Source organism: Luteimonas sp. YGD11-2, from assembly GCF_004118975.1.
Classification (GTDB): Bacteria; Pseudomonadota; Gammaproteobacteria; order Xanthomonadales; family Xanthomonadaceae; genus Luteimonas; species Luteimonas muca.
The window spans coordinates 2,321,919-2,435,117 of sequence record NZ_CP035376.1; the positions used below are offsets into that span (position 1 = coordinate 2,321,919).

The 113,199-nt window shown below is 69.1% G+C and carries 104 protein-coding genes, 3 tRNA genes and 1 pseudogene (1 of these 108 cut by a window edge); 41 read left to right on the forward strand and 67 right to left on the reverse strand.

All coding sequences use genetic code 11. The features are described from left to right. The 8 genes from phoR to dxs all read left to right on the forward strand — a co-directional run. On the forward strand, window positions 1-204 hold the final stretch of the coding sequence (phoR, locus tag ERL55_RS10665) for a phosphate regulon sensor histidine kinase PhoR (RefSeq protein ID WP_129136405.1). 1,161 nt of this gene lie to the left of the window's left edge; 204 of the gene's 1,365 nt are visible here — the last part of the coding sequence; the start codon falls outside the window, past its left edge; the stop codon is at window positions 202-204. Between the two features lie 34 nt (window positions 205-238). Beyond that, on the forward strand, window positions 239-2,314 hold the full coding sequence (gene ppk1, locus ERL55_RS10670) for a polyphosphate kinase 1 (RefSeq protein WP_129136406.1): 2,076 nt from the start codon (window positions 239-241) through the stop codon (window positions 2,312-2,314). Window positions 2,315-2,459: 145 nt separating this feature from the next. Continuing rightward, window positions 2,460-3,971, forward strand: a complete 1,512-nt coding sequence (gene ppx / locus ERL55_RS10675; protein WP_129137316.1) for an exopolyphosphatase — start codon at window positions 2,460-2,462, stop codon at window positions 3,969-3,971. 55 nt (window positions 3,972-4,026) lie between these two features. Beyond that, window positions 4,027-4,497, forward strand: a complete 471-nt coding sequence (locus ERL55_RS10680) for an LEA type 2 family protein (protein ID WP_129136407.1) — start codon at window positions 4,027-4,029, stop codon at window positions 4,495-4,497. Window positions 4,498-4,528: 31 nt separating this feature from the next. Next, window positions 4,529-6,313, forward strand: a complete 1,785-nt coding sequence (locus ERL55_RS10685) for an acyl-CoA dehydrogenase C-terminal domain-containing protein (RefSeq protein WP_129136408.1) — start codon at window positions 4,529-4,531, stop codon at window positions 6,311-6,313. A 187-nt stretch (window positions 6,314-6,500) separates the two neighbouring features. Then, the gene (locus ERL55_RS10690; RefSeq protein ID WP_129136409.1) at window positions 6,501-7,085 is read left to right on the forward strand and encodes an HNH endonuclease; all 585 of its coding nucleotides are present in this window, start codon (window positions 6,501-6,503) and stop codon (window positions 7,083-7,085) included. Window positions 7,086-7,463: 378 nt separating this feature from the next. Continuing rightward, window positions 7,464-8,639 (forward strand): hypothetical protein, encoded by a 1,176-nt coding sequence (locus ERL55_RS10695; protein WP_129136410.1) that lies wholly within the window; start codon window positions 7,464-7,466, stop codon window positions 8,637-8,639. Between the two features lie 64 nt (window positions 8,640-8,703). Next, on the forward strand, window positions 8,704-10,617 hold the full coding sequence (gene dxs, locus ERL55_RS10700; protein ID WP_129136411.1) for a 1-deoxy-D-xylulose-5-phosphate synthase: 1,914 nt from the start codon (window positions 8,704-8,706) through the stop codon (window positions 10,615-10,617). A 107-nt stretch (window positions 10,618-10,724) separates the two neighbouring features. Here the strand turns inward: dxs and ERL55_RS10705 are convergent, their stop codons facing one another. From ERL55_RS10705 to ERL55_RS10760, 12 genes are all read right to left on the reverse strand, one after another. Further along, complete coding sequence (locus ERL55_RS10705; protein WP_129136412.1) at window positions 10,725-11,069, reverse strand: hypothetical protein; 345 nt, start codon at window positions 11,067-11,069, stop codon at window positions 10,725-10,727. 98 nt (window positions 11,070-11,167) lie between these two features. Beyond that, complete coding sequence (locus ERL55_RS10710) at window positions 11,168-12,199, reverse strand: TraB/GumN family protein (protein ID WP_164972181.1); 1,032 nt, start codon at window positions 12,197-12,199, stop codon at window positions 11,168-11,170. Window positions 12,200-12,428: 229 nt separating this feature from the next. Beyond that, a tRNA-Pro gene (locus ERL55_RS10715) sits at window positions 12,429-12,505 on the reverse strand. A gap of 87 nt (window positions 12,506-12,592) precedes the next feature. Further along, the gene (locus ERL55_RS10720; RefSeq protein ID WP_129136414.1) at window positions 12,593-12,949 is read right to left on the reverse strand and encodes a MerR family transcriptional regulator; all 357 of its coding nucleotides are present in this window, start codon (window positions 12,947-12,949) and stop codon (window positions 12,593-12,595) included. Beyond that, window positions 12,942-13,241 (reverse strand): integration host factor subunit alpha, encoded by a 300-nt coding sequence (locus tag ERL55_RS10725; RefSeq protein WP_058835239.1) that lies wholly within the window; start codon window positions 13,239-13,241, stop codon window positions 12,942-12,944. The genes ERL55_RS10720 and ERL55_RS10725 overlap by 8 nt, the downstream gene beginning before the upstream one ends. Before the next feature lie 12 nt (window positions 13,242-13,253). Beyond that, window positions 13,254-15,626, reverse strand: coding sequence for a phenylalanine--tRNA ligase subunit beta (gene pheT / locus ERL55_RS10730; RefSeq protein ID WP_129136415.1), 2,373 nt, complete (start codon window positions 15,624-15,626; stop codon window positions 13,254-13,256). 22 nt (window positions 15,627-15,648) lie between these two features. Then, entirely contained in the window at window positions 15,649-16,659 is a 1,011-nt protein-coding gene (gene pheS, locus ERL55_RS10735; RefSeq protein ID WP_129136416.1) for a phenylalanine--tRNA ligase subunit alpha, read from the reverse strand. A 126-nt stretch (window positions 16,660-16,785) separates the two neighbouring features. After that, on the reverse strand, window positions 16,786-17,145 hold the full coding sequence (gene rplT, locus ERL55_RS10740; protein ID WP_129136417.1) for a 50S ribosomal protein L20: 360 nt from the start codon (window positions 17,143-17,145) through the stop codon (window positions 16,786-16,788). Window positions 17,146-17,158: 13 nt separating this feature from the next. Further along, entirely contained in the window at window positions 17,159-17,362 is a 204-nt protein-coding gene (gene rpmI, locus ERL55_RS10745; RefSeq protein WP_100322122.1) for a 50S ribosomal protein L35, read from the reverse strand. A 604-nt stretch (window positions 17,363-17,966) separates the two neighbouring features. Beyond that, entirely contained in the window at window positions 17,967-18,488 is a 522-nt protein-coding gene (gene infC / locus ERL55_RS10750; RefSeq protein WP_129136418.1) for a translation initiation factor IF-3, read from the reverse strand. 142 nt (window positions 18,489-18,630) lie between these two features. After that, window positions 18,631-20,535, reverse strand: a complete 1,905-nt coding sequence (gene thrS, locus ERL55_RS10755) for a threonine--tRNA ligase (protein ID WP_129136419.1) — start codon at window positions 20,533-20,535, stop codon at window positions 18,631-18,633. A gap of 274 nt (window positions 20,536-20,809) precedes the next feature. Beyond that, window positions 20,810-22,123 (reverse strand): MFS transporter, encoded by a 1,314-nt coding sequence (locus tag ERL55_RS10760; RefSeq protein WP_129136420.1) that lies wholly within the window; start codon window positions 22,121-22,123, stop codon window positions 20,810-20,812. A gap of 177 nt (window positions 22,124-22,300) precedes the next feature. Here ERL55_RS10760 and cyoA point away from each other — a divergent pair, with 177 nt between their 5' ends. The 7 genes from cyoA to ERL55_RS10795 are packed head-to-tail and all read left to right on the forward strand — an operon-like array spanning window position 22,301 to window position 29,099. Then, entirely contained in the window at window positions 22,301-23,362 is a 1,062-nt protein-coding gene (gene cyoA / locus ERL55_RS10765) for a ubiquinol oxidase subunit II (RefSeq protein ID WP_129136421.1), read from the forward strand. Between the two features lie 39 nt (window positions 23,363-23,401). Continuing rightward, the gene (cyoB, locus tag ERL55_RS10770) at window positions 23,402-25,414 is read left to right on the forward strand and encodes a cytochrome o ubiquinol oxidase subunit I (protein ID WP_129136422.1); all 2,013 of its coding nucleotides are present in this window, start codon (window positions 23,402-23,404) and stop codon (window positions 25,412-25,414) included. Next, entirely contained in the window at window positions 25,407-26,036 is a 630-nt protein-coding gene (cyoC, locus tag ERL55_RS10775) for a cytochrome o ubiquinol oxidase subunit III (protein ID WP_129136423.1), read from the forward strand. Before cyoB ends, cyoC begins: the two co-directional genes overlap by 8 nt. Beyond that, window positions 26,033-26,449 carry a cytochrome o ubiquinol oxidase subunit IV gene (gene cyoD / locus ERL55_RS10780; protein WP_129136424.1) on the forward strand — a complete coding sequence of 139 codons (417 nt, stop codon included), beginning with the start codon at window positions 26,033-26,035 and terminating at the stop codon, window positions 26,447-26,449. Before cyoC ends, cyoD begins: the two co-directional genes overlap by 4 nt. Then, window positions 26,446-27,249, forward strand: coding sequence for an SURF1 family protein (locus ERL55_RS10785; RefSeq protein WP_129136425.1), 804 nt, complete (start codon window positions 26,446-26,448; stop codon window positions 27,247-27,249). The genes cyoD and ERL55_RS10785 overlap by 4 nt, the downstream gene beginning before the upstream one ends. After that, window positions 27,224-28,567: an ATP-binding protein gene (locus tag ERL55_RS10790; RefSeq protein ID WP_129136426.1), complete on the forward strand. Its 1,344-nt coding sequence runs from the start codon at window positions 27,224-27,226 to the stop codon at window positions 28,565-28,567. Before ERL55_RS10785 ends, ERL55_RS10790 begins: the two co-directional genes overlap by 26 nt. Continuing rightward, window positions 28,557-29,099 carry a response regulator transcription factor gene (locus tag ERL55_RS10795; RefSeq protein ID WP_129136427.1) on the forward strand — a complete coding sequence of 181 codons (543 nt, stop codon included), beginning with the start codon at window positions 28,557-28,559 and terminating at the stop codon, window positions 29,097-29,099. Before ERL55_RS10790 ends, ERL55_RS10795 begins: the two co-directional genes overlap by 11 nt. A gap of 196 nt (window positions 29,100-29,295) precedes the next feature. On the opposite strand, the gene ERL55_RS10800 is transcribed toward ERL55_RS10795, so the two are convergent. From ERL55_RS10800 to uvrB, 3 genes are all read right to left on the reverse strand, one after another. After that, entirely contained in the window at window positions 29,296-30,225 is a 930-nt protein-coding gene (locus ERL55_RS10800; protein ID WP_129136428.1) for an oxygenase MpaB family protein, read from the reverse strand. A 139-nt stretch (window positions 30,226-30,364) separates the two neighbouring features. Further along, window positions 30,365-30,439 (reverse strand) — tRNA-Val (locus ERL55_RS10805). A 66-nt stretch (window positions 30,440-30,505) separates the two neighbouring features. Beyond that, the gene (uvrB, locus tag ERL55_RS10810) at window positions 30,506-32,548 is read right to left on the reverse strand and encodes an excinuclease ABC subunit UvrB (RefSeq protein WP_129136429.1); all 2,043 of its coding nucleotides are present in this window, start codon (window positions 32,546-32,548) and stop codon (window positions 30,506-30,508) included. A 288-nt stretch (window positions 32,549-32,836) separates the two neighbouring features. Here uvrB and ERL55_RS10815 point away from each other — a divergent pair, with 288 nt between their 5' ends. Continuing rightward, entirely contained in the window at window positions 32,837-33,355 is a 519-nt protein-coding gene (locus tag ERL55_RS10815; RefSeq protein WP_129136430.1) for a GspH/FimT family pseudopilin, read from the forward strand. A gap of 109 nt (window positions 33,356-33,464) precedes the next feature. Here the strand turns inward: ERL55_RS10815 and ERL55_RS10820 are convergent. The 12 genes from ERL55_RS10820 to grxD all read right to left on the reverse strand — a co-directional run bounded on the left by ERL55_RS10820 (window position 33,465) and on the right by grxD (window position 47,462). Next, a tRNA-Asn gene (locus tag ERL55_RS10820) sits at window positions 33,465-33,541 on the reverse strand. Between the two features lie 67 nt (window positions 33,542-33,608). Further along, entirely contained in the window at window positions 33,609-34,061 is a 453-nt protein-coding gene (locus ERL55_RS10825) for a type IV pilin protein (RefSeq protein WP_129136431.1), read from the reverse strand. Continuing rightward, on the reverse strand, window positions 34,058-37,840 hold the full coding sequence (locus tag ERL55_RS10830) for a PilC/PilY family type IV pilus protein (RefSeq protein ID WP_129136432.1): 3,783 nt from the start codon (window positions 37,838-37,840) through the stop codon (window positions 34,058-34,060). The genes ERL55_RS10825 and ERL55_RS10830 overlap by 4 nt, the downstream gene beginning before the upstream one ends. A gap of 7 nt (window positions 37,841-37,847) precedes the next feature. After that, window positions 37,848-38,387, reverse strand: coding sequence for a PilX N-terminal domain-containing pilus assembly protein (locus ERL55_RS10835; RefSeq protein ID WP_129136433.1), 540 nt, complete (start codon window positions 38,385-38,387; stop codon window positions 37,848-37,850). A 2-nt stretch (window positions 38,388-38,389) separates the two neighbouring features. Then, window positions 38,390-39,577: a PilW family protein gene (locus ERL55_RS10840; protein WP_206733424.1), complete on the reverse strand. Its 1,188-nt coding sequence runs from the start codon at window positions 39,575-39,577 to the stop codon at window positions 38,390-38,392. Further along, the gene (pilV, locus tag ERL55_RS10845; protein WP_129136435.1) at window positions 39,574-40,056 is read right to left on the reverse strand and encodes a type IV pilus modification protein PilV; all 483 of its coding nucleotides are present in this window, start codon (window positions 40,054-40,056) and stop codon (window positions 39,574-39,576) included. Before pilV ends, ERL55_RS10840 begins: the two co-directional genes overlap by 4 nt. After that, on the reverse strand, window positions 40,053-40,586 hold the full coding sequence (locus tag ERL55_RS10850) for a GspH/FimT family pseudopilin (RefSeq protein WP_129136436.1): 534 nt from the start codon (window positions 40,584-40,586) through the stop codon (window positions 40,053-40,055). Before ERL55_RS10850 ends, pilV begins: the two co-directional genes overlap by 4 nt. 231 nt (window positions 40,587-40,817) lie before the next feature. Next, a complete protein-coding gene (gene ppnN / locus ERL55_RS10855) occupies window positions 40,818-42,200 on the reverse strand; it encodes a nucleotide 5'-monophosphate nucleosidase PpnN (RefSeq protein WP_129136437.1) in 1,383 nt (460 codons plus the stop codon). 111 nt (window positions 42,201-42,311) lie between these two features. Then, on the reverse strand, window positions 42,312-45,524 hold the full coding sequence (locus tag ERL55_RS10860) for a TonB-dependent receptor (RefSeq protein ID WP_129136438.1): 3,213 nt from the start codon (window positions 45,522-45,524) through the stop codon (window positions 42,312-42,314). A 266-nt stretch (window positions 45,525-45,790) separates the two neighbouring features. Beyond that, the gene (locus ERL55_RS10865) at window positions 45,791-46,396 is read right to left on the reverse strand and encodes a YhgN family NAAT transporter (protein ID WP_129136439.1); all 606 of its coding nucleotides are present in this window, start codon (window positions 46,394-46,396) and stop codon (window positions 45,791-45,793) included. Beyond that, on the reverse strand, window positions 46,393-47,127 hold the full coding sequence (locus ERL55_RS10870; protein ID WP_241685890.1) for an SDR family NAD(P)-dependent oxidoreductase: 735 nt from the start codon (window positions 47,125-47,127) through the stop codon (window positions 46,393-46,395). Before ERL55_RS10870 ends, ERL55_RS10865 begins: the two co-directional genes overlap by 4 nt. An 8-nt stretch (window positions 47,128-47,135) precedes the next feature. Further along, window positions 47,136-47,462: a Grx4 family monothiol glutaredoxin gene (grxD, locus tag ERL55_RS10875; RefSeq protein ID WP_129136440.1), complete on the reverse strand. Its 327-nt coding sequence runs from the start codon at window positions 47,460-47,462 to the stop codon at window positions 47,136-47,138. 131 nt (window positions 47,463-47,593) lie between these two features. Here grxD and ERL55_RS10880 point away from each other — a divergent pair, with 131 nt between their 5' ends. Further along, a complete protein-coding gene (locus ERL55_RS10880) occupies window positions 47,594-48,181 on the forward strand; it encodes a Fe-Mn family superoxide dismutase (protein ID WP_129136441.1) in 588 nt (195 codons plus the stop codon). Window positions 48,182-48,234: 53 nt separating this feature from the next. Here the strand turns inward: ERL55_RS10880 and ERL55_RS10885 are convergent, their stop codons facing one another. After that, complete coding sequence (locus ERL55_RS10885) at window positions 48,235-49,380, reverse strand: 5-(carboxyamino)imidazole ribonucleotide synthase (RefSeq protein ID WP_129136442.1); 1,146 nt, start codon at window positions 49,378-49,380, stop codon at window positions 48,235-48,237. Next, complete coding sequence (gene purE / locus ERL55_RS10890; protein ID WP_129136443.1) at window positions 49,377-49,901, reverse strand: 5-(carboxyamino)imidazole ribonucleotide mutase; 525 nt, start codon at window positions 49,899-49,901, stop codon at window positions 49,377-49,379. Before purE ends, ERL55_RS10885 begins: the two co-directional genes overlap by 4 nt. A gap of 205 nt (window positions 49,902-50,106) precedes the next feature. Between purE and ERL55_RS10895 the strand changes: the two genes are divergently transcribed. Beyond that, window positions 50,107-50,385, forward strand: a complete 279-nt coding sequence (locus ERL55_RS10895) for a Trm112 family protein (RefSeq protein WP_129136444.1) — start codon at window positions 50,107-50,109, stop codon at window positions 50,383-50,385. Then, window positions 50,382-51,251, forward strand: coding sequence for a carboxylating nicotinate-nucleotide diphosphorylase (nadC, locus tag ERL55_RS10900; RefSeq protein WP_129136445.1), 870 nt, complete (start codon window positions 50,382-50,384; stop codon window positions 51,249-51,251). Before ERL55_RS10895 ends, nadC begins: the two co-directional genes overlap by 4 nt. A gap of 31 nt (window positions 51,252-51,282) precedes the next feature. Here nadC and ERL55_RS10905 read toward each other — a convergent pair whose 3' ends face one another. Further along, a complete protein-coding gene (locus ERL55_RS10905; RefSeq protein ID WP_129136446.1) occupies window positions 51,283-52,068 on the reverse strand; it encodes an FHA domain-containing protein in 786 nt (261 codons plus the stop codon). 51 nt (window positions 52,069-52,119) lie between these two features. Here ERL55_RS10905 and ERL55_RS10910 point away from each other — a divergent pair, with 51 nt between their 5' ends. Beyond that, window positions 52,120-52,449 carry a DUF3301 domain-containing protein gene (locus ERL55_RS10910; protein WP_129136447.1) on the forward strand — a complete coding sequence of 110 codons (330 nt, stop codon included), beginning with the start codon at window positions 52,120-52,122 and terminating at the stop codon, window positions 52,447-52,449. Window positions 52,450-52,491: 42 nt separating this feature from the next. Here the strand turns inward: ERL55_RS10910 and ERL55_RS10915 are convergent, their stop codons facing one another. From ERL55_RS10915 to ERL55_RS10940, 6 genes are all read right to left on the reverse strand, one after another. After that, a complete protein-coding gene (locus ERL55_RS10915) occupies window positions 52,492-52,956 on the reverse strand; it encodes a ClpXP protease specificity-enhancing factor (protein ID WP_129136448.1) in 465 nt (154 codons plus the stop codon). A gap of 94 nt (window positions 52,957-53,050) precedes the next feature. Further along, window positions 53,051-53,686, reverse strand: a complete 636-nt coding sequence (locus ERL55_RS10920; protein ID WP_129136449.1) for a glutathione S-transferase N-terminal domain-containing protein — start codon at window positions 53,684-53,686, stop codon at window positions 53,051-53,053. A 145-nt stretch (window positions 53,687-53,831) separates the two neighbouring features. Next, window positions 53,832-54,593: a cytochrome c1 gene (locus ERL55_RS10925; protein ID WP_129136450.1), complete on the reverse strand. Its 762-nt coding sequence runs from the start codon at window positions 54,591-54,593 to the stop codon at window positions 53,832-53,834. Further along, window positions 54,586-55,815: a cytochrome bc complex cytochrome b subunit gene (locus ERL55_RS10930; RefSeq protein WP_129137318.1), complete on the reverse strand. Its 1,230-nt coding sequence runs from the start codon at window positions 55,813-55,815 to the stop codon at window positions 54,586-54,588. The genes ERL55_RS10925 and ERL55_RS10930 overlap by 8 nt, the downstream gene beginning before the upstream one ends. Window positions 55,816-55,875: 60 nt before the next feature. Next, the gene (gene petA / locus ERL55_RS10935; protein ID WP_129136451.1) at window positions 55,876-56,514 is read right to left on the reverse strand and encodes a ubiquinol-cytochrome c reductase iron-sulfur subunit; all 639 of its coding nucleotides are present in this window, start codon (window positions 56,512-56,514) and stop codon (window positions 55,876-55,878) included. Between the two features lie 146 nt (window positions 56,515-56,660). Then, a complete protein-coding gene (locus ERL55_RS10940; protein ID WP_129136452.1) occupies window positions 56,661-57,560 on the reverse strand; it encodes a lytic transglycosylase domain-containing protein in 900 nt (299 codons plus the stop codon). A gap of 152 nt (window positions 57,561-57,712) precedes the next feature. On the opposite strand from ERL55_RS10940, the gene miaB reads away from it, so the two are divergent. From miaB to ybeY, 3 genes are all read left to right on the forward strand, one after another. Then, complete coding sequence (miaB, locus tag ERL55_RS10945) at window positions 57,713-59,155, forward strand: tRNA (N6-isopentenyl adenosine(37)-C2)-methylthiotransferase MiaB (protein ID WP_129136453.1); 1,443 nt, start codon at window positions 57,713-57,715, stop codon at window positions 59,153-59,155. Window positions 59,156-59,234: 79 nt separating this feature from the next. Beyond that, window positions 59,235-60,218: a PhoH family protein gene (locus ERL55_RS10950; RefSeq protein ID WP_129136454.1), complete on the forward strand. Its 984-nt coding sequence runs from the start codon at window positions 59,235-59,237 to the stop codon at window positions 60,216-60,218. A gap of 47 nt (window positions 60,219-60,265) precedes the next feature. Beyond that, window positions 60,266-60,751: an rRNA maturation RNase YbeY gene (gene ybeY / locus ERL55_RS10955; protein WP_129136455.1), complete on the forward strand. Its 486-nt coding sequence runs from the start codon at window positions 60,266-60,268 to the stop codon at window positions 60,749-60,751. A 9-nt stretch (window positions 60,752-60,760) separates the two neighbouring features. On the opposite strand, the gene ERL55_RS15070 is transcribed toward ybeY, so the two are convergent. Then, a complete protein-coding gene (locus ERL55_RS15070; RefSeq protein ID WP_206733309.1) occupies window positions 60,761-61,000 on the reverse strand; it encodes a hypothetical protein in 240 nt (79 codons plus the stop codon). Window positions 61,001-61,087: 87 nt separating this feature from the next. Then, window positions 61,088-61,267: a hypothetical protein gene (locus ERL55_RS15075; RefSeq protein ID WP_206733310.1), complete on the reverse strand. Its 180-nt coding sequence runs from the start codon at window positions 61,265-61,267 to the stop codon at window positions 61,088-61,090. 257 nt (window positions 61,268-61,524) lie between these two features. Here ERL55_RS15075 and ERL55_RS10965 point away from each other — a divergent pair, with 257 nt between their 5' ends. Both ERL55_RS10965 and ERL55_RS10970 read left to right on the forward strand, forming a co-directional pair. Then, window positions 61,525-62,403 carry a transporter associated domain-containing protein gene (locus tag ERL55_RS10965; RefSeq protein ID WP_129136456.1) on the forward strand — a complete coding sequence of 293 codons (879 nt, stop codon included), beginning with the start codon at window positions 61,525-61,527 and terminating at the stop codon, window positions 62,401-62,403. A 70-nt stretch (window positions 62,404-62,473) separates the two neighbouring features. Continuing rightward, a complete protein-coding gene (locus ERL55_RS10970; RefSeq protein WP_129137319.1) occupies window positions 62,474-63,655 on the forward strand; it encodes a DUF4105 domain-containing protein in 1,182 nt (393 codons plus the stop codon). Here the strand turns inward: ERL55_RS10970 and ERL55_RS10975 are convergent, their stop codons facing one another. The 6 genes from ERL55_RS10975 to ERL55_RS11000 form a co-directional block, all read right to left on the reverse strand. Continuing rightward, entirely contained in the window at window positions 63,656-64,657 is a 1,002-nt protein-coding gene (locus ERL55_RS10975; RefSeq protein WP_129136457.1) for an ArsA family ATPase, read from the reverse strand. Then, window positions 64,648-64,959 (reverse strand): cory-CC-star protein, encoded by a 312-nt coding sequence (locus ERL55_RS10980; RefSeq protein WP_206733311.1) that lies wholly within the window; start codon window positions 64,957-64,959, stop codon window positions 64,648-64,650. The genes ERL55_RS10975 and ERL55_RS10980 overlap by 10 nt, the downstream gene beginning before the upstream one ends. After that, complete coding sequence (locus ERL55_RS10985; RefSeq protein WP_129136458.1) at window positions 64,922-66,610, reverse strand: carbon starvation protein A; 1,689 nt, start codon at window positions 66,608-66,610, stop codon at window positions 64,922-64,924. Before ERL55_RS10985 ends, ERL55_RS10980 begins: the two co-directional genes overlap by 38 nt. 206 nt (window positions 66,611-66,816) lie before the next feature. Continuing rightward, entirely contained in the window at window positions 66,817-68,067 is a 1,251-nt protein-coding gene (locus ERL55_RS10990; RefSeq protein ID WP_129136459.1) for a DUF819 family protein, read from the reverse strand. A 112-nt stretch (window positions 68,068-68,179) separates the two neighbouring features. Next, window positions 68,180-70,267 carry a S9 family peptidase gene (locus tag ERL55_RS10995; RefSeq protein WP_129136460.1) on the reverse strand — a complete coding sequence of 696 codons (2,088 nt, stop codon included), beginning with the start codon at window positions 70,265-70,267 and terminating at the stop codon, window positions 68,180-68,182. Window positions 70,268-70,391: 124 nt separating this feature from the next. Then, window positions 70,392-72,353, reverse strand: coding sequence for a S9 family peptidase (locus ERL55_RS11000; RefSeq protein ID WP_129137321.1), 1,962 nt, complete (start codon window positions 72,351-72,353; stop codon window positions 70,392-70,394). A 140-nt stretch (window positions 72,354-72,493) separates the two neighbouring features. Here ERL55_RS11000 and ERL55_RS11005 point away from each other — a divergent pair, with 140 nt between their 5' ends. Continuing rightward, entirely contained in the window at window positions 72,494-73,042 is a 549-nt protein-coding gene (locus ERL55_RS11005) for an isochorismatase family cysteine hydrolase (RefSeq protein ID WP_129136461.1), read from the forward strand. Window positions 73,043-73,203: 161 nt separating this feature from the next. Further along, on the forward strand, window positions 73,204-75,036 hold the full coding sequence (locus tag ERL55_RS11010; RefSeq protein WP_129136462.1) for an ABC transporter ATP-binding protein: 1,833 nt from the start codon (window positions 73,204-73,206) through the stop codon (window positions 75,034-75,036). A 40-nt stretch (window positions 75,037-75,076) separates the two neighbouring features. Here the strand turns inward: ERL55_RS11010 and ERL55_RS11015 are convergent, their stop codons facing one another. The 8 genes and pseudogenes from ERL55_RS11015 to ERL55_RS11050 form a co-directional block, all read right to left on the reverse strand. Further along, a complete protein-coding gene (locus tag ERL55_RS11015; protein ID WP_129136463.1) occupies window positions 75,077-76,210 on the reverse strand; it encodes a hypothetical protein in 1,134 nt (377 codons plus the stop codon). A gap of 173 nt (window positions 76,211-76,383) precedes the next feature. After that, complete coding sequence (locus ERL55_RS11020; protein WP_129136464.1) at window positions 76,384-76,788, reverse strand: MAPEG family protein; 405 nt, start codon at window positions 76,786-76,788, stop codon at window positions 76,384-76,386. A 24-nt stretch (window positions 76,789-76,812) separates the two neighbouring features. Then, on the reverse strand, window positions 76,813-77,052 hold the full coding sequence (locus ERL55_RS11025; RefSeq protein WP_129136465.1) for a hypothetical protein: 240 nt from the start codon (window positions 77,050-77,052) through the stop codon (window positions 76,813-76,815). Window positions 77,053-77,131: 79 nt separating this feature from the next. Next, window positions 77,132-77,641, reverse strand: coding sequence for an MgtC/SapB family protein (locus tag ERL55_RS11030; protein ID WP_129136466.1), 510 nt, complete (start codon window positions 77,639-77,641; stop codon window positions 77,132-77,134). A 341-nt stretch (window positions 77,642-77,982) separates the two neighbouring features. Continuing rightward, window positions 77,983-78,738 (reverse strand): annotated as a pseudogene (locus tag ERL55_RS11035) (hypothetical protein); the annotation flags it as partial. Between the two features lie 118 nt (window positions 78,739-78,856). Beyond that, entirely contained in the window at window positions 78,857-79,312 is a 456-nt protein-coding gene (gene msrB, locus ERL55_RS11040; RefSeq protein ID WP_129136467.1) for a peptide-methionine (R)-S-oxide reductase MsrB, read from the reverse strand. A 124-nt stretch (window positions 79,313-79,436) separates the two neighbouring features. Beyond that, window positions 79,437-81,116, reverse strand: coding sequence for a urocanate hydratase (gene hutU, locus ERL55_RS11045; RefSeq protein ID WP_129136468.1), 1,680 nt, complete (start codon window positions 81,114-81,116; stop codon window positions 79,437-79,439). A gap of 109 nt (window positions 81,117-81,225) precedes the next feature. Next, on the reverse strand, window positions 81,226-81,525 hold the full coding sequence (locus ERL55_RS11050) for a hypothetical protein (RefSeq protein ID WP_129136469.1): 300 nt from the start codon (window positions 81,523-81,525) through the stop codon (window positions 81,226-81,228). 94 nt (window positions 81,526-81,619) lie between these two features. Here ERL55_RS11050 and ERL55_RS11055 point away from each other — a divergent pair, with 94 nt between their 5' ends. The 4 genes from ERL55_RS11055 (at window position 81,620) to ERL55_RS11070 (ending at window position 85,905) form a co-directional block, all read left to right on the forward strand. After that, on the forward strand, window positions 81,620-82,450 hold the full coding sequence (locus tag ERL55_RS11055; RefSeq protein WP_241685753.1) for a ThuA domain-containing protein: 831 nt from the start codon (window positions 81,620-81,622) through the stop codon (window positions 82,448-82,450). Then, window positions 82,447-83,688, forward strand: a complete 1,242-nt coding sequence (locus ERL55_RS11060; RefSeq protein ID WP_129136470.1) for an ectonucleotide pyrophosphatase/phosphodiesterase — start codon at window positions 82,447-82,449, stop codon at window positions 83,686-83,688. The genes ERL55_RS11055 and ERL55_RS11060 overlap by 4 nt, the downstream gene beginning before the upstream one ends. Before the next feature lie 169 nt (window positions 83,689-83,857). After that, a complete protein-coding gene (locus tag ERL55_RS11065) occupies window positions 83,858-85,414 on the forward strand; it encodes an AlkA N-terminal domain-containing protein (RefSeq protein ID WP_129136471.1) in 1,557 nt (518 codons plus the stop codon). After that, complete coding sequence (locus ERL55_RS11070) at window positions 85,411-85,905, forward strand: methylated-DNA--[protein]-cysteine S-methyltransferase (RefSeq protein WP_129136472.1); 495 nt, start codon at window positions 85,411-85,413, stop codon at window positions 85,903-85,905. The genes ERL55_RS11065 and ERL55_RS11070 overlap by 4 nt, the downstream gene beginning before the upstream one ends. A 20-nt stretch (window positions 85,906-85,925) precedes the next feature. On the opposite strand, the gene ERL55_RS11075 is transcribed toward ERL55_RS11070, so the two are convergent. Genes ERL55_RS11075 through ERL55_RS11085 form a run of 3 tightly spaced genes read right to left on the reverse strand, consistent with a single transcriptional unit; the run spans window position 85,926 to window position 88,678 of the window. Beyond that, window positions 85,926-87,563, reverse strand: a complete 1,638-nt coding sequence (locus tag ERL55_RS11075) for a serine hydrolase (protein WP_164972182.1) — start codon at window positions 87,561-87,563, stop codon at window positions 85,926-85,928. 22 nt (window positions 87,564-87,585) lie between these two features. Further along, complete coding sequence (locus tag ERL55_RS11080; protein ID WP_129136474.1) at window positions 87,586-88,200, reverse strand: hypothetical protein; 615 nt, start codon at window positions 88,198-88,200, stop codon at window positions 87,586-87,588. A 1-nt stretch (window position 88,201) separates the two neighbouring features. Beyond that, window positions 88,202-88,678 (reverse strand): sigma-70 family RNA polymerase sigma factor, encoded by a 477-nt coding sequence (locus tag ERL55_RS11085; protein ID WP_129136475.1) that lies wholly within the window; start codon window positions 88,676-88,678, stop codon window positions 88,202-88,204. Between the two features lie 209 nt (window positions 88,679-88,887). Here ERL55_RS11085 and ERL55_RS14950 point away from each other — a divergent pair, with 209 nt between their 5' ends. Together ERL55_RS14950 and ERL55_RS11090 are read left to right on the forward strand one after the other, a co-directional pair. Then, window positions 88,888-89,181, forward strand: coding sequence for a transposase (locus tag ERL55_RS14950; RefSeq protein WP_164972183.1), 294 nt, complete (start codon window positions 88,888-88,890; stop codon window positions 89,179-89,181). Further along, window positions 89,178-90,038: an IS3 family transposase gene (locus tag ERL55_RS11090; protein ID WP_164972184.1), complete on the forward strand. Its 861-nt coding sequence runs from the start codon at window positions 89,178-89,180 to the stop codon at window positions 90,036-90,038. The genes ERL55_RS14950 and ERL55_RS11090 overlap by 4 nt, the downstream gene beginning before the upstream one ends. 572 nt (window positions 90,039-90,610) lie before the next feature. Here the strand turns inward: ERL55_RS11090 and ERL55_RS11095 are convergent. Further along, entirely contained in the window at window positions 90,611-91,858 is a 1,248-nt protein-coding gene (locus ERL55_RS11095; protein WP_129136477.1) for a formimidoylglutamate deiminase, read from the reverse strand. Window positions 91,859-91,909: 51 nt separating this feature from the next. Between ERL55_RS11095 and ERL55_RS14955 the strand changes: the two genes are divergently transcribed. From ERL55_RS14955 to ERL55_RS11105, 3 genes are read left to right on the forward strand one after another with little or no spacing between them, the layout of a single operon-like run. After that, window positions 91,910-92,083, forward strand: a complete 174-nt coding sequence (locus ERL55_RS14955; protein WP_206733312.1) for a hypothetical protein — start codon at window positions 91,910-91,912, stop codon at window positions 92,081-92,083. After that, window positions 92,073-93,305: an imidazolonepropionase gene (gene hutI, locus ERL55_RS11100; RefSeq protein WP_129136478.1), complete on the forward strand. Its 1,233-nt coding sequence runs from the start codon at window positions 92,073-92,075 to the stop codon at window positions 93,303-93,305. Before ERL55_RS14955 ends, hutI begins: the two co-directional genes overlap by 11 nt. A 24-nt stretch (window positions 93,306-93,329) precedes the next feature. Further along, window positions 93,330-94,538 (forward strand): dipeptidase, encoded by a 1,209-nt coding sequence (locus ERL55_RS11105; RefSeq protein ID WP_129136479.1) that lies wholly within the window; start codon window positions 93,330-93,332, stop codon window positions 94,536-94,538. A gap of 861 nt (window positions 94,539-95,399) precedes the next feature. On the opposite strand, the gene ERL55_RS11110 is transcribed toward ERL55_RS11105, so the two are convergent. Both ERL55_RS11110 and ERL55_RS11115 read right to left on the reverse strand, forming a co-directional pair. Beyond that, the gene (locus tag ERL55_RS11110; protein ID WP_100322062.1) at window positions 95,400-95,573 is read right to left on the reverse strand and encodes a 30S ribosomal protein THX; all 174 of its coding nucleotides are present in this window, start codon (window positions 95,571-95,573) and stop codon (window positions 95,400-95,402) included. 67 nt (window positions 95,574-95,640) lie between these two features. Beyond that, on the reverse strand, window positions 95,641-96,045 hold the full coding sequence (locus tag ERL55_RS11115) for a MerC domain-containing protein (protein ID WP_129136480.1): 405 nt from the start codon (window positions 96,043-96,045) through the stop codon (window positions 95,641-95,643). A gap of 74 nt (window positions 96,046-96,119) precedes the next feature. Between ERL55_RS11115 and ERL55_RS11120 the strand changes: the two genes are divergently transcribed. Further along, entirely contained in the window at window positions 96,120-98,360 is a 2,241-nt protein-coding gene (locus tag ERL55_RS11120) for a TonB-dependent receptor (protein ID WP_129136481.1), read from the forward strand. A gap of 27 nt (window positions 98,361-98,387) precedes the next feature. Here ERL55_RS11120 and ERL55_RS11125 read toward each other — a convergent pair whose 3' ends face one another. Then, complete coding sequence (locus ERL55_RS11125; protein ID WP_129136482.1) at window positions 98,388-98,885, reverse strand: transcriptional repressor; 498 nt, start codon at window positions 98,883-98,885, stop codon at window positions 98,388-98,390. A gap of 50 nt (window positions 98,886-98,935) precedes the next feature. Then, entirely contained in the window at window positions 98,936-100,342 is a 1,407-nt protein-coding gene (gene gltX, locus ERL55_RS11130) for a glutamate--tRNA ligase (RefSeq protein ID WP_129136483.1), read from the reverse strand. A gap of 134 nt (window positions 100,343-100,476) precedes the next feature. Here gltX and lpxH point away from each other — a divergent pair, with 134 nt between their 5' ends. Continuing rightward, on the forward strand, window positions 100,477-101,205 hold the full coding sequence (gene lpxH / locus ERL55_RS11135; RefSeq protein ID WP_129136484.1) for a UDP-2,3-diacylglucosamine diphosphatase: 729 nt from the start codon (window positions 100,477-100,479) through the stop codon (window positions 101,203-101,205). Between the two features lie 9 nt (window positions 101,206-101,214). Here the strand turns inward: lpxH and ERL55_RS11140 are convergent, their stop codons facing one another. The 6 genes from ERL55_RS11140 to ERL55_RS11165 all read right to left on the reverse strand — a co-directional run bounded on the left by ERL55_RS11140 (window position 101,215) and on the right by ERL55_RS11165 (window position 108,939). After that, window positions 101,215-102,039 carry a ferritin-like domain-containing protein gene (locus ERL55_RS11140; protein WP_129136485.1) on the reverse strand — a complete coding sequence of 275 codons (825 nt, stop codon included), beginning with the start codon at window positions 102,037-102,039 and terminating at the stop codon, window positions 101,215-101,217. A 2-nt stretch (window positions 102,040-102,041) separates the two neighbouring features. Next, on the reverse strand, window positions 102,042-103,514 hold the full coding sequence (gene purF, locus ERL55_RS11145) for an amidophosphoribosyltransferase (RefSeq protein WP_129136486.1): 1,473 nt from the start codon (window positions 103,512-103,514) through the stop codon (window positions 102,042-102,044). A gap of 159 nt (window positions 103,515-103,673) precedes the next feature. Beyond that, window positions 103,674-104,645 carry an SPOR domain-containing protein gene (locus ERL55_RS11150; protein ID WP_129136487.1) on the reverse strand — a complete coding sequence of 324 codons (972 nt, stop codon included), beginning with the start codon at window positions 104,643-104,645 and terminating at the stop codon, window positions 103,674-103,676. 66 nt (window positions 104,646-104,711) lie between these two features. After that, window positions 104,712-105,974 carry a bifunctional tetrahydrofolate synthase/dihydrofolate synthase gene (gene folC, locus ERL55_RS11155; RefSeq protein WP_129136488.1) on the reverse strand — a complete coding sequence of 421 codons (1,263 nt, stop codon included), beginning with the start codon at window positions 105,972-105,974 and terminating at the stop codon, window positions 104,712-104,714. A gap of 189 nt (window positions 105,975-106,163) precedes the next feature. After that, window positions 106,164-106,811: a histidine phosphatase family protein gene (locus ERL55_RS11160; RefSeq protein ID WP_129136489.1), complete on the reverse strand. Its 648-nt coding sequence runs from the start codon at window positions 106,809-106,811 to the stop codon at window positions 106,164-106,166. Between the two features lie 49 nt (window positions 106,812-106,860). Continuing rightward, complete coding sequence (locus ERL55_RS11165; RefSeq protein ID WP_206733412.1) at window positions 106,861-108,939, reverse strand: S46 family peptidase; 2,079 nt, start codon at window positions 108,937-108,939, stop codon at window positions 106,861-106,863. A gap of 249 nt (window positions 108,940-109,188) precedes the next feature. On the opposite strand from ERL55_RS11165, the gene tdh reads away from it, so the two are divergent. From tdh to kbl, 3 genes are read left to right on the forward strand one after another with little or no spacing between them, the layout of a single operon-like run. Further along, complete coding sequence (tdh, locus tag ERL55_RS11170; RefSeq protein WP_129137323.1) at window positions 109,189-110,211, forward strand: L-threonine 3-dehydrogenase; 1,023 nt, start codon at window positions 109,189-109,191, stop codon at window positions 110,209-110,211. Window positions 110,212-110,270: 59 nt separating this feature from the next. Further along, window positions 110,271-111,278 carry a hypothetical protein gene (locus tag ERL55_RS11175; RefSeq protein WP_129136491.1) on the forward strand — a complete coding sequence of 336 codons (1,008 nt, stop codon included), beginning with the start codon at window positions 110,271-110,273 and terminating at the stop codon, window positions 111,276-111,278. Between the two features lie 33 nt (window positions 111,279-111,311). Further along, on the forward strand, window positions 111,312-112,505 hold the full coding sequence (gene kbl, locus ERL55_RS11180) for a glycine C-acetyltransferase (protein ID WP_129136492.1): 1,194 nt from the start codon (window positions 111,312-111,314) through the stop codon (window positions 112,503-112,505). 69 nt (window positions 112,506-112,574) lie between these two features. On the opposite strand, the gene ERL55_RS11185 is transcribed toward kbl, so the two are convergent. Continuing rightward, window positions 112,575-113,075: a hypothetical protein gene (locus ERL55_RS11185; protein WP_129136493.1), complete on the reverse strand. Its 501-nt coding sequence runs from the start codon at window positions 113,073-113,075 to the stop codon at window positions 112,575-112,577. Window positions 113,076-113,199 lie beyond the last annotated feature (124 nt).

A 113,199-nucleotide genomic window follows, 5' to 3' on the forward strand; every position in this document is an offset into this window, starting at 1 on the left:
CTCGGCGGCACCGGCCTCGGGCTTGCCATCGTCAAGCACGTGCTGCAGCTGCACCAGGCACGTCTCGAGGTCCAGAGCGAGGTCGGGCGCGGCAGCGTCTTCGCCTGCCATTTCCCCCCTGACCGCGTACATTCGTCGCGAGATCCCTTCAACGATGGAGCCCCGCGTGAACAAGCGCGCATCCCGGCCGACCGCGCACGCTGAGCGCCGGAGCATCGTGCGCGGACAGCCACTGGCGATGTCCGAAGGTGCGAGTGCCGACGACCCGCTGGCTGACCCGGCGCTGTACTTCAACCGCGAACTCTCGCAGCTGGACTTCAACTTCCGGGTGCTGGCACAGGCGCAGGACGAGTCGATCCCGCTGCTGGAGCGGCTGCGCTTCCTGTGCATCTCCTGCACCAACCTCGACGAGTTCTTCGAGATCCGCGCCGCCACCGTGCGCCATGCGCAGGACTACTCGCTGCAGACGCCGCCCGACGGCCTGGCGCCGGCGACCGTGCTCAAGCGCATCCACGAGCGCGCCGCGGAGCTCGTCGCCGCGCAGTACGCATGCTGGAACGACGTGCTGCGCCCGGCGCTGGGCGAGGCCGGGGTGCGGATCTTCGGTCGTGACAGGTGGAACGCGCGGCAGAAGCGCTGGCTGCGGGCGTATTTCCGCAACGAGATCATGCCGGTGCTGTCGCCGTTGGGGCTGGACCCGGCACATCCGTTCCCGAAGATCCTCAACAAGTCGCTCAACGTCGTTGTCGTGCTCAAGGGCAAGGACGCGTTCGGGCGCAGCGGCCATCTCGCCATCGTGCGAGCGCCGCGTTCGCTGCCGCGCATCATCCAGTTGCCTGAGCGGGTCTCGGGTGGCGAGTCCGACTTCGTGTTCCTGTCGGCGGTGCTGTCGGAATTCGTCGACGAACTGTTCCCGGGCATGGAGGTCAAGGGCGCCTACCAGTTCCGTGTCACCCGCAACTCCGAACTGCTGGTCGACGAGCAGGAGGTCGAGAACCTGGCGCTGGCGTTGCGCGACGAGCTCGCCGGGCGCGGTTACCTGCGCGCGATGCGGCTGGAGATCGCCGGCAACTGCCCCAAGCCCATCGTCGCCACCCTGCTGAAGAACTTCGACCTGCCCGACAACGCGGTGTACCGCATCGACGGGCCGGTCAACCTCAACCGCGTCATCCAGATCTACGACCTGGTGCAGCGCCCCGACCTCAAGTTCCCGCCGTTCCAGCCGCGCCAGCTGCGCGGGATCGACGAGATCTTCGAGCGCGTCGACGACGGCGACATTCTGCTGCACCACCCGTTCGATGCATTCACGCCGGTGCTGGAGCTGATCAAGCAGGCCGCCGAAGACCCCAACGTGCTGGCGATCAAGCAGACGCTCTACCGCACCGGCAAGGACTCGGCGATCGTCGAACACCTGGTGCAGGCCGCGCGCAACGGCAAGGACGTCACCGTGGTGGTGGAATTGCGCGCGCGCTTCGACGAGGACGCCAACCTCGGCGTGGCCGACCGCCTGCAGGAGGCCGGCGTGCAGGTGGTGTACGGCGTTGTCGGCTACAAGACCCACGCCAAGATGCTGCTGATCGTGCGCCGCGAGGGCCGCAAGCTGCGCCGCTACGTGCACCTGGGCACCGGCAACTACCACTCGGGCACCGCGCGCGGCTATACCGACCTCGGCCTGATCACCGCCGACCCGGCGATCGGCTCGGATGTCCACCAGATCTTCCAGCAGCTGTCCGGGCTGGCGCCGGCGATCCAGCTCCAGCATCTGTTGCAATCGCCTTTCACCCTGCACCGCGGCGTCATCGAGCGCATCGACCGCGAGGCCGACAACGCGCGTGCCGGCCGGCCGGCGCGCATCGTGGCCAAGATGAACGCCATCAACGAGCCCGGCGTGATCCGCGCGCTCTACCGCGCCTCGCAGGCCGGCGTGCGCATCGACCTGTTCGTGCGTGGCGCCTGCACCCTGCGACCGGGTGTCGAAGGCGTATCCGACAATATCCGCGTGCTGTCGGTGGTCGGGCGATTCCTCGAACACCACCGCGTGTACTGGTTCGCCAACGACGGCAGGCCGGAACTGTTCGGCGCCAGCGCCGACTGGCTGGAGCGCAACCTGCTGCACCGCGTCGAGACCTGTTTCCCGTTCCTGGATCCGGCGATCGCCGCGCGGGTGCGCGAAGAGGTCATCGACAACTATCTCGCCGACAACACCCATGCCTGGGAGCTGCAGGCCGACGGCAGCTACCGCCGGCTGGAGCCCGAGGGCGACGAGATGCCGCATTCGGCGCAGGCATGGCTGCTGGCACGTATCAACGGCTGATCCAACGCATGCAGCGCGCGCTGCATGCGACGCCGGTCATGGCCGCCTGGCGTGCGCGGCGTGCGGGTTACACTGCGCGCCCCGCGGCATCGCACCTGCGCACAGCACGATGAGCCCAGCACAGACGCTCGCCCTGGCCGAAACGATGACCCCGCCGCTGGCCGACGGCGACATGCTGGCCGCGATCGACCTCGGGTCCAATAGCTACCACATGGTGGTGGCGCGCTACACGATGGGCCAGCTGCGCATCGTCGACCGCCTGCGCGAAACCGTGCGCATGGGCGAGGGCCTCGACGGCAAGGGCGGCCTGCGTGCGGAAGTCCGCCAGCGTGCGCTGGACTGCCTGTCGCGCTTCGGCGAGCGCATCCGTGACATCCCGCCGACCCGGGTGCGTGCGCTCGCCACCAACGCGGTGCGCAGGCTGGCCGCGCCGCACGCGTTCCTTGCTCCGGCGGAAGCCGCGCTCGGCCATGCGATCGAAGTGGTCTCCGGCCGCGAGGAAGCGCGCCTGATCTATCTGGGCGTGGCCCATGCACAACCGCCGAAGCCGGGTCACCGGCGGCTGGTGATCGACATCGGCGGCGGCTCGACGGAATTCATCATCGGCGAAGGCTTCGAGACCATCGAGCGCGAGAGCCTGCAGGTGGGCTGCATCTCCAGCACCCAGCGCTTCTTTCCGAACGGGCGGCTGTCGCGGCGCCGCTGGCGCGACGCGCTGACCGAGATCGAGGCGGAATTCCAGCAGTTCGCCAACGCCTACCGCGCACTGGGGTGGCACGAGGCGCTCGGCGCCTCCGGCACCAACAAGGCGATCGGTGAACTCTGCGCCGCCATGAAGCTGACCAAGGGCGCGGTGCTGGCCGAGGCGTTGCCGCCACTGCGCGACCGCCTGCTGCAGGCCACGCACATCGACCAGATCGACCTGCCCGGGCTGTCCGACGACCGCAGGCCGATCATCGCCGGCGGCCTGCTGGTGCTGGAGGCGGCGTTCAACAGCCTCGGGCTCACGCGCATGGCGGTGAGCAAGGCGGCGATGCGCGAGGGCGTGCTGTTCGACATGCTCGGTCGCGGTGGCGACGACGATCCGCGCGAGTTCTCGATCCGCAACATCATGCAGCGCTACGGCATCGACACCGCGCAGGCCACCCGCGTGGAACAGACCGCCGTGCGCCTGTTCGACCAAGTGGCGCGCGACTGGTCGCTGTCGGGCGACGACCTGCTGATGCTGGCCTGGGCCGCGCGCCTGCACGAACTCGGGCTCACCATCGCCCACAGCGGCTACCACGTGCACGGTGCGTACGTCATCGAGCACTCCGACATCGCCGGCTTCTCGCGCCAGGAGCAGCAGTTCCTCGCGGCGATGGTGCGCAGCCATCGGCGGAAGATCCCGCGCTCGGCATTCGACGCCCTGCCCGACCGCCTGCTGGGGTCGGCGCGCAGGCTGAGCCTGCTGCTGCGGGTGTCGGTGCTGCTGCACCGCGGCCACGAGAAGCACACGATCCCACGCCTGGACGCGCTCGTGTCCGGCGAGACGCTCACCCTCGTCCTCGACCGCGAATGGCTGGAGGCACGGCCGCTGCTGCGTGCCGATCTCGATGGCGAGGAAGGCGAGCTGCACGCGCTGGGACTGCGGTTGCGGGTGTCGACCGCCGGCTGACCAGCCGCGTCGCGGTGCTTGCTACCATCCGGGACGGTATCTCCTGGAGTCCGGCATGAAGCGTCTGTTCGTCCTGTCCGCCTGCCTGCTGTTGCTTGCCGCCTGCGGTGGCGGCCAGGTGCGTCGCATCTCCGAACCCACCGCCAGCATCCAGCAGCTCACCGTGGGCGAGGACGGCAACTGGTCGATCGAGCTGCGCCTGCAGAACTACAGCAGCATTCCCATGCGCTTCGAAGGGCTGAGGCTCGACCTCGCCATTGCCGGGACCGCCGCCGGCACGCTGGACGCCACCCCGGCGCTGCAGATCGGCGGCGAAAGTGTCGACATCAAGACGCTCGAGCTGGTGCCATCCGCGCAGGCGCGGCTGGCGATCGCCGATGCGCTGGCTGCCGGCCGCGGCGTGCCCTACGTGCTGGAAGGCACCATCACCGCCGCCCCGACCGACCGTGGCAGTGCCCGCGAGTACCGCGTGCGCCGTCCGGGGTCGCTGACCCCGGCACCCGGCCTTCCCGGCGTGCTGCGCTGACACCTGCCCCCTCTTTCCTGACGAGTCCTCCATGAGCCAGTACCAGCCGCCGCTGACCGACATCCGCTTCGCCCTCCACGACGTGCTCGGTGCCGAGCCATTGCTGGCGAGGCTGGGCTTCACCGACGCCACCCGCGACATCATCGATGCGGTGCTGGAGGAAGGCGCGCGCTTCACCGCCACGGTGCTGGCACCACTCAACCGCGTCGGCGACGAGATCGGCTGCAGCTACGACAAGGCCACCGGCGAGGTCGCCACCCCGCCGGGCTTCCGCGAGGCCTACGAGCAGTACGTCGAGGGCGGCTGGCCGGCGCTGACCGCGGATCCGGCCTACGGCGGCCAGGGCCTGCCGCAGCTGCTCGGCGTGCCGGTCAAGGAGATGATCGACGCCGCCAACCTCGCCTGGGGCAATTTCCCGCTGCTCTCGCACGGGGCCACCGAGGCGCTGCTGCACCACGGCGAGGACTGGCAGCGCGAGGTCTTCCTGAAGCCGCTGGTGGAAGGCCGCTGGACCGGCACGATGTGCCTGACCGAGGCCCATTGCGGCACCGATCTCGGGCTCATCCGCACCCGCGCGGTCCCGCGCGCGGACGGCAGCTACGGCATCAGCGGCACCAAGATCTTCATCACCGCCGGCGAGCACGACATGACCGGGAACATCGTGCATCTCGTGCTGGCCAAACTGCCGGACGCGCCGGCCGGAAGCCGGGGGATTTCGCTGTTCGTGGTGCCGAAGGTACGCGTGGCGCGCGACGGCACCCTGGGCGCACGCAACGCGGTGCGCTGCGGTGCCATCGAGCACAAGATGGGCATCCACGGCTCGGCCACCTGCGTGATCAACTTCGACGACGCCGAGGGCTATCTCGTTGGCGAACCGAACCGCGGGCTGATGGCAATGTTCACCATGATGAACACCGCGCGCCTCGCGGTTGGCCTGCAGGGCCTGGGGCTTTCCGACCGCGCCCTGCAGAACGCCAACCGCTACGCGCGCGAGCGCCTGCAGTCACGCGCGCCGGGCGGCGCACGCTACCCGGACAAGGCTGCCGACCCCATCGTGGTGCAGCCGGACGTGCGGCGCATGCTGCTGACCTGTCGCGCCCTGGTCGAAGGCGGCCGCCTGCTCGGCTACCACGCGGTCTCGCTGGTCGACGTCATGACCGGCGCGCAGGACGAGGCCGAGCGCAAGGAGGCCGCTGCACTGGTCGACTTCCTCACGCCCATCGTCAAGGGCTGCCTGACCGAGTGGGGCGTGGAGTGCACCTACCAGGCGCTGCAGTGCTTCGGCGGCCACGGCTATATCCGCGAGCACGGCATGGAGCAGCTGGCGCGCGATGCGCGCATCACCACCCTCTACGAGGGCACCACCGGCATCCAGGCGCTGGACCTGGCCGGCCGCAAGCTGCTGCAGCTCAAGGGCGAGGGGTTGCGCGCGTTTCTGGGCATGATCGAATCGTTCTGCCGCACGCATGGCGATGACCCGGCGCTGCAGGAATTCATCGCACCGCTGCGCCAGCACGCACGGGACTGGGCCGCGCTCAGCCAGGACATCGCCGCGCGCGCGCAGGCCAGTCCCGACGAGATCGGCGCTGCCAGCGTCGACTACCTGTTCTATTCGGGCTATGTCGCCCTGGCCTACTGGTGGGCACGCAGCGTCGCCGCGGCGGACGCCTCCACGCAGTCCCTGGACTTCAAGGCCGCCAAGCGGGAAACCGCGCGGTTCTACTTCGCGCGGATCCTGCCGCGCACGCTGGCCCACCGCGCCGCGATCGACGCCGGCGCCGCCACCCTGATGGCGCTGCCCGACGAGGCGTTCTGACCGGTCGCCGCCCGCACCCTGCATGCAGCGGGCGTGCGGGCGCGGCGGGAGCCAGCGCGGGCGTATCCAATCCGTCACCCATCGGGTATAAGCTGTTTTCCCGATGAGGGACGACAGAGCACCGCTCCGTTTGATCCACCCCGGCCAGCGGCCGGAGTCGTCCGCGTCACCTTCCGGGCTGCGCACCATGCCGTCCATCGCGCGACTGGACCGGGTCCGCCTGCTCTCGCTCGACGCCCACGGGCGCGTGCTCGACTGGATGAGCTGGCAGGACGCCGCCTGCCTGTATGCGCGCGACGCGGTGGCCTGGACCCTCGGCGACCCCTGCCTGCAGGTGCATGGCGGCATCAACCGCCGCAGCGGCGAACGCAGCGTGCTGGACCTGCATCCGATCATCGCCGCGCGCGGGCATGCGCGTACCAAGGCGCTCGATCCCACGCCCACCCTCACCAATACCGCGCTGTTCGCGCGCGACCAGCACCTGTGCCTGTACTGCGGCCAGGGCTTCACCCGTCCCGTGCTCACCCGCGACCACGTCAAGCCGCTGTCGCAGGGCGGACGCGATGTCTGGGAGAACGTGGTCAGCGCCTGCTTTCCCTGCAATTCCCGCAAGGGCGGCCGCACCCCCGCGCAGGCCGGCATGCCGCTGATCGCGGTGCCCTACCGGCCGAGCTGGATCGAGCACCTGATCCTGTCGAACCGCAACATCCTCGCCGACCAGATGGCGTTCCTGCGCAACCACCTACCGCGCAAGCACGCCCGCGACAGCTGACACCGCGCACGGCGCGGATGCCCGGCCCGCCGATGGCGGGCGTTCGTCCGGCCGCGAGCGTCCCCCGGACGCTCGCAAGCGGCCCGACTCACCCTCGCCGACCAGATGGCGTTCCTGCGCAACCACCTCCCACGCAAGCACGCCCGCGACAGCTGACACCGCGCACGGCGCGGATGCCCGGCCCGCCGATGGCGGGCGTCGTCCGGCCGCGAGCGTCCCCCGGACGCTCGCAAGCGGCCCGACTCACCCTCGCCGACCAGATGGCGTTCCTGCGCAACCACCTGCCGCGCAAGCACGCCCGCGACAGCTGACACCGCGTCCGGCCCGCCAATGGCGGCACGCGTTACACTCGCCGCCATTCGACAGGGGCGGACTTCCATGGCACTGACTGTTGGCCTCACCAGCATGGACAAGGCGACCGAAACCGCGTTGCGCGCGGCCTTCGACGCCGCCAACAGCGAGTTGCAGGGGCACTTCCGGCTGGTCGACGAGACCGCGGCCCACTACGTCGTCATCGACATGGACAGCATGTACGGCCCGATGGGCTGGCTGCGCCTGCACGCCGCCGGCAAGCAGGTCATCGGACTGACGTCGGCGCCACGCACGCAGGCGGATTTCCGCCTCGGCCGTCCATTCGACACGGTGGCGATGATCGGCATGCTGCGCGACGTCGCCGCGCACGCCGGCGTGGACCTGGCAGCGCTGGCCGAAACCGTGCCGACCGCGCCTGCGGCTGGCGATGCAGCGCCTGTCGCGCAGGCGCCGGGCGCGGCAGCGGCACCCGCGCCGCCGCTTGCCGGGACCGCCCCACCCGCACCCGCGCCCTCACCGGCGCCGACTCCCCCGCCGTCGCAGCCCGCCAATGATGCGGCGGATGCCGAGGGTCAGGGGCCTGCGTCCGCCCCCGTCGAAACCGCGACACCGGGCGTGCCCGCGCCCGAAGCCGCGGCAGCAACGGTGGTCGCCCGGCTGGAGCCCGCGGCGGAAACGCCGCGCGAGCGTGGCCTGTTCGACTGGCTGCTGGCCAACGAGCTGCGCGGGCGTCTGCGCCTGCAACGCGCCGGCAGCCCGGCGCTGTGGATCGATGCCGATGCGCAGACCTATATCGGCCCGGCCCAGCTCAAGCCGCTGGATGCCTGCTTTGCGGGGCCGCTCGAGCGCGACGACTTCGAAGCCGTCGATGAGGCCGCCTGGAACGCGGGCACCGCCGGCAGCGAGGCCCGCCCGCTGTCGCGGCTGACCTGGTATGGCGGCCTGCTGGCCGGACACGGCAGCCTGCTTCCGGGGTCGGAGCCCGACGCGCGCTACCAGTTGCTGAAGTGGCCGCAGACCGAACGCGAGTTCCCGCGGCATTTCCGCATCGCCACCGCGATGATGAAGGGCCCGGCGACGATCGCCGAGATCGCGGAGGCCAGCGGTACGCCGCTGTCGGAAGTGGCCGACTTCGTGAATGCCAACCTCGCCACCGGCTTCGCCGAGCCTTGGGTCGAACCGCAGCCCGAAGTGGCGCCCCCGCCGCGCCAGGGCCTGTTCAGCCGTTTCATCCGCAAGTAGCGCAGCGCGCGTCACCGGGTGCGGCTTCCTTGCCCCTCACTGCGGGGGGGAGGACAATGTCGCGATGACTGATCCAACGCGCTATCCGCGCCTGTCGCGCATCGATTCTCCCGCCGACCTGCGTCGTTTCGACGAGGCCGAGCTGCCCGCCATCGCCGACGAACTGCGCGCCTACCTGATCGAATCGGTGGGCCGCAGCGGCGGCCATTTCGGCGCCGGCCTGGGCGTGATCGAGCTGACCACCGCGCTGCATTATCTCTACGACACCCCCGACGACCGCATCGTCTGGGACGTCGGCCACCAGTGCTATCCGCACAAGATCCTGACCGGCCGCCGCGACAACATCCACACCGTCAAGCAGAAGGACGGCGTGGCGCCGTTCCCCAAGCGCGACGAGAGCGAGTACGACACTTTCGGCGTCGGCCATTCCAGCACCTCGATCTCCGCGGCACTGGGCATGGCGATCGCCAACGCGCGCGCCGGCAACGACCGCCGCGTGGTGGCCGTGATCGGCGACGGCGCGATGACCGCCGGCATGGCCTACGAGGCGCTCAACCACGCCGGCGGCATGGAGCCGGAGCCCGACCTGCTGGTGATCCTCAACGACAACCGGATGTCGATCTCCGAGAACGTCGGCGGGCTTACCCGCATGCTCGGCCGGCTGACCAGCAACAAGGCGCTCAACACGCTGCGCGAGGGCGGCAAGAAGCTGCTCGGCGACAAGAACAGCCCGCCGGCGAAGTTCGTACGCCGCTGGGAAGAGCACTGGAAGGGCATGTTCGTGCCGTCCACGCTGTTCGAGGAGATGGGTTTCCACTACACCGGGCCGATCGACGGCAACGATGTCGAGGAAGTCGTGGCCGCGCTGAAGACGCTCAAGGGCCTCAAGGGGCCGCAGCTGCTGCATGTCATCACCACCAAGGGCAAGGGTTACGAACTCGCGGAAGGCGACCAGATCGGTTACCACGCGGTGTCGCCGTTCGACCCCACCAAGGGCCTGGTGGCCAAGGGCGGCGCATCGAAGCCGACGTATACCGAGGTGTTCTCCGACTGGCTGTGCGATGCCGCGGCGGCGGAACCGAAGCTCATGGGCATCACCCCGGCAATGCGCGAAGGCTCCGGCCTGGTGCGTTTCAGCCGCGAGTACCCGGAGCGCTATTTCGACGTCGCCATCGCCGAGCAGCACGCGGTGACGCTGGCCGCGGGCATGGCGGTGGAAGGCGCGAAGCCGGTGGTGGCGATCTATTCCACCTTCCTGCAGCGCGGCTACGACCAGCTGGTGCACGACGTCGCCCTGCAGGAGCTCGACGTGCTGTTCGCGATCGACCGCGGCGGCGTGGTGGGCCCGGACGGCGCCACCCATGCCGGCAACCTCGACCTCAGCTTCCTGCGCTGCGTGCCGCACATGGTGGTGATGGCGCCGGCGGACGAACGCGAGTGCCGGCAGATGCTGACCACCGGGCTGCGCCACGAAGGGCCGGCCGCGGTGCGTTATCCGCGTGGCAGCGGCACCGGTGTTGCCGCAGGCAACGACCTCGACACCCTGCCGATCGGCAAGGCAGAACTGCGCCAGCGTGGCGCACGCATCGCCCTGCTCGCATTCGGCGCGCTGGTGCCGGCCGCCGAAGCGGTGGGCCGCGAACTCGGGCTCACCGTGGTCAACATGCGCTTCGTCAAACCGCTCGACCGCGAACTGCTGCTGTCACTCGCGCGCGACCACGAAGGCTTCGTGACCCTCGAGGACAACGTGGTCATGGGCGGCGCCGGTTCCGGCGTGGCGGAACGGTTCAATGCGGAAGGCATCGTCGTGCCCGTGCTGCATCTCGGCCTGCCGGATGCCTTCCAGCATCACGCCAGCCGCGAGCAGCTGCTTGCCGAGGCGGGCCTGGACGTGAGCGGTATCCGGGCCGCGGTGCTGCGCCGCTGGCCCGACCTCAGCGCCGAGCGCGCCGCTCCCGTGGCTGCCGTCGGCGGCTGACCGCTACCCGCCTGCGCATCGACGCGCAGGCGGGCCACGGATCTTCATTTTCGGGCGACGCCTGCGACCGTGACGATCGCGGCGCGGGAATATCCCAACCCGCGGGCTCAGATCTTGCGTTCGCGGGTCGGCCCGCTGGTGAGGCTGGGATCGTTGCCCTCCGCGCTGGGGTTGTTCTCGCGGCCGAAGTCGTCACCCTTCGACGCCTTGCGGTCATGGACGCCCTGCGCACAGTCGTGATTGAGGCTGGCGTCGGCTTCCGGGCGGGGGTCCGCGCGCTCGGGCGGAGCGTGCTTGTAGGGCGGGTTCCTGCCGACCCTGACGTCCGCGTCCTGTCCCGGCTCGCGGACGGCGCCCTCGCTTTCGCCGGACGGTGCCTGCAGCGGCGGGCTGCCGTCATCCGGGTCCTCCTGCGGCGGCGGCGGCACTTCTCGACCTGTTGGCATCACCATGACGGACTCCTGTAAGGACACCCGGCCATCCTCCCAGTCGCGCCGTGAAGCAGGCGCAAGCTGCAGGACCGGCGCGCAGGCCCCGCGCCGGGCTGCAGTCAGGGCGATTCGACGGTGTAGCCCTTCGCGGCCAGGCGCTCCAGCATTCCGCCTTCGCCCAGCAACTGGTGCATCGACAGCATGGTGAAGCTCACCTGGTGCTGTTCGATCGCCTGTTCGACGTTCTCCAGCCACGCCTGCTGCGCGCGTTCGGGAAGGTCGTCGAGCCCGAGCCGTTGCGCCAGCACGCTGCCGGTCAGGGCCTGCTGGCAGGCGCTGTAGTGATTCTCGTGCGGTAGCGCGGCCAGGCCCTCGATATCACCGACCGCCCACGCATTCGCACGTGCGCGCATGTTGTCGAGATCGGTCTCGATCCGCGCCATAGTGCCCTCGAAGCACTCGCGGTCGGCCAGGTCGCTGGTGTTGAGTTCCTGCAGGATGCCCTTCGGGTCCTCGACCGGCACGCGCACGACACTGTCGATCACCGGTACGTCCGCGGACTTGGCGGCGGCGGTCACCACCGGCCAGATCACTCCTGTCGTGCGCAGGCCCGAGCGGCGCAGCGCCGCCTCGTAGAGTTCCTGCGCGGCCAGCAACGGGCGCCGGCGCTCGACACCGCGGTCGCGGCCGATGTAGCGCGCCTTGAGCACCTCCCAGCGTGCGTAGAGGTCGGGCGACACGACCTCGCGCAACGGGCGCTTGCCGGGGTTGTTGCGGGCACGCAGCAGCGCGGGCACCAGCGTGATGCCGCGGAAGAAGCCCACGTCGGCGGTGCCCACTGACACCGTCGGCGGCCCGATCACCGCCTGCGAGCGTGCGATCACCGATTCGACCTCGGCCGATTCCCACTCCATCCGCCGCGGCAGCGGCGACACGGTGCCGAGAACGTAGAGGGTGTGGTCGCCACGCGAGACCTTCCACATGCCCGGACCAGGCTGCACGCCCGACACCACCAGCGTCTCCAGGTCGACGACCCGCTCCTCCCGCGCCTGCACGGATGCGGGTGCGACCTCGTCAGCCGCCGCGGCGGATCCCGCTGCCGGCGCCAGCATCAGCAATGCAGCGAGCGTCCCTGCGTGTGCAACGGCCATGCGTGCTCCATTCATGTGGGAATCGGAGAGCGTTCGAACGCGGGGCGGCCGGCAAGTTCCCGCGCCGCGGCAGGAATTGGCCGGACTTCGGCAATAGCGTGAGGTCGCGACAATGATCGACCGGAGCAGTCACGGCGGGGGCATGAAAAGATCACACGCCCGGAAACAGAAAAACCCCGGAATCCCGGGGTTTCTCTTGGGCCTGCCGCGCTGCCGCGGTGGCCGGATCTGGTCGGGGTAGCCGGATTCGAACCGACGACCACTTGTCCCCCAGACAAGTGCGCTACCAGGCTGCGCTATACCCCGATGGGTTCCGCCAGTGGCGGCCCGGCATTATAGCCACTTCGCCCGCGGCCGTCGCGCATCCGGTCACTGGATCGGCGATCCGGCTGCTCAGCGCTTGAGGACCTGCAGGATGTCCTCGAGCTCGGTGCGGACCTGGCGCACCACCTGGGTGGTCAGCGACGAGTCCTGCCGCGCGCCATCGCCTTCCAGGCGCAGGCGTGCGCCGCCGATCGTGTAGCCCTGCTCGTAGAGCAGCCCACGGATCTGGCGGACCATCAGCACGTCGTGGCGCTGGTAGTAGCGGCGGTTGCCGCGGCGCTTGACCGGGCTCAGGCCGGGGAATTCGGTCTCCCAGTAACGCAGCACATGCGGCTTGACGTCGCACAGCTCGCTGACCTCGCCGATCGTGAAGTAGCGCTTGGCGGGGATCGGCGGGAGTTCGCGGTTGCTGCCGGGATCAAGCATGGCGACCACCGTAGGCTTCCACGCGTTCCTTGAGCTTCTGGCCCGGGCGGAACGTGACCACCGTACGCGCGGAGATCGGGATCTCCTCGCCGGTCTTGGGATTGCGGCCGGGGCGCTCGTTCTTGCGACGCAGGTCGAAGTTGCCGAAACCGGACAGCTTCACCTGGCGCCCGCCCTGCAGGGCCTCGCGCAGGGCGTCGAAAAACGCGTCGACGAATTCCTTCGCCTCGCGCTTGTTCAGGCCGACTTCCTCGTAGAGGCGTTCGGCCATTTCTGCCTTGGTCAGTGCCATGCCGTGCCCCGGTCAACTGCGGATGCGTGCGCCGTGCGATGCAAGTGCGGCGGTCACGCGGGCCACCACGTCGTCGACGTCGCGGTCCGTCAGGGTGCGCGAGTTGTCCTGCAGAATCAAGCCGGTAGCCAGGCTCTTGAATCCGGTTTCGACGCCCTTGCCCTGGTAACGGTCGAACAGCCGCAGGTCGGCCAGCAACGGCCCGGCGGCCTCGCGGATCGCGGCCTCCAGCGTGCCCCAGGGCATGTCCTCCGCCACCAGCAACGCCAGGTCGCGGCGTACGGACGGAAAGCGCGTCAGCGTCGCCGCACGCGGCAGCGCACGCATGCGCAGGGGCTCGAGCTCGACTTCGAACGCCACCGCGCGGTGGTCCAGACCGAGTTCGCGCAACAGTGCAGGATGCAGTTCGCCGATCCAGCCGATGCGTTCGCCGTCGCGGTAGACGTCGGCCGAGCGCCCGGGGTGGCCGAAGGGCGCCTGCGACGGGCGGAATTCCAGTTCCGCGCGCGCGAGCAGCGCCAGGCTCTCGAGATCGCCCTTGAGGTCGTGGAAGTCGACGTCGCGCGCCGGCGCGCCCCACTGCTCGACGCCCGCCGGGCCGATGGCGACCGCCGCCACACGCGGGGTTTCCCGCGGCGCATCGCCGGTGGCCGCGGCGTGGTAGCTGCGCCCGAGTTCGAACAGGCGCACGCGCGGCTGCTGGCGCGCGGCATTGCGCGCAAGTGCGTCGACCAGCCCGGGCAGCAGCGAGGTGCGCATCACGCCCAGTTCGGCGCTGAGGGGATTGGCCAGCGGCACCGCACCGGCATCGAGCTGCCAGGCCTGCAGCAGGGCGGCATCCACGAACGCGTAGTTGATGGCTTCCAGCCAGTCACGCGCGACCAGCTGGCGGCGCACCCCGGCATCGTCCAGCCGGCCCTCGCCCGGCGCGCACAGGCGGGTCGCGCCACCGGGAAGCGTGGTCGGCACGCGGTCATAGCCGTGGATGCGCGCGACTTCCTCGATGAGGTCTTCCTCGATGGCGAGGTCGAAGCGCCGCGGCGGCGGCGTCACCTGCCAGCCGTCCACGGTGTCGACCACCGCCAGGCCCAGCGCACCGAGGATGCGCACCACGTCGGCATCGTCGATCGAGAGGCCCAGCACGCGTTCAAGGCGCTGGCGGCGCAGGTGGATCGGCCGTGGCTGTGCCAGGTGCTCGGGCAGCTCCGCGGCAACCACCGGCCCCGGCGTGCCGCCGGCGTGGTCGAGGATCAGCCGGGTGGCGAGCTCGATCGCCTGCGCCGGCAGCTGCGGATCGACCCCGCGCTCGAAGCGGTGCGAGGCATCGGTATGCAGGCCCAGCCTGCGCGCGCGCCCGATGATCGCGGCCGGGGCGAAATGTGCCGACTCCAGGAACACGTTGCGGGTCGCATCGGTCACGCGAGTGTCGTGGCCGCCCATCACCCCGGCCAGCGCCACCGGGCGCCCGGCATCGGTGATCACCAGGAAGTGCGCATCCAGCGCCACGTCGCGCCCGTCGAGAAGGGCCAGCGTCTCGCCACCGCGGGCATGCCGCACGCCTACCGGGCCCTGCAGCAGGTCGCGGTCGAACGCGTGCATCGGCTGCCCCAGTTCGAGCATCACGTACTGGGTGACGTCGACCAGGAAGCTCAGCGGGCGGATCCCGCTGCGACGCAGCCGTTCAGCCATCCACACCGGCGTAGCCACGCCGGCTTCGACGCCCTCGATCACCCGGCCGAGATAGCGCGGTGCGTCGGCACCGGCGTCGAGCGCGACATCGAGCCGCGCATCGCCCGCCGCGGGCACCGGCGCGATCGTGTACGGGGTGACGCTGCTGCCGAACGCGGCGGCGACATCGAACGCGATGCCGCGCACGCTGAAGCAGTCGGCGCGGTTGGGGGTGAGCTTGAGCTCGAACGTCGCATCCGGCAGGCCAAGGTAGTCCGCAAGCGGCGTGCCGACCGGCGCATCGCCGGGCAGTTCCAGCAGGCCCGAGGCATCGCTGTCGAGCCCGAGTTCCTTTGCCGAGCACAGCATGCCGTTGGACTCGACGCCGCGCAGCGTCGCCGCCCTGATGGTGAGTTCGCCCACGCGGGCACCGACCATCGCCAGCGGTGCAACCAGTCCGGCACGCGCGTTGGGCGCGCCACAGACGATCTGCAACGGCGCACCGGTGCCGGCATCGACGCTGCACACCTGCAGGCGGTCGGCCTCGGGGTGTTTTTCGCAGGCGATGATGCGTGCGACGACGATGCCGTCGAGGCCTTCGCCCAGCACCGCGGTGTCCTCGACCTCGAGCCCGATGGCAGTCAGGGTGGCAGCGAGTTCCTCGCGGCTGGCGTCGGTGTGCACATGCTGGCGGAGCCAGTTCTCGGAAAATTTCATGCTGAAATTCCGTGGATCGTCATCAGGCGAACTGCCTGAGGAACCGGATGTCGTTGTCGAAGAACGCGCGCAGGTCGTCGACGCCGTAGCGCAGCATCGCGAAGCGCTCCACGCCCATGCCGAAGGCGAAGCCGGTGTAGCGCTCCGGGTCGATGCCGACGTTGCGCAGCACGCTCGGATGCACCATGCCGCAGCCCAGCACTTCCAGCCAGCGGGTCGAGCCGTCGGCCTGCTGCCAGGCGATGTCGACCTCCGCGGACGGCTCGGTGAACGGGAAATAGCTGGGACGGAAACGCATCTCGAAGTCGCGCTCGAAGAACGCACGCACGAACTCGGCCAGCGTGCCCTTGAGGTCGGCAAAGCTCGCGTGCTCGTCCACCAGCAGGCCCTCGCACTGGTGGAACATCGGCGTGTGGGTCTGGTCGGAATCGGAGCGGTACACCTTGCCGAGCGCGATCATCCGCAGCGGCGGCGCGTGGCCGGTCATGTAACGCACCTGCACGCCCGAGGTATGCGTGCGCAGCAGGCGCGGGATGCCGCCGCCGTCGGGAGACATGTAGAACGTGTCGTGCATGGCCCGCGCCGGATGGTGCGGCGGGAAGTTCAGTGCCTCGAAGTTGTGCCAGTCGTCCTCGATTTCCGGGCCGTCGGCGAGCTCGTAGCCGAGGCGGCCGAAGATGTCGGCGATGCGTTCCATCGTGCGGCTGACCGGATGCACCCCACCGAGCCCGGCATCGCGCCCGGGCAGGGTGATGTCGATGGTCTCGGTTGCCAGCCGCGCGTCCAGCACGGCGGCGTCCAACGCGGCCTTGCGCGCGGACAGCGCGGCGGTGATGGCATCGCGCGCGCGGTTGATGCCTGCGCCGGCGGCCTTGCGTTCCTCGGCGGGCAGCGCGCCCAGCGATTTCAGCTGCGCGGTCAGGCGCCCGCTCTTGCCGAGCAGCGCCACGCGCAGGGCTTCCAGCGCGTCGGGGGTCGTCGCCGACTCGATGTCGGCCAGCGCCTGCGCGGACAGGGTGTCGATGTCACTCATCGCGATGCCTCAAGGATATTCCGGGACCGCAAAAAGACATGGGGAAGGACTTGCGCCCTTCCCCATGCGTGAACCGCCGGTACCCGGCCGGCACCGCGCACTGCGCGGGCCGGTGGGACGGTTGTGTTACGCCGCCAGAGCGCCCTTCGCCTTCTCGGCCAGGGCCGCGAAGCCCGCCGCGTCGTGCACGGCGATATCCGCCAGCACCTTGCGGTCGAGGGTGATGCCGGCCTTCATCAGGCCGTTCATGAAGCGGCTGTAGCTCATGCCGTTGATGCGGGCCGCCGCGTTGATGCGGGTGATCCACAGCGAACGGAAATTACGCTTCTTCTGCTTGCGGTGGATGTAGGCGTACTGCTGCGCCTTGATGACCGCCTGCTTGGCAACGCGGAACACCTTGTGGCGTGCGTTGTAGTAGCCCTTGGCGAGCTTGAGAACCTTCTTGTGACGGCGGCGCGCCTGCACGCCACGTTTGACTCGTGCCATTGTTCAGCCCTCCTCAGAGATACGGCAGCATGCGGTCCAGACGGCCTGCATCCTCGGCGCGGACGTGATTCGTCTGCCGCAGGTTGCGCTTCCGCTTGGTCGCTTTCTTGGTGAGGATGTGGCTGCGGTTGGCATGACCCGCCTTGTACTTGCCGGAAGCGGTCTTCCGGAAGCGCTTGGCCGCCCCCCGATGGGTCTTGATCTTGATCTTGGACATTGCGAAGTCCCTTGTAGGATCTGTTTGCGACTGACACGGGCGGCGGCCGTCGAGGCCCGCGCTTTCCTTCCTGCCGATGCCGGTGGTTGAGCCATTGTCCCCTGGGGATCGTGGCCGGTCCTGAAAAACGGTAAAGCACCCGGGCGAGCCGGCCGGCCATTATGCAGGGCGCAGGGTGGCCGTGCAAACCCGGGCACTCCAACCCGGCACTGGCTGTTCTTCCGACCGGACCGCCACAGGAGCCTGAGACCAGCGCCGACCGCCCGTGCCCCTCGTTCCGCACCCCGGGGACTCTCCGGGGTCGGCGTGGCGTCCGTCAGCGGGACTGTCGGCGCCATGGATGGCGCCGACAAGCTTCCAGGGACGGATTCACGGCGTGTCCCGCTGACGGATGCCGCGCCGGACCACCCGGGTCGCCCACCCGCCTACCTTCCTCACGTATGCCCCCACGCCCCGAGGACTCCCGCCCGCTCCGCTGCAACCCCCATGGCGTTTGCCTGGGCCGCGGACTCCGCCCCAAGGATCGAACGACAAACGAAAAAGGCGCCTCGCGGCGCCTTTTCGACCACCACATCCGGGACGGCAACACCCGTCCCGAGCGCGGTTACTTCTTCTTCGGAGCAATCATCATCACCATCTGCCGCCCTTCCAGGCGGGGGCGCGACTCGATGACGATGTCCTCGCCGAGATCGGCCTCGATGCGGGCGGCCATCTGCCGGCCCAGCTCCTGGTGACTCATCTCGCGACCACGGAAGCGGATGTTGACCTTGATCTTGTCGCCTTCCTCGATGAAGCCGCGCATCTTCCGCAGCTTGATCTGGTAGTCGCCCTCGTCCGTGACCGGACGGAACTTCACTTCCTTGATCTCGACCTGCTTCGACTTCTTCTTGGCTTCGTTCGCGCGCTTCTGGAGGTCGAACTTGAACTTGCCGAAATCCATGATCTTGCAGACCGGCGGGTCGGCATTCGGCTGGATCTCGACGAGATCGAGACCTTCTTCTTCGGCCATCTGCAGGGCTTCGTCCCGCGAGAGGACGCCGATCATCTCGCCGTCGGAGCCGATCACGCGCACGCGCGGGACACGGATCTCCTGGTTCCTGCGATTCTGCTTTTCCGGGGTGCTGATATTGCAATCTCCAAAGGATTTGAAAGTCCGGCCCTCGACGGCGGGGCGCTGCGGGAAGGATCCGCACGCCCCGGCGGCTCGTCAGCCACCGGGCCCGCGGGCATGCCGGACCGTCCGGCGCACCCTGCGTTCAGCCATCATGCTACTGCGCGTTGCCCGCAGCCAGACGTGAAGCGAAGTCGGCGACCGGCATGCTGCCCAGGTCCTCCCCCGCGAGCGTCCGGACCGCGACCGCTCCGTTCTCCTTCTCGCGGTCCCCCACTACGAGCAGGTACGGCACGCGCTGCAGCGTGTGCTCGCGAATCTTACGGCCGATTTTCTCGTTCCGCAAATCCGCCTCGACCCGGAAGCCTTGATTGGCAAGGGTTTTCCGCACCTCGGCCACATAGTCCGCCTGGGCATCGGTGATGTTCATTACCACCGCCTGCACCGGCGCCAGCCAGGCCGGGAACTGGCCGGCGTGGTGCTCGATCAGGATGCCGATGAAACGCTCCATCGAGCCGACGATCGCGCGGTGCAGCATGACCGGATGGCGGCGCTGGCTGTTCTCGTCGACGTACTCGGCATCGAGCCGCTGCGGCATCATGAAATCCACCTGCATCGTCCCGAGCTGCCAGGTGCGGCCGATGGCGTCGCGCAGGTGGTATTCGATCTTCGGGCCGTAGAACGCGCCCTCGCCCGGCAGCTCCTGCCATTCCACCCCGGACGCGCGCAGTGCCGAGCGCAGCGCCTCTTCGGCCTTGTCCCAGGTGACGTCATCGCCCAGGCGCGATTCCGGGCGCAGGGCGATCTTGATCTGGATGTCCTCGAAGCCGAAATCCGCGTAGACCTTGAGCGCCTGGGCGTGGAAGTCCCGCACCTCGCCTTCCACCTGCGCCTCGGTGCAGAACACGTGGCCGTCGTCCTGGGTGAAGCCGCGCACGCGCAGTATCCCGTGCAGGGCGCCCGAGGGCTCATTGCGGTGGCAGCTGCCGAACTCGCCGTAGCGGATCGGCAGGTCGCGATAGCTGTGCAGGCCCTGGTTGAAGACCTGCACGTGGCCCGGGCAGTTCATGGGCTTCAGCGCGTAGGTCCGCTTCTCGGACTCGGTGAAGAACATGTTCTCCTTGTAGTTGTCCCAGTGGCCGGACTTCTGCCACAGGCTGACGTCGAGGATCTGCGGGCAGCGCACTTCGCCATAGCCGCTGTCGCGGTAGACGCGACGCATGTACTGCTCGACCACCTGCCACAGCGCCCAGCCCTTCGGATGCCAGAACACCAGGCCCGGGGCTTCTTCCTGCAGGTGGAACAGCTGCTGCGCCTTGCCGATGCGGCGGTGGTCGCGCTTCTCGGCTTCCTCGATCCGCTGGATGTACGCCTTGAGCTGCTTCTCGTCGGCCCAGGCGGTGCCGTAGATGCGCTGCAACTGCTCGTTGGCGGCGTCGCCGCGCCAGTACGCGCCGGAGATGCGCAGCAGCTTGAACGCCTTCAGGAAACGCGTGTTCGGCACGTGCGGGCCGCGGCACATGTCGACGTATTCCTGGTGGTGGTACAGCCCCATCGCGGTGATGTCGGCGGGCATGTCGTCGATCAGCCGCAGCTTGTAGTCCTCGCCGCGCGCGCGGAACTCCTCGACTACCTCGTCGCGCGGGGTCATCTTCTTGACCACGTCGTAGTCGAGCGCGATGAGCTCGCGCATGCGCTGCTCGATCGCCTCCATGTCTTCGGGCGTGAACGGGCGCTCGCGCCAGATGTCGTAATAGAAGCCGTCGTCGATGACCGGGCCGATCACCATCTTGGCGTCGGGATACAGCTGCTTGACGGCGTGCCCGACCAGGTGTGCGCAGGAGTGGCGGATGATCTCGACGCCTTCCGGATCCTTAGGCGTCAGGATCTGCAGGGTGGCATCGTGCTCGATGAGGTCGCACGCATCCACCTGGCGGCCATCGACCTTGCCGGCCACGGTGGCCTTGGCCAGGCCCGGGCCGATCGACTGCGCGACCTGCATGACGGTGACGGGGGCATCGAACTCGCGGCGGCTGCCGTCGGGAAGGGTGATGGTGATCATGGGAAGCCGGGATTCGTCTGGGGGATCGGAGTGGAACTGCGGTGCCTGCACGTCGAGCCAGGGCCTGGGCATAAAAAAAGCGCCACGAGGGCGCCGACGGACGGAACCCCGGGTGCTCTAGCGTCGGCAGCGGGTAGTGCCCATGTCGCACGCTCGGCCGGCGTTTCCGCGGGCCACCCTGGTCGGTGAGGTGACTGGAGCGCGATTCTAGCAGCGTTGCACGGCCCCGACAGCACGACGCCCGCGCGGGGCGGGCGTCGGCAGTGGCACATGGTCAGCTCTTGTAGCTGAGCTTGCGATTGATCGCCAATGCCGCGGCGGTGGCCACCGCGCCCGACAGCAGGTAGGCGCCCAGCCACGCCAGCCCGAAGTTCGCGCACAGCCACAACGCCACCAGCGGAGCAAAGGCCGCGCCGATCAGCCAGGCGACGTCCGAGGTCAGCGCCGCGCCGGTGTAGCGGTAGCGGCGGCCGAAGTTCGCGGTCACCGCACCTGCGGCCTGGCCGTAGGACAGGCCCAGCAGCACGAAGCCGATCAGCACGAACGCGGCCTGGCCGACTTCACCACTGGCGAGGATGGTCGGTGCGAAACCGCTGAACATCGCGATCGCAAGCGCCAGGCCGCCGAGCGTGCGTGCGCGGCCGACGCGGTCGGCGATGAAACCGGAAGCGACGATGGCACCCGCGCACAGGAAGGCCCCGACGATCTGGATCACCAGGAACGCCGGAATCGACTGGTCGGAGTACAGCAGGATCCACGACAGCGGGAAGATGGTGACGATGTGGAACAGCGCGTAGCTGCACAGCGCGGCGAACGCGCCGATGAACACGTGCCGGCCCTTGGCCTGGAACAGCTCACGCACAGGGGTCGGCTCGAGTTCAAGCTCGTCCATCTTGTTGCGGTACTCGTCGGCCACCGCCAGCCGCAGGCGCGCGAACAGCGCGACCACGTTGATCGCGAAGGCGACGAAGAACGGATAGCGCCAGCCCCAGGCCAGCAGATCGTCCATGCTCAGACTAGCATAGAGGAACGCGAACACACCCGCGGCGACGATGAAGCCCAGGGGGGCGCCGAGCTGGCCGAGCATCGCGTACCAGCCGCGGCGCTCCTTCGGCGCGTTGAGGGCCAGCAGCGACGGCAGGCCGTCCCAGGAACCACCCAGCGCCACGCCCTGCAGGCTGCGGAAAAGCGCCAGCAACGCGATCGACACCACCCCGAGGCTGCCGTACGTGGGCAGGAACGCGATGCCCGCCGTGGCGGTGCCGAGCAGGAACAGCGAGCTGGTGAGCTTGATGCCCAGGCCCCAGCGCGTCTGCACCTTCATGAACAGTATCGTGCCGAACGGACGCGCGACGAACGCCAACGCGAACACCGCGAACGCCGCGAGCGTGCCCTCCAGGCGATCGAGGAACGGAAAGAAGATCGCCGGGAAGATCAGCGCGGAGGCGATGCCGTAGACGAAGAAGTCGAAGTACTCCGACGCGCGCCCGATCACCACGCCGACGGCGATCTCGCCGGGCGCGATATCGTGGCTGGCCTTGGTGCCATGGTCGTGATCGGACAGGGTGGCATCGGGATGCATGGACATCGACGTTCGACTCGCGGATACGGAACGGAAGGCGCGGGGAGCGTGGCGATGCGGTCCCGCCAGCATCGGCAAGTTTCGCAGCCTTGCCGGCGCGACGCGATGGGACAAAACGTCCAATCGCCGCCGCACGTCGGCGGCACTAGAGTTGCCGGCTCGTGTCACCCGGCCGCAGAACCCATGACCCGTTCCCGATCCATCCTGCGCATTGCAGCCGCCCTCGGGCTCGCCGCACTGCTCTCAGGCTGCAATTCCCTCCTGTTGCTCTCGCCGCCCGGCGACATCGCTGCCCAGCAGGGCAACCTGATCGTCGTGGCCACGGTGCTGATGCTCATCGTCATCGTGCCGGTGATCGTCCTGACCCTGCTGTTCGCGTGGAAGTACCGCGCATCCAACCGCAAGGCCAAGTACACCCCGGACTGGGACCACTCCACCCAGCTGGAGCTGGTGATCTGGGGCGTGCCGCTGCTGATCATCATCGCGCTCGGTGCGATCACCTGGATCAGCACCCACCTGCTGGACCCGTACCGTCCGCTCGAACGCCTGGATGCCAACCGTGCGGTGCCGGAGGACGTCGAGCCGCTCGAGGTGCAGGTGGTGGCGATGGACTGGAAGTGGTTGTTCATCTACCCCGAGTACGGCGTGGCCGTGGTCAACGAGGCCGCGGCGCCGGTGGACCGCCCGATCCGCTTCAGCATCACCTCGTCGTCGGTCATGAACGCGTTCTACGTCCCTGCGCTGGCCGGAATGATCTACGGCATGCCGGGCATGCAGAGCACCCTGCATGCGGTGATGAACGAGCCGGGCGACTACGCCGGCTTCTCGTCCAATTACAGCGGCGCCGGTTTCTCGCACATGCGCTTCCGCTTCCACGGCATGTCCGACGCGGACTTCGACGGCTGGATCGCCGGTGCACGCGAAAGCGGCAAGGCGCTTACGCGCGCCGAATACCTCGCGCTTGAGGAACCCAGCCAGCGGGAGCCGGTGCGCTACTACGCCAACGTCGACGACGGCATGTTCGACATGATCGTCAACCGCTGCGTCGACATCGACCGCCTGTGCATGGACCAGATGATGGCGCTTGATTCCGCCGGCGGAATGGGCCTGCGCGGCCTCGACGCGCTGGCCATCCCGCGCCAGGGCGATGTAAGGAACGGCCCCTACATCTCGGCCGGCGTATGCACCGTCGAGACCGTCGCCCCGCTGCTGTCGTCCGTCGTCGGTGGCCTGCAGGCGCCCTGACGCCTGCCCGTCGCCCGATCGCTACTCCGGAAACTCCAGATGTCCCCTGAACACGGCTTGCCCTATTCCCCCCTTTTCGGTCGCCTGTCGTGGGATTCGGTTCCCATGCTGCACGACCCCATCGTCATGGCGGCGTTCGTCGGCACCGCCGTCGCCGGCATCGCGCTGTTCGCGGTGATCACCAAGTACCGCCTGTGGGGTACGTTGTGGAAGGACTGGTTCACCAGCATCGACCACAAGAAGATCGGCATCATGTACATGGTGCTGGGCCTGGTGATGCTGCTGCGCGGTTTCGCCGACGCGCTGATGATGCGCCTGCAGCAGGCCATGGCCTTCGGTGACAACCTCGGCTATCTGCCACCGCACCACTACGACCAGATCTTTACCGCCCACGGCGTGATCATGATCTTCTTCGTGGCGATGCCGCTGGTGACCGGGTTGATGAACTACCTGGTGCCGCTGCAGATCGGCGCGCGCGACGTGGCCTTCCCGTTCCTCAACAACTTCTCGTTCTGGATGACCACCGCCGGCGCGATGCTGGTGATGCTGTCGCTGTTCCTGGGCGAGTTCGCGGCGACCGGCTGGCTGGCCTACCCGCCGCTGTCGGGCATCGGCTTCAGCCCCGGCGTAGGCGTGGATTACTACCTGTGGGCATTGCAGATCGCAGGCGTCGGCACATTGCTGTCCGGCGTGAACCTGCTGGTGACCATCATCAAGATGCGTGCGCCGGGCATGGACATGATGAAGATGCCGGTGTTCACCTGGACCTCGCTGTGCACCAACGTGCTGATCGTGGTGTCGTTCCCGGTGCTGACCGCCGTACTCGGCCTGCTGACGCTCGACCGCTACCTGGGCACCAACTTCTTTACGTCCGACCTTGGCGGCAACGCCATGATGTACGTGAACCTGATCTGGATCTGGGGCCACCCGGAGGTCTACATCCTGATCCTGCCGTTGTTCGGCGTGTTCTCCGAGATCGTGTCGACCTATTCGGGCAAGCGCCTGTTCGGTTACTCGTCGATGGTCTACGCCACGGTCTGCATCACGGTGCTGTCGTACCTGGTGTGGCTGCACCACTTCTTCACCATGGGCTCGGGTGCCAGCGTCAACTCGTTCTTCGGCATCACCACGATGATCATCTCGATCCCGACGGGCGCGAAGATCTTCAACTGGCTGTTCACCATGTACCGCGGCCGCATCCGTTTCGAGGTGCCGATGCTGTGGACGATCGGCTTCATGGTGACCTTCGTGGTGGGCGGCATGACCGGCGTGCTGCTGGCGGTGCCGCCGGCCGACTTCGTGCTGCACAACTCGCTGTTCCTGGTCGCGCACTTCCACAACGTGATCATCGGTGGCGTGGTGTTCGGACTGTTCGCGGCGATGACCCACTGGTTCCCGAAGGCGTTCGGCTTCAAGCTCGACGACTTCTGGGGGAAGATGTCGTTCTGGTTCTGGCTGTCGGGTTACTGGGTCGCGTTCACCCCGATCTACATCCTCGGCCTGATGGGCGTGACCCGTCGCCTGAGCCATTTCGAGGATCCGTCCTACCAGATCTGGTTCCAGATCGCGCTGGTCGGTGCGGTGCTCATCGCGATCGGCATCGCCTGCTTCCTGATCTGCATCTACGTCAGCTTCCGCAAGCGCGAACAGCTGCGCGACGTCACCGGCGATCCGTGGGATGGACGTACGCTGGAATGGTCGACCTCGTCGCCGCCGCCGGACTACAACTTCGCGTTCACCCCGGTGGTGCACGACAACGACGCCTGGACCGACATGAAGGCGCGCGGCTTCAAGCGCCCGACCACCGGTTTCACCGCGATCCACATGCCGAAGAACACCCCGGCAGGCGTGGTGCTGTCGCTGCTGGCCACGATCTGCGGGTTCGGGCTCATCTGGCACGTGTGGTGGCTGGTGGGGGTGAGCTTCCTGGCCGTGGTCGCCTACGCGATCTGGCACAGCTTCAACTACGACCGTGATTTCCATATCCCCGCCGACGAGGTCGCGGCGACCGAGCTTGCCCGCACCGAACAACTGAAGAACGTCCATGTCTGAAACGATCGCCATGACCCGTGAGGACGGCTCGCCCGTGTTCCTCGATACCGGTGCCAGGCACCACCCCGAGAACGGGACGCTGCTGGGCTTCTGGATCTACCTTCTCAGCGACCTGATGATCTTCGGCGCCCTGTTCGCCACCTACGGCGTGCTCGGCCGCTCGTACGCGGCGGGCCCGTCGGGTGCGGACCTGTTCGACCTGAGACTGATCGCGGCCAATACGGCGATCCTGCTGGTGTCGTCGATCACCTACGGCTTCGCGATGATCGCGATGCAGCGCCGGCAGTCGAAGACGGTGATCGGCTGGCTGGCCGCCACGGGCGTCCTCGGCCTCGCGTTCCTGGCCATCGAGATCTACGAGTTCTGGCACCTGATCTCGCTTGGCGCCGGCCCGCAGCGCAGCGCGTTCCTGTCCGCGTTCTTCGCCCTCGTCGGCACCCACGGCATCCACGTGCTGTTCGGCGTGATCTGGCTGGTGGTGCTGTGCGTGCAGGTGCGCAAGCACGGGCTGACCCGCGCCAACACCCGCCGCATCGCCTGCCTGTCGCTGTTCTGGCATTTCCTCGACGTCGTGTGGATCGGCGTCTTCACCTTCGTCTACCTGATGGGAGTCCTGCCATGAGTGGCAAGAGCGGACACGCCGGAAGCGACCACGGCACCCTGGACCCGCCCGAGAACCACCTCGAGGACGGCATTCCCCACGTCACCGCCAGGGAGTACCTCACCGGCTTCGTGCTGGCGGTCATCCTCACCGCGATTCCATTCTGGCTGGTGATGGGCGACGTTCTGCAGAACACCACCATCACCACGCTGGTGCTGCTCGGCTTCGCCGCGGTGCAGGTGGTCGTGCACATGATCTACTTCCTGCACATGAATCCGAAGTCCGAAGGCGGCTGGAACCTGCTGGCGCTGATCTTCACGCTGGTGCTGCTGGTGATCGTGCTCGCCGGCTCGCTGTGGGTCATGCACCACCTCAACACCAACATGATGCCGGGCCCGCACGACATGGAAGAGATGCTGCGGAACCTGCAATGAGCCCGGCCCCGGCCGCCAATGCCGCACCCGCGCGGCCGCGGCGGCCGGTGCTTCGCTTCGTCTTCGCCGCCGCGCTTGCGGCGGCTTTCGTCTGCTTCGTCGCGCTGGGCACCTGGCAGCTGCAGCGCATGGCCTGGAAGGACGCGCTGATCGCCCGCGTCGAGGCCCGGGTGCACGCCGAACCGGTCGACCCGCCCACGCGAGCGCGCTGGGATGCGATCACGGCAGAGAACGACGAGTACCGCCGCGTGCGCGTGCGTGGCGAGTGGCTGGACGTCGCGCCGGCACGCACGCAGGCGGTGACCGGGATCGGTGCCGGCTGGTGGCTGCTGTCGCCACTGCAGACAGCATCCGGCGACGTCGTGCTGGTCAACCGCGGCTTCGTGCCGGCGGGCACGGATGTGGCCGCGCCGGCGCCAGGGCCTGCGGAGGTTGTGGGACTGCTCCGCCTGCCCGAGGTGGGCGGGGGTTTCCTCCGCGACAACGACCCCGCCGCGGATCGCTGGCATTCGCGCGACGTCGCCGCCATCGCCGCCACACGGGGATTGCCGGCGGACCGGGTCGCGCCCTACTTCATCGATGCCGATCACGATCCGGCCCGCGCCGGCTGGCCGCGCGGCGGCCTCACCGTGGTGAAGTTCCGCGACCACCACCTGCAGTACGCGCTCACCTGGTTCGCGATGGCGCTGCTGACGCTGGTGGCCGGCGCCTGCCTGTTCGTGCTGGAACGCCGTTTCCGGCACCATCGCGGACAGTCTTCCGAGGAGCCTTCCGATGTCCGACCGCGCACGGGCCGGTGACGCGGTCGCGGACCTTCTGCCCACCGGCCTGACCGGCACCCCCGACCACGCCGGGCTGCGCAGCATGCAGCAGCTGATCCAGCTGCGATGGATCGCCACCGTCGGCCAGGTGGCGGCGATCCTCGTCGTGCATTTCGGATACGGCATCCGGCTGCCGCTGCAGGCGATGTTCGCCGTGCTCGGCGTGCTGGTGGTATTCAACCTGTTGAGTCTTGCGTGGTGGCATGGCCGCAGCCGGATCACCGGCCTCGCGCTGCTGGTGGCGCTGCTGGTGGACGTGGCCTCGCTGACCGCGCAGCTGCATCTCAGCGGCGGCCTCAGCAATCCGTTCCTGTTCCTGTACCTGCTTCAGGTGGCGCTGGGCGCGGTGCTGCTGCGCTCGCCCTATACCTGGCTGGTGGCCGCGGCGACCGCGCTCGGCGTGGTGCTGCTGGTCATGTTCCCCGGGCCCACCCAGGTGCCGGTCGATCCCGCCGACGGCCTCGCCGATCCCTATGTACAGGGCCTGCTGGTGTGCTTCGGGCTGATGGCGGCGCTGCTGGTGGTGTTCGTCGCGCGTATCGAGCGCATCCTGCGCGAGCGCGCGGCACGCCTGGCCGCCCTGCGCCAGCGCGCGGCGGAAGAAGAGCACATCGTGCGCATGGGGCTGCTGGCAAGCGGTGCCGCGCACGAGCTCGGCACGCCGCTGTCGACCCTTGCGGTGATCCTGCGTGACTGGCAGCACCTGCCGCTGTTCGCCTCGGAGCCGGAACTGCGCGAGGACGTCGCGGAGATGGAAGCGCAGGTACTGCGCTGCAAGGCGATCGTCACCAATATCCTGCTGGCGGCCGGAGAGATGCGCGGCGAGGCGCCACGCGAGACCACCCTGCACGCGTTCCTCGACGGCATGGCCGGGGAATGGCAGCGCTCGCGGCCGGTGCGCAGCTTCGAATACCACAACCGCTGCGAGCAGGATCCGCCGCTGGTCTCCGAGCCCGGCCTGCGGCAGATGGTCTTCAACGTGCTCGACAACGCGCTGGAAGCGTCGCCGGACCACGTCGCGCTCGACGTGGCCTGCGTCGGCAACGAACTGGTGATCGAAGTGGCCGATTCCGGCAGCGGATTCGACCCCGCGATCCTCGAGCGCCTGGGCACGCCCTACAACTCCAGCAAGGGTGAACCGGGCCGCGGGCTGGGTCTGTTCCTGTCGGTCAACGTGGCCCGTACACTCGGTGGGCGGCTGTCCGCCCGCAATCGCCCGATGGGCGGCGCCGTGGTGACGATGGTGCTGCCGCTGTCGGCGCTGGCCCTCGAGGAGCAGGACACCGATGACGAATGAATCCACCCGCAGGCTGCTGATCGTCGAGGACGACGCCGCCTTCGCGCGCACGCTTGCGCGGTCCTTCCAGCGCCGCGGCTATACGGTGCGTTCCGCCGCCAGCCTGGACGACGTGCCCGCGGCGCTGCATGAGTTCGCGCCCACCCATGCGGTGGTCGACCTCAAGCTTGCCAACGGCAGTTCCGGGCTCGCCTGCGTGCAGGCATTGCACGCGCACGATGCGGACATGCTGATCGTGGTGCTGACCGGTTATGCCAGCATCGCCACTGCGGTGGAGGCGATCAAGCTCGGCGCCTGCCACTACCTGGCCAAGCCGTCGAACACCGACGACATCGAAGCGGCCTTCGATCGGGCGCAGGGCACCGTGGACGTGGAACTGACCGCGCGCACGTCGTCGATCAAGACGCTGGAGTGGGAACACATCCACCAGACCCTGGCCGAAACCAACTTCAACATCTCCGAGGCCGCGCGCCGATTGGGGCTGCACCGCCGCACGCTGGCGCGCAAGCTGGAGAAGCAGCGGGTGAAGTGAGAGTGGTGGCAGGTCGGGACGCTGACCCTCTCCCGCGTGCGGGGCGCAGCTTCGCAGGATTGCCGGTCTGGCGGGCCAGGCCGCCGATGGGTGACAGCCAGGGGTGGGCGCGCATCCAGGATGCTTCGACATCTGGGCCCTTCTCCCGCGTGCGGGTGAAGGTGGCCCGAAGGGCCGGATGAGGGCATCCGTCGCGTCAGGTTACACCGCTGAAATCACGCAGAACCTCCACCGGCACACCCACCCGCCTGCACGCGCGTGGTGCCACGCCATCGGGCAACGCCATGCGGAACAGCGGTGCCGCGGCCCGCAGTGCACTGGCGCACGCGCGGTGGCGCGCCCGCTGGAGCGGCCCGATCTCCAGCAGCGCCTCCGCCCACGGCGGCAGCAACGCGGCACCCGCACCGAGGAACAGTTCGCGCGAGAGCGTCGCCCCCGGCACCGGCAGGCGCACGTCGCGCAGCACCGCCAGCACTTCGCGCGAGCGTGCGTCGTAGCGCAACTCCGGCCGCACGCGCGCGAAATAGGCGGCGACGCGGGCAGCATCGGCCGGCACATCGCACGCACCCAGCGCCTCCGCCACGCGGCGCGTCTCATCGTAGTACCGATCCCCGAAGCCGGCAGGACCCGGCAGGCCGGCGTACGCATTGAAGCCCTGCAGGAAGGCGTACGCCTCGGTCACATGCACCCAGGTCAGCAGTTCCGGATCGTCGGCCGCGTACGCCACGCCATCGGCGGTCTCGCCTCGCACGCGGGTGTGGATGGCGGTGACGCGGCGGATCAGGCGTTGCGCCTGCTCCGTGCCGGCGAAGGTGGTGCCGGCGACGAACGCGGTCGTGCGCCGCAGCCGCCCGACCAGGTCACCGCGGAAATCCGAATGGTCCCAGACGCCTGCCAACGCCCGCGGGTGCAGGGCCTGCAGCATCAGCGCGCACAGGCCACCGGCCAGCATGCCCGGGAAGTCCGCATGCACGCGCCACGTCACCGATTGCGGGCCGAACAGCCCGGGATCGCCCGGTGGATGGTCGTAATCGATGCCGCTTTCCCCGCGCGGGAACACGCCCAGCACCCAGCGGCGGATGGCGGCGGCTGCCGGTGTGGCGAACGGGAGTGCGGGACGCTGCATGGCTGCATCGTATCGGCAGCGCTCGACCGTCGGCGGACTGGCGCCTGACCGGCTGCGCGCTGGAGTCCGGCCCCGGACGCGAAAAACCCCGGCTTTCGCCAGGGTTCCGTTCCAAAAACACCACTCAAGCTGTTGTTTTTGGTGGGCGGTACAGGGTTCGAACCTGTGACCCCTACCATGTCAAGGTAGTGCTCTACCGCTGAGCTAACCGCCCGATGCCTCGCCATCCGGCAAGGCCGCGAATTCTAGCCCGCGCCAGCGCAGCCGGCAAGCGGAATCGTCATCGCGCGGCGGCGGCTCCTCCCAGCGTGGCTTCCTTCAGTCGCCTGATCTGGTCGCGCACCTGCGCCGCGTCCTCGAACTCCAGGTCACGCGCATGCTGGTACATCTTCTGCTCGAGCTCGCGCAGCTTTGCCGCCGCCTGCGAGGCATCCAGGCGCGCGTAATCCTCGCCCTGCTCGGCCACCTTGCGACCTCGGCCCCGCCCCTTTTTCTCCAGCGCGGAATCGGCGCGCGCGCCCTCCATGACGTCCATGATCGCGCGCTGCACCGACTTCGGGGTAATGCCATGCGCCTCGTTGTACTCGACCTGCTTCTGGCGACGGCGGTCGGTTTCGTCCAGCGCCGCCTGCATCGAGCGGGTCACCGAATCGGCATACAGGATCGCTTTGCCGCGCAGGTTGCGCGCGGCACGGCCGATGGTCTGGATCAGCGAGCCGGCCGAACGCAGGAAGCCTTCCTTGTCGGCATCGAGGATCGCCACCAGCGACACCTCGGGCATGTCCAGGCCCTCGCGCAGCAGGTTGATGCCCACCAGCACGTCGAACTGGCCCAGCCGCAGGTCACGGATGATCTCCACGCGCTCGACGGTGTCGATGTCGGAGTGCAGGTAGCGCACGCGCACGCCGTGCTCGGCGAGGTACTCGGTGAGGTTCTCGGCCATCCGCTTGGTGAGCGTGGTGATCAGCACGCGGTCACCCATCGCCACGCGCAGGTGGATCTCGCCGAGCACGTCGTCGACCTGGGTCGCGACCGGGCGGATCTCCACCTCCGGATCGATCAGCCCGGTCGGGCGCACCACCAGTTCGACCACCTCGCCTTCGGACTTCTCCAGTTCGTACTTGCCGGGCGTGGCGGACACGAAGATCATCCGCGGCGCGCGCTCCTCCCATTCCTCGAAGCGCAAAGGCCGGTTGTCGAGTGCCGACGGCAGGCGGAAACCGAAGTCGACCAGCGTCTCCTTGCGCGCGCGGTCGCCGCGGTACATGCCACCGATCTGCGGCACGGTGACGTGCGATTCGTCGAGTACCAGCAGCGCATCGGGCGGCAGGTAGTCGAACAGCGTCGGCGGCGGCTCGCCCGGGCCACGGCGGGTCATGTGTCGCGAGTAGTTCTCGATGCCGTTGCAGTAGCCGACCTCGGCCATCATCTCGAGGTCGAACTGGGTGCGCTGCGCCAGCCGTTGCGCCTCCACCAGCTTGTTCTGCGCGTACAGCTCTTCCAAGCGCTCCTTGAGTTCGACCTTGATCGACTCGACCGCGGTCAGCACGCTCTCGCGCGTGCTGGCGTAGTGGGTCTTCGGGTACACGGTGAAGCGCGGGATCTTCCGCTGCACCTCGCCGGTCAGCGGATCGAACAGGCTGAGGTTCTCGATCTCGCCGTCGAACAGCTCGATGCGCAGCGCCTCCATCTCCGATTCCGCCGGATGCACATCGATCACCTCGCCGCGCACGCGGTAACTGCCGCGACGCAGCTCGGTGTCGTTGCGGGTGTACTGCAGCTCGGTGAGATGGCGGATCAACGCGCGCTGCTCAATGCGCTCGCCGCGCGCCAGGATCAGCCGCAGCTTGAGGTAGTCCTCCGGGTCGCCGAGGCCGTAGATCGCCGACACCGTGGCCACGATCAACGCGTCCGGGCGCGAGAGCAGCGCCTTGGTCGCCGAGAGCCGCATCTGCTCGATGTGCTCGTTGATCGAACTGTCCTTCTCGATGAAGGTGTCCGACGACGGCACATAGGCCTCGGGCTGGTAGTAATCGTAATAGCTGACGAAGTACTCGACCGCGTTGTGCGGGAAAAACGACTTGAATTCGCCGTAGAGCTGCGCGGCCAAGGTCTTGTTCGGCGCCATCACCAGCGTCGGCTTCTGCACCGCCTGGATCACGTTGGCGATCGTGTAGGTCTTGCCGGAGCCGGTCACGCCCAGCAGCGTCTGCCGCGCCAGCCCCGACTGGAAGCCATCGATCAGGCGCGCAATCGCCTGCGGCTGATCGCCGGCCGGCGAGTACGGGGACACCAGCTTGAAGGGTTCGCGACTCTGGCTCATCGGGGGGACCGGCGGAAAGCACCCAGTTTAGACCCGCGCCCCGCGAGGGTGCATGACCGGCCACGGAACGCGATGGGAGGCGCAGGCCATGCTGACCGGATAAGGACCACTCTTTACGTTCGAGCCCGAGGCGCAATGCCTCGACCCTTCTCCCGCAAGCGGGAGAAGGTGGCCCGAAGGGCCGGATGAGGGCATTTCCTACAGCCCGTCCTTCCCACTGCCGATAGCCCGGCCCTGCCGCCTCGCCCCATCCTTCCGCCCTCGACATGCGGCACGGAGGCCGGTGCGATGAAGCGCAGCAATGCGGGCGCCACCCTGATCGAAATAATGACCGTGCTGACGGTCCTCGCCGTCTTCCTGAGCGTCGGTCTGCCGGCCTTCAGCGACACCCTGACCCAGCTGCGCGTGCAGACCGCCATGCACCGTATCAGCGCCGATCTGGCGGCGGCCCGCAGCATCGCCATCGCGCGCCGCAGCCAGTTGGTGGTCTGCCCACGCAGCGCCGACCATCGTTGCCGTGACGACTCCGACTGGACCCTGGGCTGGATGTTCTTCCTCGACCCCGACGGCAACCGGCAACCGGATGCCATGGCGGACATCCTCGGCAGCCGCGAGGCCATGCCGCGCGGCGTGACCGTCACCGCCACCCGCCTTTACCTGCGCTACCAGCACGACGGCCGCAGCGCGCACAGCAACCAGACCGTGCGGCTCTGCGCAGGCGAGCAACTGGCGGGCACCGTCGTCGTCAACAACCTCGGTCGCGTGCGCAGTGCGCGGCCGCAACAGCCGACCGACTGCCCACGCTGAGAACGCGAACGAGGAACACCCCGGCCCCATCTTCGGATGGGCGCACAGCCCGGCTACCTGGACCCGAAAAAGCAGAAGGCCACGGAGATCCGCGGCCTTCTGCATCATCTGGCGCCCGAAGTTGGACTCGAACCAACGACCCCCTGATTAACAGTCAAGTGCTCTAACCGGCTGAGCTATTCGGGCGGGGACGCGTATTGTAGTGGCTCCATCATCCCGGTCAAGCGAGCCGGGCGGCCCATGAGGGGATGCGCTAGGGCACCAGCGTCCCGAACTGGCATTCGTCCACCGTACCTGCCGAATGTGATTTCACTCCGGCCTGGTTGATGCGGAGGATGCCGCAACGATCGGATGCCTGCGGCCCACCGGGAACCGGCGTGGCGACCAGCCGGAAGGCGTTCTGGCTCTGGTCGGACAGCGCGATTCCGTAGAACGCCGTTCCCTGGCGCGGCGACTGCGTCGGCGCGGTGAACCCGACGTAGGTGTTGTTGACCGTGTGGAAGCGTTCAGCCAGCTGCGCGTACTCGACCAGATCCGCCTTGGCCTGGCCACGACGCGATTTGCGCACCTGCTCCTGGTAGGACGGATACGCGATGGCGGCGAGGATGGCGATGACTGCGACCACCACCATCAGCTCGATCAGCGTGAAGCCCCGTTGCGGTCGGCGCGGATGTCCAAGGCGTCGACCTGTGATCGAACGGATCATTGGATCTGCCTCCAGGACTGCCGACCGCACGGATAGGGAAGGTAAAGAGGGTCCACCAGCCCTGCGACCGTTACCGTCATCCAGCAGCCCGCTGCCGGCGGATTCGGTGGGAGGCCAGGCGCTGTTGGATCGGGAACCGGAGGCGACAGCCGCGGGAGCACGTTGACGCCCACGTCCTTGACCGGCGCGGTGCCCCGGGTGTTGAGTGAAACGGACGCCGTGCCCTCGGGCGGCGACGCTCCGTCCGGTGCGCCCCAACGGGCTGCCGACAGACCTGCGGCACCGCTCCGTGCGTTCAGGCCGAACAGCCAGTTCAGACCCGCGGTCGCACAACCGGTCCCACCCGCGTTCGGCACGTAGGTCGGCATGAACACCACACCCGACGCGATTCGCGGATTACCCACGAAACGCTCTCCCGTGGGGAGATCGACGTACCAGCCCCTCGACGCTAATGGCGTGGCCACCACGTCCAAGGAGCGATCGCTGGCAACCGTTTGCCCGACGAGATGGCTACGGGTCAGCGTGGAGGTGGCTGGACCGTTGACGGGATCGTTGACGGCGTAGAGCGACTGCATGGACGTGTCGGTTGGGTCGCCATTGAAGGAGAAGCTCCCCGTGCCGAAATACAGCATCACGCCGCCGCCCGGGCCGGTGGCCGCCGTCATTCCACCGGTGATTGGTTGTCTGTACACCACTCCCCCCTCGGTGTGCTCGCGCGTGGTAAAGACGGGGGTTGTCAGGGTGCTGTTGGTCGTATCCAGCAGGTCGAACTTCCAGATGGCTCCCTTCTGGTCAGCGGCGTAGACCGTGTCGGCAAAGCCATCACGCACCCAGTCGCCGGGGGAGGCGCCCTTGCGATCCAGGACGACGATGTTGCCCAGCCCGTTGACCCCGGGGGGCGCGCCGGACTCCACTGCCTCGATCATCCGGACCGGCGAGGTACCGCTCAGATCCGCAATGAAGAGTACGGCCCGCCCATTCTTGCTGTTGTAGCCATTTCCGAAGATGGCGTACCACCTCACGTTGGTCCCGATCTTGACCGGAACCACGACCGGGCGACCGAGCACGAAGCCGATGTTGTCCCGCACCGTTTGCGGCAGCGAGGTGTTGAGATCGCTGATCTCCCACAGCCGGCTGGATGCGCCGAAACTACCGGGGCTGGAAACGTCGAGCGCGAATACGCTGCGGCCGCCCGCGCCCGAGGTGGCAACCAATGCAGTCCTCCAGTCCGAACTGGCGTTGCAGGAGGTGCCGCAGATGTCCGATACCGTGACCGGGCCATCCACGTAGTAGCGGTGGTCGAACTTCTGGTCGGCGCCGTTGGCCGGGTTGTAGGGGAAAAGCAGGTTCCCCATGTGTCCGAGCGCGGTCGTCGGTATATAGGCGAACTCCTGCCGCCCGCCATTCGAAGTCACGGTGCCGTCCGCACTCATCCCGCCGTTGAACGCATGCAGCATCCCGTCGTTGGCGCCCACGTACACCATGTAGCCGCGCGAGGACTTGTTCTGGAGATAGCTGGCGTAACTGGTGCCGATGGCACCGCCCAGGGACCGATAGCCGTAATCGTCCCTCGGCGAGCTCACCACGGGGTTTGAATTGACGATGTCACCCAGCAAAGTGGTGCGATCACGAAGGAATCCGCCATTCTGTTCTTCGAGGGTGACGTCGCCCATGAGGTACCTGACGGCGCTGCCCGCGTCCGCACCCAGCGCCGTCAGTTCCGTGTCGCTGCAGCGCGACATGCCCGGATAGAGCTCGTTCGACTTGGTGCACAGGTCGGAAAGATTCAGATTCCCGGCGTTGAACTGGTGAACCGTTGCACCACGGCCGAAGTAGGTCTGGCTGGAACGGATGGCATGGCCGGGGAAGCGCGTGCTTGCCTCCCACGCGAACTGCTGGACGATGGCATTCGATCCGGTGCTCATCGACAGGCGCGTGGCGCTCAGCTTGCCGGACCAGTCGGTTCCTTCGTTGAGTGCTTCGTACTCGGGAGTCACGGACAGCGAGCCAGTGCCGACCCGGGCCCCGGTCAACGCCAAGGTGCCCGACGGCGAGGAACCCGCGGCCACCGTCAGCAGGATCCGCCGCATGGCCGCGGTGATTGCTGCCGGCGTGGTCGCATTGATCATTTCGCCACGGCTGTTGAGGGTCGCATGCCACATCTCATCCACAGCGTTGGGATGCATGTCCTGAGGCGCCACCCAGCCGGGGTGGACGGTGAACGGATCCGGCGAGACCACCCACGGCATCTCCGGATCGGGAAGGTACGTCACCCCGTACATCCGCCCCAATGTCCCCAGGGTAATGCCATAGAAATTCATGTGGAGATTGCGCTGGCAATCCAGGCGGGGATCCGGCGAGGGGCCGGCACAGGCAGCTGGAACCGGCACGGCGTTCGCCTCGATATCCGGTCGCAGGCTCTGCGAGTAGTACGGCACCACGATATCGGCCATCGTGTTCGAAAAATTGTCGGCGAACGGCGGGCCCATGCCCCCGTCCGCGTTGTCATAATCGGTGGGGCTGTTACCTTCCTCGTTGATGTAGCCGTCGGTGAAGAGCATGCCCGCATTCCGCTGGCACGACAGCTGCACGGGCGCGTTCGAACCCGTCCGCTTGAACTGTTCGCCGAGGTGACGCACCGCACGTCGATTGGGCGTGGAACCACTGGCCCGCAACGCGTAGATGTCGTTGAACAGAGCCTGCCTCTGGGTCAGGTTGCTCATGTCACGCATCGTGACATTGCTGCGATCATTGATGCGGAACCAGCCAACGCTCATGTTGTTGACCGCGACGAGGGAATTCGTCAAACCCGAGATCAATGCTTCCCGACGCGTACGGTAGAAGGTGAACCAGTTCGCGAAGTTCTGTATCGCAGCATCGTATTGAGCCGGGGAGGCATAGTTCTCCGGCCTGATCTCGTAGCGGTACAGGGTGGTGTTCGGCGGACCTCCGACCGGATTCACGATCTGCAGAGGGGTCGCGGTGTAGCCGGGCGAAGTCGAACTCGTCAGGTAGTAAGTGGCGGGGAAATAGCTGAACCCAACCAGGCAGTTCTGCGAAGCGGTGATGTCTTGAGTATGCGTGTTCCAACCTCCGCCCCTATGCAGATTGCCACAGTCATTCCCACCCGAAAACCGCGTCCCTGCGGGAATGAGCATGTCCTGGCGTACAGTGAAGCGCCAGTCACCGTCGTCTCTCTCCAGGTCCTGTGTGAGGTCGATCGTATGGTTCAGCTTGTTATTGCTACCGGCGGGGCGAGGATCCACCGGCGCATTGGTGGGATCGACTACCAAGTAGTCGCTGCCGTCGGCCCGCTTCCAAGGTACGTAATTGACTGCTGGATTGAAGTACGCCGGATTGAATTCGTGCGAACGGGCAAACCCGAAGTTGGGGACGGGAGGGATGCGATTCTGCTGGTTGTTCCTGCCGGGGTAGGCAAACACCATCAGGAAGTTTGTGGTGTTATTGAGGCCTTCCCCATAACCGAAGGCCGTCCCGTTCGCACGATAGAAGCGGCGCTGACCGCCACTGGTTTCCCGTGCCCACGTAAACGTTCCGTCCCGCGTGTTGTTGAGCGTCTCCCAATTCATCGAACCCGAATCGTCGAGCGCCATGATGAAGGACGGCGGGATCTGCACCTGGGTGTTCATCGGCGCCTGCGCCAGGGCCGCACCAGGGCGTGCCTGCGCGCCGAACACCGAATGCATCAGCCAGCCACCTCCGCCGAGCGCGGCCATCAATCCCGCGACTGCCAAGGTCTTTGCCGGAAGCCTCATCATCCTATCCTCAGAGCTTGAACACGGTGTCGAGCGCAGCAGCGGTCGTTGGCGCGGGCGCGCCGGTCTGGTTCGGCAGGTCGGTTTCGTACCCGCTGATCTGGTACATCATGATTGGACTGCTTTCGCCGAGTGGACCCACGCCCATGGCGATGGTGCTTTCGCCGACCACACACTCGTCGATCTTGCGTACGTTGACGACCGGCGCCTCCGCGAGGGTTCTGGCGCCCACCCACACACCGGAGTCGTGGCCGTCATCGCAGCGATATGAAATCGTCACGGCGGAAAGTCTGTCGGTGCAGCTGTGCGGCCTGCGGTTCTCGAGATCCTCGATGTTGCATTCCACGTTCCGTACAAGACCTTCCACGCGCTGGAAGGCCTGGTTCACGGCGTTGTAGTTCGCGGCCATCCGCTCCTGCATGCCCGCAACCTGCATCGCCACCAGGCCGATCAGCGCCAGCAGGATGAGCATGATCAGTGCGATGTAGAGCACCGCGCCCCGCTGTTGCCGGAGGGAGGGTGGACGGCGCGACAGAGTCGATCTGGACATGGTCAGTTACCGAAAAGTCGGTTGCGTAGCGCGATGGTGGTTTCGTAGCTCGCGCGGAAGCGGCCGTCGCTGGTGGCCGGCGGCGCGAAAATGGTTCCCAGCACCCGCGGGTGACTGGAGGCGTCGGCGATCTCCGGCGCGGCGGCGCGCTGTGGGCTCCGCATCAGCAGGCCGACCTGGACGAGGCCGACGCGACGCCATTCGTTGGCGCGCGCCGCATCGTTGCCGGCACTGGCAAGCAGCGTGGTGGCCGTGTTCTGGGTGGTGATGTTGCCGACCGGCGGGGTCGTCGCACCGAGCTGGGGGGTGGCGTCCTGCCCGAATAGGAGCTGCAGGCTTTCCACTCCTTCGACGAGTTCCTCGGGCGTTCCATACCCGCCCGTCGAGTTCGCACGTGCACGATGGAGCGCCGGTTCCCCGACGGCGTTGAGCCCGACGTAATAGACGATCGAGTTGGCGCGGTACAGCAGCGTCTGCCCGGACGGATGGGCGGTATAGCGCCCGACGAGAGCCGTCGTCGGCGAAACGAGCGCGCTGCTTACGCTGACCTGGCCACTGCTGCCGGTGCCGGGAAAGACGGACGCATGCGAGCAGTCGGCTACGCCGTACAGGGTCGGCGCGGTCACCCCCTCCTCGGTCAGCCCCAGCCAACCGGCGGCGGGGAAGTTCAGTACCTCCGCACCCGCGCTGCCGGTGATCCCGGTGACAGGGGTGCCACGGCCACCGAAGTAGCGCAGGACCAGCACGTCGCTGCCGGCAACCGGCGCCAGATCCGAAATCGCTGTCGGAAGGGCGGGATTCCACCCACTGCTGGCACCCCCTATCGTGACCGTCTGTCCCGGCGCCGTGCCCGTGGCCTCGTAGCCCTGCACCGAGACCGAGAAGTTCAGAGGGTGGGTCAGGGCAAGGCCGGTGCCCAGGTGGACCTGCAATCCCTCCGTCGGGTCCTTCACCCAGTGCGCCTGGTCGTTGACGCAACCGAAATGCCCGCCGAGGCGGATGTCGCGTTGCAGGAAATCGAGCGCGAAGCGACCGTTTTCCTGCACGCGCGACATGCCCTCGGAAAGCTGGTAGGCGGTGCGCGACGCACTGAAGACCTGCACGAGCCCGAGCACGAGCAGGCTGCCGATCAGCAGCGCGATCAGCAACTCGATCAGCGATACACCCTTGGCTGCATAGGTTCGCGTCACAGTACGGTCCCCACCTGGAAGGTCGTGGTGGACGGGCCCAGCTCGAGCCGCTCGCCCCAGCTCAACGTCACCACCACGTCCCGGTTGTTGTAGGTCACGGTTGCCCGTGCCTGGTCCCCCAGCGCCGCGAACACCTGGCATTGCCAGCGCGCGACGTTCTGTTCGATGGTCACCGTGCCCACGGCACGGCCGCAGGTCCTCGAGGTCACCTCTCCCGGCTCGAAACTGGCCCCTGCCGGGCCTGCGTACCACGCCGCGGCGTAGTGGTTGGAACGCATCTGGTCGAGCAGGTCGTAAGCCAGGTTGGTGGCCTGCGTCCGGTAGTTCGCACTCTGGGTGTAGCGCAGGTTCAAGGTCTGCAGCAGCGCGAACCCGAGCAGCCCCAGGGCCAGGATCACCAAGGCGATGAGGACCTCGAGGAGGCTGAAACCACCGGCATGGCGATGGTTCGCGCGGCGGACGATGCCGTACCGGTTCATGCGCAGTTCTCCTTGGTCACGCGCGGCGTCCCCGATGGGCCCAGTACGAGCTTGCGCACCAGCAACTGCCCTGTGCTGCAGGACGTCGGCTTGAACTCGATGGTCCGTTCGCTGGCATCGTCGTTGCGCAGGCGACCGCGCTGGTCGAAGCGGATGGTTTTCGCCTGCGGGTTGCCCGCGGGGGAGGTGCCGGTGAATGACAGCTTCGAATTGGCCTGGGAGAAACGGACCACGCGCTCGCCGGAGTCCAGTTGCCCGTCGCCATCGGTGTCGATCCAGACCAGCCAGCCGTCCGACCATTCACCATCACAAGCTGTCCCGGCGCGGCTTGTGCAGATCGCCGCGCCGTTCGGGTTGCGCATGGCCTCGGAGCGCGCGAGGGAGATGCTCGCCTGCAGCTCGTTGGTGGCGGTGGCCACGCGGTTCGAGCGCATGGTCGACTCGAAGCTCGGAAACGCGATGGCGGCGAGGATCGCCACGATGGCCACGGTGACCATCAGCTCCACCAGCGTGAAACCCCTGTTGCGCATTGCGCGCTCCCCTTGCCCGCATGGGGCCCCGGGGTAGCCTAGCCGTCCGACTGGCCGCCGCAAGTCGGGTGGGGACGAGCGGTCGGAATGGGGGGATGGGCGTCCGGGAGCAGCTGTCCGAGGCAGCCTGTTGGCTCACGCACGCATCGGCCCGTCACTGCCTCCCGATGCCTGCCCTCACCCGCCCCTTCGGGGCACCCTCTCCCGCGCGCGGGAGAGGAGTTCAAGGCGTCAGACCACCACCTCGTAACACGGCCGGTACTGCCCGGAGATCTTCATCCGGCGCTGCGCGACGAAGGCCTGCAGAAGCGCGTCGAGTGCCTGCATGAAGTCCGGGTCGCCGTGGATCTGGAACGGACCGAACTCCTCCACCCGGCGCATGCCGTCTTCCTTGACGTTGCCGGCCACGATGCCCGAGAACGCGCGACGCAGGTCGGCGGCGAGTTCGTGCGGCTTGCGGCCGCGGTGCAGGTTCAAGGACGCCATCGCCTCGTGCGTGGGCACGAACGGCTGCTGGAATTCCAGCGGAATCGTCATCGACCAGTTGAAGTAGAACGAGTCCTTCTGCTCGATGCGGTGTGAGCGCACGCGCTTGATGCCTGCGGCCATGCGGCGCGCAACGCGCGCGGGATCGGCCACGATGATCTCGTAGCGCGAGGTGGCCGCTTCGCCGAGCGTGAGGCGCAGGAACTGGTCGATCTGCTCGAAGTACGGCGCCGACGCCGTGGGCCCGGTGAGGATCAGCGGGAACGGCACTTCGGCGTTCTCCTCGCGCATCAGCAGCCCGAGGAGATAGAGGATCTCCTCGGCGGTGCCCACGCCACCGGGGAACACGATGATGCCGTGGCCAAGCCGGACGAACGACTCGAGGCGCTTCTCGATGTCCGGCATGATCACCAGGTGGTTCACGATCGGGTTGGGCGACTCCGCGGCGATGATGCCCGGCTCGGTGATGCCGATATAGCGTGACTCGGTGCGGCGCTGCTTGGCATGCGCCACGTTGGCGCCCTTCATCGGCGCCTTCATCGCGCCGGGGCCGCAGCCGGTGCAGATGTCCATGCCGCGCAGGCCCAGCTCGTAGCCGACCAGCTTGGCGTACTCGTATTCGTCGCGGTTGATCGAGTGGCCGCCCCAGCACACCACCAGGTTGGGGTCTGCCGGTTGCAGCAGGCGTGCGTTGCGCAGCAAGCCGAAGATCTCGTTGGTGATGCCTTCCGAATCCTGCTGCTCCACGGCGCAGTCATCGAACTCGATGGCGCGGTAGGCCAGGTCGCGCACCACCGCGAACAGCAGCTCGGCCACGCCGCGGATGACCTCGCCATCGACGAACGCCATCGCGGGTGCGTCGATGAGCTCGATGCGTACCCCGCGATCCTGCTGCAGGACCTGGATGTCGAAGCCCGGGTACAGCTCCTGCGCGGCGCGCGGATCGTCGCTTGCGCTGCCGCTGGTCAGCACCGCCAGCGCGCAGCGGCGCAACAGGTCATGCAGGCCGCCGCTGGAGGCGTCCTTCAACCGCGCGACCTCCTCGCGCGACAGCACGTCCAGGCTGCCGCTGGGGTAGATCCGCGCACTCACCACCGGCATCGTCGATGCCTCGATCCGCTGTTCCATCTGTCTCTTCTTCTATCTGTCGTCCGAGCCGGCGAACTGTAGCGCAGCCGTCCGGCCAAAAGGAAACGGCCGGGCAAGCCCGGCCGTTCCGTGGTGCGGTCCAGCAGTGGATCAGAAGCGGTAACGGTAGCTCAGCATCGCCGACCAGCGGCTGACGCCGGTGTTGCCCTTGTCGTTGTTGTTTTCCTGGATCGACGTGGTATCGCCGCCGGTGAAGTCATAGACGTACTTGCCGGTGGCCGGATCGATACCGGCGTAGTTCGCCACGCGCTGCGTCGAGAAGAACCCGTAGTCGTCGATCAGGCCCCAGTCGCTGTTGATCAGGTTGCCGATGTTGAAGATGTCCAGCGAGATCTCCGAGCTGTGGCCTTCCATGAAGCCCGGCAGTTCCTGGGCTACACGGAGGTCGAAGCTGTTGACCCAGCCCGAACGGAACGCATTCGCCGGGGCGGTACCGCCCTGGTAGCTCTTGACCTGCGGGTTCTGGTCGAGCCACTCGAAGAACGCCTGCTCCATCGCGGCACCACCGGTGAACAGCACGTCGCCAGGACCGTTGGGCACGTAGAACAGATCGTTGGTGCCCGCACCGTCGCCATTCACGTCGTTGTAGTACACCAGGCTGTACGGACGGCCCGAGCGGCCCTCGTAGAACATCGAGGCCTTGGTCTTGTAGTCACCGAAGAACGCGTGCTGCCACGACACGATCGCACTGAAGCGGTCCTTGATCGCGTAGCGCGAGTTGTAGCTCGTCGGATCGTTGGCCTGGAAGCTCAGCGTGTTGTTCCAGTTCGAGGTGTTCTGCGAGCTGGTCAGCGGGCTGACTTCGCGCGCATTGGTGTAGGTGTAGGCAAGCGACCAGTTCCAGTCGCTGTCGTTGAACGGCTTCTGCAGCGCGAAGGTGGCCTGCGAGCTGTAACCGCTGCTGGTATTGCGGCCGAGCAGCACGTCGCCGATGTCACCGGGGCGGTCTGCGCGGTTGCCCACGCCGTTGGAGCCGTTCTGGATGCTGCGGATGCCGGTGCGCGAGTCGACGTTGGCACGGGCCGGGTCGTAGCCCGCCGCGTTCCAGAACATCCGACGGCCGTCCGGACCAACGCGCGTCGGCGCGCCGATGTCGAGGCGCTCGAAATACACCGCGTCGTTGACCTTGGTGTAGAGGTACTCGGCCGAAGCGACGATGCCGTACCACGGCAGCTCGTGGTCGAACGCGAGGTTGGCCTTCCACGAAGACGGCTGGCGGAAGCCCGGCTCGAGGATGTCGACGTTGAGGCGGCCAGCCGCCGGGCCGGTCGTCGGCACGTACGGGTTATAGGCATCGATGCCCGGTGCAAGGATCGCACCCGGGTTGCGCAGGTCGTACTCGAGGTAGTTCGCACCGTTGTTCGAGTACACGCCCGACAGCCACACGTTGGGCGCCGCACCCTGGAACAGGCCGACGCCGCCACGCAGCTGGGTCGGACGATCGGTGTCGAAGGTGTAGTTGAAGCCGAACCGCGGCTGCAACAAGCTCTTGCCGGCGGTGACGGTGTTGTCATACCCGTACAGCTGGCTGATGCGCGGCTGGAACACCTGCTGCGCGCTCCAGCTCGGGCGGTCCCAGCGCAGGCCGTAGGTCAGCGTCAGGTTGTAGGTGGCCGCCCAGGTGTCCTGCACGAAGAAGCCGAGGTTCTGCGTCTTGTACTCGGCCGGGATGCTGCCCGGTGCGCTCGGCACGCGCAGCTGGTAGCTCGACGGGGTGCCGGCATTGAATGCTTCGATGCTCGGGAAGTCGTACACGCCGAACAGGTTGCGGCCGTAGAAGTTGAAGATGTCGTTGTATTCGTAGTCGGCACCGAACTTCAGGGTGTGGTCACCGGCATAGAAATAGCCCGCCAGCGACGCGCTCCACTGGCTGGTCTCGAGCACGTTGGTGTGCGAGTTCTGCTCGGTACCGAGATAGATCGAGTCATTGCCCTTGCGCACGCGGATCTGCGGCGCTTCGGCATACGGCGCGCGAACCGAGGTGTAGTCACGGTTGGACACACGGAACTCGGTGCTGAAGACGTCGGACCAGTCGCTGAAGAGCTCACCGGCCCAGCTGTCGAAGGTCTTGACCTGGTCGTACCAGAAGCTGTTGAGCGAGACCGACGAGTTGGTGATCTGCGGGAAGCGCGGCTGGGTCTGGTCGAAGTTGGAGTAGCGCAGCATCGCGCGGTGGTCTTCGTTGATGTTCCAGTCGAGCTTGAGCGCGTACTCCTCCATCTCGGTCCGGCTGGCGACCTCGTCGAACGAGCCGGCCGGCAGGCCGTAGCGGTTGGCGATCTGCTGCACCTGGGCGATGTCGGCCTCGGTGATGCGACCGGTCGCCAGCGGGGTGCCACCGGCGCTCACGCCAGGCGAGCTGCGGGTGTTCTTCTCGTAGTTGGCGAAGAAGAACAGACGATCGCGGATCAGGGGGCCACCGAAGGCAGCGCCGTAGGTCTTCTCGTCCTCGAAACCTTTGAACTCGACGTTGCGCAGGTTGCTGCGCACCCAGTCGCCGTCACGGTAGCTGCCGTAGACCTCACCCGAGAACTCGTTGGTACCCGACTTGGTCACCACGTTCACGATCGCGCCGGTACCGCCGGTGATGGTGGTGTCGTAGTTGGCCAGGTCGATGTTGATTTCCTGGATCGCCGCCATCGAGACCGGCTGGCGCTCGGTCGGCAGGTTGTTGGCCTCCAGGCCGAACGGGTCGCTCACCGACAGGCCGTCGATGCGGATCACGTTGTAGCGGGTGTTCTGGCCGCCGGCCGAGATCGCGCCATCGGCCTTGGAGACCTGCGAGATGCGCGGGTCGAGGCGGATGTAGTCCTGGATGTTGTGGGTGGCCGACGGCAGCGCCTCGATCACTTCGCGCGTCACGTTGGAGCCGGTGCCCATCTTGGTCGCGCTGAACACGTCGACGCCCGCACCGGCGGTGCCATAGGCGACCACGGTGCCCAGGGTCGCCACGTCACCGCTGAGCTGCGCGTTGACCTGGTTGACCTGGTTGAGGTTGAGGTAGACGTTGTCTTCGGTCTTGGTGCCCTCGCCCGCCTTGTTGATGGTGATCGTGTACGGACCACCCACGCGCAGGCCGCGTGCGTTGTAACGACCGCTGGCGTCGGTCGTGGCACGGCTGACGGTGCCCGACTCGGTGTGGACGATGGTCACTTCCGCGCCGATGACCGGCTGCCCGTTCGGGCCGAGCACCTGACCGCCGACACCGGCGGACGTGCTCTGTGCAAAAGCGGGCGCTGCGGCGAGCGCAACGATCAGACCGAGCGACAACCGGGACAGGCGGACGCGGTGCTTGGAACTCATGGTGTGGGCCTCGAGGGTGCGTTGGGAACGGAGCGGAGGTGTGGCTGCGTGCAGCCGACAGGGGCGGATCGGCAGGACCGGTACAGCTGGCGGGATGTCCCCTGCAGTGCCGCGGGCCGACAGGCCGTAGGCGGTTAACAACAGATTAACATGCTAGTTGCGGCGTATGACAGTGCCGTTACCGGCGCCGCCGGAGCAAGTCGTTGAGCGCGCACGCTTTTGTTTCTGCGCAGCTGTCGAGGCAGGCTGGGGCCGTCATTCTTCGTTCACCCGGCAGGGCCGGCCACGCTGGTGAAGTAGCCGGCAATGCCGTCCAGCAACATCTGCACGGAGATCGCCACCAGCAGCATGCCCATCAGCCGCTCCAGCGCGGTCAGCGCGCGGATACCGAGCAGCTTGTACAGCCAGGTCGACGAAAACAGGATGGCCGCGGTCGCGCCCCAGGCGATCAGCAGCGCCAGGCTCCATTCGCCGAGGCGGTCGGGCTCGGTGCTGCCCATCAGCATCACCGCGGCCATGCCCGAGGGCCCGGCCACCAGCGGGATCGCCATCGGCACGATGAAGGGTTCGCCATCCGGGATCTCGCCCATCAGCCCCTGCGGGCTGGGGAAGATCATGCGGATGCCGATCAGGAACAGGATGATGCCGCCGGCAATCGAGACGGATTCCTGCCGCAGGCGCATCAGTTCCAGCGCGTACTTGCCGCCCCACAGAAACAGCATCAGTACCGCCAGGGCGATGAGCATCTCGCGGGCCAGCACGATCCGCTGCCGATGCGGCGGCAGGCGCCGCAGCATGCTGAGAAACACCGGGATATTGCCCAGTGGATCGAGGATCAGGAACAGCAGCAGCGCCGCCGACGCCACCGTCATCGCGGCGGGCTCCACACGCTGCCGCGATGTGATGCGCCCGCGGCCGACAGCAGCTCGACGCAGTACGGCGCGCAGTCGGCCGGATCACGGGCGAGGTGCTCTCCGTCGACATAGGCGCGTGCGCGCAGCGGCGTGCGCATCGGGCCGGGGCGCAGGCCGCTGACGCGCACGGGCCCGTTGGCGAGCTCGCGGTGGAGCATCTCCACCATCGCCTCCTGGCCACGCTGGGCGATGCCGTAGCCGCCCCAGAACGCCTGGCTGCTGCTCTCGACGTCGTCCATCACGAACACCACCGCGCTGTCTTCCGCCTGCCGCAGCAGTGGCACGCAGGCCTGGGTGAGCCACCAGCGCGCAGTGAGGTTGACGTGCACCGCGCGCGCGAACGCCGCCGGGTCGGCATGGTCGAGCGGGGTCAGGCCGCGGAACTCGGCGGCGCAGTGCAGTACGCCATCCAGGCGCCCCCAGGCGTCGGCGACACGCGAGGCGAGCTCGGCATAGTCATCGGGGCCGGCGCCCTCCATGTCCAACGGATACAGCGCAGCGTCGCCGCCAGCGGCGGCAATCGCATCGTGGACGCGGTTGAGCCGCGGCACCTTGCGGCCCAGCAGCACGACGCGGGCGCCGGCGTCAGCACACGCGCGCGCCGCCGCGGCACCGAGCCCGCCGGACGCGCCGGTCACCAGGATCACGCGATCGCGCAGCGGCAACGCCTGCGGCAGGGGCAACGCAATGGGGCCGCTCACGCGTTGCGTACCTCGGCCACCATGCGCGCCAGCTCGCCCGACTCGTGCAGCTCGACGGTGATGTCGCAGCCGCCGATCAGCTCGCCGTGGATGAAGAGCTGCGGAAAGGTCGGCCAGTTGGAGTAGCGCGGCAGGTTGGCGCGCACTTCCGGATCCTCGAGCACATTGACCACATGCAGTTGCCCGTCCTCCAGGCCGGCGGCGCGCAGGCTGTCGATGGCCTGGCTGGAGAAACCGCACATCGGGTATTCCGGGGTGCCCTTCATGAAGAGCACGATGGGATGCGCCTCGATTGCGGACTGGATGCGCTGCATCACCGACATGGACAGGCTCCTGCGTCGCCTGCGCCGCGCGCGATCGCGGCGGCCGGTGGCGGGGCGTGGATTAGAGAGCGTGGATTAGAATCCGCCCATTGTAAGCGCTCACGCCCACCGAGCAGCCACGGCCACCCCGGATGCCCATCGAACTCCCCGCCCTGCCCTACGCCCACAACGCGCTCGAGCCGCACCTGTCCGGGGAGACCGTCGACCAGCACCATGGCCATCAACGCGCCGACATCGAACGCGTCAACGCACTGGTCCTCGGCACCGCGCTGGAGGACGCCACGCTCGAGGACATCGTGCGGCGCGCGCAGGGGCGGCTGTTCGAACATGCGGCGCAGGCCTGGAATACCGACTTCTACTGGCGCGGCATGGCGCCTGCGGCTGCGGGTGCCAGCCAGCCGCGCGGGCCGCTGGCCGCCGCGATCGATGCGTCCTTCGGCAGCGTCGATGCATTGCGGCAGCAGTTCGACGCTGCTGCCCTGCGTGGCTTCGGTGCCGGCTGGGCGTGGCTGGTGCAGCGGCGCGACGGGCGCCTCGGGATCGCCGCCACGCCCAACGCGGCGACGCCCCTCACCGGCCCGGACCGCCCGCTGCTGGCCTGCTGCCTGTGGCAGCACGCCTATTACCTCGACTACCGCGACCAGCGCGAACGCTACCTCGCCGCGTGGTGGCAGCTGGTCAACTGGAGTGCGGTGGGATCACGGCTGACGGGAAGCTAGAGACCCGGCTCCCGGCCGGCGGCACGCAGATCGGGCCCGAGGACGGGGGCACTTCAGATCGCGCGCAGCGCCCCTATCACCGGTTCCACCTGCGCGCTCCGCCCGAGTGCCGCGCCCACACGCGCCAGCGCCACGGCCAATGCCCCGGCATCATCGGCACGCAGCGTGGCGTGGCCCACCTTGCGGCCATCGCGCGCCTGCTTGCCGTAGTCGTGCCAGTGGCCGCCCGCCTCGGCCAGCACCGGCCCGGCATCCGGCATCGCGCCGATCCAGTTCAGCATGCAGGCGTGGCCGCGCGCGGCCGTGGACCCCAGCGGCAGGCCGAGCACGGCGCGCAGGTGGTTCTCGAACTGAGAAGTCTCCGCGCCCTCGATCGTCCAGTGTCCGGAGTTGTGCACGCGCGGCGCCATCTCGTTGGCCAGCAGCTGGCCATCACGGCAGAACAGCTCGAGCGCGAACACGCCGACATAGTCGAGCCGCTCCGCCAGCGCCCGTGCATGCGCCTGGGCCTCCGCCGTCAGCGCTTCCGGCACCTGCGCCGGCGCCAGGCTGGCCGACAGCACGCCATCGACATGCCAGTTGGCGGTCAGCGGCCACGCGCGGAATTCGCCGTCGCGACCCCGCACGGCGATCACCGAGTACTCCTGGTCGAACGGGACGAATGCTTCGGCGATCAGCCCGACCCGCTGCGCCTGGTCACCCAGCGCTTCCCAGGCGCGGTCGAGGTCGGCGGCATCGCGGATGCGGAACTGGCCCTTGCCGTCATAGCCCAGCCGGCGGGTCTTGAGGATGCACGGCAGGCCGACTTCGGCGACCGCCGCTTCCAGCCCTTCGCGCGAGTCGACGTCGGCGAACGCCGGCACCGGGATACCGAGCTCGCGGAACAGCGACTTCTCGACCAGCCGGTCCTGGGCCATGGCCAGCGCGTCCGGCGCGGGATACACCGGCACCTGCGCGGCCAGGTGGCGCGCACTGTCTGCGGGAACGTTCTCGAAATCGAAGGTCGCCGAATCGATGCGGCTGGCGAACTCGGCCAGCGCGGCCTGGTCGTCGTAGCCACCCACCAGCAGCGGTGCGCACTGGCCCGCGCAGGCATCGGCGGCGGGGTCGAGCACCACGAAGCGCAGGCCGAGCGGTACGCCGGCCAGGACGAGCATGCGCGCGAGCTGGCCGCCGCCAAGAATGCCGGCGGTGGTCATGCGAACCCGGTGGAGGGCATGTCGATTCGGGGGTCGTCGTTGCGCGCGACCTCCTCGGTCTGGCGCGCGCGGAACTCCGCCAGCGCCCGGGCGACGGCCGGCTGGTCGGCCAGCATCGCCGCGGCGAACAGCGCGGCATTGGCGGCGCCGGCACGGCCGATGGCGAACGTCGCCACCGGCACGCCCGCCGGCATCTGCACGATCGACAGCAGCGAGTCGAGGCCGCTCAGCGCCTTCGACTGCACCGGCACACCCAGCACCGGCACGGCGGTCTTGGCAGCCAGCATGCCTGGCAGGTGCGCCGCGCCACCGGCGCCGGCGATGATCGCGCGCAGCCCGCGCGCCTGCGCCTCTTCGGCGTAGGCGAACATCGCATCGGGCGTGCGGTGCGCGGACACCACGCGCACTTCATGGGGCACGCCGAGTGCGGCAAGGCGCTCGGCAGCGGGCTGCATGGTGTCCCAGTCGGACCTCGAGCCCATCACGATGCCCACGAGCGGGCCGGGAGAATTGGCGGACATGGTGGATTCCGGACCGAAACGTGCATTCTAGGCGGTTCGCGCCGCGAAGGAGACCCGCCGTGGTGTACGACCGGGTATCGCGCAGCCGATCGATGTGCTCCCGGGCTCGCGCCCCTGCTGCCCACGAGCCGCGCCGCACGCCGGCCGCAGGATGGCGAGGTGGTACGCTTTTCCGCCTTCGATCACGTACCGGAATCGCCACCCCATGGACCGCAAGCTGCTCGACATCCTCGTCTGCCCCGCGACCCGCCAGCCGCTGTCGCTGCTCGACAGTGCCGGCCTGGAGGCGGTCAACCGCGCGATCGGTGCAGGCACGGTGCAGCGCGACGACGGTGCCACCCAGACCACGCCCCTGCGCGCGGCCCTGGTGACCCGCGACCACAAGCGCGTGTACCGGGTCGACGATGGCATCCCGGTGCTGCTGGTCGACGAGGCGATCGCCACCGGCCAGATCGAGGGCTTCCCCGGCGCGCCGGCGCGATGAACCCGACGCTGCAGGCGCCGGCAGCGCAGGACGTCGAGGCCGACGTCGCGCGTGCGCTGGCGGAGGACATCGGCAGCGGGGATGTCACCGCGGCGCTGCTGCCCGATGTCGCCGAGATCGCCTACGTGCTGTGCAAGGAGGACGCGGTGGTCTGCGGTCGTCCGTGGTTCGACGCCTGCCACCGCGCGCTCGACCCGGAGGTGCGCATCGACTGGCATGTCGCCGAAGGCGACCACGTCCGCGCCGGCACCGTGGTGGCCACGCTGGCCGGCCGCAGCCGCGCACTGGTGACCGGCGAGCGCACCGGGCTCAATTTCCTGCAGACCCTCAGCGGCACCGCCACCACCACCGCGGCCTACGTGCGTGCGGTGGCCGGCACCGGTACGCGCATCCTCGATACCCGCAAGACCCTGCCGGGGCTACGCCAGGCGCAGAAGTACGCGGTGCGTGCCGGCGGTGGCGACAACCATCGCCATGGCCTGTACGACACGGTGATGCTGAAGGAAAACCACGTCCGCGTTGCCGGTTCGGTCGGTGCCGCCATTGCCGCGGCGCGCGCGCAGTGGCCGGAGCTGCCGCTGGTGGTGGAGGTGGAGACCCTCGGGCAACTCTGCGAGGCGCTCGACGCCGGCTGCGAACGCGTGCTGATCGATGACTTCAGTGCCGACCTTCGCCGCGAGGCGGTGCGGATCGCACGCGGAAGTCCGTACCACGGCCGGATTCCGCTGGAAGTTTCCGGCGGCGTCGACCTCGCCAGCCTGCGCGCCATCGCCGAGGACGGCGTGGACGTCATCTCGATCGGCGCGCTGACCAAGCACGTGCGTGCGATCGACCTGTCGATGAAGCTGGGTCCGCCGCCGGGCTGACGCGCATAGCGCGGCCGCCGGCGGGCGCCGCTCAGGCGACCGCCACCACCGCCACGGCGGTCGCCGCCACCAGCGCCGCTGCCGCGAGCATCCAGCGCACGCGCCCACCGCGGGCCGCCATGGGCGCCTCTTCGGCAGCCTCGCTGCGGCCCGGCGCCAGCACGCGGAAACGCAGGCGGTCGAAGCCGATCTCGTCGCCGTGCCGGGCAAGTGCCATCCGCACCCGGCGTCCGTTGATGAAGGTGCCGTTGGTCGAGCCGAGGTCCTGCACACGGATGCCGTCGAGCAGCGGTTCCAGGCGCACATGCAGCCGCGACACACCGTCCTCGTCGAAACGCAGGGTGCATTCCGGGGCGCGGCCGACCACGGTGTCGCCCACGAGCGGGAAACTGCGACCGAAGTTGCGGCCGGAGACGCCACGCAGGACGTAGCGCGGCACCGCGGGGCGGATTGCCGTGGCCGCGGGGCCATCGTCGTTTGCCGGCACCGCACCGGTGACCGCCGGCGCCGCGCTGCCCGCGACTTCCAGCGACACCAGTCGCGCCTGCACCTCGTCGAAGCCGACCACGTCGCCGGGGCGCAGCGCGATCAGCCCCTCGACGGGCCGCCCGTTGACCTCCACCACCACGCCGTCCGGCACCCGCAGCATCACCCCGTGCAGGTTGACCTGCAGCTCGCAATACTCGGGGCGTATCCCGGGGCGATCGATGACGATGCTGTTGCCGGCGCCGGAGCCGATGCCGTTGCGGCCCGGCGACAGCAACACCTGCGGGTGTTCGCCACCGGGAAAGACGAGTTTCAGGGCCTGGCTGCTCATGCGATGCGTGGGTCTCTTGCCGGCGTGCGCGGCGGTCGCCACATTAGCGGCATGTCCGATGCAATCTTCGTGATGATTCTGGGTGCCGCCGCGTTCGCGTGGTGGAGTGCCGCGCGTGCGGCGGCCGAACGTGCGGAGAGCATCGGGCGCGAGGCCTGCCGGTTGGCCGGGGTGCAGTGGCTCGACCAGACCGTGCATGCCAGCGGGCTGCGGCTGCGCCGTCGCGACGACGGCCGCCTGGGCTTCGAACGCAGTTTCCGCTTCGAGTATTCGGATGACGGCGTCGAGCGCTCGGTGGGCCGCCTGGTATTGCGCGGCGATGAACTGGTCGCCTTCGTCGGGCCGGTCGGCGGCGAGCAGGTGGTGCAGGCATTGCGCTGAGCGCGACCGCACGCGTCGCCGGCTTTGCCCGGCGGGCGTCCCTTACTTGACGACGCGCAGGTGCGCACCGCGCCGCGGCGGACCGTCGTCGCCCGGAGGCGGGGTGTCATCGTCGTCCGGGCCGTCCTGCTGATCGCCGGACGCGTCGTCCCCGGCTGTCGGCCCGTGGCCGGGGATGTCGTCGGGCAGCACCATGCCCTGCCCGGTCTCGCGCGCATATACCGCCAGCACCGCCGACACCGGCACCGACACCGACTGGCTGACGCCACCGAAACGCGCCGTGAAACGCACGCCGTCGTTGTCCATCTCAAGCCGCGCCACCGCGCGCTCGGCGATATTGAGCACCACGCGGCCTTCGTTGACGGTATGCGACGGCACGCGCACGCCCGGACGCGTGGCGTCGACGAGAATGTGCGGGGTCATGCCGTTGTCGACGATCCACTCGTACAGCGCCCGCAGCAGATACGGGCGGTGGCTGGTCATGACAGGCAATTGCGGTTCGCTCATGGCGCAAGTGTAGCGGCGCGACGATCCGGATGTGGGCGCAGCCGCCGCCGCGGCGGCGGTAACGAGCGCGCGCGGATGCCCTCGTGCGACGCGGCTACGCCGGCAGTTCGCGCAGGTTGCGCTCCTGGGGCGTCAGGCTGCGCACGAAACCCGGGTTGCGGAAAATCCGGTTGCCGTAGTCCTCGATCACCTTGCCGTCCTTGGGCAGCGGCACGTCGAGCGCCTGCAGGCGCCAGATGATCGGCGCGATCGCACAGTCGGCCAGGCTCATTTCCGCGCTGAGGAAGAACTTGCTGGCCTTGAACAACGGCACCGATGCCGTCAGCAGTTCGCGCAGGCGCTTGCGACCCGCTTCGGCCTGCTGCCTGTTGCCGAACTGGATGGCCTGGATCTGCGGCACCCAGTCGTGCTCGAGGCGCAGCATCGCCAGGCGCAGGCGTGCGCGCGACAGCGGGTCGATCGGCATCAGCGGCGGATGCGGGTAGCGCTCGTCGATGTACTCACTGACCACCGAGGCGGCGTAGAGCACCAGGTCGCGCTCGACCAGGGTCGGCACCGAGTGGTACGGGTTGAGGTCGATCAGGTCTTCCGGCGGATCCTGCGGATCCACCGCGATCAGGTCGTAGGTGACGCCCTTGGCCGCGAGGACCAGGCGGACCCGGTGGCACAGCACATCGTCGACGGCGGAAAACAGGGTCAGTGCATGACGCATACGCAGGCTCGACGCCATCATCGTGTCTCCCCGCGACCGGTATCCGCCGATCGCATCGACGCCATCCGCCCCGTGCGGAGGGTCGTCCCGGTTCCCGCGCCGGCCGCTTCCCCTTGCGGCCCGACCGCGACCGCCCGCGGTAGCGGGCGCTCGCCACCGCGCGTCAGTGGACGTCGCGCCAGTATTCCTTCTTCAGCAGCCAGGTGAGGAAGGTGAAGAACGCCAGGAAGAAGATCACCCAGACGCCGATGCCCTGGCGCTTGAGCGCGGCGGGTTCGGCGGCGTACTCCAGGAACGCGGTGATGTCGCGCACCGCGCGGTCGAACTCGGCTTCCGAGAGCCGGCCCGGCTGCGCCTGCTGCAGCGACTCCACCACCGGCTGGCCGATCTCGTCGGGGGCACCGTAGACCGGGCGCTGCAGGCCCTGCAGCTCCCACAGTGCGTTGGGCATGGCGGTGTTCGGGAACAGGGTGTTGTTCCAGCCCACGACCGCTTCCTCGTCCTGGTAGAAGCTCTTGAGGAAGGTATAGACCCAGTCCGGTCCGCCGATCTTGGTGCGCACCACCAGCGACAGGTCGGGCGGCGCCGTGCCGAACCAGCCGTCGGCGTGGCTGGCCGGCATTGACGAGACGATGTGTTCGCCGAAGGCCGCGCCGGTGAAGTTGAGGTTCTCCATCACCTCTTCCTCGCTCAGGCCGAGGTCATCGGCCATGCGCGAGTAGCGCAGGTACTTCAGCGAGTGGCAGCCGGAGCAGTAGTTCATGAACAACTGCGCGCCGCGTTGCAGCGAGGCCCGGTCGGCGATGTCGGTGCCCGAGTGCTGCAGCGCCGTGCCGGGGTCGGCGGCGAGCGCACCGAACGACAGCAGCAGGCCGCCTGCAACGAGTGCGGCGCGACGGAGGATGGCGAGAGGCTGCTTAGTCATGCGTCGTCACCCGCTCCGGAACAGGCTTGGTCTTGTCCCACCTGGTCCACAGCGGCATGGTGAGGAAGAAGGCGAAGTAATAGAAGGTCAGGAAGCGGCCGACGATGGTCTCGACCGGGTCGGTACCCGGGCCGGCGCCGATCTTGCCCAGCCACACGAAGCTGATCGCGAACAGGCCGAGCAGCACCTTCGACATCAGGCCGCGGTAGCGGTACGACTTCACCCGCGCGCGGTCGAGCCAGGGCACGAAGAACAGGATCGCGATCGCGCCGAACATCACCAGCACGCCGGCGAGCTTGTCCGGCACGACGCGCAACATCGCGTAGTACGGGGTGTAGTACCAGACCGGCTTGATGTGCTCCGGCGTCACCAGCGGGTTGGCCTCGACGAAGTTGTCGTGCTCGAGGAACCAGCCGCCGAATTCCGGCGCGAAGAAGATGATGAAGGCGGCGATCAGCAGCAGGAACCCGACACCGACCAGGTCCTTGACCGTGTAGTACGGGTGGAACGGGATGCCGTCGGTGGGCGCGGTCTTCGACCAGCGATTGCCCTTGGGGCCGTACTTGATGTCGACGCCGTCAGGGTTGTTCGAACCGACCTCGTGCAGCGCCCCCAGGTGCAGTACCACCAGCAGCAACAGCACCAGCGGCAGCGCGATCACGTGCAGCGCGAAGAAACGGTTGAGGGTGGCATCCGAGGGCAGGTAGTCGCCCATGATCCACTCGGTCAGGCCGTTGCCGATCACCGGGAACGCGCCGAACAGCGAGATGATCACCTTCGCGCCCCAGAACGACATCTGGCCCCACGGCAGCACGTAGCCCAGAAAGGCCTCGGCCATCAGCACCAGGTAGATCAGCATGCCGAGGATCCACACCAGCTCGCGCGGGCGCTGGTAGCTGCCGTACATCAGCCCGCGGAACATGTGCAGGTAGACGACGATGAAGAACAGCGATGCACCGGTGGAGTGCATGTAGCGGATCAGCCAGCCCCACTCCACGTCGCGCATGATGTACTCGACCGAGGAGAACGCCTCGGCCGCGGACGGCTTGTAGTGCATCGTCAGGAAGATGCCGGTCACGATCTGGTTGACCAGCACCAGCATCGCCAGCGAACCGAAGTAGTACATGACGTTGAAGTTCTTCGGTGCGAAGTACTCCGTCATGTGCTTGCGGTAGGCCGGCATCAGGCCCGGGGTGCGGTCGTCGAACCACGCCCGGAACATCGCGATGATCCCGGTGGCGGGATCGTTCGGCGCGGAGACCTTGTCGTCGACGTTGGCCATTTATGCGGCTCCCTGCGGATCGACGCCAACGACGATGGTGTTCTCGTCGGCGTAGTAGTGGGGCGGCACGACCAGGTTGGTCGGCGCCGGCACGCCCTGGTAGACGCGGCCGGCCATGTCGAACTTCGACTTGTGGCAGGGGCAGAAGTAGCCGCCCTTCCAGTTGGCGTCGAACGGTTCGGGGCGGATCTCGGCGGCCATTTCCGGCGAGCAGCCCAGATGCGTGCACAGCCCGACCAGCACCGAGATCTCCGGGCGGATCGAGCGCAGCGCCGGGTTGGCCTCGCGCACGTACTCGGGCTGCTGGTCGGCGTTCTCGGAGTTCGGATCGCGCAGTTCGTCCTCCAGCGTCGGCAGCGCTTCGAGGATCGCCTGCGAGCGCCTCACGATCCAGATCGGCTGGCCGCGCCACTCGGCGATCAGCCGCTGGCCTTCCTGCAGCGCGCTGATGTCCACCGTGACCGGGGCACCGGCAAGCAGCGCGCGCGCGCTCGGGTTCCACGACTTGATGAAGGGCACCGCGAGGCCCGCCACGCCGACCGCGCCAACCACCGCGGTGGTCGCGGTGAGGAACCGGCGTCGGCCCGTATTGACTGAATCCTCGCCCGGGAGGGGCTGGATCACCGTTTCATTCGCCATCCGGTACTCCGCAAACCTGGATCGGTAGCTGTTGGGTCATTGGCTGCCGCGCGCGTGTGCCGCAACGGAACCGGTTGCATAAAGCCGCTGGAGTGTAACGGAACGCTGAATCCGCCCACAACGGCTCCGGCCGCATTCGCACCTCTTCAAGGCGCAGCCGCGGTGGCGAGATGGCCGCGATAGCGGTCCGAAAGCACCGCCACGCGCTGCACATAGCGCTGGGTTTCGCTGTAGGGCGGTACGCCACCGTGGCGATCCACCGCGCCCTCGCCGGCGTTGTAGCCCGCCGCCGCCAGGGTCAGGTCGCCATTGAAGCGCTTCAGCAGCCACGCCAGGTACTTCACCCCGCCTCGGATGTTCTGCGCCGGATCGAAGGCGTTCGACACGCCGAACCGCTGCGCGGTGGCGGGCATCAGCTGCATCAGCCCCTGCGCCCCCGCGCGCGACAGCGCGTTCGGGTTGAAGGCGGATTCGGCGTGCATGACCGCGCGCACGATGGCCTCCTCCACCCCGAATTCCTGCGCGGCGGCGCGGACTTCGCTGGCATAGGCGTCGGTATTGAGGCGCACGGTGCCGAAGTTCACGCCCGGCCGCGCGGCGCAGGCGTGGCAGGTTTCCATGAAGCTGTACTGGATGGTGCGCATCGCCGTGGCGCCCGAGCCACGGCCCGGCGGGCGGCTGGTGTAGTGGCGAACGCCGTCCTTGATGTAGGAATACACCTGCCCCTGCACGAGGCGCGGCGTGCCACGCGGGGTGGCCGCGGCGGCCGGCCGGGCCATGAACGTCGAGGGCGCGCCGGCATTGACCGTTGCGGGTGAACCCTCCACCCGTCCTGCCTCGATCACCTTGCCGGCCGCGGCCGGAGCCGGTGCCGGACGGCTGCGCTCGGGGGAATAGCGGGTCACCACGCTGCAGCGCGCGCCGGAGACGCGCTTGCTCACGTACTGCGGCACGCCGTCGCCCGCATCACAACGGTACAGCGTGCCCGCAGCAGCGGGAGCCGTTGCCAGCAGGCAGATGAACGCGATGAACCCCTTGATCCCCATCGCGCGAAGTCTCGCCGCAAACACCTGGCTTGCCAAGACCCCGTGAAAGGCGGCGCCCCCCGGATGTTGCCGGGTACACTGCGCGCCCGGCGACCGCCGGCCCGTTACCCGCCACTCCGGCCCGGACTCATCGCCGCGCCCCCGGAACCGCCATGACCACGATCGAAGCCCGTCCCCAGGCCGCCATCGGCGATGTCCTGCCGCTCGCCACCCCGCGTCGCCCGGCCCCGTCCGGGGCCAGGCCCGCCGGCAAGCTCTACATCCAGACCCACGGTTGCCAGATGAACGTGTACGACTCGGACCGCATGGCCGACGTGCTGGCCGCCGCCGACGGCATGGAACTGACCGACCGTGCCGAGGACGCCGACGTCATCCTGGTCAACACCTGCTCGATCCGCGAGAAGGCGCAGGAGAAGGTGTTCAGCCAGCTCGGCCGCTGGAAGGCGCTGAAGGCCAATGGCCGCGACGTCATCATCGGCGTCGGCGGTTGCGTGGCCTCGCAGGAAGGCGAGGCGATCATCAGGCGCGCGCCGTTCGTGGACCTGGTGTTCGGCCCGCAGACGCTGCATCGCCTGCCGGAACTCATCCGTGCCCGCCGCGAACAGGACCGCCCGCAGGTCGACATCAGCTTCCCGGAGATCGAGAAGTTCGACGCGATGCCGGAGCCGCGCGCGGAAGGCCCGACCGCGTTCGTGTCGATCATGGAAGGCTGCTCGAAGTACTGCTCGTTCTGCGTGGTGCCCTACACCCGCGGCGAGGAGGTCAGCCGGCCGTTCGAGGACGTGCTGGTGGAGGTCGTGCAGCTGGCCGCCCAGGGCGTGCGCGAGGTCACCCTGCTCGGCCAGAACGTCAATGCCTACCGCGGGCCGATGGGCGCCGACACCGACGAAGTGGCCGACCTCGGCCTGCTGATCCGCACCATCGCCGAGATCGACGGCATCGAGCGGATCCGTTTCACCACCTCGCACCCGCTGGAGTTCTCCGATTCGCTGATCGAGGCCTACCGCGACGTGCCGCAGCTGGCCAATTTCCTGCACCTGCCGGTGCAGTCGGGCAGCGACCGCATCCTCGCCGCGATGAAGCGCGGCTATACCGCGCTGGAGTTCAAGCAGAAGGTACGCAGGCTGCGCGCGGTGCGCCCGGACATCTGCCTGTCGTCGGACTTCATCGTCGGTTTCCCCGGCGAGACCGATGCCGATTTCGAGAAGACCATGAAGCTGATCGAGGAGGTCGGCTTCGACCAGAGCTTCTCCTTCATCTACTCGCGCCGCCCCGGCACGCCGGCCGCGGACCTCGACGACGACACTCCCGACGCGGTCAAGCACGCGCGCCTGGAACGCCTGCAGACGGCGATCAACGCGAACGCGCGACGCATCAACGAGGCGATGGTGGGTAGCGTGCAGCGGGTGCTGGTGGAGGGCGTGTCGCGCAGGAGCGACAGCGAGCTGACCGGCCGCACGGAGAACATGCGCTTCGTGAATTTCCCGGCGCCGAAGCGGCTGATCGGGCAGTTCGTGGATGTGGTGGTCACCGAGGCGATGAGCAACTCGTTGCGCGGCCGGGTGGCGATGCCGGTGGACGCGGCGACCCCCTGACCACGGTCGCCGGACGACCATCGACCGGGCCCGCCGACCATTGCACGGCGACGACATCGCCGGCTGCTATCTTCCCGCCATGCCCAGTCCAGCCCATACCGATTTCGTCCTCGAACCCGACGACAGCGAGCGCCTCGCCAACCTCGCCGGCCCGTTCGATGCCCATCTGCGCCTGATCGAACTGCGCCTTGGCGTGGAGATCGCCAACCGCGGCAACATCTTCCGGGTGACTGGCCGCGACAAGCGGACCGTCGAACAGGTACAGCGCCTGCTGCATGCGCTGTATGCGGAAACCGAAACCGAGACGCTCGACAACCAGGCGATCAACCTGCGGCTGTCGGAGGCCAACGTCACCCGCGCGGCCGAGGACTACTCACCGCAGGAGGTCGCCGTGCGGGTCAAGCGCGGCACCATCCGCGGGCGCGGCGCCAACCAGGCGAAGTACCTGCACGCCATCACCACCCACGACATCAACTTCGGCGTCGGCCCGGCCGGCACCGGCAAGACCTTCCTGGCCGTGGCCATGGCGGTCGAGGCGCTCAACGAAGCGCGCGTGCAGCGGCTGGTGCTGGTGCGGCCCGCGGTCGAGGCCGGCGAGAAGCTGGGTTTCCTCCCCGGCGACCTCAGCCAGAAGGTCGACCCCTACCTGCGCCCGCTGTACGACGCGCTGTACGAAATGCTGGGCGTGGAGAAGGTGTTGAAGCTGCTGGAGAAGAACGTCATCGAGATCGCCCCGCTGGCCTATATGCGCGGACGCACCCTCAACGATGCGTTCGTGATCCTCGACGAGGCGCAGAACACCACCATCGAACAGATGAAGATGTTCCTGACCCGGCTGGGCTTCGGCTCCACCGCGGTGGTCACCGGCGACCTCACCCAGATCGACCTGCCCAAGCACGTGAAGTCGGGCCTGCGCGATGCCATCGACGTGCTGCATGAGGTGGAGGGCGTCAGCTTCACCTTCTTCGAGTCGCGCGACGTGGTCCGCCATCCGCTGGTGGCACGTATCGTGACCGCGTACGACCGCCGCGATGCGCGCGATACGGAGACGGGGCCGGGCTGAGGCAGGCACGCCACGCCGGCGGGCGCTTGCGCCTACAATTGCCGGCGATGACAAAAGGTCCTGTCCGCCTCGATATCGCCGTCGGCTACGCGGTGCCGCGCAAGGGCGTGCCGGCCGCGGCGAGCTTCCGCCGCTGGGCGCAGGCTGCTCTGGACGGCCGCATCCGCCAGGCGGATCTCGCCATCCGTGTGGTCGACACGGCCGAAGGGCAGGCGCTGAACCGCCATTACCGCGGCAAGGACTACGCCACCAACGTGTTGAGCTTCCCTGCCGACCTGCCCGAGGGACTGCCTCCCGGCGTGCGCCTGCCACTGCTGGGCGACCTGGTCATCTGCGCGCCCGTGGTCGAGCATGAAGCCCGCCAACAGGGCAAGCCGCTCAACGCCCACTACGCGCACCTGACCGTGCATGGCGTCCTGCACCTGCTGGGCTGGGACCACGACAACGATGTCGAGGCCGAGGCGATGGAGCAGCTCGAACGCGAGATCCTCGCCGGGCTCGGCGTCGACGACCCGTACCGCATGGAGTCCTGAGCGGGCGCCTCAGAGGCAGTCCACCAGGCCATCGAACACCGAGGCGCCGCCAGGCAGCGGCGCATACAGCGGCGACTGCCCCTGGACCGATGCCAGCAGGCCGTCCAGCGTCGTCCCCGCCTCGATCGGCGTCCTGCACTGCCAGGTTCGCGGCAGCACCGCGACTTTCCCCGACGCCGGGTCCACGATCTCCTCGCTGGCGGCAAAGCTCCACACGCACATGCCGAGGCGGCCGCTGACCCGGTGCACCGAGCACTGGAAGCGCAGCGCTTGGATATTCGTGTATTCGCCCTCGCAGAAGGTATCGCCGCAGATATCGTCGAAGTCCCGGCGCAGCTACCGGGTCATCGCATACCAGGCGTTGATCTGCTCGTCGCTGCGGATGTAGGCGGAGGCGTCGACATACGGGCCGTCGCTGCGGGCCTGGGCGCCGCCCGCGCAGGCCAGCAGCGCGGACACCAGAAGGGCGGCCGCGGCTGCGGCGTGACGGAAGGATGCGGATGTGGGATGCGGCATGGCTTTGCTCGTCCTTGAGCCGGGGTGGAGTGCCAGTGTCCCGGGCCCGCCGGGGGCGGCCCATCGGAAAAAGCCGCGATGACGCGTCGGGACTCGCCGCCGGAAGAGGCCGGCGGCCCAGCGGTCCGGTTCGGCTTCCGGGCAGCCCGCTGGAGAGCGCCTGGGCCGGCCGTCCGGCACCGCTGGACACCGCGCCGGACGGACGCGCTAGACTTCGCTTCGACGCCCTCCCCCCGGGCGCCCATGTCACCCACGAGATGTCCGAAGACGACAGTAGCAACTCCGCCGGCGAGCTCCACGAGAAACGCCGCAGCTGGCTCGACCGCATCAGTTCCGCGATCTCCGGCGAGCCGACCACCCGCGAGGACCTGGTCGAGATCCTGCGCGACGCCCAGGCCGACGGCCTGATCGAATCCGACACGCTGCGCATGATGGAAGGCGCGATCAACGTCTCCGGCATGAGCGTGGCCGACGTGATGGTGCCGCGCTCGCAGATGGTGGCGCTGGCGCTGGATACCGACTTCACCGACATCATGCGCGAGGTCGTGGACTCCGGGCATTCGCGTTTCCCGGTGCACGGCGAGGACCGCGACGAGATCCTCGGCATCCTGCTGGCCAAGGACCTGCTGCGCGGCGTGGTCCCGAGCAGCCCTGAAGTCAATATCCGCGAGCTGCTGCGCCCGGCGGTGCTGATCCCCGAGTCCAAGCGCCTGGACGTGCTGCTGCGCGAGTTCCGGCAGTCGCGCAACCACATGGCGATCGTCATCGACGAGTACGGCGGCGTGGCCGGCCTGATCACCATCGAGGACGTGCTCGAGGAGATCGTCGGCGAGATCGACGACGAGTACGACGAAGCCGAGGATGCCAGCGCGCTGATCGCAGCCCAGGCCGACGGCCAGTACCTGGTCAATGCGCTGACCCCGATCGACGACTTCAACGAACGCTTCGGCGCCGATTTCGACGACGACGAGTACGACACCATCGGCGGCCTGGTCACCGCCGCGATCGGCCACCTGCCCGAGGCCGGCGAGGAACTCACCCTCGGCCGCTTCGGCTTCCGCGTGGCGCGCGCAGACTCGCGCCGCCTGCATGCGCTGCACGTGAGCGTGCACGCCGATCCGCTGCAGGACGCCTGAGCCGGTGTACGTCGCACCGGGTCCGGCATCGCCGCGACGCCTGCTGTCACTGCTGCGACTGGGCGTGCTGATGCTGCTTGCCGCATGCGCGTGCACCGTGCATGCGGCGCCGCGCATCGGCGTGGTGACGATGCAGCCCGGCGAGATCTTCTTCGAGCGCTTCGGCCACAACGCGATCGTCGTCGACGACCCCGCGCAGCCGGCGCCGGTGTCGTACAACTTCGGCTACTTCGACCTCACCGAACCCGGCTTCGTCGGCAATTTCGTACGCGGCGACATGCAGTACATGCTGGTCGCGCTGCCGCTGGCGGAGGACCTCGCCTATTACCGCGAGGTCGGCCGCGGGGTGTCGGTCCAGTGGCTGGATCTCGACCCGACGGAAGCGGCGACGCTTGCCAGGCGGCTTGCCGGTAACGCGTTGCCGGAGAACGCGCGCTACCGCTACGACTACTTCACCGACAACTGTTCGACGCGCGTGCGTGATGCACTCGATGGCGCGCTCGAGGGCCTGCTGCAGCGTCAGCTGCAGGGGCGCTCGCGCGGCAACACCTACCGCGACGACGCGGTGCGGCTGGCGTCCCCGGCGACGTGGATGTGGCTGGGCTTCGATATCGGCCTGGGCCCGCTGGCCGACCGCCCGAACGCGCTGTGGGAGGACGCGTTCGTGCCGATGCGCCTGGCCGACGCGCTGCGCGGCCTGCGCCGCGACGACGGCCGCCCGCTGGTGGCGCAGGAGACCGAACTGCTGCCGCACCGCCTCGCCCCCGAGCCGCTGGAAGCGCGGCGCGAGTGGTGGCCATGGGCGCTGGCCGGCCTCGCCGGCGCGATCGCGATCGCCGCGCTTGCACGCCGGCGCCCGCGCACGACCGCAGCGGTCGGGCTGGGGTTCTGGGGCGTGTGCGCCGTACTCGGGCTGGTGATGGCCTTCATCTGGTTCGGCACCGCGCACCGCTTCGGCTGGCAGAACCAGAACCTGCTGCTGTTCAACCCGCTGTGCATGCTGCTGCTGCCCGATGCCTGGCGGTTGCTGCGCGGCCGCGCGCCGTCACGATTCATGCGTCCGCTGCTGGCCGTGATGGCGGTGCTTGCGGTGATCGCGCTGTTCCTGCACTGGCTGCCGGTGCAGCCGCAGCGCAACGTGCACTGGATCGCCCTGCTGCTGCCATTGCATGTCGCGTGGTGGTGGGCGTTTCCGGCCTCCGCGCCCGGCCCCGGCGTCGCCCGGCCGCAGGACGGCCAGGCCCCGGCCTGATCACCCCGGGGCGCAGTCCAGCGCCCGTGCGAGCTCCGCCAGCGCCTCTTCGCCCACGACCTCGCGCGCGCGCAGCGCCACGTCGAGTCGGGGCAGGTCCGGCAACGCCGCACGCAGCGTCGCCATATGGGTCTCCTCCTGCCTGCGCCGTTCTTCGAGAAAGGCGCCGCTGTCGGCCGGCGCGCGCTTGTTGACGACCAGCGCGGCGACGTGGATGCCGGCGCGGCGCAGCTGCGCGTGGAGCTCGATGGTCTCCAGCACCGGTAGCCGTTCCGCGGCCAGCACGATCACGAACGCCGTGGTGGCCGCATCGGCCAGCGTGTGCCGGAGATCCTCGAACAGCGCGCGGCGGCGCTGCAGGATCGCGCGGATCGCCTGGTCCCGGTCGGCCGGCGTGTCCGGCGTGCGGGTGCTGCCCAGCGCGCGCGCACCCACGCCTTCATCGCGGCCCAGGTTGCGCAGGGCAATGCCGAAGCGCTCGCTGCGCTCCTGGCGACGCAGCAGCCCGTCGGTCCACGCCGAGAGCATCTCCGGCAATGCCATCAGTCGTGCGGTATGCCCGGAGGGAGCGGTGTCGAACACGATCAGCTCGTACTCGCGCAACCCGTCGCGCACCAGCCCGGCGATGCGCTCGAGCAGTGCGGCCTCGTGCATGCCCGGCGCGTCGCGCGACAGCGCCAGGTGCCTGTCGACCTCGCCGGCCAGGTGCTCGGGCATGAGGCGCCGCATCGCTGCGGCGACGCCGGCCACGTGTGCGGCCGCGGTGGCCTCGGGGTCGATCTCGATGGCATCCAGCCGCTCGCGCAGCGTATGCGGCTCGGGACCGAGCCGGCGCTGCCAGAGATGGCCAAGGTTGTGCGCGGGATCGGTAGACACGAGCAGGACCCGCCGACCGGCCATCGCCTGCGCCAGGGCGACGGCCGAGGCCACCGTGGTCTTGCCGACGCCACCCTTGCCACCGATGAACAGCACGCGCCTCGACGCCGCGAGGCTCAGCAGCATCCGATGTGGTCCAGCGGCGAGCGCTCCATGCCCATCCGGCGATGCCAGTCATGGAAGCGCTCGTAGACCGCCGGCATCAGCTCCAGGGTGTGAAAGGCGGCGGGATTCGGTACGCCCAGCGCTTCCGAGAAGACCATCATCATGAAGAGGTCCTCCTCGTCGCGGCGGGCACGCGCGAAGGTACGCCGGTACGGCACCGCATAGAACTCGCCCAGCGCCGCCGAGAGCCGCGCGATGACGGATGGCGTGTCGCCTCCGGCCACGTCAGCGCCGGCCGCCCGCGTCGGCGGCATCACCCGCATCGCCGTCCTCGCGGCCACGACGCATCGCGATGATCGCCTCGAATGCCACCCAGAGCGCCGCCACCAGGATCACGATGTCCATGCCCAGCAGCAGCCAGTTGCCATCGTTGTAGAAGGTCCGCAGCTGCACGATCAGCGCGTACACCGACATCAGCAGCAGGAAGGCGAGTGGCACCAGGGTGAACAGCGGATTGCGGCCCTTGCGGATCAGGATCACCGAGATGACCGCCAGCGTCAGCGCGGCAAGCAGCTGGTTGGTGGTGCCGAACAGCGGCCAGATCACCATGCCGCCGCTGCCATCGCTGCCGGCGCCGAAGGCGAGCGCCATGCACACCGCCAGCGCGATGATCGTGCCGACCACGGTTCCGACCTTGAAGCCCGCCAGTTCCGCCGCTTCCTGCACCACGAAACGCTGCAGGCGCAGCCCGGTGTCCATGGTGGTGGCGGCGAACAGGATCGCCATCGTCGCCAGCATGGTCGAGCCGAGGTTTTCCGGCAGGCCGAGTCCGCGGGTCAGGAGCTCCTCGCCACCATTGACGAAGGCGGTGACGTTGCCGCCGCCGAACTGGCTGTAGACGGCCTGCCAGTCGACCAGGGTGGCGAAGCCGGCGGTGCAGCAGATGATCGCCGCCAGCGACAGCATGCCCTCGCCGACCGCACCGAAATAGCCGACGAAGCGTGCATCGGTTTCCTTGTCGAGCTGTTTGGACGTGGTGCCCGACGCCACCATGCCGTGGAAGCCCGAAATGGCGCCGCAGGCGATGGTCACGAAGAGCAGCGGCACGATGCTCGGGGTGCCCGCGGGCACCGCATCGTTGAAGGCGGGCGCGACGATGGTGGGCGCGGAGATCAGCACGGCCAGATAGAGGATGCCCAGCCCGACGAACAGCTGCAGGCCGTTGATGTAGTCACGTGGTTGCAGCAGCACCCACACCGGCAGCAGCGACGCGATACCGGCGTAGGCGAACAGCAGCACGATCCAGAACGAACGCTGGCCGAGCCCCAGCACCGTCTCCGGCAGCACCACCGGCACCTGGCTGCCGAGCAGGATCAGCCCGTACAGCACCAGCACGCCGCCGATCGAGGGCCACAGCAGGCCGACCTTCCAGCGATAGATCAGCTGCCCGATCACGAGTGCGACGAGGATCGCGCCCCAGACCGGAATCACCGCGGTCGGCGTGGAGACGAGCAGGTTGGCGATCACCACCGCGAAGGCGGCGTTGACCATCAGCAGCAGCAGGAAGATCACCACCAGGAACAGGTTGCGACCGCGGCGGCCGATATAGCGGCCGCTGAGCATGCCCATCGACTGTCCGCGGTTGCGCACGCTGGCCCACAGCGCACCGAGATCGTGGACGCCGGCGAAGAAGACCGTGCCCAGCACCACCCAGAGGAACGCAGGCCCCCAGCCCCAGATGACCGCGATCGCCGGCCCGACGATGGGCGCGGCGCCAGCGACGGAGGTGAAGTGGTGCCCCCACAGCACGAACCTGTTGGTGGGAACGTAATCGACACCATCGCGCATGCTGTGCGCGGGCGTGACGAAGTCGGCCTGCAGGCGATAGATCCGCTCGGCAATGAACTTCGAGTAGAGCGCGTAGCCCAGCGCCATGGCGCCGAGTCCGATCAGCAGCAGGACGATCGCATTCACCGGAGACCTCCTCTGCGCCATGGCGGCGACAGGCGGAGAATGGAAGAGAACCCCGGGGAAGGAAACCCCTGGGAGCAGCCCATGCTCCCGCCTTCGACTAAAGTCGTACGTGCGGCAGCAAGGCCGCATACCGGCACAACTCGCCCCGGCCCACGACGCCGACGCCGGCCGTCACCTGCCGCGGGCAAGCGGCGCCGGTCCCCGCGCTACTGCCCCGCCATCAGCCGCAGGATCTGTCCGGTGAAGTACGCAAGCACCGTGCCGGTCGCATAGCCCACCGTGCCCAGCAGCACGCCCACCGGTGCGAGGTTGGGATGGAACGCCGCCGCGATCACCGGCGCCGACGCCGCCGCGCCGACGTTGCCCATCGAACCCACGCCGGCGTAGAAGATCGGCGCGCGGACCAGCCGCGCCGCACCCAGGATCATCAGGATGTGCACGCTCATCCAGATCGCGCCGATGGCGATGAGCTCCAGCCGTTCGAACAGGCGGGTGAAGTCCATCTGCATGCCGATGCAGGCGATCAGGAAGTACAGGAACACCGTGCCGACCTTGGACGCACCGGCGCTCTCGAGGTTGCGCACCCGGGTGAAGCTGAGGATGAGCCCTCCAAGCGTCGACAGCAGCACCACCCACACGAAGGCCGAGTCCAGGCTGAACTGCGCCGCGGCCTCCACGTTGGCCGCGAACCATGTCGCAAGCGGGCCGGCGACGGCATGGGCCAGCCCGACCAGGCCGAAGGCGATGCCGACGATGACCATCAGGTCGGTCAGCGTGGGGATGCGCGCGTTGGCCTTCTCGAACGCCGCCATCCGCGCCTTCATGTCGTCCAGCGCCCGGGTGTCGGCACCGCTGCGGGCATCGATGTGCGCGGCGCGGTTCGCGATGAACAGCCAGGTGGCCATCAGCGCGCTGGCGATCGCCACGTCGACCACCGCGAACTGGCCGAACAGCGTCGCGTCGACGCCGTAGACCTCGCGCATCGCCACCATGTTGGCACCACCGCCGATCCAGCTCCCCGCAAGCGCGGCCATGCCCTTCCAGGTGTCACCGGCGACGGCTGGCGGGTAGATCCATTCCATCAGCTGGAACGACACCACCGCGCCGAGGACGATGCCGAGCGTTCCCGCGCAGAACACGAACAGCAGCTTGGGCCCGAGCCTGAGGATGCCCTTGAGGTCGATCGACAGCGTCAGCAGCACCAGCGCGGCGGGCAGCAGGATGCGACTGCCGAGCGGGTTGTAGAGCGTGCTGTTCTCGCCATCGATGAGCCCCACGGTGTTGTAGATCGCCGGCACGAAATAGCACAGCAGCAGCGCCGGCACCCAGGCGAAGAACTTCTTCCAGAACGGGGTCGGCCCGCTGGCCAGCCAGAAGATGGCGCCGAGGGTGGCCGCGATCAGGCCGAAGACGACGATGTCGTTGGTGATGAGGGCGTCGCTTGCGGTCGGATTCATGCGTGCGGGGTCTCGTGGGAATGGACTGCGCCGTCAGCCCGTGCCGCCGGCATGCGCCGGCGGCGGGGGTAGGGATTGCGGTCTGTGGGCGAACGCGCGGCGGGCAGCGCGATCAGCGGTCGAAATGCCGGCGCAGCCAGTCATTGACGGTCTCGTGCCATTGCACCGAGTTGTGCGGCTTGAGCACCCAGTGGTTCTCGTCGGGGTAGTACAGCAGCTTCGACTCGATGCCCTGGCGCTGCAACGCGGTGAACGCCGACAGGCTCTGGTCGATCGGCACCCGGAAGTCGTTCTGCCCGGCCACCACCAGCATCGGCACCCGCCACTCGCCGACGTGGCGCGCCGGGTTGAAGCGCTCGTAGGCCTCGGGGTTGTCGTACACCGTGCCGCCGTGCTCCCACTCGGTGAACCACAGTTCCTCGGTCACCAGCCCCATCGAGCGGGTATCGAACACGCCGTTGTGGTTGACGAAGCACTTCCACGGGCCGTTCCACTGGCTGGCGATCCAGTTGACCATGTAGCCGCCGTAGCTGGCGCCGAGCGCGCAGGCACGGTCGCCATCGAGGAAGTCGTAGTCGCGCAGCGCGGCGGCCCAGCCCTTCTGCAGGTCTTCGAGCGGACGGTCGCCCCAGTGCTGGCTGATCGCGTCGGTGAAGTCCTGGCCGTAGCCGGTGGACCCGTGGAAATCGATCATCACCACCGCCCAGCCCTGCCCGGCATAGGTCTGCGGGTTCCAGCGGTAGCTCCAGCCATCGCCGAAGCTGCCCTGCGGACCGCCGTGGATCAGGAACGCGACCGGGTATTCCCGACCTTCCTCGTAATTCCACGGCTTGACCACGTAACCGTGCACGGTGTTGCCGTTCCAGCCGCGGAAGCTGAACTGCTCGTAGTCGCCGAAGCGCACGTCGGGCAGGCGCTCGGACGCGTCCGGCGTGATCGCGCGCAGCTGCTGCGCGCCGGTATCCGTGGTGTAGATGACGTCGCCGCTGCGCATGGTGTTGCGCGAGAACGCCAGCGTGTCGCCAGCGATGTCGAACGCGGATACGGTGCCGCCGTCGACCAGGCGGGTGACCTCGCCGGTGGCCACGTCCACGCGGAACAGCGGGTACTGGCCGGTGTCCTGGGCGGCGGCGTACAGGCTGCGGCCGTCCCCGGCCACCGCGATGCTGCTGGGCGAGCGGTCCCAGTCCGGGGCGATCTCGCGGGCCTGGCCGCTGCCGACATCCATTGCCATCAACGCGTAGCGGTCCGCCTCGAAGCCCGGGCGCTTCATCGCGCGGTAGTACAGCGTCGAGCCGTCGGCACTGAACACGGGCCCGGCATCCCAGGCCGGGTTGGATGCGGTGAGGTTGACCGGCGCGGCACGGCCGGCGGCATCCAGGCGGTAGAGATCGAAATTGGTCGACCACGGCTCGCCGGCACCGGCCACGCGCACGCTGGCCACCACGCTGCGCCCGTCCGGCGCCCAGGTGTAGTCGTCGCTGCCACCGAAGGGCCTGGATGGCACGTCGCCTTCCAGCGCCTGGCTCACCGCGGTGGCCACGCGCAGCGGCTCGCCCCCTGCAGCCGGCAGCGCCGCCACGTACAGGCGGTTGCGGCGCCCGTCCTCCCAGGTGTCCCAGTGACGCACGAACAGCTGGTCGTAGATGACGCCGGTGGTCTTGCCCTCGGCACGCTGGTCCAGCCGCGCCTTCGTGCACGCGAACACGTCGCCATCGGCGGCCTGCGCGCAGTCACCGAAGGTCGACGCGCTGAAGGCGATGCGGCTGCCGTCGGGGGAGAGCCGGTAGCTGCCGATGTCGAGCGCGAACGCGGTCAGCTGGCGCGGCGCGCCACCGCCGGCGGGCATCGCATAGAGCTGCTGGCTGCCATTCTTTCCGCTCAGGAAGTAGAGCGTGCCGCCGTCCGGCGAGAACGTGGGCGCGCTGACGCTCCAGCCCTCGGGGCTGATCCGCTGCGGCGGGCGTGCATCGCGGGTACGCAGGTCGCGCAGGTACAGCGCGGTGCCCGAACCGTCACCCTCCAGGTCCACGGTGCGCTCGATGAAGACCAGCCGGCCGCCATCCGGCGACAGCACCGGCGACGACACCCGCGTCAGCGAGACCAGGTCCTGCGGCTGCAGGCCGCGTTCGGCGAACGCCTGGCTGGCGGGCAGCAACGCGGCAAGGCACAGGGGCAGCAGGGCGGTACGGAACCTCATCGGACGACTCTCCACGGCGAACGGCATCGGCCGATGTTAGCCGATGCCGCGCGGCCGCCGGGGGTGCCATCCGGCCTGTTGCAAGCGCTGCGGAGCGCACGATCGCGCTCCGGATCCACCCTCGTCAGGGTGCGGCCGGCTGGCCGCCGATATGCGTGTGCAGGAAGCCCAGCAGGCGCCGGTAGAACTCCAGCCGGTGCCCGGGGTCGTGGAAGCCGTGGCCCTCGTTGGGGTAGTACAGGGTCTCCACCGGTGCCCCGGCGCGGCGCAGCGCGCGTTCCATCAGATGGCTGTGTTCGATCGGTGCCACCAGGTCCTCGCCACCGGCGGCAAGCAACACCGGCACCCTGATCCGCTCCGCCAGCCGGTTCGGTGACGCCGACGCCAGCGCGCCGGTGTCGGTGCCCAGCCAGTCGCCGGTCCAGGTGCGCGCCCAGCGGCCCTGGCGGCGGTTCTCGGTGGTCAGTCGCGGCAGGTCGTAGACGCCCACGTAGCCGACCGCGCAGCGGTAGAGATCGGGCTCGCGCACGGTGCCCATCAGTGCGGCATAGGCGCCGTAGCTACCGCCATAGACGCAGATGCGCTGCGGGTCCGCGATGCCCTCGGCGATGGCCCAGCGGGTGGCATCGGTGACGTCGTCCTGCATCACCCCGCCCCACCCGCGGGCACCGGCGGCGCGGAATGCACGCCCGTAGTTGCCGGAGCCGCGGAAGTTCACCTGCAGCACCGCGTAGCCGGCGGCGGCCAGCACCTGCGCATCGCGGTCGAAGCCCCACATGTCGAAGACGCCGAACGGGCCGCCGTGCGGCATGACCACCATCGGCAACGCGCTTGCCTGCACCCCGCGCGGCACGGTGAGGAAGCCATGCAGGGTCAGGCCATCGCGCGCGCGCAGTTCGATTGCGCGCACGCCGGCCATGCGCCCGGGGTCGATCGCCTCGCTGCGTGCGAAGGCGAAGTCGGCATTGTTGCGGCTGCTGTCGAACTCGTAGTAGCTGCCGGGGTCGACGTCGCTGCGCACCTGCAGCAGGCGCCGTGAGCCGTCGCCGCTGACCGAGGTCACCGTCACCACCTGCCCTTCGAACACGCCTTCCAGCGCGTGGTGCAGCCGTGCCTGCGGCGAGGTCTCGTCGAAGAACACCGTGCGCGTGGTGGCGCCATGGAAGCGCGCACCCACCGGCACCCGGCCGCTGTCGTCGTAGACCGGCACCGGATCGACCACCCCGTCGCGCAGCAGTTCGCGGCGCTCGCCGCTGGCGATGTCGTAGGCGACGATGCTGTCCGGGCCCGCGCGGTGCTCCACCCGGAGGTAGGCGGTGGCGTTGTCGGCCGAGAAGCCGAGCGGCACGACGATCCCGCCGCTGGTGCGCTCGTCGTTGATGAGTTCCCATTCGGCCCCGTCGCCCGCGCGCAGGTAGGTGCGCGAGACGTTGTCGGTGTTGGCGCCGTAGGCGAAGCGGACGGTGCCGGTGGTGTCGGTGACGTACTCCGCCATGGCGACCGGCGCCGCCGTCACCCGGGTGCGGCGGCCGGAGTTCACGTCCATGCGCTCGACGCGGCTGATCGGGTCACCCACCAGCGGCGTCACGCGGATCAGCACATGGCGGTCGTCCTCGGGCAGGGTGTCGATCAGGCGCGCGGCCACGCGCTCCTCGCGCTTGCCCGACGACAACCGCGTGCCGGTGGTCGACTCGCGGACGCGGAAGCCCACCAGCAGGTCACGTCGCGAACCGTCGGCATTCATGCCGTACAGCTCGCCGGTCGGCAGCGGGTCGTCGCGGCTGCCGAAGGTCTCCGCCACCGCGATCAGCACGCGCTCCGGGTTGACCCACCAGAAGTCGTGGATGTCGGTGCCGCGGGTGAAGCGGAAGGTCGCGGTGACCGCGCGATCGGCCCCACGCAGGATCACCAGGCCGTGCTGGCCTTCCATCGGCACCTTGACCGCGTAGTACTCGCCGGTGGGCGACACCTTGAGGTCGGCAACCTTGTCCTCGGCCACGAACGGCGCCAGGTCAACCTGCGCCCGCGCGTTCTGGGCGGGCATGCAGCACGCCACGGCCAGGCCGATCGCGGCCAGCCACTTCATTGCATTCATCGATTTCCCCCTGGATTCCGGTCCGTGTGGTCGTGCGGCTCCCTGCCCCGGCGCGCACTCTACCGGCTCGCCCGCGCACCGGCCACCGCGTTTCACGCAGGCACGCCGTGGCGGTCGCCAGACTGCGCGCCATGTCACGCATCCCTGCCGCGCTGCTCGTCATCGACATGATCAACCGCTTCGATTTCGACGGCGGCAAGGCACTGGCCGGCGCCGCCGAGCCGGCATCGAAGCGGATCGCATGGCTGCGCGGGCGCTTCCACGCCGCCGGCTGGCCGGTGGTGATGGTCAACGACAACTTCATGGACTGGAAGGCGGACTTCCGCGAGATCTGCGCGGTGTGTTCACAGGACGGCATGCAGGGCGCGGAGATCGCCCGCCGGCTGGCGCCGGTGCCGGGCGACTATTTCGTGCTGAAGCCGAAGCATTCGGCCTTCCATGCCAGTCCGCTCGATGCGCTGCTTGCAAGCCTGGATGTCGAGCGGCTGGTGATCACCGGCGTGGCCACCGATGCCTGCGTGCTGGCCACCGCGCTGGATGCGCACATGCGCGATTACGCCCTCGCCGTGCCGCGCGACTGCGTGGCGTCGATCACCCCGGCCCGTCGCGACCGTGCGCTGGCCGTGCTGCGCGACAACTGCCGGGCCGACACCCGCGGGTCGCGCAGCATCGCACCCTGAGCGCGCCGCGCACGCGATCGGAATCGCGGCCGTGCGGCACAATGCCCGGCGCGCGTATCGCACCGTCCCCGGTGACGGTGCCCGCCGGAGACCGGCGCACGTGCGCCTCCACCCTGTCTTTCCGCGGCACCCGACCGGCGCCGCGCACCCCGGGATGACCCATGCTGCGCTGGTTCGAAAAACGCCTCGACCCGTTCCCGCCGATGCCGCCCGCGCAACCGCCGCGCGGGCTGGTCGCGTTCTGCATGCACTACACGCGCGGCAGTGGCAAGTGGCTTGCGCTGATGGGCATGACCGGTGCGCTGATCGCGGTGGCCGAGCTCGGCCTCTACGTCTACCTGGGTGCGCTGGTCGACCGCCTCGGCGAGCATACGCCCGAGACTTTCCTCGCCGCCGAGGGCTCGCGCCTGATGTGGATGGCGCTGCTGGTGGTGGTTGCGCTGCCACTGCTGGTGCTGCTCGACAACGCGGTGCAGATGCAGGTGCTGCTGGGCAACTTCCCGATGCGCATCCGCTGGAACGTGCACCGCTACCTGCTGCGGCAGTCGATGGGCTACTTCCAGGACGAGTTCGCCGGGCGCATCGCCACCAAGCTGATGCAGACTTCGCTGGCGGTGCGCGAGACGGTGATCAAGCTGCTCGACGTCGGCGTGTACGTGAGCGTGTACGTGGTCGGCGCAATGCTGGCCGCAGCCGCGGCGGACTGGCGGCTGATGCTGCCGTTCGCCGGCTGGGTGGTCGGTTACGCACTGCTGATGGTGTATTTCGTGCCGCGCATGGAACGGGTCTCGCGCGAGCAGGCCGATGCGCGGTCGGACATGACCGGGCGCATCGTCGACAGTTACACCAACATCGCCACCGTGAAGCTGTTCTCGCACTCGCGGCGCGAACAGGCCTACGCGCGCGAGGCGATGGATGGCTTCCTCGGCACCGTGTACCGGCAGATGCGCCTGGCCACCGGCGTGGGCGCCGGCAACTACGCGCTCAACATGGCGCTGGTGTTCGCGGTGGCCGGCATCGGCCTGTGGCTGTGGCTGGGTGGCGTGATCGGCGCCGGCGCGGTGGCGGTCGGCATCGCCCTGGCGCTGCGGCTGGTCGGCATGAGCCAGTGGATCATGTGGGAGCTGTCGGCGCTGTTCGAGAACATCGGCACCGTGCGCGACGGCATCAACTCGATCTCGCTGCCGCCGACCGTGGACGACGCGCCGGGCGCGCCGGAATTGCCGGCGGTGCGCGGCGACATCCGCTTCAAGGGCGTCGGCTTCCACTACGGCAAGGGTTCGGGGGTGATCGAGCACCTCGACCTGCACATCCGCGCCGGTGAGCGCATCGGCGTGATCGGCCGCTCGGGTGCCGGCAAGTCGACGCTGGTCAACCTGCTGCTGCGCTTCCACGACGTCGAATCCGGGCGGATCCTGGTCGACGACGTCGACATCGCCAGCGTGCAGCAGGATTCCCTGCGCGCGCGCATCGGCGTGGTCACCCAGGACACCTCGCTGCTGCACCGTTCGGTGCGCGACAACATCCTCTATGGGCGTCCCGACGCCAGCGAGGCGGAGATGGTCGAGGCCGCGCGCCAGGCCGAGGCCCACGACTTCATCCTCGGGCTCTCGGATTCCGCCGGCCGCCAGGGCTACGACGCCCACGTCGGCGAGCGCGGGGTCAAGCTGTCGGGCGGCCAGCGCCAGCGCGTTGCCATTGCCCGCGTGCTGCTCAAGGACGCGCCGATCCTGGTGCTGGACGAGGCCACCTCGGCGCTGGACTCGGAGGTGGAAGCCGCGATCCAGGGCAACCTCTACCGGCTGATGGAAGGCAAGACCGTCATCGCCATCGCCCACCGGCTGTCGACGATCGCGGCGATGGACCGGCTGATCGTGATGGACCGCGGCGCGATCGTGGAACAGGGCACCCACGCCGAGCTGATTGCCGCCGGCGGGATCTATGCGCAGCTGTGGGCGCGCCAGTCGGGTGGATTCATCGACCCGGGCGAGTAGCACCGGCCAGCAGGCGGCGATGGCGACCGGTCGCGCATCTTCAGCCTTCGCTGCCCTGCCCGACCGTGTCACTGCGCGTCGGCGGCGCCAGCACCAGCCCGGTGCCGACGTCGAACTCCGACAACGGGCTTTCCGCGGGGCAGGTCTCGTCGGGGAAGCCGAAGCGCTGGCGCAGGTCGAGGCCGCAGGCGTTGAGCGCATCGAGGTCGGTGATCGGCGACTTGCATTGCAGGTCGAAGGCGCGGGTAAAGGAATCGCGGCGGGTCACGAAGTCCTCGCCGCACTTGCGCATCAGTCGCAGGCGGTCGAGGTCGTCCTGCGCGGGGTTCACCCCGTCCAGCCCGAACAGCCGCAGTTCGTCGCCGGTGAGCAGGCGCAGGCTGCGGTTGGGCACCGCCATCATCGCGTCGGCGACCGCGACCGCGGCGCCATTGCGTTCCAGATAGCTGCGCACGCGGTCGTACACCGCGCGCAGCTCGGCATTGAGCTCGACCCGCGTGGTCGCGGTCGAGCTCATGCGGATGATGCGGTGGATGCCCACACGGCCGGTGATCAGCCGGGTATCGCCCCCGGCCAGCACGAACACGCAGGCGCTGTGGCAGGACGAGCCTTCGCGCACCCAGATGGTCCAGCGCGATTCGGCGATGAGGTCGCCTGCGCGGATCGCCTCCTCGACCTGGCCGCCGATCGAATTGATGTCGAGCACGCGCTTGCCGACGCCGCGCTCGTCGGCCACTGCGGCCACGCGCTCGACCAGCGCGGTGAAGTCGGGGGCGATGCGGCCGTCGTAGCGCACGCGCATGACGCCACGTTCCTCGCAGGCTTCCAGTGCCTGCCCGATGCTCTCGCGCGACAGGTCGGCAAGCGGCTCGCCGTCGCCGCGGGCCAGATAGTCGAGTTCGCAGCTGATCGAAGCGGTGCCCGCCTCGAGCGGCACCTCGCTCCAGTCGACGGCGGGCGCCGTCTCCGGTGCGGGGGGCGTGTCCGCCTGCGGCGCACCGTCCTCCTCGACCGGCGCCACGCTGAACGCACCGCCGTCTTCGGGGCTGGCCACCGGCACGGTTTCCAGCAGGGGCGCCGGGGCGTCCGGTTCGGAACGCAGGCAGGCCGCGAGGACCAGGGCGAGGGCGACGATGGCAAGGCCGGCACCGACCCATCGGGGGACGACACGCATGCTGGGCAGGGCTCCGATCGGGTGGGGGCACGCACGGATGGCGGCAATGCGCACCAGTCTAGGGCCGCCGGCGTTGCGCGATGGAACCGCGGGTGAACCGTGCCGGCCGGTGATGACGCCATCCGCACGGCGACCGGTGCGCAGCTGGGCGCGACCGGCATCCGCCGCGCCGCTCAGAACAGCCCGCGCAACACCATCAGGATGCCTGCCACCGACACCGCCCATACCAGCGAGCGCAGGTATGGAATACCCGCCGCGTACAACGGCACGTAGGCGACGCGCGCCCAGAAGTAGAGCTGTGCGCCAAGCGCGGTGCCGGCATCACCGCGGCCGGTGGCCACCACCGCCAGCACCGCCGCGGCGAAGAATCCGAAGGTCTCGAGGTAGTTGCGCCAGGCGCGGTCCAGCCGTGCCCCGACGCCGCTCAACGGTGGCGGTTCACCGTCGCGCGGGCCGGCATTCCAGCGCATCCCGCGCTGGCGTGTCATCACCGCCGCGGCGAGGAACAGCTGGCCCAGGCCGAGCAGCACCGCCCAGGCCAGCATGCGGATTTCCAGCGGAAGCGTGGCGAATTCCATTCGAGGCCCCTCGCGCGGTTGCGGTCAGGCGAGCGGGCGCCGGTACATCGCCGCGTTGATGCAGGAGAACACGGCGACCACGAACCAGCCGAATGGCAGGAACGACAGCGTCAGCACCCAGGTGATCACGAACGCGATGCACGCGGCGACGAACCACAGGATCGCCGACATGATGCGACCCTGTACCAGCTGCCCGAGCCCGGGAATGAAGAAACTGCAGATCGCGGCAATGACGTTGCCGGTTGAACCCTGTCCTGCGCTCATCGATGCCCCCTTGCGGATGTGAATGCGCGCAGTCTGTGGTCCGTGGTGCATTGCCTGCGTGAACCGCGGGGCAGGTGCACTACTGGTCGTGCCCGCTGATCGAGGAGTGCGGCTCGCCACGGTCCTGACCGGACAGCCTCGGCAACAGCCCGACCACGATGAAGGCCACGATCGTGGTGATGATGGCGACCCACTCCTGGCCCATGCCCGCCGCCATGCCGATCGCGGCGGTCATCCAGATGCCGGCGGCGGTGGTCAGGCCCTCGATGCGTTCGCCGCGGTCGAGCTTGAGGATCGCGCCCGCGCCGAGGAAGCCGATGCCGGACACGATTCCCTGCATCACGCGGGTGACCTCGTCGGCGGATACGCCGTGCATGAGCGGCGCCAGCACGAACAGCGCCGAGCCGATCGAGACCAGGATGTGGGTCTTGAGGCCGGCCGCGCGGCCCTTCTGCTCGCGCTCCCAGCCGATGATGCCGCCGAGGATCGCAGCCATCAGTACCCGCGCGATCATCACCGTCATGTCGCCGGCATCGGGCACCGCGAACTCGTCGGCCAGGGCATGGCCGATCTCGCCGAGCACGCTCATCGCGCAGGTTCCGGCAGGGTCGGCGTACGGAATTCAGCGGTGCGGACGGGTGCCGTCACGGGTCGTGGCATGGGGACAATCCTCCGATGCCCGCACGCTAGCGCCGGCACGGTGGCCGGCGGGTGATGAATAGGCCCCGCGCTGTGGGCGGAAAGAAAGATGCCCGCCTCGCGGCGGGCATCGTCCAGCCAACTCGCCGGTGTCGGTCAGCCGACCGTGAACCGACCCTTGTCGCTGCCACCGGTGCCGGTGCCGACCCCCGCATTCGGATCGACGTGGCCCGAGCCGGTGCTGCCCGAATACGCCCCACCGCTGCCGGAGTAGCTGCCGCTGCTGTAGCGGTCGTGCGAGGTGAACGCATCGCGCACGGCGGCCTTCGCGCGGTCCCAGTCCAGCTTGGAATTGCCGCGGCGGCTGCCCCAGTCGCGCGACAGCTCCGACTCCAGGCTCTCGTCCCAGTCGCGATCGGCGTACATGGTGCGGGCCTGCACGCCGTAGCGGTATGCGGGCTGGTAGTCCTCGAAACCGCTGTCCTGGTCGCGGTAATCGGCCTTGTCGAAGCTTTCGGAGAAGTAGGAATCACTGCTGCGATAGGTCTGGTGGGTGCGATCGGCACGGTCCCAGGCATCACGCACTGCCGGCTGGGCGTCTTCCCATGGCAGGCGCGACTCGCCACGCGCCTTGTCCCACTCCGAGCGCAGGCTGGCTTCGGATTCGTCCCAGCCGCGGTCGAGGTCCGCCTCGCGCGCCTGCAGGCCGAAGCCGTAGGCGGTGGAGTAATCGCGGTCGTAGTCGTAGTCCGACTTCACGTAGGGGCGGTCCTTGTGCGCTTCGCGCCAGTAGGCCTCCTCGCCGGTCGGGTCGATGCGCTCGGCCACACGCTTGCCCACTGCGGCGCCGGCCACCACGCCCACCGCGGCACCGATCAGGGTGCCGATCGGCCCGAGCACGGTTCCTGCGGCCGCGCCCGCGGCCATGCCACCGGCGGCACCGCCGACGCCGACGCCGACCGGGTGTGAACCGGGGGCACCGGTGATCGGATCGCGATTGGCGTCGCGGCCGGCGTGCTCGAGGCTGTCGTCGTGCTTCGAATTCATGGCGTGCTCCTGCAGGGGGAATGTGCGTCCACCCTGCGCGCGCCGCGGTGAAACCATCGTGTGCACGGGCGCCGCGGCTTGCGCCGCGTTCAGTCGCCGTCGCTGAATGCGTCCCGTGCTACGCGGCGGTCTCGCCACGGCCGAGCGGATCGGGCAGCGCCTCGTGGTTGCCCGCAAACGACAGCGACAAAGAGTTGAGGCAGTGGCGTTCATGGGTCGGCGGCGGGCCGTCGGGGAACACGTGACCCAGGTGGCTCTCGCAGCGCGCGCACACCACCTCGACGCGGATCATCCCGTGGCTGGTGTCACGGACGCGGCGGATATGCGCCTCGTCGTACGGCGCGAAGAAACTCGGCCAGCCGGTGCCGGAATCGAACTTGGTGCTGGAGCGGAACAGCGGCAGGCCGCACAGCCGGCAGCAGTAGACGCCGTCGCGCTTGTTGTCGAGGAACACCCCGCAGAACGGCGCTTCGGTGCCGTGCTGCAGCAGCACGCGGCGCTCGTCGGGCGACAACCCGGCAACCAGGGTGTCGCGCTGTGCGGCGGTGGGCGGGGTCAGGTCGAACTGGCTCATGGCGGCATCCGGCAGGGAAAGTGGCTGCTGACTACATGGCGGCGCCGCCGAGGATCCGCAACCTTGGCGCGCACCGCGCAGCGAATCGCCTGATGCGACGACGGCGCGCCGCAGGCGCCGTGGATCAGCGGTCCAGCATCGGCAGGTCGAGCCCCTGCTCGCGCGCGCACTGTTGCGCGATGTCATATCCGGCATCGGCGTGGCGCATCACCCCGGTGCCGGGGTCGTTCCACAGCACGCGTTCGATGCGGCGGTCGGCGGCCTCGCTGCCGTCACAGACGATCACCACGCCCGAGTGCTGCGAATAGCCCATGCCGACGCCACCGCCGTGATGCAGGCTCACCCAGGTGGCGCCGCCGGCGACATTGAGCATCGCGTTCAGGAGCGGCCAGTCGCTGACGGCGTCAGAGCCGTCGGCCATCGCCTCGGTCTCGCGATTGGGCGAGGCGACCGAGCCGGAATCGAGATGGTCGCGGCCGATGACGATCGGCGCCTTGAGCTCGCCATTGCGCACCATCTCGTTGAACGCCAGGCCCAGCCGGTGGCGCAGCCCCAGGCCGACCCAGCAGATGCGCGCCGGCAAACCCTGGAAGGCGATGCGCTCGGCGGCCATGTCCAGCCAGCGGTGCAGGTGCGGGTCGTCGGGGATGAGTTCCTTGACCTTCGCATCGGTCTTCGCGATGTCCTCGGGATCGCCGGAGAGCGCCACCCAGCGGAACGGGCCGATACCGCGGCAGAACAGCGGCCGGACATAGGCGGGCACGAAGCCGGGGAAATCGAACGCGTTGGCGCAGCCTTCGTCCTGCGCCATCTGGCGGATGTTGTTGCCGTAGTCGACGGTCGGGATGCCCCGGGCGTGGAAGGCCAGCATCGCCTCGACATGCACGCGCATCGACTTCTTCGCCGCGTCGCGCACGCGCTCGGGGTCGGCGGTCTGTTCGGCCAGCCACTCGTCGACCGTCCAGCCGACCGGCAGGTAGCCGTGCACGGGGTCGTGCGCGCTGGTCTGGTCGGTGACCGCGTCCGGGCGCACGCCGCGCTTCACCAGTTCCGGCAGCACCTCGGCGGCATTGCCGAGGAGCGCGATCGATTTCGCCTCGCCGGCGGCGGTGTATTTCGCGATGCGGGCCAGCGCGTCGTCGAGGTCATCGGCCTGCTCGTCGACATAGCGGGTCTTGAGACGGAAATCGATGCGCGACTGCTGGCATTCGATGGTCAGGCTCGACGCACCGGCCAGCGACGCCGCCAGCGGCTGCGCGCCGCCCATGCCGCCCAGGCCCGCGGTGAGGATCCAGCGGCCGGTGAGGTCGCCGCCGTAATGCTGGCGGCCCATCTCCACGAAGGTCTCGTAGGTGCCCTGCACGATGCCCTGCGAGCCGATGTAGATCCACGAGCCGGCGGTCATCTGCCCGTACATCATCAGGCCCTTGCGGTCGAGCTCGTTGAAGTGCTCCCAGTTGGCCCATGCCGGCACCAGGTTGGAGTTGGCGATCAGCACCCGCGGCGCATCGGCATGCGTGCGGAACACGCCCACCGGCTTGCCGGACTGCACCAGCAGGGTCTCGTCGTCACCGAGGGTTTTCAGCGTATCGAGGATGGCGTCGAAGCAGGCCCAGTCACGCGCCGCGCGGCCGATGCCGCCATAGACCACCAGATCCTCCGGACGCTCGGCGACCTCGGGGTCGAGGTTGTTCTGCAGCATCCGGAATGCCGCCTCGGTCAGCCACGAGCGGCAGCTCAGGCCGGTGCCGCGTGGCGCGCGGATCTGGCGGGAGGGGTCGTGTCGGGAAGCGGCTGCGGTCATGGTGGCCCTGCGGTGTCACGGTGGCCGGCGATTATCCACCATGCCCGTGCGCCGGCCGGAACGACGACGCCCGGCACAGGGCCGGGCGTCGGGTACCACATGGACCGGATCAGCGAATCGAAGGATCCAGCCGGCGCAGGGCGTCCTTGACGTCCACACCGCCCGAACGCTCGATGTCCTCGCGCGTGTACACGCGGCCACCCGCGTTGATGCAGGCGTCGCGCTCGCTGCGGCTGCGGGCCTCGCGCGAGGCGGTGATGCGCGAGCCGGTCTCGCGGATGCAGTAGCGTTCATTGGCGGCCGCGCGCTCGGCACGGGTCAGGCGGACGTCTTCCTCGGGCTCCGCCTGCTGCGCGGAGACGCCGAACGCCAGGCCCAGGAGGGCGGTGGCAAGCATCAATCGCTTCATGGATCACCTCGGAGGATATGTGTAGCCTCAGACGATACGCGCGCGCGCATGCACGCGCATGAAACCGCAGTGCGGGATTCAGGAGGCGTTAGCTGTGTGCACCCGTGTTGCGACCCGGTTCGCGCGTCATCCGTTCGCGCAGCGCCTGGCGGTCGCGTTGATCGCGCTTGCCGCCCATGCCGGGCCCGCTGCAGGCGCAGCCGCAGGTCCGCCGCAGGAGGGGGTATCGGCGCCGGCGGCGATGCTGGTGTTCACCCGCAGCGAGGGTTATCGCCACGCCTCCATTCCCGACGCGGTCGAGACACTGCGCGCGCTCGCCGCGGCCGACGGAATCACCATCGACCACAGCGAGGATCCAGCCAGCTTCAGTCCGGCCACGCTGGCCAGGTACCGCGTGGTGGTATTCGCCAACACCACCGGACCACTGCTCGACGGTGAGCAGCGCGCCGCATTCGAGCAGTGGGTGCGCAACGGCGGCGGCTTCATCGGCCTGCATTCCGCCGCCGACACCGCCTACGACTGGCCGTTCTACGGTGAACTGGTGGGCGCGTGGTTCGAGAGCCATCCGCCCGGACTGCAGCGCGCGCGGGTGCGCTTCGAGGCGCCGGACACCGAGGCCATGCTGGGCCCGTGGCGCGTCACCGACGAGCTGTACGACTTCCGCGACAACCCCCGGCCGCAGGTCACCGTGATCGCGGCCCTGCACGATCGCGAGGACACCGGCGGCATGGGCGATGACCACCCGATCGCCTGGTGCCACCAGCGCCTCGGCGGCCGCGCCTGGTACACCGGGCTCGGCCATGACCCGCGCATCTACGCCGATCCGGTGTTCCGCGCGCTGCTGCGCGGCGGCCTGCACTACGCGCTCGGTATGCGCGCGCGTTGCGACGAAGTGTCATCCGACCCGGCTAACATGGCGCGATGATGTCCTGCCGTTTCCTGCTGGCCGCCATCGCGGCCTGCCTGCTGTGCGCCTGTTCCGCGACCCTGTCCTCCGCCACCCCTGGCGGCGATGCGCCGACCCTGTTGCTGGTGTCGCTGGATGGCGTGCATCCCGACATGCTCGGCCGTGGCGATACCCCGCACCTCGACCGCCTCGCCCGCGAGGGCGTGCGCGCCGCCTGGATGCAGCCGTCGTATCCGGCGCTGACCTTCCCGAACCACTACACGCTGGTCACCGGCCTGCGCCCGGACCGCCACGGCATGGTCCACAACTCGATGTACGACGAGGACCTCGGCGCATTCGCGCTCAAGGACCGCGACGCCGTGGGCGATGGCCGCTGGTGGGGCGGCGAGCCGCTGTGGGTGACCGCCGAACGCGCCGGCCTGCCGACCGCGACGATGTTCTGGCCGGGCAGCGAGGCGCCGGTGCAGGGCGTGCGCCCCACCCGCTGGTATCCCTACGAGGACGGGCTTGCGCTCGAGGTCCGCATCGACCGCGTGCTCGGCTGGCTGTCGGAGCCCGCAGCGACGCGGCCACAGCTGGCGACGCTGTACTTCGAGCATCCCGACCACGCCGGCCATGGCTACGGGCCGGCTTCGCCGCAGCTGCATGCCGCGCTGCGCGACGTGGATGCGGCGATCGGCGACCTGCTCTCGGCGATCGCGTCGCGCGGACTCCGCGACCGCGTGAACCTGGTCATCGTCTCCGACCACGGCATGGCGCCGGTTCCACCCGGCCAGGTGGTGGCGGTGGAGGACATGGTGGACCCGGCCGATGCGCAGGTGGTCAGCACCGGCCAGGTGGTGGGCTTCCGGCCGCGCCCCGGGCGCGAGGCCGCCGCTGCCGCCGCACTGCTGGGTGCGCACGAACGCTACGACTGCTGGCGACGCGAGGCCCTTCCCGCCCGCTGGCAGTACGGCCAACACCCGCGGGTGCCGCCGATCGTCTGCCAGATGCACGTCGGCTGGGACGCGGTGCCACGTGCGAATCTCGCCCGGCGCCCCGACCGCACCCGCGGCTCGCACGGGTACGACCCGGCAGCGCCGGAAATGCGCGCGGTCTTCATCGCGCACGGGCCGGCGTTCCGCAGCGGTACCGAGTTGCCCGGCTTCGACAATGTCGACGTCTATCCGTTGCTTGCGCGGCTGCTGGGCGTCGAGCCTGCGGAGCACGATGGCGATGCGCGCACCCTGCTGCCGGCGCTGCGCGACGACAGGTAGCGTGACACCCGCGGCGCGCGGCCGAGCCACCTCCCGCGACGGCGATGTGCCGACAGTCATCCGGTCCGCGTTCCCCCCGGCAGATGGCGCGACGCGACACCGCAACAGCGCCGGCATCCATGTCCGGAAACGGCCAGTCGCACCCCGGGCGCGGTGCTAGCCTGCATCCATGACGAACACGCCCGCCCTGGCCCCGGATCTCTGCGAGCGTGCGCGGCTCAGCCGCGACGCGCGCTTCGACGGGCTGTTCTTCACCGCGGTGCGCAGCACGGGCATCTACTGCCGCCCGGTCTGCCCGGCACCGGCGCCCAAACGCGAGAACGTCGACTACTACCCGAGCGCGGCCGCCGCCGAAGCCGCGGGCTTCCGGCCCTGCCTGCGCTGCCGGCCGGAGCTCGCACCCGGCGAAGGCTCCTGGCGCCGCGGCGACGATACCCTTGCGCGTGCGCTGCAGCTGATCGAGGACGGCGCGCTGGCCGACGCACCGCTGGCGACGCTTGCCGCACGCGTGCAGCTGGGCGAGCGCCAGCTGCGGCGATTGTTCGTGGAGCGTATCGGCGCGGCGCCGATCGCGGTCCACACCACCCGACGGCTGCTGTTCGCCAAACAGCTGCTCACCGAGACCTCGTTGCCGGTCACCACGGTTGCGCTGGAGTCCGGCTTCGGCAGCCTGCGTCGTTTCAACGCGGCCTTCCGCGAGGCCTACGCCCTGGCGCCGCGCGATCTGCGCCGCCAGGTCGCCGAGGTCGGCGACGGCCCGCTGGTGCTGCGGCTGGGTTACCGGCCGCCGTACGACTTCGATGCGATGCTGGACTTCTTCCGCGGCCGTGCACTGCCCGGCATCGAACAGGTCGACGCGCACGGCTATGCCCGGGTGTTCGATGCCGGCGACACGGTCGGCTGGTTGCGCGTGGGCCATTGGCCGTCGCCGGCACATGCGCCGGTGCATGCGCTGCGGCTGGAGCTGCAGGGCGCGCCGGCCGGCAGCCTGCTTGCAATCGTGCAGCGGGTGCGGCGCATGTTCGATCTGGACGCGGACCCGCAGGCGATTGCAGCGGTGCTGGCGCGCGATGCACGGCTGGCGCCGTTGCTCGCCGCACGCCCCGGACTGCGCATCCCCAGTGGCTGGGACGGGTTCGAGATCGCCGTGCGCGCGGTGGTCGGGCAGCAGGTCAGCGTGGCCGCGGCACGCACGGTCACCACGCGCCTGGCCGCGCGCCACGGCAGACGCGTGCCGGACGCGCTTGCCGCCGCGGGTTACGCGCAGCTGTTTCCGGATCCCGCGACGCTGGCCGATGCCGACCTCGATCGCCTGGGCCTGCCGGCCACGCGCGCCGCCGCGGTACGCGCGATCGCCGGCGCAGTGGCGGATGGGCGCGTCGGCTTCCGCGTCGACGGCACGCTCGAGGACTTCGTCGCCGGCTGGACCGCGCTGCCCGGCATCGGGCCGTGGACGGCGCAGTACATCGCGCTGCGCGCACTCGGGCACCCGGATGCCTTCCCGGCCGGGGACCTGGTGCTGCAGCGCGCGGTGCCGGATGACGGCAGCCGCCTGTCCGAGCGCGCATTGCGCATGCGCGCCGAAGCCTGGCGACCATGGCGCGGCTACGCGGTCATCCAGCTGTGGCGTGACGCGATGGCCATGCCGTCAGGGGCCGTCACGGCGCCAGCTGCATCCGCCTCCCATCCGATTCCCCGCGGCGTGCGCCGCAGGAGTGCCGCATGAGCATCCACTACACCCATGTCGACAGCCCGGTCGGCCCGCTGCTGGTCGCCGCCTCCGACGCCGGCCTGCATGCGATCGCGTTCCCTGAAAACCGCCACCCGGTGCGCATCGGCGATGACTGGACCCGCGGCGGGCATCCGCTGATCGAGGAGGCCCATCGCCAGCTCGCGGCCTACTTCGGCGGCGAGCGTCGCGAGTTCGATCTGCCGCTGGCACCGCGCGGCACCGAGTTCCAGCGCGCGGTGTGGCAGGCGCTGGCGGCCATTCCCTACGGCAGCACCGAGAGCTACGCGCAGCTGGCGATGCGGCTGGGCCGCCGCGGCGCCGCACGCGCGGTGGGCGCGGCCAATGGCCGCAACCCGCTGCCGATCGTGCTGCCCTGCCATCGCGTGATCGGCGCCAGCGGCGGCCTCACCGGCTTCGGCGGCGGCCTGCCGACGAAGCGCTATCTGCTGGCGCTGGAAGGTGCGCTGCCGCAGGCCCTGCTGTAACGCAGGCCACGTCGCAACCGCTAGCGCCGCTCGGCACGCATGACGTTGCCGCCCTGGTGCAGTTCCAGCCCGGCCACGGCACCGTCGGCATCGCGCTGGAAGCGGATCTCGATGCCGAACGCCGGCGCCGCGAAGACATCGGCGCTGGCGGTGGCGGCAAGCGCGAATTCGCCCTGCCCGGTCGCCTGCGCGTACAGCCCGCCCTCGCGTTCGCGCACGTCGAGTTCGAAGCCCGGCATCAGCGGATAGCTGCCCGCATAGCCGCGCAGGACCTCGGCCGGCGGCAGCGGCTGCGCGGGCGCCTCCGGCCCCGCCCGTCGCGCGCGCAGCTCGCCGCCGCCCTGCACCCAGACGAAACCGTACCCGCCATCCGCCGCGCGCTGCGGCCGCAGCACCGCGTCGACCCCGCGCAGGTGGAACTCGCCGGCGTCGTCGTATCCGAACGCCAGCTCGGGCTGGCCAAGGGCCTGCACCACCAGCTCATCGCCGCGCCGCGACAGGGTGAGCATTCCGGCGCCCTCGAGCTGGTAATCGCCTGCCAGTGCATCCAGCAGCTCGCCGGGCGGTGTCGCCGGTCGTCGCGGCACACCGGGCGATGCCTCCAGCCCGAGCAGATGCAGGCCGAGTCGGCCAAGGCCACCCATCGTATGCACGGCAGTGTCCGACAGCAGCACCACCGCCCGGCCCTGCCCGCGATCGAACGCGACCAGGGACGAAAACCCGCCGGTGCCGCCCTCGTGCACATGCACCGTGTGGCCTTCCGGCGTGGCCAGCATCCAGTTCATCGCGATGCCCTCGCGCACCGGCTGCTGCGTGCGCACCAGCGCAGCCGCGACCGGCGCATCCACCTGCCCGAGCTGGGCCTGCGTGTAACGCACCATGTCGTCGAGGGTGGCGCGCACGCCGCCCACGCCGGCCATGTCGACCGGGAAGGTCCATGCGCTGGTCGGCTGCCCGCCGGGCAGACGGCCCTGCACGGCCGTCACCCCTTCGGGTGCCTGGGCGACATACGCATCGCGCATCCCCAGCGGTTGGAACAGCTCGCGGGCGAGCAGTGATTCGAAGTCGGTGCCCGCACGCTTCGCCAGGGCCCACGACAGCACCATCGACGCGAAGTTGGAATACGCGACCTGCGTGCCGGGTGCCTGTGCCAGCCGCACATCCGCCAGCGACGTCAGCAGCGCGTCCTCGTCCAGCGCGGCATAGGGGTTGGCGGGATCGGCAATGCGCATCCGCGACGGCAATGCCGGCAGCCCGGAGGTGTGGGTGACCACATGCCGCAGCAGGATCGGCTGGCCTTCGAACTCCGGCACCCGGGTACCGGCAGGCAGCAGGCTCGCGAGCGGATCGTCCAGCGACAGTTCTCCGCGTTCGATCAGCGTCGCCAGCAGTGCGGCGGTCATGGTCTTGGTGACCGAGCCGATCTCGAACGCCACGCGGCCCTCGATGCGCGACTGCGCCGCCGGGTCGACACAGCGGTACGCGCGCTCGACGCGCTCACCATCGATCACCGCGGCGGCGATGCAGGCGCCGCTGCGATCGCCGTCCAGGCGCTGGTCCAGCGCACGTTCGAGCGATGGCAGGGCCGCGGCCTGTGCGAGGGGCAACGCGCCCATCAGGGCGACCACGAGCGGGGCGAGGCGACGGGAAGCACGCATCTGGATTCCTCCTGGAAGAACGTCATGGCAACGGGGTCCGTTCCGGCCGTTGCGTGCCGGTGGCGGACAGCGTATCGATCTGCTGCTGCAATGCATCCGCATGCCGGCGGAAGCGGGTACGCGCGACATGCACGTTCCACCATGCGATCGCGGCACCCAGCGCCAGGCACGCACCGAGATAGGCAAGTGCGCCGGGCGTCGGCCCGGACGCGGCCAGCGTCAGCCCGACCAGGCCCACCAGTGCGGGCGCCACGTACCACAGCCAGGCGCGTTCCAGCATCCGTGCCTGGGTGATGGCCAGTTGGCGGCGGCGTTCGAGATGCTGCAGCAGCGGCACTGCGGGGTCGGCTTCCGAAAGATGGGCGCGGCCGCGATGCAGCCACACGGGAATGGACACCGCCCACGCCACCAGCCAGACGGCAAAGGCCAGCTCCAGCCAGGCGCGTTCGAGCGCGGCCACCAGGGCGATGCCGGAAAACGCCAGCGCAACCACCACCGCTGCGATCACCTCGATGCGGTCGCGGCGGCGCACCTGTTTCGCGAGCGCGTCGTCGCGACGGCGCAGCGCGTCGATCGCAATCGTCCCGGCATCGGCCGGCTGCTGCTGCCATCGTTCGCGGATACGGTCCCAGTCCATGTCAGTCCTCCAGGAAGCGCGTTTCGAATGCCTGCCGCAGGCGGGTCATGCGGATGGCCACGGCGTTCGGCGTCAGCCCCAGCACGTCGGCGATCTGCTCGCGCGGCAGGCCCTCGAGATCGAGCAGCAGCACGCTGCGCGACAGCGGATCGAGCCCGGCGAGGAAGGCATCCAGCACGTGCAGCGGATCCCCGGGCTGGCCGCTGTCGCCGGGCTCGGCGATCCCGTCCAGCGGACTGTGCAGCAGGCGCGGCCTGCGGATCTGGCTGAGCGCGGTGTTGAGGGCGACGCGGTACACCCAGGTCGACTGCTGCGCACGTCCGTCGAAACTGCCGAAGCTGCGCCACAGCTGCAGGCACATCTCCTGCAGCAGGTCCTGCCAGTCGTCGGCGCCGGCATAGCGCCGCGCCAGACGCACCAGCGCCGGGCGGCTTTCGTCCAGCATCCGCGAGAACTCGCGTTCGATCTCCGTGCGCACCAGCAGGCTGCTCGTTGGATGGGTTCGAAAGATTAGTCGCGCGGCCGGGGGGAAATTTTCAGTTCACCTCCCAACTCCAGGGAGATGCCGTACGGCTGACACGCTTCCGTCGTGCCGCGTCTTCCATCGTGCACACGGGGGCGTTTGAACCTGTCCCGCCAGAACGGACGCCAGGAACGCGATACCTTTCGCCGCACCTGGAGGTTCCGATGCAACCTGTTCCCCGTCGTCGCTATACCGACGACTTCAAGGCCCAAGCAATCGCCCTGGCCGAAGCGATTGGCCCGACCAAGGCCGCCCGGCAGCTGGACATGTCGGTCAAGACGTTGGGCAATTGGCTGGACGCTTCACGATCCGGTCGTCCCCACAGCTCGCCCGGCCGCAAGCCGGTCACCGACCTGGAGAGCGAGGTGGCCCGGCTGCGGGCCGAGAACGCCACGCTCAAGATGGAGCGCGAGATCCTGAAAAAAGCGACGGCGTTCTTCGCCAGGGAGTCCAAGTGAGGTACGCCTTCGTCGCTCGGCAACGGACTCGCTATCCGCTCAGGCTGCTGTGCCGCGTGCTCGCGGTTTCGGTCTCGGGCTTCCATGACTATCTGCACCGACAGGGCCGTCCGGATCCGGAGGCGGTCTTGCGGGCCGAACTGCGCACGATCCACGCGGGGAGCCGTGGGACCTATGGTCGCCCGCGGATGGTGCAGGCGCTGCGCGCCTGCGCCCACGCGGTGGGCCACAAGCGTGTGGCCCGGCTGATGCGCGAAGAGGGCTTACGCGGCAAGGCCAAGGGCCGCTTCACGCCCCGCACCACCGACAGCCGGCACCGCCAGCCGGTGGCCGACAACCGGCTGGACCGCCGGTTCGCCGTGGACAGCTCCGTCCTCGCCTGGGTCGGCGACATCACCTACATCCCCACCCGCGAAGGCTCGCTCTACCTGGCCGCGGTGCTCGATCTGCGAACCCGGCAGGTGCTGGGTTACAGCCTCTGCGAGCGCATGCCCGATGACCTGGTGCGGCAGGCCTTCCTCAACGCTTGGTCGGCCTCACCAGTCGCCGCTGGCGCGCTGTTCCACTCCGACCGCGGCAGCCAATACGCCAGCAGCGCCTTCACCAGGACACTGGCCGCGCATGGCTTCGAGCCAAGCATGAGCCGCAAGGGCAATTGCTGGGACAACGCTGTGGCGGAGAGCTTCTTCGCCACGCTCAAGAACGAGGAGGTCACCGGCGTATACGCCACCAAGGCCGCCGCCCACGCGGCAATCGCAAGCTACATCCACGGCTTCTACAACCCCGCGCGCCTGCACTCGGCGCTTGGCTACCGGGCACCCAATGACTACGCCCGAGAATTGAGGCAGGCCGCCTGACCCAGCGCTTCTTGGCGTCCGTTTTCGGGGGACAGGTTCAGTGCTCCCCGGCCGGAGTTCGCGTCCAGCTACCACGGCCGGCCGCCGGCCATCCATGGCCGGCTGTGCGCACACCCCCCGGTGCACGCGACGGGCTTCGGCGTTCGCGGGCTTCGGCACGGAGAGCAGTGCCGCCGCCGAAGTCGCTGCAACAACCCTTCTCCCGCTCACGGGAGAAGGTGCCCGAAGGGGCGGATGAGGGCTTCGTCCTGCGCGGCGTGACCCTCACCCTGCCCCTCTCTGCAAGCGAGAGAGGGTTCCGAAGCCATCAGTCGTCTGTCCTGTGCCGTTGACCTTCTTCCAGAATCGACGACAGGTCGGAGCCCGCCGCGGACGCAGGGGGATGTCCAGAGCCGGCCATGGATGGCCGGCGGCCGGATGTGGGAGCAGGACGCGGAGATATCCGGCTGGGCATCCCCCTGTGGCCGTGGTGGGCAGCCCGGACCCCACAGGCGCCCCCCGACCGCGAGAAGACCTTGCTTCCGGCGTCCAGGACGAACCCGGGGCCTTTCGGCGGCCAAGCCTCAACCGCGCTAATCCGCCAGCAGGGTCCGCATCGCGCGGCGGTAGTCCTCGGCGATGGCATCGGCCTGCAGATGACGGCCTTCGACCACCAGGCGGCGGTCACCGATGCGGGTCTCGCGCACCAGCGGGCGGTTGCCGCTGAAGATCCAGCGGTCGGCAACGTCGTCCGCGTCGGCGCCCACCAGCACCGGCGCGTCGGCATCCAGCAGCAGCCATTCGTCGTCGGCGTCGAAGCCGGTGGCACGATCGCCATCGAGTGCGCCTGCCAGCAGCGTCTGCCCGACGCTGTCGAACGCGCCGGTGGCGACGTTGCGGCGCCCGGTCACCAGCCGCTGCCCGTATTCCAGCCAGCGCAGTTCCTCCACCGGCGACACCGAGATATGCGAATCCGAACCGATGCCCCAGTGCCCGCCGGCGTCGAGATAGGCACGCAACGGGAACAGGCCGTCGCCGAGATTGGCCTCCGTCGTCGGGCACAGCGCGACCGTGGCACCGCTGCGCGCCAGCCGCGCGGTCTCGTCGGCATCGAGGTGGGTGGCATGCACCAGCGTCCAGCGCGCATCCACGGGTGCATGGTCGAGCAGCCACTGCACCGGTCGTGCACCGCGTACCGCCAGGCAGTCCTCGACCTCGCCGACCTGCTCGGCGATATGGATGTGCACCGGCGTACCGGCCGGCAGCGCCGCCAGCACCTCGCGCATGGCCGCCTCGGGCACCGCGCGCAGGCTGTGCAGCGCGACGCCCACGCGCAGGTCCTCGCATTCGCGCGCGTGCAGGCTTTCGTACAGGCGCAGGTACGCGTCCACCGAGTGCCCGAAGCGTGCCTGCCGTGGCGACAGCGCGCGTCCATCGAAGCCGCCGGTCATGTACAGCACCGGCAGCAGGGTCAGGCGGATGCCGGTCTCGCGCGCGGCCGCCAGCAGGGCGAGCGACATCTCGGCGGCGTCGTCATACGGCACGCCATCGGGGCGGTGGTGGACGTAATGGAACTCGCACACGCGGGTGTAACCGGCCTCGAGCATCTCGGCATACAGCTGCGCCGCCACCGCGTGCAGGGTGTCCGGGGTCATGCGTGCGGCGAAGTGGTACATCGTCTCGCGCCAGGTCCAGAACGAATCGTGCGCGCCGTCGCCCGTGCGGGTCCGACGCTCCGCCATGCCCGCCATCGCCCGCTGGAAGGCATGCGAATGCAGGTTGGACAGGCCGGGCACGCGCCAGCCGCCTGGCTCACGGGTAATGTTCAGCGCTCTCGACATCGGCGACTCGCGGGTGCATCGGAGGAATGCGCTAGGCTACCTGCTCGTTCAGTGGTGTTGTACGCACGCATGGTCGAAACGCTGGTGGTCCTGGGCGCGCTCGTGCTCGGCCTCGCCGTCATCCTGCTCATCGCCCGCGAACGCCTGCGCGCGCCCGGCGCGCGTCGCAGCCGCCCGCACGATGACGCCGGCAACTCCGCCGAGGATCGCGACGATGGGCGCTGAGCGCTGGGATGGGCTGATCGTCGGCCCCACCCTGGTGACGCTGGCCGGCGACACCGGTTACGGCGCGATTGCCGATGGCGCCCTCGGCTGGAAGGACGGCGCACTGACCCATGTCGGTACCGCCCGCGAACTGCCCGACGCGCCCGAAGCGCTCGCCCATGAGGTGATCCGCAGCGATGGCTGCATCACCCCGGGCCTGGTCGATTGCCACACGCATCTGGTATTCGCCGGCAACCGTGCCGGCGAGTTCGAACAGCGCCTCGAGGGTGCGAGCTACGAGGACATCGCCCGCAGCGGCGGTGGCATCGTCTCCAGCGTGCGCGCGGTGCGTGCTGCCAGCGAGGACGCACTGCTTGCCGAGTCGCTGCCACGTGCGCGTGCGCTGGTTGCCGACGGCGTGACCACGCTGGAAGTCAAATCGGGCTACGGGCTCGACTTCGACAGCGAGCGCAGGATGCTGCGCGTGGCGCGGCGGCTCGGCGACGTGCTCGGCGTGACCGTACGCACCACCTATCTCGCCGCACATGCATTGCCGCCGGAATACGCCGGACGTGCCGATGCCTATATCGATGCGACCATCGACTGGCTGCCGCGGCTGTATGCCGAGGGCCTGGTGGATGCGGTGGACGCGTTCGCCGAGCGCATCGGTTTCGATGCCGCGCAGACCCGCCGGCTGTTCGAGGCCGCACGCGCACTTGGATTGCCGGTAAAGCTGCACGCCGACCAGCTCAGCGATGGCGAGGGTGCCGCACTGGTCGCCGAATTCGGCGGGCTGTCGGCGGACCATGTCGAATACACATCCGAACGCGGCGTCGCCGCGATGGCTGCCGCCGGCACCGTCGCCGTGCTGCTGCCGGGTGCGTTCCACGTGTTGCGCGAAACCCGGCTGCCGCCGCTGGATGCCTTCCGCGCTGCCGGCGTGCCGATGGCCGTGGCCACCGACTGCAACCCGGGTACGTCGCCGCTGCTGTCACTGCGCCAGGCCATGCAGCTGGCGTGCACGCATTTCCGCCTGACGCCGGAGGAGGCGCTGCGCGGCGCGACCGTGCACGCCGCACGCGCGCTCGGCCTCCAGGACCGCGGCCGCCTGCGTACCGGGCTGCGCGCCGACTTCGTGCACTGGGACGTGCGCGAGCCGGCCGAACTCTGCTACTGGCTCGGTGGCCGGCTCGCACGCAGCGTGCATGCCGACGGCCGCCGTATCGCCGCCCTCACCGACTGATCCGCACCGCCGCCCGGAGGTTCCATGACGCGCACCGCCCTGTTCCATTCCGCACTCGCCCTGGCCCTGACCTTTGCATCGTCCGCGGCCGCGCAGGCGCCGGACGCCGCGCAGCGGCTCGCGCGGGAGGCGGTCATCGTCGACACCCATATCGACGCGCCCGGCATCCTGGTGGGCCACTGGGCTGACCTCGGTGGGCCGGTGCCGGACCGCGAGTTCGACTACCCGCGTGCGCGCGAAGGCGGGCTGGACGTGGCCTTCATGGCGATCTACACCTCCGCCGCCCGCGACGAGGATGGCAGCGCGCGGCAACTCGCCCATCAGCAGATCGACGCGGTCGAAGCGCTGGCAGCACGCCATCCGGACCGGTTCGCGCTGCTGACCTCGCCAGGCGATGTCGAGCGCCTGCGCGAAGGCGGCCGCGTGCTGCTGGCGCTGGGCATGGAGAACGGCGGCCCGATCGGCGACGACCTCGCCGAGCTCGAACGCTTCCACCAGCGCGGCGTGCGCTACATCACCCTCGCGCACAGTGGCAACAACCGCATCGCCGATTCGTCGTACACGCTGGAGAAGCGCTGGAACGGCCTGAGCCCGTTCGGGCGCGAGGTGATCGCGGAGATGAACCGGCTCGGCATCATGGTCGACGTCTCGCACATCTCCGACGCCGCCACCGCGCAGGCGATCGAACTGAGCCGGGTGCCGGTGATCGCCAGCCACTCGGCCCTGCGCCACTTCACCCCGGACTTCGAGCGCAACCTCAGCGACGCGCTGGCAAAGGCGATCGCGGCGAAGGGCGGCGTCATCCAGATCCCGTTCGGCAATGCCTTCGTCAACCCGCAGGCCGCCGCCAACACGCAGGCCTACTTCCGCGCCATCGGCGAATTCGACCGCCGCAACAACGAGCGCGCCGCGGCCGGCGAGCCGCTGGAGGACCGCCGTGCGTTCGTTGCGAAGTGGGATGCCGAGCATCCGTCGCCGCCGACCGCGATCGACGCGGTGCTCGACCAGATCGACCATGCGGTGAAGCTGGTCGGCATCGACCATGTCGGCATCGGCTCGGATTTCGATGGTGTCGACGGCAACCTGCCCGAGGGCCTGAAGAGCGTTGCGGACTTCCCGAACTTCATCGCCGGCCTGCAGGCCCGTGGCTATTCGGATGCCGACATCCGCAAGATTCTCGGCGGCAACTTCCTGCGCGTGTGGGCGCAGATCGAGGCCGGCGCGGAGCGCTGAGCGAGTACCGCTCAGGCTGAGGTCGTGGAGTCGGTCAGCGTTGGGCCTGCAACGCGCGCGCGACTTCACAACGGCGATCCCGCGGACTCCGGGTGTCGAGCAGAGTGGCATACCGGTTCGCGAGTCGCTTCGTGGGTTCCGCGCTTCCCTCGATGGGTCCGCGCTGCCCTCGGTGGGCTCGCGCTGCCCGTCGAGCGCACCGCGGGGTGTGCTCCCCCGGCCGGAGTCCGCGTCCAGCTACCACGGCCGGCCACCGGCCATCCATGGCCGGCTGGGAGCACACCCCCCGGTGCACGCGACGGGCCCAGGCATTCGCCGGCTTCGGCGGATTGAATCGTCCGCCTGCTGTGCACGGCTACCGCCGGTTATCGGCCGACGTCGGATGCGCTGGGCCGGTGGGTGTGGGAGCGGACTTGGCCGCGATAAGCCGGGTCCTGATCGCGCGCGAGCGCGCTCCCACGCTCTTCGTGCTGATGCGACGCCAGCTCGGAGCCCGCCGCGGACGCAGGGGGATGTCCAGAGCCGGCCATGGATGGCCGGCGGCCGGATGTGGTAGCAGGACGCGGAGATATCCGGCTTGGCATCCCCCTGTGGCCGCGGCGGGCAACGCGGGGGCTCCGAAGCAATCCCTGAACCACATGTGCCAGCGTCACTGGACTTCGCAGGCAGGGAGGCTGTGCGGGTCGGGGCCCGACTTTGGCCTTGCAGTGCGGCGCACCGCAGGCAGCTTCGAGATCCCGGGCCGCACTCTGGAGGCGGGAGACTCTGAAGACCGCAAAAGAGTCGTTCCCGACCAGGACACCAGACACGAAAAAGCCCGCGCGATGGCGGGCTTCTCCAGACTTGCCGCGGCGGCGGATCTCACGCCTTGGCGACGGTCTTCTTGGCGACCTTCTTGGCCGGCGCCTTCACCACGGTCTTCTTCGCAACCGGCGCGGCGGCGGTGGCCGCGGCCCGGGTGGCGGCCTTGCGGGCGTTGCCGTAGCTGGAAATGTAGCGCTTGCCCTTGAGGGTCTTGCGATCGCCCTTGCCCATCGTCTAACTCCTGAATGCTGTGCCGGGATTGCACGGCGCCGGTCGGCGCGCGGGACCGCAAATGCTATCACGCAGAGGTCGGCTGACTGCGTGCGTGGGTCAGCCGCAGATTGACCAGGTGCGCCGCCGCCAGCAGCAGGCCGCCGGCGGTCATCACCGCGACGTGGGTCATCGAATGGTCGTGCAGGCGGGTGAACGCACCGACCCACACCAGCACGAGACCCGGCACCAGCAACAGCCAGGCATGGAATGCCCGATGGCGGCGCCATCCCAGCGTCAGCGTGGTCGCGCCCAGCAGCGTGGCAAACACCACGAAGGCCTGGTCGAAGTCGATCCAGCCGCCGACCCGGAGGCCAAGTGCGGGCAGTACCGCCAGTACCAGCGGCAGCGCGGCACAGTGCACCGCGCACAGCAGCGAGGCGGCGAAGCCCACCCGGTCGGCACGGGCAAGGGTGGAATCGGGTGCGGCCATGTCTTCTGGGGGGTGCGGGGATTTTCGTAACATTATAACATTCCTGTCCCGTTGCCCAGTCTAACCCACGGCCCATGATCGATCCGTCCCGCCCGACCCCCACCCGCCTCGCCCTTGCCCTGGCCATCGCGCTGCCCCTCAGTGCCGGCGCACACGCGCAGAGCAGTGCCCACCCGACGACCACCACGCTCGATGCCGTGCAGGTGACCGCCGTGCCGCTGGGTGGTGATGCCGAGGACCTCGCCCATCCGATCGAGGTGCTGCACGGCGAGGCGCTGGACGACCGCAAGTCGGGCAGCCTCGGCGAAACGGTGGCCTCGCTGCCCGGCGTGCAGAACGGGTCCTTCGGCGCCGGCGTCGGCCGGCCGATCATCCGCGGCCAGGAAGGCCCGCGCGTGCAGGTGCTGGCCGGTGGCATCGGCAGCATGGATGCCTCTACCGTCAGCGCCGACCATGCCGTCGGCATCGAGCCGTTCCTGGCCGACCAGATCGAGGTGCTCAAGGGCCCGGCCAACCTTCTCTACGGCAGCGGTGCGATCGGTGGTGCGGTGAACGTGGTCGACGGCCGCATCGCACGCGACCTCCCCGACCAGCCGCTGAGCGGCCGCGCCGAGCTGCGCGCGGCCAGCGGCAACGACGAGCGCACCGGCATGTTCCGTCTCGACGGCGTCAGCGGCGACAACCTCGTGCTGCACGTGGACGGCGTGATCCGCAACAGCGGCGACATCGACATCCCGGGCCATGCGCAACGCCTGCACGACCACGACGACCACGACCACCACGGTGACGAGGCCGCCTACGGCACCCTGCCCAACAGTGCTTTCCGCACCCGTGCCGGCGCGGTCGGCGCCACCTGGCTCGGCGAGCGCGGCCACCTCGGTGTCGCGGTCAGTACGTACCGCACCAATTACGGCCTGCCCGAGGGTGCACACGTGCACGGCGACGATGCCCATGGCCATGACGATCATGGTCACGACGACGACGACCACGACCACGGCGGCCACGGCGGCCACGGCGACCACGGCGACCACGGCGGCCACGATCACGACGTCGGCCATGCACACGACCACGGCCCGGTCCGCATCGACCTCGCCCAGAACCGCCTCGACCTCAAGGGCGGCATCTACGATCCGCTTCCGTTCCTGTCGGCGCTCAACCTGCGCGCGGCGCGCAGCGACTACGAACACGTCGAACTCGAGGACGGCCTCGCGGCGACCCGCTTCGTCAATCGCGGCACCGAGGCGCGGCTGGAAGCGGTGCAGAACGTATTCGATGGCTGGCATGGCGCCTTCGGGCTGCAGCTGGGCCATGTGAACTTCGAGGCGCAGGGCGCGGAAGCCTTCGTGCCGCCGAGCGTGTCCGACACCATTGGCCTGTTCGTGGTGCAGGAGAAGGAGTTCGGGCCGGTCAAGCTGGAATTCGGCGGCCGCCACGAGCGCGTCGAGATCGATTCCGCCACCGGGGTCTCGCGCCGCTTCGATGCCAGCAGCCTGTCCGGTGCCGCGATCTGGCATCTGTCGGAAGTGTTCGACCTGCGCGTCGGCGCCGACGTTTCCGAACGCGCGCCGACCAACGAGGAGCTGTTTGCCAGTGGCGCGCATATCGCCACCAATTCGATGGAGATCGGCGATCCCGACCTCGACACCGAGCGCGGCCAGCGTCTCGAACTTGGCCTGCATGCACATACCGGGCGGGTCGAGATGAAGGCGGCGGTGTACCAGACGAAGTTCGACCGCTACACCTACCTGGCCGAGACCGGGGTGGTCGACGGCGGCCTGCCGGTGCGGCTGTGGACGCAGGGCGATACCACGTTCCGCGGCGCCGAGGCCGAGGCGAAGCTGCACCTGCTGGAGTCCGACGCCGGTGATTTCGACCTGCGCGTGTTCGGCGACATCGTGCGCGCGAAGCTCGACGGCAGCGGCACACGCCACGTGCACTTCGACGTACCGCACGGCGACCACAACCACCACTACCATGCCGACATCGCGCTCGGCGGCAACCTGCCGCGCATCGCGCCATCACGGCTGGGCGCCGACCTCAACTGGGCCGTCGGCGGCTGGCGCGCGCATGCCGGCGCGGTGCGCTACATGAAGCAGGGCCGCGTTGCCACGGGCGAAGACCCGAGCCCCGGCTACACCCTGGTCAATGCCGGCATCGCGTGGCGCGTCGGTGAACCCGACGGCACCCAGTGGGAACTGTTTCTCGACGGCCGCAACCTCACCGACCGCGAGGCGCGTCCGCACACCTCGCTGTTGCGTGACATCGCGCCGCTGCCGGGGCGTTCGATCGCCGGTGGCATCCGCATGTTCTTCTGACCAGGCCGCGCGCCCCGGGGCCGGCGCTCAGTCGCCGGCCGACTCCACGCAGGCCGCGCACAGCCCGTGCACTTCCAGCGTCTGCGCCTGCGGCACGAAGCCCAGCGCGCGGGCGCGGCTGTCGAGGGCTGCAACCACCGCCTCGTCCTCCAGCTCGACCGCGGAATGGCAGCGATCGCAGATCAGGAACGGAACCGAATGCTGCGCGGTACTCGGATGGTGGCAGGCGACGAACGCGTTCACCGACTGCAGCTTGTGGATGAAGCCGTTGGCAAGCAGGAAATCGAGCGCGCGATAGACCGTGGGCGGCGCCGCCGCACCCGGGCCCCCGCCCTCGCGGACCTGGTCGAGCAGGTCGTAGGCCTTGAGCGGCCGGCCGGCATCGGCGATCAGCCCGAGCACATGCGCACGGATCGGCGTCAGCCGCAGCCCACGTTCGCTGCAGGCACGCTCCACCGCGCGCACGAACGCCGCGGCGTCGTCGACATGGTGCTGCGGATCCGTGCACGCGTGTACGTGTTTCATTACCCGATGATGGCCGCGCCCGGCATGGGACTCAAGGCGCGGCACGGGACTCAGCCTTCTGCCGGCACCATCGCCAGCGCCGCATCGATGCGCGCAAGCGCTTCGTCGCGACCGGCCAGATACACGGTATGGCCGATGTCCGGGCTGACCTGGGTGCCGGTGATCGCCACACGCATCGGCTGCGCGATCTTCCCCATCCCCAGGCCGAGCGATTCCGCAGTGGCGTGCAGCGCGGCGTTGATCGCCTCGACGTTCCAGCTGTCGAGCGCGGCCAGGCGCGCACGCGCATCGTCGAGCGCGGCGCGTGCTTCCGGCTTCAGGTGCTTGGCGACGGCCTTGTCGTCGTAGTCCGTCAGCGGCCGGTACCACACCGCCGCACGCTCGGCCATTTCCGCAAGCGTCTGCACGCGGTCGCGCAGCGCGAGCACGACATCGGATGACGCCGGTCCCGCGCCGAGGTCATAGCCGGCGTTGCGCAGGTGCCATTCGAGATGTCCGGCCACCGCATCCGGCGCGTCGCTCTTGAGGTACTGCTGGTTGAGCCAGCCGAGCTTGGCCATGTCCAGCCGCGAGGCCTTGGCGTTGACGTCGGCGAGGTCGAACAGCGCCTTCATCTCGTCGATCGAGAACACTTCCTGGTCGCCGTGCGACCAGCCCAGCCGCACCAGGTAGTTGAGCAGCGCATGCGGCAGGTAGCCGGCATCGCGGTACTGCATGACATCGGCGGCGCCGGTGCGCTTGGAAAGCTTCGCACCCTGCTCGTCGAGGATCATCGGCAGGTGCGAGAACGCCGGCACCGGCGCACCCAGCGCGCGGTAGATGTTGATCTGCCGCGGGGTGTTGTTGACGTGGTCGTCGCCTCTGACCACGTCGGTGATGCCCATGTCGATGTCGTCCACGACCACCGCGAAGTTGTAGGTCGGATAGCCATCGGGGCGGAAGATCACCAGGTCGTCGAGTTCGCTGTTGGCGATCTCGATGCGGCCCTTGACCCTGTCGTCCCAGGCGACGACGCCGTCGAGCGGATTCTTCAGGCGGATCACCCGGTTGGGATCATCCCGGTACGGCGCGCCCTGCTCACGGTACGCACCGTTGTAGCGCGGCTTGTCGCCTGCGGCCATCGCCGCTTCGCGCATCGCGTCGAGTTCCTGCTTCGACTCGTAGGCGTAATAAGCATGCCCGCTGGCCACCAGCTGCTCGGCGACCTCGCGATAGCGGTCCACGCGTGCGGTCTGGTAGATCGGCCCTTCGTCGTAATCCAGCCCCAGCCAGTCCATCGCTTCGAGGATGGCGTCGATGGCCGCCTGCGTGCTGCGCTCGCGGTCGGTGTCCTCGATGCGCAGCACGAACTGCCCGCCGGCGCGGCGCGCGGCCAGCCAGCAGTACAGCGCGGTGCGGGCGCCGCCGATATGCAGGTAGCCGGTGGGACTGGGGGCGAAGCGGGTGCGGACGGTCATGGGGGGCGGGCTGTGATCCGGGGAATCGCGCATTTTAGGCCAGTGCGCGGGGTGCGGCCCGGAACGGCAAACGTCGCCATCGCTGCGCGCGGCTGGCCAACGGTGCGCGCGGGCACGCCGGTATCATTCGCGGCATGAGCACCCTCTTCGTTTCCGACCTGCATCTCGACCCGGCGCGACCGGACATCACCCGCCTGTTCGCCGCGTTCCTCGACGGCGAGGCACGCGGCGCGGACGCGCTGTACATCCTCGGCGACCTGTTCGAGTCCTGGGTGGGCGACGACGATCCGTCCGAGGCTGGCAGTATCGTTGCCGACCGCCTGCAGGCGCTGTCGGCCGCAGGCGTGCCGGTCTTCTTCATGCACGGCAATCGCGACTTCCTGCTGGGCGCCGACTACGCCGCGCGCGCCGGCATGCAGGTGCTGCCGGATCCGGCCGTGGTCGAGCTGTACGGGCGCCGCGTGCTGCTGACCCACGGCGACCTGTTGTGCACCGACGACGTCGAATACCAGGCGATCCGCGTGCAGACCCGCAACCCGGCCTGGCAGGCGCAGATGCTCGCGCAGCCGCTCGCCGCGCGGCTGGCATTCGCCGCCCAGGCGCGCGCCGCCAGCCAGGCGCGCCAGGGCGAAATGAAGTCAGCCGGCACGATGGAGACGATCACCGACGTCGCGCCGGCCACGGTGGATGCGTTCTTCGACACGCACGGCGTCGACACCATGATCCATGGCCACACCCATCGCCCGGCGATCCACGAGCTCGCCGGCGGCCGCCGCCGCATCGTGCTGGGTGACTGGTACGAACAGGGTTCGGTGCTGCGCGCTTACCCCGATGGCCGCTTCGAGCTGTCGGCGCTGCGCTGACCGCCGCGCCTAGGGGCGCGCCTGCGGATCCGACGCCGCCGCCTGCAGCGCGGCGAGTTCGTCCTCGCTGAAACCCGCGGCGGCGCGCGCATCGATATTGAACGGACCGTGCAGCACCGCGCGTGCGTATTCGGCCAGCAGTTCGCGGAACCGCGGCTCCGGCGCAATGCCTGCACGCGCGCAGTACCAGCGGAACCAGTGGCTGCCGGCCGCGACATGGGCGACCTCTTCCTCGAGGATCACCGCGAGGATGTCGGCGGTGGCGTCATCGCCCAGCGCGCGCAGCTTCACGATCATGCCGGGGGTGACGTCCAGCCCCCGCGCTTCCAGCACGCGCGGCACCAGCGCCATGCGCGCCAGCCCGTCGTGCGCGGTCTTCTCGGCCATCTCCCACAGGCCGTTGTGGGCGTCGAAGTCCCCGTAGTCGTGGCCGAGCGCCTGCAGGCGTCCGCGCAGCAGGGTGAAATGCCGCGCCTCGTCCTCGGCGATGCGCACCCAGTCGGCATGGAACGCCGGCGGCAGGCCACGGAAGCGGTAGGCCGCGTCCCAGGCGAGGTCGATCGCGTTGAACTCGATATGCGCGATGGCGTGAATGAACGCGGCGCGCCCGGCGTCCGTGCCCAGCCCACGTCGCGGCAGGTCGCGCGGATGCACCAGCCCCGGCCGTGGCGGACGCCCGGGCATCCGGATCGGCTCCGGTGCCGGTGCATCCGCCGGTACCGCCAGCTCTCCTGCAGCGAACGCCCGCGCCCACCGGAAGGTGAGCGCGAGCTTGTCGTCGATGGTCGTGGCGTCGAGGCAGGCACGCGCGGCCTCGAACAACGTCGCGGCCATGCTCAGGGGCCGGCGCGGCGCTTGTTCTTGGCGTCGTCGGAACGCAACTGCTGCAGGCGTTCGAAGTAGCCCGGCTCGATGCCGGTCACGTATTCGCCGCTGAAGCAGGAGCTGTCGAAACGCTTGCCGGGGAACTTGTGCCCGGCCACGGCCGTCTCGAGGTCGGCCAGGTCCTGGTAGATCAACCAGTCGCAGCCGAGAAGCTCCTGGATCTCCTGCTCGCTGCGGCCGTTGGCCACCAGCTCCTCCACCGACGGCATGTCGATGCCGTAGATGTTCGGATGCCGCACCGGCGGCGCCGCGGACGCCAGGTAGACCTTGCGTGCACCGGCGTCGCGCGCCATCTGCACGATCTGCTTCGAGGTGGTGCCGCGCACGATCGAATCGTCCACCAGCAGCACCACGCGGTTGCGGAACTCCAGCGGGATCGGGTTCAACTTGCGCTTCACCGACTTCGCGCGCTCGCCCTGCCCCGGCATGATGAAGGTGCGCCCGACGTAGCGGTTCTTGATGAAACCCTCGCGGTACTTCACCCCGAGCACGTGGGCGAGTTCCAGCGCCGAATCGCGCGAGGTGTCGGGGATCGGGATCACCACGTCGATGTCGTGGTCGGGCCGCTCGCGCAGGATCTTCTCGCCCAGGGTCACGCCCATGCGCATGCGCGCCTTGTGCACCGAGATGTTCTCGATCATCGAGTCGGGCCGCGCGAAGTACACGTATTCGAAGATGCACGGCGCACTGTCGCCGGGCTCCGCGCAGGCGCGGTGGTGCAGCGCGCCGTCGGCGGTGATCACCAGGCCCTCGCCGGGCGCGACATCGCGCAGGTGCTCGAAGCCGAGGATGTCGAGCGCCACCGACTCCGAGGCCACCGCGTATTCGACGCCGCTCGCCGACTGCCGTCGCCCCAGCACCAGCGGACGGATGCCGTTGGGATCGCGGAACGCCACCAGGCCCAGGCCCAGCACCAGCGCGACGGCCGCGTAGCCGCCGCGGGCGCGACGGTGCAGGCCTTCCACCGCGGCGAGCGCGGCCTCCGGGGTCAAGGCGCGCTGGCGATCGAGCTCGTGGGCGAAGACGTTGAGCAGCACCTCCGAGTCCGACTCGGTATTGATGTTGCGGCGGTCGGTCTCGAACACCTCGCGACGCAGCGCATCGGTATTGATGAGGTTGCCGTTGTGCGCCAACGCGATGCCGTAGGGCGAGTTGACGTAGAACGGCTGCGCCTCGTCACTGCCCTCGCTGCCCGCCGTGGGGTAGCGGCAATGGCCGATGCCGATGTTGCCGCCGAGCAGTTCCATCGCGGGCGCGTCGAACACCTCGCGCACCAGCCCGTTGCCCTTGTGCACGCGCAGCCGCGTGCCGCTGGCGGTGGCGATGCCTGCGGCGTCCTGGCCACGGTGCTGGAGGACGGTCAGGCCGTCGTAGAGGGCGGGCGCGACTTCCGAGGTCCCGACGATACCGACGATGCCGCACATGGAGTTGTCACCTGTGTTGGAAGCGGAAACCCGTCAGCGCGCTCCGCGCACCTCCGGGCTGGATGGACCGTATGGCACCGGTCCGGGTCGGGCCACGCCTGCTGGCGTGGTCCCGTGCAGCACACCGTCCCCGGTGCCGGCGTCACATGTCGCGGGGTGTCAGGGGTGCGAGCGCACGATGCCGTCGATGCCGGCCCGAGCCTGGATCTGCGAGCGCAGGCGGTCGGCTTCGGCACGGTCGATCACCGGCCCGGCCTTCACCCGGGTCAGCTGGCCGCGGTCGCTCTGCACGGTATCGGTGAAGGCGCTGAAGCCCAGCCCGCGCAGGCGGTCGCGCATGGCGTTGGCGTCGGCGGCATTGCGGAACGCGCCCAGCTGCACCACGAACCCGGTCCCCGCGGCTGCGGCCGGCGCGGGCGCTGCTGGCGGCGCGGGGGTGGGCTGGGCGACGGGTGCCGGCACATCCTGCGGCCGCGTCGCGGTTGCCGCAGGCGGGGGCGGCTGTGCTGCCGGAGTCGTGGCAGCGGTGCGTGGCGCGTCGGCGGCGGCATCGAGCGCGATCACCCGGGCATCGTTGGTGCCCACTTCGGCGGCAGCCACGCGCACCGCTTCGGCCTCGGCACGGGTGGCATACGGCCCGATCCGCACCCGCCACACCGGCTTGCCCGCGGTGGCGGCTTCACTGCTGGCCGCCGGGAACCCGGCCCCCGCCAGGCGGTTGACCACGGTATCGGCGTTGACGCTGCTGCCGTAGCTGCCGAAATGCACGGCGTATCCGCCACCGGCGACGGCGGCAGGCAGCGCGGCGCCGGCGGCAGCCGGGTCCGCGTCGGCGTCGGCCCGCTCGACGGACGCGGTGTCTACCGTGGGGAATTCGCCGTCGGCTGCTGCCGCGTCCACAGACTCCGGTTCCGCGGCGGGCAGTACCGCCCTGTCATCGGAAGGCGCCGGCGCCATCAGCGGCAGGTCGCGCGTGACCACCCGGTCGGTGGGCGCGTCGGGGAGCTCAAGCGACAGCCCGGACCTGCCCGTGGCCGGGGCGGGCCCCTTCACCAGCATGGGCAGGAAGATCACCGCAAGCGCGACCAGCACCGCTGCGCCGATCAGGCGCTGCTTGACTCCGGAATCCATCGACATCTCGCGAAACGAGGGCGCGCGCATTATACGCGGGCGCCCGTGCCGCCTTCTGAGGCGCAGTTAACCTGGACCGAGCGCGGCGAGCGCCTCGGCGGCGGTGTGGAACGAGCCGAACACGACGATCCGGTCGCCCGGCGCGGCGGCGGGCAGCGCCATCCGCAAGGCCTCGTCGACGGTGGCCGCGGGCACGGCATGCTCGGCCGCGGTGCCGCGCAGGCGCCGCGCGAACGCATCGACATCCAGTGCGCGGGCGCCGGCCAGCCCGGCCACCCGCCAGTCGTCGATGACATTGGCCAGTGCCGCCACCACGCCGACGCTGTCCTTGTCGGCCAGTGCCGCATAGACCGCCTGCGTGCGCCCCGCCGCCGGCTGTGCGGCCAGTTCGGCCGCCAGGGTGCGCGCGGCCTGCGGGTTGTGGGCCACGTCGACCAGCACCTCGACACCGGGCCGCGGCTCGAAGCGCTGCAGCCGGCCGTCGATGCGCGCGGCGGCGACACCCTCCACGAGCGCGGCCTCCGGCAAGTCGTCGGGAAGCGCGCGCAGCGCCGCGATCGCCACCGCGGCGTTGCGCAGCTGGATGTCGCCGGCCAGTCGCGGGCGCGGCAGTTCGAGGGTGAAATCCAGTTCCCGCCAGCGCCAGTGCTGCGCATCGACGGGATCGACGAAGAAATCGCTGCCGTAGACGATTGCCGACGCGCCGATGCGGTAGGCATGGCCGATCACGCTCGACGGCGGCTGCGTCTCGCCGAGCACCAGCGGCTTCCAGGGCCGCGCGATGCCGGCCTTCTCCGCGCCGATCGCCTCGCGGTCGTCGCCCAGCCAGTCCTGGTGGTCGAGGTCCACCGTGGTGATCACCGCCACATCGGCATCCACCAGGTTCACCGCGTCCAGGCGACCGCCGAGGCCGATCTCGAGCACGGCCAGGTCGAGATCGGCCGCGGCAAACAGCCGCAGTGCCGCGAGGGTGCCGAACTCGAAGTAGGTCAGCGCGACATCGCCACGCGCCGCCTCCACCGCGGCGAACGCGGCGACCAGCGCCACGTCATCAGCCTCGCGACCGTCGACGCGCACGCGTTCGTTGTAGCGCAGCAGATGCGGCGAGGTGTAGGCACCCACGCGCCAGCCGGCGGCACGCGCCATGGCCTCGATGAAGGCGACCGTCGAACCCTTGCCGTTGGTCCCACCCACGGTGATGACGCGCCGTGCCGGTGCCTCCAGGCCCATGCGCGCCGCCACCGCACGCACGCGATCGAGCCCGAGTTCGATCGACCGGGGATGCTGCTGCTCGATGTATTCGAGCCACTCGGGGAGGGTGTTGGGCATCGCGTCATTCTAGGTTCTTCGCCCCACCGGGGAGCGTTGTGCAGAAGTCCGGGCCGCCCGCCACGTACACCGGCGGCGTGCGGACAGCAGGCCGTGGCAGCGGGACGCAGACTCCGGCCGGGGGGAGCGCCCCTGGGATGCGTCACGGGGCAGCGGCAATGGCCGCGAATCTCGCAGCCCGCGGCGCTGTTACAGCGCCCGGTGCACCGCTTCGCCGAACAGCGGGGTGTGGTGGGCGCAGTCGTTGAGGCGCACCACGTCCAGGGAATCCGGCGTGGCACCTTCCAGCAGGTTCAGCGTGGTCGGCGCCTGGCGGAAGGTCCACAGCCGCGACAGCGGGATGCCGAGCACGCGGCACAGCAGCACCCGGTTGACCGCATCGTGGGCCACCACCAGCAGGGTGTCGTCCGCGGCGAGGCCGGCCATCGCGCGCGCCAGCGCCGGCCAGGCGCGGTCGATCACATGCTGCAGCGATTCGCCGCCCCCGGGCATCAGCACCGTGTCCGGCGCCTCGCGCCAGGCGCGAGCGAGCTCGGGGTGCTGCTCGCGGATCTCACCCGCCAGCAGGCCTTCCCAGCTGCCGTGGCCGATCTCGCGCAGGCCGTCGTCGAGGGTGAGCATGCCGGCGCGCTCCGGGCCAAGGGCGAGCTCCGCGGTACGTCGCGCCCGTTGCAGGGGCGAGGCCACCGCGCGATCGATGCGCACGTCGGCCAGCCGACGCCCGAGCGCTTCCGCCTGGCCGATCCCCACCGGCGACAGCGCGATGTCCTCCTGCCCCTGGTAGCGGCCTTCCGCATTCCAGGGCGTCTCGCCATGCCGGGCCAGCAGGATCCTCATGCGCGTGCCTTCGGATGTGTGACGCCGGAGCGTAGCAGGCCCGCCGTGGTCACAGTCCCAGCTCCTCGAGCAGTGCCGGCGCGGGGTACACCTCGCGCATGATCCAGCGCAGATAGCGCTGGTCGACCGAGATGGTGCGGGTCATCGCCGGGTCGAACACCCAGTTCGAGCTCACCGATTCCCAGTTCATGTCGAACAGCAGGCCGGTCAGCCGGCCCTGCGCATCGAGCACCGGCGACCCCGAGTTGCCGCCGGTGACATCGAGGTCGGACAGGAAGTTCACCGGCACGCTGCGCAGGCGGCGCTCGGCCAGCCCGGCGTGGCGGCGCTCGGCGACCGCGTCCAGCAGCGCCTGCGGCGCGTCGAAGGGCTCCTCCCCGGTGGCTTTCGCCGGGATCTCGTCGATGGTCGTAAACGGCGAGTGCGCCCGGCCGTCGAGCCCGGTATAGCCGGTGACCTTGCCGAAGGTGATGCGCAGCGAGCCGTTGGCATCGGGATACACCGCGCCACCCTGGGCACGGCGCCAGTCGGCGACCGCGGCGAGATAACGCGGACGCGACTGCAACAGGTCGCCACCGCGCGCCTTGCGCTCGATGTCCTGGCGCAGCATCGACGGCGTGACCGCGATCGCATAGCGGATCGCCGGGTCGCGGCTGCGCTCGAACGCGTCACGGTCGGCGGTCAGCCAGCGCATGCGCTCGTCGAGATCGCCCAGGCGGGTGCCTGCCAGCCGGTCGAGTGCACGCTCGATGGCCGCGGCGTCGTTGCCGCCCAGCCACGTGTCGATCGCGGCGTCGCGCTGTTCCGGTGGCAGCTTGATGTACTCACCCAGCCAGTAGCGCTGCAGGATGCGGTCCATCTCCGGGTGGTAGCGACGCTCCATCTGCTGCAGCGAGCCCTGGATCGTGGCCTGGTCACGCTCCTGGTAGCCGGGCTCGCGGTCGGCATCGGGGTTGCTGCGTTCGATGGCGTTGCGGTACAGCGTCATCGCCACGCCGAGCGTGCCAAGCCGGTGCAGCTGGCTCGTGATCAGGTCGCGGTCGCGGGTGACGCTTGCCGCTTCGTTCACCCGCACCACGTCGGCATAGGCCTCCAGCGCCGGCTGTCCGGCCTCGCCCTGCCCACGCAGCCATTCCAGCACCGCGTCTTCCTCGGCGCGCTTGCGCTGCGCGGCATCGATGCGCGCGAACCCCTCCAGCTGGCCGTCGTAGTTCTTCGAGGCGTTCTTCCAGCCGCCGACGGTGCTGGCATAGCGCACCGCGATCTCCGGGTTGCGCGCGCCCTCGGTCTCGACCAGCTCCAGCAGGCGCTTGTAATGCGCCGAGAGCGTCGGATACATCCACTGCGCGGTCTGCTCGAACTCGGCGGCCAGCGCGTACCGGTTGGTGCTGCCGGGGTAGCCCGCGGCCATCACGAAGTCGCCTTCGCGCAGTGGTCGCTCGGCGAAGCGCAGGAAGCGCTTCGGCTGGTAGGGCACGTTGGTCGCGGCGTGGTCGGCCGGCTGGCCATCGGGACCGACATAGGCGCGGTAGAAGGCGAAGTCGCCGGTATGGCGTGGCCAGGTCCAGTTGTCGACCTCGCCACCGAAGTTGCCGATCCCGCCGGGCGGCGCGTACACCAGGCGCACGTCGCGGATCTCGAGGTTGCGGAACAGACGCCAGGCGTTGCCGCCGTCGAAGGCGTACAGCCGGCAGCGGTAGCCCGGGCGGAACTCGCAACTGGCCACCAGCCGCTTCTCGATCGCCTCGAAGGCCCGCGTGCGGCCGATCGCGTCGGGCGCCGCGGCCATCGCCGCCTGCACCTCGCCGGTGACATCGCGGATCGAGTCGAGCACGTAGATGCGCGCGTTCGGCCCCGCGCTGAGTTCGCCTTCGCGGGCCGCGGCGTTGAAGCCGTCGCGCATCAGGTTGTTCTCGGGCGTCGAATTCAGCTGGATCGCGCCGTAGGCACAGTGGTGGTTGGTCACCACCAGGCCCTGCTGCGAAACGAAGCCGGCGGTGCACCCGCCCAGCGAGACCACAGCGCCCATCGGATCGCCGGTCAGGTCGGCCAGCTGCGAGGCCGGCAGGCGCAACCCGGTGCGCTTCAGCGCGTCGCCGATCTCCGGCAGTTGCTGCGGAACCCACATGCCTTCGCCGGCAATGGCGGGCGTGGCGGCGGCAAGCGCAAGCAGCGCGGCGATCAGACGAGGGGTCATCAGGCATCGTTCCGGTGTGACGGGGGGGCCAAGTCTACCGACCGTGACGCGCGCCATACCCCGCGCCCGCCCTCGCCACGGTCGCATTGGCCGGCGGGACAGCCCCCGGGACGTATAATTCCGCTTCTTTTTCCAGACCCACGGACACCCCACATGCCCGACAGCAACCGGCCCACCACCATGCGCGCGCTGGTCAAGCGCGAAGCCAGCAAGGGCATCTGGATGGAAGAGGTGCCGGTGCCGGTGCCGGGCCCCAACGAAGTGCTGATCCGCGTCGAGAAGGCCGCCATCTGCGGCACCGACCTGCACATCTACCTGTGGGACGAGTGGAGCCAGCGCACCATCACGCCGGGCCTGGTCATCGGCCACGAGTTCGTCGGCCGCATCGCCGAGGTCGGCCCCGGCGTGCAGGGCTACACCATCGGCCAGAGGGTGTCGGCCGAGGGCCATATCGTCTGCGGCCACTGCCGCAACTGCCGCGCCGGCAAGCAGCACCTGTGCCCGAACACCAACGGCATCGGCGTGAACCGCAACGGCGCGTTCGCCGACTACATCGTGATGCCGGCGACCAACCTGTGGCCGATCCCGGATCAGATCCCCTCCGAACTGGCGGCGTTCTTCGATCCCTACGGCAATGCCGCGCACTGCGCGCTGGAATTCGACGTGGTGGGCGAGGACGTGCTGATCACCGGCGCCGGCCCGATCGGCGTCATGGCCGCCGGCATCTGCAAGCACATCGGCGCGCGCAACGTGGTGGTCACCGACGTCAACGACTACCGCCTGAAGCTGGCTGCCGACATGGGCGCCACCCGGGTGGTCAACGTCGCCAACGCCTCATTGAGGGATGTCATGGCCGACCTGCACCTGGAAGGCTTCGACGTCGGCCTGGAGATGAGCGGCAACCCGCGCGCCTTCAACGACATGCTCGACTGCATGTACCACGGCGGCAAGGTCGCCCTGCTCGGCATCCTGCCCAAGGGCGCCGGCGTGGACTGGGACCGCATCATCTTCAAGGGCCTTACGGTGCAGGGCATCTACGGCCGGAAGATGTACGAGACCTGGTACAAGATGACCCAGCTGGTGCTGTCCGGCTTCCCGCTGGGCAAGGTGCTGAGCCACCAGCTGCCCGCCAACGACTTCCAGAAGGGCTTCGACCTGATGGAATCCGGCAAGTCCGGCAAGGTCGTGCTCGACTGGCACTGAGCCAGAAGCCAGCCGCAGGCGGACGGTTGCCGTTGTCCCGGACCAAACCAGGGAAGGTTATGCACGTTCCACATCTGTTTCTGCTTGCGACACTGCTGGTCTCGACGGGCGCAACCGCGAGTGGGCCGCAATGCCCTGCGGTTGAAGCGCCCCCCGCGCCGGTCTGCGTGGCTGCTCCCCACGGTCTGGCTTATGCCGACTCCGAGCGCGAAGCCAACGTTGCGGCCGGCGCACTTGGTGAGGCCGCGCAGCGCTTCGGGCTGCACTTCGGCCGTGTTCCGGTGGGTGCATTGATCCTGAGCACCAGCCTGGACCCGACCGCGGCCCGGGACTTCGCCAGGGCCCATGGACTGGAATACGCCCAGGTCTGGCTCCCAACCCGTGCGAAGCGGTCGATGACCGAGCGGGCCATGCGCCAGGCCGGCATGGATCGCGCACGGATCAATCAGGCGCTGTCCCGCGCGGCGGAACAGGACGCAGTCACCTTGCGTCACGAGGTCGGCCATGCGATGTATCGCGCCATCTACTTCCCCGACACGGAAGGTTCGCTGCAGGACCGGTATGGCACACCGGCTCCGGACTGGCTGGACGAGGCGGCCGCCATCCTCATGGAGCAGCCTGAAGCCCAGGCCCGCCACCTTGCCTCGTTCATGGACGCAGCAAAGCACCGGCCGCGCACGATCCCGGGCCTGATCGACTTCGTTGAGGCCGAGCATCCCGTGCGCTCGGCCGCGCTGGCCCGTGCACTCGCCCGCGGACCCAGATCCGAATCCGGTGTGCAGATGATGGTGACCACGGGCAACGGATTTGCCGGCCTCGACAGCTTCTATGGGCAGTCATTGCTGATGGCGCTTTTCCTGGCCGAAACCAGTGGAGATCCGCGCATCCTGATGCCGATCAGCAGCGCAATCGCGGGCGGCGCCACATTCGAGCAGTGGCTGGCTTCCGACGGCGGGCGGCACGGCCTTCCGGGCGGACTCCTGGCGCTCCAGTCCCTCTGGGACAGCTGGCTGCAGGTCCAGGTGATGAACCCGGACCGCGGCGCAAATGCCGAAGGCGGCACGTAGAATCCGAGGCCCCGTTTCCCGAGGCCCCTCTCCATGTCTTCCACCCAGCACTACGCCGACACCCTCGACGAAATCCGCGAGGCGGGCCTGTTCAAGTCCGAGCGCGTCATCACCAGCCCGCAGTCGGCCGAGATCACCCTGGCCGACGGCCGCACGGTGCTGAACTTCTGCGCCAACAACTATCTCGGCCTGGCCGACCACCCGGACATCATCGCCGCCGCCAGGGAGGCACTCGACAGCCACGGCTTCGGCATGGCGTCTGTGCGTTTCATCTGCGGCACGCAGGACCTGCACAAGCAGCTGGAGCAGACCATCGCCGACTTCTTCGGCACCGAGGACACCATCCTCTATGCGGCCTGCTTCGATGCCAACGGCGGCCTGTTCGAGCCGCTGCTGGGTGCCGGGGACGCGGTCATCTCCGACTCGCTCAACCATGCCTCGATCATCGACGGCGTGCGCCTGTGCAAGGCCAAGCGCTACCGCTACGCCAACTGCGACATGGCCGACCTGGAAAAGCAGCTCCAGCAGGCAAAGGCCGACGGCGCGCGCACGATCATGATCACCACCGATGGCGTGTTCTCGATGGACGGCTTCGTCGCCCCGCTCGACCGGATCACCGCGCTGGCGGAGAAGTACGGCGCGCTGGTGCATATCGACGAATGCCACGCCACCGGCTTCCTCGGAGAGACCGGCCGCGGCTCCGCCGAGGTCAAGGGCGTGCTCGGGAAGATCGACATCTATACCGGCACCCTTGGCAAGGCCATGGGTGGTGCGCTTGGCGGCTTCACCACCGCGAAGCGCGAGGTGGTCGAACTGCTGCGTCAGCGTTCGCGCCCCTACCTGTTCTCCAACTCGCTGCCGCCGCACGTGGTGGCCGCCGGCATCAAGGCCTTCGAGATGCTCGACGCCGCCGGCAGCCTGCGCGACCGGCTGCGCAGCAATACCGCCTATTTCCGCGAGCGGATGACCGCCGCCGGCTTCGACCTCAAGCCGGGCGATCATCCCATCTGCCCGGTGATGCTCTACGACGCCCCTCTGGCGCAACGCTTTGCCGAGCGCCTGCTCGAGGAGGGCATCTACGCCATCGGTTTCTTCTTCCCGGTGGTTCCCGACGGCCAGGCGCGCATCCGCACGCAGATCTCCGCGGCGCACACCCGCGAGCACCTCGACCGTGCCATCGATGCGTTCACCCGCATCGGCCACGAGTTGGGCGTCATCGGCCGCTGAGTCACGCCACGAACGCCCTGACGAGAAAGGCCCGCTTGCGCGGGCCTTTTTCATGGACAGGAGACGGACTCAGTTGCTCGACGTCGGCACCGGCGCGGCGGCTTCGGTCTCTGCCGGCACCGCATCCGCTGCCGGAGCCGGGGGCTGCACGCCGCGCGCAACGCGTACGCCACGTGCCTTCATCCATGCGTCGAACTCGTCGGCAGTCATCATCTTGCCTTCCTGCTGCATGTCGAAACGCCAGGGCGTGTTGTCGAACTCCGTCTTCGGCTGGTACACGGACGGGTCGTTCGGGTCGACCGTCGCCGCCGCTGCGCTCAGCTGCGGACAGCCTTCGAGCTGGATGCGCAGCAGCACCTGTTCCAGCGACTGCGATTCATCCACATCAGGAGCAAGCACGCCGCCGTGTGCACCCGGACGGTACGCGGGCGCCACCAGCTCGGGGGACACCGCGCCCAGGACCGTCGCCGCGGTCGGCGAGGCTGCAACCGGACGCGGAAGCGAGCAATCGGACGCGAACGACAGAGCAGGTGCTGCAGCGAGCAGCAGCGTGGCGATGACCTTGTGCATGGTGGTTCCCCGGCGAAAGTGCGGTGGAGTGTAAACAGCTTGAAGTAGCAGCCGCAAGTCCTTGTTCTGGAACGACCTATTCAGCTGTCGCGGCGGTGGTGGACGATCGTTCCGGCGCCGATGG

Bases quoted from the DNA above. Each gene is read 5' to 3' on its own strand.
- ERL55_RS11095 (WP_129136477.1), bottom strand. From the start codon at position 91,858: ATGTCGAGAGCGCTGAACATTACCCGTGAGCCAGGCGGCTGGCGCGTG.
- hutU (WP_129136468.1), bottom strand. From the start codon at position 81,116: ATGACCGCAGCCGCTTCCCGACACGACCCCTCCCGCCAGATCCGCGCG.
- purF (WP_129136486.1), bottom strand. From the start codon at position 103,514: ATGTGCGGCATCGTCGGTATCGTCGGGACCTCGGAAGTCGCGCCCGCC.
- ERL55_RS11000 (WP_129137321.1), bottom strand. From the start codon at position 72,353: ATGAAGTGGCTGGCCGCGATCGGCCTGGCCGTGGCGTGCTGCATGCCC.
- ERL55_RS10885 (WP_129136442.1), bottom strand. From the start codon at position 49,380: ATGACCACCGCCGGCATTCTTGGCGGCGGCCAGCTCGCGCGCATGCTC.
- ERL55_RS10980 (WP_206733311.1), bottom strand. From the start codon at position 64,959: ATGCGGGTGATGCCGCCGACGCGGGCGGCCGGCGCTGACGTGGCCGGA.
- ERL55_RS11175 (WP_129136491.1), top strand. From the start codon at position 110,271: ATGCACGTTCCACATCTGTTTCTGCTTGCGACACTGCTGGTCTCGACG.
- ERL55_RS11120 (WP_129136481.1), top strand. From the start codon at position 96,120: ATGATCGATCCGTCCCGCCCGACCCCCACCCGCCTCGCCCTTGCCCTG.
- ERL55_RS10990 (WP_129136459.1), bottom strand. From the start codon at position 68,067: ATGAATCCGACCGCAAGCGACGCCCTCATCACCAACGACATCGTCGTC.
- ppnN (WP_129136437.1), bottom strand. From the start codon at position 42,200: ATGGAACAGCGGATCGAGGCATCGACGATGCCGGTGGTGAGTGCGCGG.
- cyoC (WP_129136423.1), top strand. From the start codon at position 25,407: ATGTCTGAAACGATCGCCATGACCCGTGAGGACGGCTCGCCCGTGTTC.
- grxD (WP_129136440.1), bottom strand. From the start codon at position 47,462: ATGTCGGTGATGCAGCGCATCCAGTCCGCAATCGAGGCGCATCCCATC.
- cyoB (WP_129136422.1), top strand. From the start codon at position 23,402: ATGTCCCCTGAACACGGCTTGCCCTATTCCCCCCTTTTCGGTCGCCTG.
- ERL55_RS11060 (WP_129136470.1), top strand. From the start codon at position 82,447: ATGATGTCCTGCCGTTTCCTGCTGGCCGCCATCGCGGCCTGCCTGCTG.
- miaB (WP_129136453.1), top strand. From the start codon at position 57,713: ATGACCACGATCGAAGCCCGTCCCCAGGCCGCCATCGGCGATGTCCTG.
- ERL55_RS10865 (WP_129136439.1), bottom strand. From the start codon at position 46,396: ATGACGGTGGCGTCGGCGGCGCTGCTGCTGTTCCTGATCCTCGATCCA.
- ERL55_RS11160 (WP_129136489.1), bottom strand. From the start codon at position 106,811: ATGAGGATCCTGCTGGCCCGGCATGGCGAGACGCCCTGGAATGCGGAA.
- ERL55_RS10925 (WP_129136450.1), bottom strand. From the start codon at position 54,593: ATGACTAAGCAGCCTCTCGCCATCCTCCGTCGCGCCGCACTCGTTGCA.
- cyoD (WP_129136424.1), top strand. From the start codon at position 26,033: ATGAGTGGCAAGAGCGGACACGCCGGAAGCGACCACGGCACCCTGGAC.
- ERL55_RS10720 (WP_129136414.1), bottom strand. From the start codon at position 12,949: ATGCTTGATCCCGGCAGCAACCGCGAACTCCCGCCGATCCCCGCCAAG.
- purE (WP_129136443.1), bottom strand. From the start codon at position 49,901: ATGTCCGCCAATTCTCCCGGCCCGCTCGTGGGCATCGTGATGGGCTCG.
- ERL55_RS11050 (WP_129136469.1), bottom strand. From the start codon at position 81,525: ATGAAGCGATTGATGCTTGCCACCGCCCTCCTGGGCCTGGCGTTCGGC.
- ERL55_RS11070 (WP_129136472.1), top strand. From the start codon at position 85,411: ATGAGCATCCACTACACCCATGTCGACAGCCCGGTCGGCCCGCTGCTG.
- ppx (WP_129137316.1), top strand. From the start codon at position 2,460: ATGACCCCGCCGCTGGCCGACGGCGACATGCTGGCCGCGATCGACCTC.
- ERL55_RS10930 (WP_129137318.1), bottom strand. From the start codon at position 55,815: ATGTTCCGGGCGTGGTTCGACGACCGCACCCCGGGCCTGATGCCGGCC.
- folC (WP_129136488.1), bottom strand. From the start codon at position 105,974: ATGCCCAACACCCTCCCCGAGTGGCTCGAATACATCGAGCAGCAGCAT.
- ERL55_RS10790 (WP_129136426.1), top strand. From the start codon at position 27,224: ATGTCCGACCGCGCACGGGCCGGTGACGCGGTCGCGGACCTTCTGCCC.
- ERL55_RS10760 (WP_129136420.1), bottom strand. From the start codon at position 22,123: ATGTCCATGCATCCCGATGCCACCCTGTCCGATCACGACCATGGCACC.
- ERL55_RS11125 (WP_129136482.1), bottom strand. From the start codon at position 98,885: ATGAAACACGTACACGCGTGCACGGATCCGCAGCACCATGTCGACGAC.
- hutI (WP_129136478.1), top strand. From the start codon at position 92,073: ATGGGCGCTGAGCGCTGGGATGGGCTGATCGTCGGCCCCACCCTGGTG.
- ERL55_RS11115 (WP_129136480.1), bottom strand. From the start codon at position 96,045: ATGGCCGCACCCGATTCCACCCTTGCCCGTGCCGACCGGGTGGGCTTC.
- ERL55_RS10975 (WP_129136457.1), bottom strand. From the start codon at position 64,657: ATGCTGCTGAGCCTCGCGGCGTCGAGGCGCGTGCTGTTCATCGGTGGC.
- pilV (WP_129136435.1), bottom strand. From the start codon at position 40,056: ATGAACCGGTACGGCATCGTCCGCCGCGCGAACCATCGCCATGCCGGT.
- ERL55_RS11030 (WP_129136466.1), bottom strand. From the start codon at position 77,641: ATGAGCGTGCTCGGCGAGATCGGCCATGCCCTGGCCGACGAGTTCGCG.
- ERL55_RS11140 (WP_129136485.1), bottom strand. From the start codon at position 102,039: ATGGCCGCGACGTTGTTCGAGGCCGCGCGTGCCTGCCTCGACGCCACG.
- lpxH (WP_129136484.1), top strand. From the start codon at position 100,477: ATGAGCACCCTCTTCGTTTCCGACCTGCATCTCGACCCGGCGCGACCG.
- ERL55_RS10825 (WP_129136431.1), bottom strand. From the start codon at position 34,061: ATGATCCGTTCGATCACAGGTCGACGCCTTGGACATCCGCGCCGACCG.
- ERL55_RS10895 (WP_129136444.1), top strand. From the start codon at position 50,107: ATGGACCGCAAGCTGCTCGACATCCTCGTCTGCCCCGCGACCCGCCAG.
- ERL55_RS10830 (WP_129136432.1), bottom strand. From the start codon at position 37,840: ATGATGAGGCTTCCGGCAAAGACCTTGGCAGTCGCGGGATTGATGGCC.
- ERL55_RS10710 (WP_164972181.1), bottom strand. From the start codon at position 12,199: ATGGCCGTTGCACACGCAGGGACGCTCGCTGCATTGCTGATGCTGGCG.
- ERL55_RS11165 (WP_206733412.1), bottom strand. From the start codon at position 108,939: ATGTGGGTTCCGCAGCAACTGCCGGAGATCGGCGACGCGCTGAAGCGC.
- ERL55_RS10905 (WP_129136446.1), bottom strand. From the start codon at position 52,068: ATGAGCAGCCAGGCCCTGAAACTCGTCTTTCCCGGTGGCGAACACCCG.
- ERL55_RS10970 (WP_129137319.1), top strand. From the start codon at position 62,474: ATGCTGCTTGCCGCATGCGCGTGCACCGTGCATGCGGCGCCGCGCATC.
- ERL55_RS10940 (WP_129136452.1), bottom strand. From the start codon at position 57,560: ATGGGGATCAAGGGGTTCATCGCGTTCATCTGCCTGCTGGCAACGGCT.
- ppk1 (WP_129136406.1), top strand. From the start codon at position 239: ATGTCCGAAGGTGCGAGTGCCGACGACCCGCTGGCTGACCCGGCGCTG.
- ERL55_RS10680 (WP_129136407.1), top strand. From the start codon at position 4,027: ATGAAGCGTCTGTTCGTCCTGTCCGCCTGCCTGCTGTTGCTTGCCGCC.
- ERL55_RS10915 (WP_129136448.1), bottom strand. From the start codon at position 52,956: ATGAGCGAACCGCAATTGCCTGTCATGACCAGCCACCGCCCGTATCTG.
- ERL55_RS11020 (WP_129136464.1), bottom strand. From the start codon at position 76,788: ATGGAATTCGCCACGCTTCCGCTGGAAATCCGCATGCTGGCCTGGGCG.
- ERL55_RS11105 (WP_129136479.1), top strand. From the start codon at position 93,330: ATGACGCGCACCGCCCTGTTCCATTCCGCACTCGCCCTGGCCCTGACC.
- ERL55_RS10950 (WP_129136454.1), top strand. From the start codon at position 59,235: ATGCCCAGTCCAGCCCATACCGATTTCGTCCTCGAACCCGACGACAGC.
- rplT (WP_129136417.1), bottom strand. From the start codon at position 17,145: ATGGCACGAGTCAAACGTGGCGTGCAGGCGCGCCGCCGTCACAAGAAG.
- ERL55_RS11075 (WP_164972182.1), bottom strand. From the start codon at position 87,563: ATGCGTGCTTCCCGTCGCCTCGCCCCGCTCGTGGTCGCCCTGATGGGC.
- ERL55_RS10995 (WP_129136460.1), bottom strand. From the start codon at position 70,267: ATGAGGTTCCGTACCGCCCTGCTGCCCCTGTGCCTTGCCGCGTTGCTG.
- msrB (WP_129136467.1), bottom strand. From the start codon at position 79,312: ATGAGCCAGTTCGACCTGACCCCGCCCACCGCCGCACAGCGCGACACC.
- ERL55_RS11110 (WP_100322062.1), bottom strand. From the start codon at position 95,573: ATGGGCAAGGGCGATCGCAAGACCCTCAAGGGCAAGCGCTACATTTCC.
- ERL55_RS10880 (WP_129136441.1), top strand. From the start codon at position 47,594: ATGCCCATCGAACTCCCCGCCCTGCCCTACGCCCACAACGCGCTCGAG.
- ERL55_RS10835 (WP_129136433.1), bottom strand. From the start codon at position 38,387: ATGTCCAGATCGACTCTGTCGCGCCGTCCACCCTCCCTCCGGCAACAG.
- ERL55_RS10685 (WP_129136408.1), top strand. From the start codon at position 4,529: ATGAGCCAGTACCAGCCGCCGCTGACCGACATCCGCTTCGCCCTCCAC.
- ERL55_RS10695 (WP_129136410.1), top strand. From the start codon at position 7,464: ATGGCACTGACTGTTGGCCTCACCAGCATGGACAAGGCGACCGAAACC.
- ERL55_RS10850 (WP_129136436.1), bottom strand. From the start codon at position 40,586: ATGCGCAACAGGGGTTTCACGCTGGTGGAGCTGATGGTCACCGTGGCC.
- ERL55_RS10705 (WP_129136412.1), bottom strand. From the start codon at position 11,069: ATGGTGATGCCAACAGGTCGAGAAGTGCCGCCGCCGCCGCAGGAGGAC.
- thrS (WP_129136419.1), bottom strand. From the start codon at position 20,535: ATGATCACCATCACCCTTCCCGACGGCAGCCGCCGCGAGTTCGATGCC.
- pheS (WP_129136416.1), bottom strand. From the start codon at position 16,659: ATGAGTGACATCGACACCCTGTCCGCGCAGGCGCTGGCCGACATCGAG.
- ERL55_RS10965 (WP_129136456.1), top strand. From the start codon at position 61,525: ATGTCCGAAGACGACAGTAGCAACTCCGCCGGCGAGCTCCACGAGAAA.
- gltX (WP_129136483.1), bottom strand. From the start codon at position 100,342: ATGACCGTCCGCACCCGCTTCGCCCCCAGTCCCACCGGCTACCTGCAT.
- ERL55_RS11015 (WP_129136463.1), bottom strand. From the start codon at position 76,210: ATGCGTGTCGTCCCCCGATGGGTCGGTGCCGGCCTTGCCATCGTCGCC.
- ERL55_RS10785 (WP_129136425.1), top strand. From the start codon at position 26,446: ATGAGCCCGGCCCCGGCCGCCAATGCCGCACCCGCGCGGCCGCGGCGG.
- ERL55_RS11065 (WP_129136471.1), top strand. From the start codon at position 83,858: ATGACGAACACGCCCGCCCTGGCCCCGGATCTCTGCGAGCGTGCGCGG.
- kbl (WP_129136492.1), top strand. From the start codon at position 111,312: ATGTCTTCCACCCAGCACTACGCCGACACCCTCGACGAAATCCGCGAG.
- cyoA (WP_129136421.1), top strand. From the start codon at position 22,301: ATGACCCGTTCCCGATCCATCCTGCGCATTGCAGCCGCCCTCGGGCTC.
- rpmI (WP_100322122.1), bottom strand. From the start codon at position 17,362: ATGTCCAAGATCAAGATCAAGACCCATCGGGGGGCGGCCAAGCGCTTC.
- ERL55_RS11005 (WP_129136461.1), top strand. From the start codon at position 72,494: ATGTCACGCATCCCTGCCGCGCTGCTCGTCATCGACATGATCAACCGC.
- ERL55_RS11080 (WP_129136474.1), bottom strand. From the start codon at position 88,200: ATGGACTGGGACCGTATCCGCGAACGATGGCAGCAGCAGCCGGCCGAT.
- petA (WP_129136451.1), bottom strand. From the start codon at position 56,514: ATGGCGAATGAAACGGTGATCCAGCCCCTCCCGGGCGAGGATTCAGTC.
- ERL55_RS10910 (WP_129136447.1), top strand. From the start codon at position 52,120: ATGTCCGATGCAATCTTCGTGATGATTCTGGGTGCCGCCGCGTTCGCG.
- ERL55_RS15075 (WP_206733310.1), bottom strand. From the start codon at position 61,267: ATGCCGCATCCCACATCCGCATCCTTCCGTCACGCCGCAGCCGCGGCC.
- ERL55_RS10920 (WP_129136449.1), bottom strand. From the start codon at position 53,686: ATGGCGTCGAGCCTGCGTATGCGTCATGCACTGACCCTGTTTTCCGCC.
- ERL55_RS11010 (WP_129136462.1), top strand. From the start codon at position 73,204: ATGCTGCGCTGGTTCGAAAAACGCCTCGACCCGTTCCCGCCGATGCCG.
- ERL55_RS10815 (WP_129136430.1), top strand. From the start codon at position 32,837: ATGAAGCGCAGCAATGCGGGCGCCACCCTGATCGAAATAATGACCGTG.
- ERL55_RS11185 (WP_129136493.1), bottom strand. From the start codon at position 113,075: ATGCACAAGGTCATCGCCACGCTGCTGCTCGCTGCAGCACCTGCTCTG.
- ERL55_RS10725 (WP_058835239.1), bottom strand. From the start codon at position 13,241: ATGGCACTGACCAAGGCAGAAATGGCCGAACGCCTCTACGAGGAAGTC.
- ERL55_RS10690 (WP_129136409.1), top strand. From the start codon at position 6,501: ATGCCGTCCATCGCGCGACTGGACCGGGTCCGCCTGCTCTCGCTCGAC.
- ybeY (WP_129136455.1), top strand. From the start codon at position 60,266: ATGACAAAAGGTCCTGTCCGCCTCGATATCGCCGTCGGCTACGCGGTG.
- ERL55_RS14950 (WP_164972183.1), top strand. From the start codon at position 88,888: ATGCAACCTGTTCCCCGTCGTCGCTATACCGACGACTTCAAGGCCCAA.
- nadC (WP_129136445.1), top strand. From the start codon at position 50,382: ATGAACCCGACGCTGCAGGCGCCGGCAGCGCAGGACGTCGAGGCCGAC.
- dxs (WP_129136411.1), top strand. From the start codon at position 8,704: ATGACTGATCCAACGCGCTATCCGCGCCTGTCGCGCATCGATTCTCCC.
- ERL55_RS10800 (WP_129136428.1), bottom strand. From the start codon at position 30,225: ATGCAGCGTCCCGCACTCCCGTTCGCCACACCGGCAGCCGCCGCCATC.
- tdh (WP_129137323.1), top strand. From the start codon at position 109,189: ATGCGCGCGCTGGTCAAGCGCGAAGCCAGCAAGGGCATCTGGATGGAA.
- ERL55_RS10860 (WP_129136438.1), bottom strand. From the start codon at position 45,524: ATGAGTTCCAAGCACCGCGTCCGCCTGTCCCGGTTGTCGCTCGGTCTG.
- pheT (WP_129136415.1), bottom strand. From the start codon at position 15,626: ATGAAATTTTCCGAGAACTGGCTCCGCCAGCATGTGCACACCGACGCC.
- uvrB (WP_129136429.1), bottom strand. From the start codon at position 32,548: ATGAGCCAGAGTCGCGAACCCTTCAAGCTGGTGTCCCCGTACTCGCCG.
- ERL55_RS11150 (WP_129136487.1), bottom strand. From the start codon at position 104,645: ATGGATTCCGGAGTCAAGCAGCGCCTGATCGGCGCAGCGGTGCTGGTC.
- ERL55_RS10795 (WP_129136427.1), top strand. From the start codon at position 28,557: ATGACGAATGAATCCACCCGCAGGCTGCTGATCGTCGAGGACGACGCC.
- ERL55_RS11025 (WP_129136465.1), bottom strand. From the start codon at position 77,052: ATGAGCGCAGGACAGGGTTCAACCGGCAACGTCATTGCCGCGATCTGC.